Source organism: Streptomyces sp. NPDC002076 (genome assembly GCF_053593835.1).
On sequence record NZ_JBSFDI010000011.1, the window covers coordinates 55056 to 170398 of the forward strand.

General features: G+C 72.1%; 86 protein-coding genes and 6 pseudogenes (2 of these 92 cut by a window edge). 38 read left to right on the forward strand and 54 right to left on the reverse strand.

What is annotated here, in order from left to right; genetic code table 11:
* From ACWCQS_RS23480 to ACWCQS_RS23510, 7 genes are all read right to left on the reverse strand, one after another.
* Positions 1-627 carry the 5' portion of a cytochrome P450 gene (locus ACWCQS_RS23480; protein WP_451006253.1) on the reverse strand. The gene continues 588 nt to the left of window position 1, outside the view, so 627 of the gene's 1215 nt are visible here — the first part of the coding sequence; it begins with the start codon at positions 625-627; the stop codon falls past the left edge of the window.
* Between the two features lie 26 nt (positions 628-653).
* Positions 654-1700: a type III polyketide synthase gene (locus ACWCQS_RS23485; RefSeq protein ID WP_451006254.1), complete on the reverse strand. Its 1047-nt coding sequence runs from the start codon at positions 1698-1700 to the stop codon at positions 654-656.
* A gap of 692 nt (positions 1701-2392) precedes the next feature.
* Positions 2393-2626 (reverse strand): DUF6213 family protein, encoded by a 234-nt coding sequence (locus tag ACWCQS_RS23490; RefSeq protein ID WP_388632819.1) that lies wholly within the window; start codon positions 2624-2626, stop codon positions 2393-2395.
* A 26-nt stretch (positions 2627-2652) separates the two neighbouring features.
* Positions 2653-4038 carry an NADP-dependent succinic semialdehyde dehydrogenase gene (locus tag ACWCQS_RS23495; RefSeq protein WP_451006255.1) on the reverse strand — a complete coding sequence of 462 codons (1386 nt, stop codon included), beginning with the start codon at positions 4036-4038 and terminating at the stop codon, positions 2653-2655.
* Between the two features lie 74 nt (positions 4039-4112).
* Entirely contained in the window at positions 4113-4586 is a 474-nt protein-coding gene (locus tag ACWCQS_RS23500) for an NUDIX domain-containing protein (protein ID WP_451006256.1), read from the reverse strand.
* Entirely contained in the window at positions 4583-6121 is a 1539-nt protein-coding gene (locus ACWCQS_RS23505) for an ATP-dependent DNA ligase (protein WP_451006257.1), read from the reverse strand. Before ACWCQS_RS23505 ends, ACWCQS_RS23500 begins: the two co-directional genes overlap by 4 nt.
* 29 nt (positions 6122-6150) lie before the next feature.
* Entirely contained in the window at positions 6151-7092 is a 942-nt protein-coding gene (locus ACWCQS_RS23510) for an NAD(P)/FAD-dependent oxidoreductase (RefSeq protein ID WP_451006258.1), read from the reverse strand.
* Between the two features lie 65 nt (positions 7093-7157).
* Between ACWCQS_RS23510 and ACWCQS_RS23515 the strand changes: the two genes are divergently transcribed.
* The 6 genes from ACWCQS_RS23515 (at position 7158) to ACWCQS_RS23540 (ending at position 12361) form a co-directional block, all read left to right on the forward strand.
* Complete coding sequence (locus tag ACWCQS_RS23515) at positions 7158-7730, forward strand: helix-turn-helix domain-containing protein (RefSeq protein WP_451006259.1); 573 nt, start codon at positions 7158-7160, stop codon at positions 7728-7730.
* Positions 7731-7816: 86 nt separating this feature from the next.
* Positions 7817-8782 (forward strand): NADPH:quinone oxidoreductase family protein, encoded by a 966-nt coding sequence (locus ACWCQS_RS23520; protein ID WP_451006260.1) that lies wholly within the window; start codon positions 7817-7819, stop codon positions 8780-8782.
* Positions 8779-9960, forward strand: a complete 1182-nt coding sequence (locus ACWCQS_RS23525) for an acyl-CoA dehydrogenase family protein (protein ID WP_451006261.1) — start codon at positions 8779-8781, stop codon at positions 9958-9960. Before ACWCQS_RS23520 ends, ACWCQS_RS23525 begins: the two co-directional genes overlap by 4 nt.
* Positions 9957-11039, forward strand: coding sequence for an acyl-CoA dehydrogenase family protein (locus ACWCQS_RS23530; protein ID WP_451006262.1), 1083 nt, complete (start codon positions 9957-9959; stop codon positions 11037-11039). The genes ACWCQS_RS23525 and ACWCQS_RS23530 overlap by 4 nt, the downstream gene beginning before the upstream one ends.
* 161 nt (positions 11040-11200) lie before the next feature.
* A complete protein-coding gene (locus ACWCQS_RS23535) occupies positions 11201-12064 on the forward strand; it encodes a phosphatidylinositol-specific phospholipase C/glycerophosphodiester phosphodiesterase family protein (protein ID WP_451006263.1) in 864 nt (287 codons plus the stop codon).
* 108 nt (positions 12065-12172) lie between these two features.
* Complete coding sequence (locus ACWCQS_RS23540; protein WP_388632984.1) at positions 12173-12361, forward strand: hypothetical protein; 189 nt, start codon at positions 12173-12175, stop codon at positions 12359-12361.
* A 2-nt stretch (positions 12362-12363) separates the two neighbouring features.
* On the opposite strand, the gene ACWCQS_RS23545 is transcribed toward ACWCQS_RS23540, so the two are convergent.
* The 3 genes from ACWCQS_RS23545 to ACWCQS_RS23555 form a co-directional block, all read right to left on the reverse strand.
* Complete coding sequence (locus ACWCQS_RS23545) at positions 12364-13605, reverse strand: phosphodiester glycosidase family protein (protein WP_451006264.1); 1242 nt, start codon at positions 13603-13605, stop codon at positions 12364-12366.
* A 93-nt stretch (positions 13606-13698) separates the two neighbouring features.
* Complete coding sequence (locus tag ACWCQS_RS23550; protein ID WP_451006265.1) at positions 13699-14058, reverse strand: DUF779 domain-containing protein; 360 nt, start codon at positions 14056-14058, stop codon at positions 13699-13701.
* A gap of 51 nt (positions 14059-14109) precedes the next feature.
* Positions 14110-14412: a hypothetical protein gene (locus tag ACWCQS_RS23555; protein ID WP_451006266.1), complete on the reverse strand. Its 303-nt coding sequence runs from the start codon at positions 14410-14412 to the stop codon at positions 14110-14112.
* Positions 14413-14536: 124 nt separating this feature from the next.
* Here ACWCQS_RS23555 and ACWCQS_RS23560 point away from each other — a divergent pair, with 124 nt between their 5' ends.
* Positions 14537-15259: a DUF2625 domain-containing protein gene (locus ACWCQS_RS23560; RefSeq protein WP_451006267.1), complete on the forward strand. Its 723-nt coding sequence runs from the start codon at positions 14537-14539 to the stop codon at positions 15257-15259.
* 17 nt (positions 15260-15276) lie between these two features.
* On the opposite strand, the pseudogene ACWCQS_RS23565 reads toward ACWCQS_RS23560, so the two are convergent.
* A pseudogene (locus tag ACWCQS_RS23565) lies at positions 15277-16656 on the reverse strand (purine-cytosine permease family protein); the annotation flags it as partial.
* A gap of 117 nt (positions 16657-16773) precedes the next feature.
* On the reverse strand, positions 16774-17409 hold the full coding sequence (locus tag ACWCQS_RS23570; protein WP_451006453.1) for a DedA family protein: 636 nt from the start codon (positions 17407-17409) through the stop codon (positions 16774-16776).
* A 181-nt stretch (positions 17410-17590) separates the two neighbouring features.
* On the opposite strand from ACWCQS_RS23570, the gene ACWCQS_RS23575 reads away from it, so the two are divergent.
* Positions 17591-18160 (forward strand): TetR/AcrR family transcriptional regulator, encoded by a 570-nt coding sequence (locus tag ACWCQS_RS23575; RefSeq protein ID WP_451006268.1) that lies wholly within the window; start codon positions 17591-17593, stop codon positions 18158-18160.
* Between the two features lie 232 nt (positions 18161-18392).
* Here the strand turns inward: ACWCQS_RS23575 and ACWCQS_RS23580 are convergent, their stop codons facing one another.
* A complete protein-coding gene (locus tag ACWCQS_RS23580; RefSeq protein WP_451006269.1) occupies positions 18393-19064 on the reverse strand; it encodes a DUF2218 domain-containing protein in 672 nt (223 codons plus the stop codon).
* A 31-nt stretch (positions 19065-19095) separates the two neighbouring features.
* Positions 19096-19713 carry a class I SAM-dependent methyltransferase gene (locus ACWCQS_RS23585; RefSeq protein ID WP_451006270.1) on the reverse strand — a complete coding sequence of 206 codons (618 nt, stop codon included), beginning with the start codon at positions 19711-19713 and terminating at the stop codon, positions 19096-19098.
* 222 nt (positions 19714-19935) lie between these two features.
* On the opposite strand from ACWCQS_RS23585, the gene ACWCQS_RS23590 reads away from it, so the two are divergent.
* The 4 genes from ACWCQS_RS23590 (at position 19936) to ACWCQS_RS23605 (ending at position 23803) form a co-directional block, all read left to right on the forward strand.
* Positions 19936-20685 carry a polysaccharide deacetylase family protein gene (locus tag ACWCQS_RS23590; RefSeq protein WP_451006271.1) on the forward strand — a complete coding sequence of 250 codons (750 nt, stop codon included), beginning with the start codon at positions 19936-19938 and terminating at the stop codon, positions 20683-20685.
* A gap of 124 nt (positions 20686-20809) precedes the next feature.
* Positions 20810-21271 (forward strand): hypothetical protein, encoded by a 462-nt coding sequence (locus ACWCQS_RS23595; protein ID WP_451006272.1) that lies wholly within the window; start codon positions 20810-20812, stop codon positions 21269-21271.
* Positions 21272-21395: 124 nt separating this feature from the next.
* Positions 21396-22526 (forward strand): PLP-dependent cysteine synthase family protein, encoded by a 1131-nt coding sequence (locus ACWCQS_RS23600; protein WP_451006273.1) that lies wholly within the window; start codon positions 21396-21398, stop codon positions 22524-22526.
* A complete protein-coding gene (locus ACWCQS_RS23605; RefSeq protein ID WP_451006274.1) occupies positions 22523-23803 on the forward strand; it encodes an MDR family MFS transporter in 1281 nt (426 codons plus the stop codon). The genes ACWCQS_RS23600 and ACWCQS_RS23605 overlap by 4 nt, the downstream gene beginning before the upstream one ends.
* A gap of 369 nt (positions 23804-24172) precedes the next feature.
* On the opposite strand, the gene ACWCQS_RS23610 is transcribed toward ACWCQS_RS23605, so the two are convergent.
* The 3 genes from ACWCQS_RS23610 to ACWCQS_RS23620 all read right to left on the reverse strand — a co-directional run bounded on the left by ACWCQS_RS23610 (position 24173) and on the right by ACWCQS_RS23620 (position 27114).
* Positions 24173-25372 carry a cysteine desulfurase-like protein gene (locus ACWCQS_RS23610; protein ID WP_451006275.1) on the reverse strand — a complete coding sequence of 400 codons (1200 nt, stop codon included), beginning with the start codon at positions 25370-25372 and terminating at the stop codon, positions 24173-24175.
* A 97-nt stretch (positions 25373-25469) separates the two neighbouring features.
* Positions 25470-25727: a hypothetical protein gene (locus ACWCQS_RS23615; RefSeq protein WP_451006276.1), complete on the reverse strand. Its 258-nt coding sequence runs from the start codon at positions 25725-25727 to the stop codon at positions 25470-25472.
* Positions 25728-25737: 10 nt separating this feature from the next.
* Positions 25738-27114, reverse strand: a complete 1377-nt coding sequence (locus ACWCQS_RS23620) for a carboxypeptidase regulatory-like domain-containing protein (protein WP_451006277.1) — start codon at positions 27112-27114, stop codon at positions 25738-25740.
* Positions 27115-27399: 285 nt separating this feature from the next.
* Here ACWCQS_RS23620 and ACWCQS_RS23625 point away from each other — a divergent pair, with 285 nt between their 5' ends.
* Positions 27400-27969, forward strand: coding sequence for a TetR/AcrR family transcriptional regulator (locus tag ACWCQS_RS23625; RefSeq protein ID WP_451006278.1), 570 nt, complete (start codon positions 27400-27402; stop codon positions 27967-27969).
* Positions 27970-28065: 96 nt separating this feature from the next.
* Here ACWCQS_RS23625 and ACWCQS_RS23630 read toward each other — a convergent pair whose 3' ends face one another.
* The 10 genes and pseudogenes from ACWCQS_RS23630 to xylB form a co-directional block, all read right to left on the reverse strand.
* The gene (locus tag ACWCQS_RS23630; RefSeq protein WP_451006279.1) at positions 28066-29058 is read right to left on the reverse strand and encodes a helix-turn-helix domain-containing protein; all 993 of its coding nucleotides are present in this window, start codon (positions 29056-29058) and stop codon (positions 28066-28068) included.
* A 208-nt stretch (positions 29059-29266) separates the two neighbouring features.
* On the reverse strand, positions 29267-33442 hold the full coding sequence (locus ACWCQS_RS23635; protein WP_451006280.1) for a S8 family serine peptidase: 4176 nt from the start codon (positions 33440-33442) through the stop codon (positions 29267-29269).
* A 480-nt stretch (positions 33443-33922) separates the two neighbouring features.
* Positions 33923-34414 (reverse strand): thiamine pyrophosphate-dependent enzyme, encoded by a 492-nt coding sequence (locus tag ACWCQS_RS23640; protein ID WP_451006281.1) that lies wholly within the window; start codon positions 34412-34414, stop codon positions 33923-33925.
* A 106-nt stretch (positions 34415-34520) separates the two neighbouring features.
* The gene (gene adh, locus ACWCQS_RS23645; RefSeq protein WP_451006282.1) at positions 34521-36044 is read right to left on the reverse strand and encodes an aldehyde dehydrogenase; all 1524 of its coding nucleotides are present in this window, start codon (positions 36042-36044) and stop codon (positions 34521-34523) included.
* Between the two features lie 57 nt (positions 36045-36101).
* A complete protein-coding gene (locus ACWCQS_RS23650; protein ID WP_451006283.1) occupies positions 36102-37409 on the reverse strand; it encodes a GAF domain-containing protein in 1308 nt (435 codons plus the stop codon).
* A gap of 57 nt (positions 37410-37466) precedes the next feature.
* Complete coding sequence (locus ACWCQS_RS23655) at positions 37467-38117, reverse strand: N-acetylmuramoyl-L-alanine amidase (RefSeq protein WP_451006454.1); 651 nt, start codon at positions 38115-38117, stop codon at positions 37467-37469.
* A 101-nt stretch (positions 38118-38218) separates the two neighbouring features.
* Positions 38219-39231, reverse strand: a pseudogene (locus ACWCQS_RS23660) (acetamidase/formamidase family protein).
* Positions 39232-39320: 89 nt separating this feature from the next.
* Complete coding sequence (locus ACWCQS_RS23665) at positions 39321-40805, reverse strand: APC family permease (RefSeq protein ID WP_451006284.1); 1485 nt, start codon at positions 40803-40805, stop codon at positions 39321-39323.
* A 269-nt stretch (positions 40806-41074) separates the two neighbouring features.
* Positions 41075-42283, reverse strand: coding sequence for an ROK family protein (locus tag ACWCQS_RS23670; RefSeq protein WP_451006285.1), 1209 nt, complete (start codon positions 42281-42283; stop codon positions 41075-41077).
* A gap of 34 nt (positions 42284-42317) precedes the next feature.
* Positions 42318-43772, reverse strand: coding sequence for a xylulokinase (gene xylB, locus ACWCQS_RS23675; protein ID WP_451006286.1), 1455 nt, complete (start codon positions 43770-43772; stop codon positions 42318-42320).
* A 153-nt stretch (positions 43773-43925) separates the two neighbouring features.
* On the opposite strand from xylB, the gene xylA reads away from it, so the two are divergent.
* Entirely contained in the window at positions 43926-45092 is a 1167-nt protein-coding gene (gene xylA / locus ACWCQS_RS23680; protein WP_451006287.1) for a xylose isomerase, read from the forward strand.
* Positions 45093-45174: 82 nt separating this feature from the next.
* On the opposite strand, the gene ACWCQS_RS23685 is transcribed toward xylA, so the two are convergent.
* Positions 45175-46515, reverse strand: coding sequence for an esterase-like activity of phytase family protein (locus ACWCQS_RS23685; protein WP_451006288.1), 1341 nt, complete (start codon positions 46513-46515; stop codon positions 45175-45177).
* Between the two features lie 129 nt (positions 46516-46644).
* Positions 46645-47124, reverse strand: a complete 480-nt coding sequence (locus ACWCQS_RS23690) for a hypothetical protein (RefSeq protein ID WP_451006289.1) — start codon at positions 47122-47124, stop codon at positions 46645-46647.
* A gap of 498 nt (positions 47125-47622) precedes the next feature.
* Here ACWCQS_RS23690 and ACWCQS_RS23695 point away from each other — a divergent pair, with 498 nt between their 5' ends.
* A complete protein-coding gene (locus tag ACWCQS_RS23695; RefSeq protein ID WP_031226809.1) occupies positions 47623-47805 on the forward strand; it encodes a hypothetical protein in 183 nt (60 codons plus the stop codon).
* A gap of 608 nt (positions 47806-48413) precedes the next feature.
* On the opposite strand, the gene ACWCQS_RS23700 is transcribed toward ACWCQS_RS23695, so the two are convergent.
* Positions 48414-49289 (reverse strand): hypothetical protein, encoded by an 876-nt coding sequence (locus ACWCQS_RS23700; protein ID WP_451006290.1) that lies wholly within the window; start codon positions 49287-49289, stop codon positions 48414-48416.
* A 141-nt stretch (positions 49290-49430) separates the two neighbouring features.
* Positions 49431-49727: a hypothetical protein gene (locus ACWCQS_RS23705; protein ID WP_451006291.1), complete on the reverse strand. Its 297-nt coding sequence runs from the start codon at positions 49725-49727 to the stop codon at positions 49431-49433.
* A gap of 98 nt (positions 49728-49825) precedes the next feature.
* Here ACWCQS_RS23705 and ACWCQS_RS23710 point away from each other — a divergent pair, with 98 nt between their 5' ends.
* Positions 49826-50731, forward strand: coding sequence for an oxygenase MpaB family protein (locus ACWCQS_RS23710; RefSeq protein ID WP_451006292.1), 906 nt, complete (start codon positions 49826-49828; stop codon positions 50729-50731).
* Here the strand turns inward: ACWCQS_RS23710 and ACWCQS_RS23715 are convergent.
* Positions 50723-50863, reverse strand: a pseudogene (locus ACWCQS_RS23715) (PadR family transcriptional regulator); the annotation flags it as partial. The gene ACWCQS_RS23710 and the pseudogene ACWCQS_RS23715 sit on opposite strands and share 9 nt — an antisense overlap.
* 138 nt (positions 50864-51001) lie before the next feature.
* Positions 51002-51607: a class I SAM-dependent methyltransferase gene (locus ACWCQS_RS23720; protein ID WP_451006293.1), complete on the reverse strand. Its 606-nt coding sequence runs from the start codon at positions 51605-51607 to the stop codon at positions 51002-51004.
* A 151-nt stretch (positions 51608-51758) separates the two neighbouring features.
* Here ACWCQS_RS23720 and ACWCQS_RS23725 point away from each other — a divergent pair, with 151 nt between their 5' ends.
* From ACWCQS_RS23725 to ACWCQS_RS23745, 5 genes are all read left to right on the forward strand, one after another.
* Positions 51759-52532 carry an MHYT domain-containing protein gene (locus tag ACWCQS_RS23725; protein ID WP_388632921.1) on the forward strand — a complete coding sequence of 258 codons (774 nt, stop codon included), beginning with the start codon at positions 51759-51761 and terminating at the stop codon, positions 52530-52532.
* Between the two features lie 47 nt (positions 52533-52579).
* The gene (locus tag ACWCQS_RS23730) at positions 52580-55120 is read left to right on the forward strand and encodes a sensor histidine kinase (RefSeq protein WP_451006294.1); all 2541 of its coding nucleotides are present in this window, start codon (positions 52580-52582) and stop codon (positions 55118-55120) included.
* Positions 55117-55554, forward strand: coding sequence for a roadblock/LC7 domain-containing protein (locus tag ACWCQS_RS23735; protein WP_451006295.1), 438 nt, complete (start codon positions 55117-55119; stop codon positions 55552-55554). Before ACWCQS_RS23730 ends, ACWCQS_RS23735 begins: the two co-directional genes overlap by 4 nt.
* 19 nt (positions 55555-55573) lie before the next feature.
* Entirely contained in the window at positions 55574-55984 is a 411-nt protein-coding gene (locus ACWCQS_RS23740) for a DUF742 domain-containing protein (protein WP_351804524.1), read from the forward strand.
* Between the two features lie 197 nt (positions 55985-56181).
* On the forward strand, positions 56182-56784 hold the full coding sequence (locus ACWCQS_RS23745) for a GTP-binding protein (RefSeq protein WP_451006455.1): 603 nt from the start codon (positions 56182-56184) through the stop codon (positions 56782-56784).
* A gap of 9 nt (positions 56785-56793) precedes the next feature.
* On the opposite strand, the gene ACWCQS_RS23750 is transcribed toward ACWCQS_RS23745, so the two are convergent.
* Positions 56794-57222: a PPOX class F420-dependent oxidoreductase gene (locus ACWCQS_RS23750; RefSeq protein ID WP_388632929.1), complete on the reverse strand. Its 429-nt coding sequence runs from the start codon at positions 57220-57222 to the stop codon at positions 56794-56796.
* A 92-nt stretch (positions 57223-57314) separates the two neighbouring features.
* Here ACWCQS_RS23750 and ACWCQS_RS23755 point away from each other — a divergent pair, with 92 nt between their 5' ends.
* Positions 57315-57728, forward strand: a complete 414-nt coding sequence (locus tag ACWCQS_RS23755; RefSeq protein ID WP_388632932.1) for a roadblock/LC7 domain-containing protein — start codon at positions 57315-57317, stop codon at positions 57726-57728.
* 136 nt (positions 57729-57864) lie between these two features.
* Positions 57865-58746, forward strand: a pseudogene (locus ACWCQS_RS23760) (DUF6397 family protein); the annotation flags it as partial.
* A gap of 338 nt (positions 58747-59084) precedes the next feature.
* On the opposite strand, the gene ACWCQS_RS23765 reads toward ACWCQS_RS23760, so the two are convergent.
* Positions 59085-59951 carry an acyl-CoA thioesterase gene (locus ACWCQS_RS23765; protein WP_451006296.1) on the reverse strand — a complete coding sequence of 289 codons (867 nt, stop codon included), beginning with the start codon at positions 59949-59951 and terminating at the stop codon, positions 59085-59087.
* A 40-nt stretch (positions 59952-59991) separates the two neighbouring features.
* Positions 59992-62505, reverse strand: a complete 2514-nt coding sequence (locus tag ACWCQS_RS23770) for a DEAD/DEAH box helicase (RefSeq protein WP_451006297.1) — start codon at positions 62503-62505, stop codon at positions 59992-59994.
* Between the two features lie 145 nt (positions 62506-62650).
* Here ACWCQS_RS23770 and ACWCQS_RS23775 point away from each other — a divergent pair, with 145 nt between their 5' ends.
* Positions 62651-63445, forward strand: a complete 795-nt coding sequence (locus ACWCQS_RS23775; protein ID WP_451006298.1) for a metal-dependent hydrolase — start codon at positions 62651-62653, stop codon at positions 63443-63445.
* Between the two features lie 35 nt (positions 63446-63480).
* On the opposite strand, the gene ACWCQS_RS23780 is transcribed toward ACWCQS_RS23775, so the two are convergent.
* The 4 genes from ACWCQS_RS23780 to ACWCQS_RS23795 all read right to left on the reverse strand — a co-directional run bounded on the left by ACWCQS_RS23780 (position 63481) and on the right by ACWCQS_RS23795 (position 68324).
* A complete protein-coding gene (locus ACWCQS_RS23780) occupies positions 63481-63759 on the reverse strand; it encodes a type B 50S ribosomal protein L31 (protein ID WP_451006299.1) in 279 nt (92 codons plus the stop codon).
* A 60-nt stretch (positions 63760-63819) separates the two neighbouring features.
* Positions 63820-64287: a DUF5709 domain-containing protein gene (locus ACWCQS_RS23785; protein ID WP_451006300.1), complete on the reverse strand. Its 468-nt coding sequence runs from the start codon at positions 64285-64287 to the stop codon at positions 63820-63822.
* A gap of 453 nt (positions 64288-64740) precedes the next feature.
* Positions 64741-66522, reverse strand: a complete 1782-nt coding sequence (locus tag ACWCQS_RS23790) for an ABC transporter ATP-binding protein (protein WP_451006301.1) — start codon at positions 66520-66522, stop codon at positions 64741-64743.
* Positions 66519-68324, reverse strand: a complete 1806-nt coding sequence (locus ACWCQS_RS23795; protein ID WP_451006302.1) for an ABC transporter transmembrane domain-containing protein — start codon at positions 68322-68324, stop codon at positions 66519-66521. Before ACWCQS_RS23795 ends, ACWCQS_RS23790 begins: the two co-directional genes overlap by 4 nt.
* Positions 68325-68660: 336 nt before the next feature.
* Here ACWCQS_RS23795 and ACWCQS_RS23800 point away from each other — a divergent pair, with 336 nt between their 5' ends.
* From ACWCQS_RS23800 to ACWCQS_RS23810, 3 genes and pseudogenes are all read left to right on the forward strand, one after another.
* Complete coding sequence (locus ACWCQS_RS23800) at positions 68661-69389, forward strand: L,D-transpeptidase family protein (RefSeq protein WP_451006303.1); 729 nt, start codon at positions 68661-68663, stop codon at positions 69387-69389.
* A 164-nt stretch (positions 69390-69553) separates the two neighbouring features.
* Entirely contained in the window at positions 69554-71164 is a 1611-nt protein-coding gene (locus ACWCQS_RS23805) for a peptide-N4-asparagine amidase (protein ID WP_451006304.1), read from the forward strand.
* Positions 71165-71331: 167 nt separating this feature from the next.
* Positions 71332-72137, forward strand: a pseudogene (locus tag ACWCQS_RS23810) (cation:dicarboxylate symporter family transporter); the annotation flags it as partial.
* Between the two features lie 164 nt (positions 72138-72301).
* On the opposite strand, the gene ACWCQS_RS23815 reads toward ACWCQS_RS23810, so the two are convergent.
* The gene (locus ACWCQS_RS23815; RefSeq protein WP_388632959.1) at positions 72302-72751 is read right to left on the reverse strand and encodes a MarR family winged helix-turn-helix transcriptional regulator; all 450 of its coding nucleotides are present in this window, start codon (positions 72749-72751) and stop codon (positions 72302-72304) included.
* Positions 72752-72866: 115 nt separating this feature from the next.
* Here ACWCQS_RS23815 and ACWCQS_RS23820 point away from each other — a divergent pair, with 115 nt between their 5' ends.
* Complete coding sequence (locus tag ACWCQS_RS23820; RefSeq protein ID WP_451006305.1) at positions 72867-74675, forward strand: ABC transporter ATP-binding protein; 1809 nt, start codon at positions 72867-72869, stop codon at positions 74673-74675.
* A gap of 87 nt (positions 74676-74762) precedes the next feature.
* On the forward strand, positions 74763-75647 hold the full coding sequence (gene mltG, locus ACWCQS_RS23825) for an endolytic transglycosylase MltG (RefSeq protein ID WP_451006306.1): 885 nt from the start codon (positions 74763-74765) through the stop codon (positions 75645-75647).
* 12 nt (positions 75648-75659) lie between these two features.
* On the opposite strand, the gene ACWCQS_RS23830 is transcribed toward mltG, so the two are convergent.
* Positions 75660-76739 carry an NAD(P)-binding domain-containing protein gene (locus tag ACWCQS_RS23830; protein WP_451006307.1) on the reverse strand — a complete coding sequence of 360 codons (1080 nt, stop codon included), beginning with the start codon at positions 76737-76739 and terminating at the stop codon, positions 75660-75662.
* Between the two features lie 606 nt (positions 76740-77345).
* Between ACWCQS_RS23830 and ACWCQS_RS23835 the strand changes: the two genes are divergently transcribed.
* The 5 genes from ACWCQS_RS23835 (at position 77346) to ACWCQS_RS23855 (ending at position 85410) form a co-directional block, all read left to right on the forward strand.
* The gene (locus ACWCQS_RS23835; protein ID WP_451006308.1) at positions 77346-77768 is read left to right on the forward strand and encodes a secondary thiamine-phosphate synthase enzyme YjbQ; all 423 of its coding nucleotides are present in this window, start codon (positions 77346-77348) and stop codon (positions 77766-77768) included.
* 1281 nt (positions 77769-79049) lie between these two features.
* Entirely contained in the window at positions 79050-80204 is a 1155-nt protein-coding gene (locus ACWCQS_RS23840) for a hypothetical protein (protein WP_451006456.1), read from the forward strand.
* Positions 80205-80210: 6 nt separating this feature from the next.
* Complete coding sequence (locus ACWCQS_RS23845; RefSeq protein WP_451006309.1) at positions 80211-82097, forward strand: hypothetical protein; 1887 nt, start codon at positions 80211-80213, stop codon at positions 82095-82097.
* Entirely contained in the window at positions 82097-83398 is a 1302-nt protein-coding gene (locus ACWCQS_RS23850; protein WP_451006310.1) for a KH domain-containing protein, read from the forward strand. Before ACWCQS_RS23845 ends, ACWCQS_RS23850 begins: the two co-directional genes overlap by 1 nt.
* Positions 83395-85410 carry a vWA domain-containing protein gene (locus tag ACWCQS_RS23855; RefSeq protein WP_451006311.1) on the forward strand — a complete coding sequence of 672 codons (2016 nt, stop codon included), beginning with the start codon at positions 83395-83397 and terminating at the stop codon, positions 85408-85410. Before ACWCQS_RS23850 ends, ACWCQS_RS23855 begins: the two co-directional genes overlap by 4 nt.
* A gap of 28 nt (positions 85411-85438) precedes the next feature.
* Here ACWCQS_RS23855 and ACWCQS_RS23860 read toward each other — a convergent pair whose 3' ends face one another.
* A complete protein-coding gene (locus ACWCQS_RS23860) occupies positions 85439-86323 on the reverse strand; it encodes a hypothetical protein (RefSeq protein ID WP_451006312.1) in 885 nt (294 codons plus the stop codon).
* A gap of 1379 nt (positions 86324-87702) precedes the next feature.
* On the opposite strand from ACWCQS_RS23860, the gene ACWCQS_RS23865 reads away from it, so the two are divergent.
* Positions 87703-88725, forward strand: coding sequence for a glycoside hydrolase family 3 N-terminal domain-containing protein (locus ACWCQS_RS23865; RefSeq protein WP_451006313.1), 1023 nt, complete (start codon positions 87703-87705; stop codon positions 88723-88725).
* 519 nt (positions 88726-89244) lie between these two features.
* Positions 89245-91407, forward strand: a complete 2163-nt coding sequence (locus ACWCQS_RS23870) for a SpoIIE family protein phosphatase (protein WP_451006314.1) — start codon at positions 89245-89247, stop codon at positions 91405-91407.
* A gap of 201 nt (positions 91408-91608) precedes the next feature.
* On the opposite strand, the gene ACWCQS_RS23875 is transcribed toward ACWCQS_RS23870, so the two are convergent.
* On the reverse strand, positions 91609-92793 hold the full coding sequence (locus ACWCQS_RS23875; RefSeq protein ID WP_451006315.1) for a type III polyketide synthase: 1185 nt from the start codon (positions 92791-92793) through the stop codon (positions 91609-91611).
* Between the two features lie 396 nt (positions 92794-93189).
* Between ACWCQS_RS23875 and ACWCQS_RS23880 the strand changes: the two genes are divergently transcribed.
* Positions 93190-95616: an NB-ARC domain-containing protein gene (locus ACWCQS_RS23880; RefSeq protein WP_451006316.1), complete on the forward strand. Its 2427-nt coding sequence runs from the start codon at positions 93190-93192 to the stop codon at positions 95614-95616.
* Here the strand turns inward: ACWCQS_RS23880 and ACWCQS_RS23885 are convergent.
* The 8 genes from ACWCQS_RS23885 to ACWCQS_RS23920 form a co-directional block, all read right to left on the reverse strand.
* A complete protein-coding gene (locus ACWCQS_RS23885) occupies positions 95609-97264 on the reverse strand; it encodes a hypothetical protein (RefSeq protein WP_451006317.1) in 1656 nt (551 codons plus the stop codon). The genes ACWCQS_RS23880 and ACWCQS_RS23885 overlap by 8 nt on opposite strands.
* Positions 97265-97535: 271 nt before the next feature.
* On the reverse strand, positions 97536-98327 hold the full coding sequence (locus ACWCQS_RS23890; protein WP_451006318.1) for a LuxR C-terminal-related transcriptional regulator: 792 nt from the start codon (positions 98325-98327) through the stop codon (positions 97536-97538).
* 225 nt (positions 98328-98552) lie between these two features.
* Entirely contained in the window at positions 98553-100514 is a 1962-nt protein-coding gene (locus ACWCQS_RS23895; protein WP_451006319.1) for a hypothetical protein, read from the reverse strand.
* Between the two features lie 20 nt (positions 100515-100534).
* Positions 100535-104140 carry a vWA domain-containing protein gene (locus ACWCQS_RS23900; RefSeq protein ID WP_451006457.1) on the reverse strand — a complete coding sequence of 1202 codons (3606 nt, stop codon included), beginning with the start codon at positions 104138-104140 and terminating at the stop codon, positions 100535-100537.
* 179 nt (positions 104141-104319) lie between these two features.
* Positions 104320-105489: an AAA family ATPase gene (locus ACWCQS_RS23905; protein WP_451006320.1), complete on the reverse strand. Its 1170-nt coding sequence runs from the start codon at positions 105487-105489 to the stop codon at positions 104320-104322.
* A gap of 267 nt (positions 105490-105756) precedes the next feature.
* Positions 105757-110763 carry a hypothetical protein gene (locus ACWCQS_RS23910; protein ID WP_451006321.1) on the reverse strand — a complete coding sequence of 1669 codons (5007 nt, stop codon included), beginning with the start codon at positions 110761-110763 and terminating at the stop codon, positions 105757-105759.
* Entirely contained in the window at positions 110760-111614 is an 855-nt protein-coding gene (locus tag ACWCQS_RS23915) for a DUF4132 domain-containing protein (protein WP_451006322.1), read from the reverse strand. Before ACWCQS_RS23915 ends, ACWCQS_RS23910 begins: the two co-directional genes overlap by 4 nt.
* Before the next feature lie 120 nt (positions 111615-111734).
* Positions 111735-112136: a DUF5997 family protein gene (locus ACWCQS_RS23920; RefSeq protein ID WP_451006323.1), complete on the reverse strand. Its 402-nt coding sequence runs from the start codon at positions 112134-112136 to the stop codon at positions 111735-111737.
* Between the two features lie 58 nt (positions 112137-112194).
* Here ACWCQS_RS23920 and ACWCQS_RS23925 point away from each other — a divergent pair, with 58 nt between their 5' ends.
* Positions 112195-112956 (forward strand): LysR family substrate-binding domain-containing protein, encoded by a 762-nt coding sequence (locus tag ACWCQS_RS23925; RefSeq protein ID WP_451006324.1) that lies wholly within the window; start codon positions 112195-112197, stop codon positions 112954-112956.
* A 279-nt stretch (positions 112957-113235) separates the two neighbouring features.
* On the opposite strand, the gene ACWCQS_RS23930 is transcribed toward ACWCQS_RS23925, so the two are convergent.
* Together ACWCQS_RS23930 and ACWCQS_RS23935 are read right to left on the reverse strand one after the other, a co-directional pair.
* Complete coding sequence (locus tag ACWCQS_RS23930) at positions 113236-114699, reverse strand: MFS transporter (RefSeq protein WP_451006325.1); 1464 nt, start codon at positions 114697-114699, stop codon at positions 113236-113238.
* 80 nt (positions 114700-114779) lie between these two features.
* Positions 114780-115343, reverse strand: a pseudogene (locus tag ACWCQS_RS23935) (HAD family hydrolase); it runs 131 nt beyond the window's last position.

Sequence of the window (115343 nt, forward strand, 5' to 3'; positions counted from 1 at the left end):
GCTGTTCTCGCGCAGCCCGATCAGGTCCGAGAAGTAGGCGGCCATCTCCCGTTTGGCCTTCTCGCTGACCTCCTTGCCGTTGGAGGAGGACAGGATGAGCTGGGTCCAGGTGTGCATGGTGTGCCGGTCGGCGGCCGGGACGCCCATCATTTCGCAGATCACCGCGATCGGGAACGGGCTGAGGATCGTCGCCGTGAGGTCGGCGGGCGGGCCGTCCTGGAGGAGTTCGTCGACCAGTTCGTCCAGCATGGCGCGGGCCTTCTCCCGTACCCGCTCCACGCCCTTCGCGGTGAAGGCGGCCGCCACCGAGCGGCGCAGCCGGGTGTGGTCGGGCGGGTCCAGGAAGCCGACCGCGCCCGGGTCGGGGATGAAGTGCGGGGCCAGCCGGGTGACCGGCTTCTTCATGACCTCCTCGCGGCTGAAGCGGGGGTCGTTGGTCACCATGCGCACGTCGTCCATCCGGGTCACCAGCCAGGCCCAGCCCTCGCCGTTGGGCAGCTGGATGCGGGTGACCGGTCCTTCGCGCATGAGCTCTCTCAGCACCGGGTCGAAGTCCGTCCCGGTCAGGTCGAGCGCCGGCCAGTGCCGGATCGGGGGCAGGGTCTCGGTGAGCGTCTCTTCGGTCATGCCGTACTCAAGCCGTCTCTCGGTCTTCAGCTGCGCCAGCGGCCCAGCGTCATTTCCGCGGTGATGCCGGGTCCGAACCCGGCGAGGAGCCCGCGCGCCCGGTGCTCGGCGCCGCCCTCGTCGAACATCCGGCGCAGCGCGTCCAGCACGACGCCGGAGGCGATGTTGCCGTACTCGGTGAGGGTGGCCCGGCTGAACCGGAAGGCGTGCGGGTCGACCTGGAGGAACTTGCTGAGGTCGTCGAGGATGCGCGGCCCGCCGGCGTGGACGATGTAGAAGTCCAGGTCGGACGCGTCCCAGCCGTGCATGGCCGCGAGGTCCTGCAGCGCCGGGGCCAGCGGCTCCATGGTGGCCGGCACCCGTTTGTCGAGCAGGAAGTGGAATCCGGTCGCCCGGACGTCGTACATGATCCACTCTTCGGTCTTCGGGATCAGGTACGAGCCGTTGCGTTCCAGCTCGACACCGGTGCCGCCCTTGCCGCGGACCACGGCGGCGGCTATGCCGTCACCGAACAGACCGTTGGAGAGCAGCGAGCCCACGCCCAGGTCGGTGGGCTGGTAGCACAGCGAGCAGAACTCGCAGGCCACTATCAGCGCGTTGGCGTCGGGGTAGGCCGTGCAGAAGTCGTGCGCGCGGTTGATCGCCGCGCCGCCGGCCGCACAGCCCAGCTGGGCTATGGGGAGCTGTCGGGTGGTCGAGTCGAAGTCCATCTCGTTGATCAGCCACGCCGTGAGCGAGGGCATCATGAAGCCCGTGCACGAGACGTAGACGATCACGTCGATGTCGGAGGTCAGGAGTTCCGCGTCGTCGAGTGCGCGCTGGATCACCGCGGGGACCCGGGCCTTGGCCTCGGCCTCGTAGAGCTTGTTGCGCTCCTCGAACCCGGGGTGCTTGAGGGTCTCCTCGATGGGCTGCACTATGTGCCGCGTCTTCACACCCGTGTTCTCGATCAACCGCAGTGCGAGCGGCAGTTGGGGGTGGTCCGAGTGACGCGACCGCGCCAGTTCCAGCGTCTCCTCCATCGTGATCACGTGCTCCGGCACCGACACCGTTGGTCTGCACAAAGTCGCCATGAACCGTGCCTGCTTTCAGCCTTCCGGAAGGCCTGCGCCCGCCGGTCAGAGGGTCGTTCACCTCAGGAGGTGGTCCACCCACGATCACTCGACCCGGCGACGATCTCGCGCCGAACTACTCCAGACCGGGGACACCCGAGTCAGGGTCGGGTAGGAAACCGCACGTCCGCGGGACGGAGCCCACCATGACGGCATAGGCCGGGGATCTGCTGGAGACGACCACCAGGACATTCGCCCGCCTGGCCCTGGAACAGCGGTGGGTGATCCCCGCCGACCGCCGCTCCTTCGCGCATCCGGCCCAGCGCGCCGACCCGCCTCGGGGGCCTTCTTCACCACGCTCGCGACGGGCAAGGAACGGGCCGCACAGCACCTGACCGCCTTCGCCCCGGACCCGCGGCGTCACCGAGGACCGCTCCGGACGTACGTCCCCCTGGCGGGCTGCCAGGCCTACCCCGCCCACGTCTCCTGGCCGGCCCTCAACGCCTCCCGGCGGACGCCGTTCTGGCCCTCATGGCGACCTTCTCCGCCCTCGGCGGCTACCGCGCCCGCATCGCGGCGGGCCCGCGCACGCACTACGGTTTCTTCGGACGAGTGCCTTTAGCAGACGTCCGTAGGTGTGTGAGCTGTTCGTGTCCAGGGTGCCCGTGCCCAGGGCCGCCTGCTTACGAGGGAATGCTCGGGACTTCGCCGGCCTAAGGCGCTCCACTGCTGTGCGCGATGCACGCCACGTCAATGCGATCGGCCAGCTTGGCCAGCTCAATGGTCAGCGCAGCAACCGTGTCCTCGTCCAGCCCCGGCTCCCCCGCCTCGACGAGCCGCAGCCACCGCCCGCCCACGGTCCGCAGCAACTTACTCACGTCGGCCGCAGACACCTGCAAGGTACCGCGGTCGTCGACGATCAGAGGCAGGGTCACTTCGCGGGTCACAAAAGGGGATGGTAGCCGCGCAGCGCTCACGCACCCTGCCAAACCGTGGTGATGTTGCAGAACTCGCGGATTCCGTGCCCGGACAGCTCACGCCCGTACCCGGACCGCTTGACCCCGCCGAACGGGAACGCCGGATGGGAGGCCGTCATCCCGTTGACGTACACCGAACCGGCCTCCAGGTCGCGTGTGAACCGCTCCACCTCGCCCTCGTCCCGTGTCCATACATTGGAACTCAGCCCGAACAGCGAGTCGTTGGCGATGAGCAGCGCCTCGTCCAGGTCGCCGGCCCGGTACAGCGTGGCGACCGGTCCGAACGCCTCCTCCCGGTGGATGCGCATCTCGCGGGTGATCCCGGCCAGCACGGTCGGCGGGTAGTACCAGCCCGGCCCGTCCGGCCGCTCGCCGCCGCACAGCACCTCGGCCCCGGTGCGCCTGGCGTCGTCGACCAGCTCCTCCAGATCCTTCCGCCCCTGCTCGCTGGCGAGCGGCCCGACCTCGGTGTCCTCCTCCAGCGGGTCGCCGACCTTGAGCGCCTTCATGCCCGCGACGAACTTCTCGGCGAAGGCGTCGTAGACGTCCGTGTGGACGATGAACCGCTTGGCGGCGATGCAGGACTGCCCGTTGTTCTGCACGCGAGCGGTGACCGCCACCTCGGCCGCCCGGTCCAGGTCGGCGGAGGGCATGACGACGTACGGGTCGCTGCCGCCCAGCTCCAGCACCGTCTTCTTGATCATCTCCCCGCAGGTGGCGGCCACCGCCCGGCCCGCCGGCTCGCTGCCGGTGAGCGTCGCGGCCTTCACCCGCTCGTCCCGGAGGATGTCGTCGACCGCCCCCGAGCCGATCAGCAGCGTCTGGAAACAGCCCTCCGTGAAGCCGGCCCGGTGGAACAGGTCCTCCAGGTACAGCGCCGTCTGGGGGACGTTGGAGGCGTGCTTGAGCAGACCCACGTTGCCCGCCATGAGCGCGGGCGCGGCGAACCGGATCACCTGCCAGAGCGGGAAGTTCCAGGGCATCACCGCGAGGACGGGCCCCATCGGCCGGTACCGCACCCGGACCCGGGAGGCGCCGGAGTCCTTCACGTCCGACTCGGCGGGCTCCTCGTCGGCCAGCAGTCCCTCGGCGCGTTCGGCGTACCAGCGCATCGCCTTGGCGCACTTCGCGGCCTCCGCGCGGGCCTGCCTGATCGGCTTGCCCATCTCGGTGGTCATCACCCTGGCGACCTCCTGCTGATCCTCGTCCAGCAGATCGGCGGCCTTCAGCAGCAGCCGGCCACGGTCGACGAACGACATCGTCCGGTAGGTGCGGAACGTGGCCTCGGCGAGCTGGAGCCGGCGTTCCAGCTCTTCCTCACCCATGGGCTCGTACGTCTTGAGCGTCTCGCCGTTCGCCGGGTTCACCGTCGCGATGGGCATGGCTGACCTCCCTGGGAGCGGGCTTGCTTAGACCTTCGCGCGCAGTACGGCCGTACGCAACGCGTGGCGTCCCTTCAGGCCGAGTGCTCCGCCAGCCGGTCGAGAAACGCGGTCTGCGCCGTGATGATCAGCTCCCGGGCCCGGTCCACACCGAGCCACGCCACGCGGTCCAGTTCCGGGAATTCCTGCTCCCGGCCGGAGCGCGGCGGCCACTCCATGGTGAAGGTGCCGGGGCTGAAGCCGCTCAGGTCCGGGTCCGCCTCGACGGCCCAGGCCGTGACGACCTTGCCGTTGCGCTGCGCCACCTCGCCCAGCGGTACGGCCTTCCCGTCGGGCGGCGCCACTCCCAGCTCCTCCTGGAACTCGCGCCGAGCGGCCTCCCAGGCGGGCTCGTCGGGGTCGTACTCGCCCTTGGGGACGGTCCACGCACCGGCGTCCTTCTTCGCCCAGAGCGGACCACCCATATGGCCCAGCAATACCTCCAGTCCCTCATCGGTATGCCGGAACAACAGCAGTCCCGCACTGCGCTTCGTCGCACGCACCGTCACGGCTTGACCTCCGGGTGGGCCGCCAGCAGGGCCTCCACGGTATCGGCCTCCTCGGGGCGTTTGTCCTCGCGGTAGCGGACCACGCGGGCGAAGCGCAGGGTGACGCCGGCCGGGTAGCGGGAGGAGCGCTGGAGGCCGTCGTAGGCGATCTCCACGACGAGTTCGGGGCGGACCTCGACCACCCAGCCGTTGTCCTCGACGGCGAGCTGCTGCAGCCGCTCGGTCTGCCAGGCGAGCATCGCGTCGGTCATGCCCTTGAAGGTCTTGCCGAGCATGGCGAAGCCGCCGTCGGGCGTGCGCGCGCCCAGGTGGAGGTTGGACAGCTTGCCTGTGCGCCGGCCGTGGCCCCACTCGGCGGCCAGCACCACCAGGTCGAGGGTGTGCACCGGCTTGACCTTCAGCCAGGCGGCGCCGCGCCGGCCCGCGCTGTACGGCGCGTCCAGCGCCTTCACCACCACGCCCTCGTGGCCGCGGGCCAGGGTATCGGCGAGGAAGCGTTCCGCCTCCGCGATGTCCCCCGGCCCGGAGGCGACCGTCCGGCGCACCCGCATCGGCTCGGGCACCAGCCGGGCAAGTTCCGCGTGCCGCTCGGCGAAGGGCAGGTCCAGCAGATCGGTGCCGTCGACCGACAGGACGTCGAAGAAGACGGGGGAGACCGGGGTCTCCCCGGCCGCCCTCGTCACGTCCGTCCGGGAGCCGACCCGGCCCGCCGTCTCCTGGAAGGACCGGGGCCGTCCGGCCGCGTCGAAGGAGATCACCTCGCCGTCCAGGATGAACCGCTCGCCTGGCAACTCCCGTGCGGCGGCGGTCACTTCGGGCAGCCGGTCGGTGATGTCGTCCAGGGTGCGGGTGTGAACCCGGACCAGGTCGCCGTCCCGGTGGACCTGCACCCGGATGCCGTCCAGCTTCTCCTCCACCGCGCAGGCGCCGAGCTTCTCCACGGCCTCGGCCACCGAGGACGCGCTGTGCGCCAGCATCGGCAGCACCGGGCGGCCCACGGTGAGCCGGAACCTCTCCAGTGCCCCGGGCCCCTCGGCGAGCAGGGCCTGGGCGACCGTCTGGAGCGACCCGGCGAGCATCACCGCGCGGCGTACGGCGGCCGGGTCGGCGCCCGTCGCCTGCGCGAGGCCTTCCACGGCGACCGCGTCCAGCGCGCCCTGCCGCACCTCGCCGGTGAGCAGACCGAGCAGGAAACGCTGCTCCTCCTCGGTTGCCGCGCCCATCAGCTCGCCGACGAGCCGGACCCGCTGTGCCTGCGAGCCCGGTCCCGACACCTTGCCCAGCTCGCTGAGCAGGGCGTCGACCTCGCGCACCGTGAGACCGGGCTGGTCGGCCGGCGGCACGGGCCGGCTCAGCACCTTCCAGCCGACGCCGAGCCGGCCCTGCGGCAGCCGTCCGGCCAGGTACGGGATGACGATCGGCACGTCGTCCGCCTCCGCCTCCCGGAACAACTCGGCGAGCAGCGCCGTCTTGCGGGACCGGGCCGCCGTCGCGGCGACCTCCCGGGACACCTGGGCGAGCCGGGTCAGCAGCATGCAGTCATCGTGCACCGGGGAAGCGGCGGCTACACCCGGACGGAGTCGAGGTCGGCCATCAGCAGCTCCCCGTTGATCGCGGCCCCCGCCCGGTACCCCCGGCTCGCCGCGTTGATCACCTGCTCGGCGAAGCCGCTCGCGTTGCCCGCCGCCCACAGGCCGGGCACGGTCGTCAGGCCCCGCTCGTCGATCACCGGGTAGGCGCCGAACGGCGTCTCGCGCAGCTCGGCGCCCAGCCGCACCAGCAGGTGGTTGTTCGGTACGGCGCGCGGGGCGGCGTACAGGACCTCTCGGTCGTGGACCGTGCCGTTCTCCAGCCGGACCCCGGCGAGCCGGTCCTCGGCGACGACGAGTCCCGCGACCCTCCCGGGTACGACTGTGACCCCGGCGGCGGCCAGCCGGCGCAGGTCGTCGTCCGTCAGCTCCGACTCGCTCATCTCGTGCAGGAAGAACCGCACGTCCTTCGACCACTGGGTGACCATCAGCGCCTGGTGCACGCTCAGCGGCGAGGCCGCGAGCACCCCGGTCGGCAGGTCGCGGGCCTCCCAGCCGTGGCAGTAGGGGCAGTGCACCACGTCCCGGCCGAACCGCTCGGCCAGCCCGGGGACGTCCGGCAGCTCGTCCTTCAGGCCCGTGGCGATCACCAGCTGCCGGGCCCGGACCGTCCCTCCGCTCGCGAGGACGACGGTGAAGTCCTCGTCCCTGGCCGCGTCCACGACCCGGTCCCGCACCAGCTCCACCCCGTACCGGGCGATCTCCTCGCGGCCGGTCGCCAGGAACTCGGCCGGGGACATGCCGTCCCGGGAGAGATAGCCCTGCATGTGCGCGGACGGCGTGTTGCGCGGCTCGCCCGCGTCCACGACCAGCGTGCGGCGCCGGGCGCGGCCGAGGACCAGCGCGGCGGACAGCCCGGCGGCCCCACCACCGACGACGACTGCTTCGTACCTGTTGTTCTCGGTGTTCTGGGTCATGCCGCGACGGTCGCTCGGCCGCTGCGGCATTGACAAACATATTTGCCGTTCCTGCAATGGTCGTCATGACCACAGACGACGTACTGGCCGAAGTGGGCGCCCGGCTGCGCCGCATCCGCAAGGAGCGGGAGGTGACCCTGGCCGCGCTCTCCGAGGCCACCGGCATCTCGGTCAGCACCCTCTCCCGGCTGGAGTCCGGCCTGCGCAAGCCCAGTCTCGAACTGCTGCTGCCGATCGCGCAGGCCCACCAGGTGCCGCTGGACGAGTTGGTCGGCGCGCCGCCGGTGGGGGACCCGCGGGTGCGGTCCGAGCCGATCGTGCGGGGCGGGCGCACCCACTGGCCGCTGACCCGCCAGCCCGGCGGCGTGCAGGCCTTCAAGGTGCTCGAACCGCAGCGGAAGCAGGAGCCCGACCCGCGCACCCACGAGGGGTACGAGTGGCTCTACGTGCTCTCGGGGCGACTGCGGCTGGTCCTCGGCGAGCACGACGTGGTGCTCTCGGCGGGGGAGGCCGCCGAGTTCGACACGCGCGTGCCGCACTGGTTCGGGTCGACGGGGGAGGGGCCGGTGGAGTTCCTCAGTCTGTTCGGGCCGCAGGGCGAGCGGATGCACGTACGGGCACGGCCCAGGCGGAAGTGATACGGCCGACTGTTCCCTGATTGGCAAGCGACCGCTTAGTATGCGATCGGACCCGGTCAGACGAAGCAGTCCCGTGGAGGCCCCGCATGCAGGCATGGCAAGTGCACGAGAACGGCGAGCCGAGCGAGGTGATGCGCCTGGCGGAGGTGGAGCGGCCCGTGCCCGCGGACGGCCAGGTGCTGCTGCGCGTGCGCGCCGCCAACATCAACTTTCCGGACGCGCTGCTGTGCCGGGGCCAGTACCAGGTGCGCCCGCCGCTGCCGTTCACGCCCGGCGTGGAGATCTGCGGCGACACCGAGGACGGCCGCCGGGTGATCGCCAACCCCGCGCTGCCGTACGGCGGTTTCGCCGAGTACGCCCTCGCCGACGCCCGTGCCCTGCTGCCGGCCCCCGCCGCGCTGGACGACGCCGAGGCCGCCGCACTGCACATCGGCTACCAGACCGGCTGGTTCGGCCTGCACCGCCGGGCTCACCTGGAGGCGGGCGAGACCCTGCTGGTGCACGCCGCCGCCGGCGGTGTCGGCAGCGCGGCCGTCCAGCTCGGCAAGGCGGCCGGGGCCACCGTGATCGGTGTCGTCGGCGGCGCGGACAAGGCCGCCGTGGCCCGCGAGCTGGGCTGTGACGTGGTGGTCGACCGCCGCTCCGAGGACGTGATCGCGGCGGTGAAGGAGGCCACCGGCGGCCGGGGCGCGGACGTGATCTACGACCCGGTGGGCGGCGAGGCCTACGCCCAGTCCGCCAAGCTCGTCGCCTTCGAGGGCCGGATCGTCGTGGTCGGCTTCGCGAGCGGCACCATCCCCAGCCCGGCCCTCAACCACGCGCTGGTGAAGAACTACTCGATCCTCGGCCTGCACTGGGGCCTGTACGCCACCAAGAACCCGAAGCTCATCCTGCGCTGCCACGAGGAGCTGACCGAGCTGGCCGCCCGGGGCGCGATCAAGCCGCTGGTGAGCGAGCGGGTGCCGCTGAGCGGGGCGGCCGCGGCCGTGCAGAAGGTGGCGGACGGCCGGTCCACCGGCCGGATCGCCGTGGTGATGGAGGGAGCAGCATGACCGACGCCGAAGAACTGCGCCGCCGCACACGGGAGTTGCTGACCCAGCATCCCCCGGCGAGCACCGACCGCCTCGACTTCCTCAGGGCCCGCTTCGACGCCGGCCTCGCCTGGGTGCACTACCCGGAGGGCCTCGGCGGACTGGGCGCGCCCCGCCACCTGCAGGCCGTCGTGGACGCCGAGCTGGAGGCCGCGGGCGCCCCCGACAACGACTCACGCCGCAACGGCATCGGGCTCGGCATGGCCGCGCCGACCATCCTGAAGTACGGCAGGGAGGCGCAGAAGCAGCGCTATCTGCGCCCGCTGTGGACGGGGGAGGAGGTCTGGTGCCAGCTGTTCAGCGAGCCCGGCGCCGGCTCCGACCTGGCCGCCCTCGGCACCCGGGCCGTGCGGGAAGGCGACACCTGGGTCGTCAACGGGCAGAAGGTGTGGACGTCCGGCGCGCACAACGCCCGCTGGGCCATCCTCATCGCCCGCACCGACCCGAGCGTGCCCAAGCACGCCGGCATCACCTACTTCCTCTGCGACATGACCGACCCCGGCGTCGAGGTCCGGCCGCTGCGCCAGATCACCGGCGAGGCCGAGTTCAACGAGGTCTTCCTCACCGACGTCCGCATCCCCGACTCCCGTCGCCTCGGCGAGGTCGGCAACGGCTGGCGGGTCGCCCAGACCACGCTCAACAACGAACGCGTGGCCATCGGTGGCATGCGGCTGCCCCGCGAGGGCGGCATGATCGGCCCGGTCGCCAGGACCTGGCGCGAACGCCCCGAGCTGCGCACCCACGACCTGCACCAGCGCCTGCTGAAGCTGTGGGTCGAGGCCGAGGTCTCCCGCCTCACCGCCGAACGCCTGCGCCAGCAGCTCGTCGCCGGCCAGCCCGGCTACGAGGGCTCCGGCATGAAGCTCGCCTTCGCCCGCCTCAACCAGGAGATCAGCGGTCTGGAGGTCGAACTCCGCGGCGACGAAGGCCTGTTGTACGACGACTGGACCATGCGCCGCCCCGAGCTGGTCGACTTCACCGGCCGCGACGCCGGCTACCGCTATCTGCGTTCCAAGGGCAACAGCATCGAGGGCGGGACCAGCGAGGTCCTGCTGAACATCGTCGCCGAGCGGGTCCTCGGCCTGCCCGCCGAGCCGCGCACCGACAAGGACGTCGCCTGGAAGGACCTGGCCCGATGACAAAAGCGCCGGACCTGCTGTACTCCGAGGAGGAAGAGGCGCTGCGCGCCGCCGTCCGCGACCTCCTCACGGACCACTGCCCGCCCGCGGACGTCATCGCCCGCGTCGAGTCGGACACGCCGCACGACCTCGCCCTGTGGAAGTCCCTCGCCGAGGGCATGGGCCTGGCCGGGCTCCTGGTGCCCGAGGAGCAGGGCGGGCAGGGCGCCTCCGCCCGCGAAGTCGCCGTCGTCCTGGAGGAGTTGGGGCGGGCGGTCGCTCCCGTCCCGTACCTCACCAGCGCCGTCGTCGCCACCGAGGCCCTGCTGGCCTGCGGTGACGAGGAACTGCTGGGGCGGCTGGCCTCCGGGCGCACCATCGGCGCCCTCGCGGTCGGCCTGCACTCGGCTCCGGGCGCCGACTTCAAGGCCGTACGACTGGAGAACGGCACTCTGCACGGGGAGTTGACCGGCATCGCCGACGCGGTCGTGGCCGACGTCCTGCTCGTCCCGGCCGAGGACGGCGGCCTGTACGCCGTGACCGCGGACGCCGCGACCGTCACCTCGCAGATCTCCCTCGACCTGACCCGGCCGCTGGCGACGGTACGGCTGGACGGCGCGCCCGGCCGGCGTATCGGCGCCGCCGAACCCGCCGTACGCCGCGCCCTGCGCGCCGCCGCCGGACTGCTCGCCTCCGAGCAACTCGGTGTCGCCGACTGGGCGTTGACCGAGACCGTGCGCTATCTCAAGGAGCGCAAGCAGTTCAACCGGCCGGTCGGTGGCTTCCAGGCGCTCAAGCACCGGCTCGCGCAGCTGTGGCTGGAGGTCGTCAACCTGCGGGCGGCCGCGCGTGCGGCGGCCGACGCGCTGGCCTCCGGCGCGGACACGGATGTCTCGGTCGCCGTTGCCCAGGCCTACGCCGCCCCGGTCGCCGTCCACGCCGCCGAGGAGGCGCTGCAGCTGCACGGCGGCATCGGGATGACCTGGGAACACCCGATCCACCTGTATCTGAAGCGGGCCAAGGCGGACTCGATCGCCTACGGCACGGCCGGTGCCCACCGCGAGGCGCTGGCCGGACTGGTGGACCTCCAGGCACCCTGACCCACCCCGAGTGAAGCCCGCCCCACCTGGGGCGGGCCATTCCGTGCGCATGCTCCGCGGAAGTGAACAATGCGCCAACTCCCCGCGAGAGAAGGTCTCTTCGGTGGTGAGGCCACGCATACTCCCTTCGGTCCCATCCGGCACCTCAAGGGAGGCAGAGCATGGCCCTCACCACCCGTCGCAGAGCCCTCACCACCCTCGGCGCCGCCCTCGCGGGCGCGGTCGCCCTGCCCGCGTCGCGGGCCCGGGCGGGCACCGCACAGCGCGGTCCGCACCCGCTGTGGAACGCCCACGCCCACAACGACTACGAGCATCCCCGCCCGCTGTTCGACGCGCTCGACCACCGCTTCAACAGCGTCGAGGCCGACATCTTCCTCGTCGGTGACCAGCTCCTCATCGGGCACGACAGCTCCGAGCTGGACCCGTCCCGCACCCTCGAATCCCTCTACCTCGACCCGCTCGCCGCCCGGGTCCGGGCCGAGCACGGTTCGGTGTACCGGGGATGGCGCAGGCCGCTGCAGCTCCTGATCGACATCAAGACCGAGGGCTCGTCGACCTACCTCGAACTCGACCGCCATCTCCGCCGCTACCCGCACCTGTTCACCCGGTACGCGCACGGCCGGGTGCACCCCGGGCCGGTCACCGCCGTCATCTCCGGTGACCGCGCCGCCCGTATCCCCATGGAGGCGCAGGACGAGCGGCGCGCCTTCTACGACGGCCGGCTCACCGACCTGGGCAGCACTGCCCCGGCCACCTTCATCTCGCTGATCAGCGACAACTGGACGCAGAACTTCACCTGGTCGGGCGAGGGCGCGTTCCCCGACGCCGAGCGGCTCAAGCTGCGGAGCACCACCGCCGCCGCGCACGCGCGCGGGCAGCAGGTGCGGTTCTGGGCCACCCCGGACGCCGCGGGACCGGCCCGCGACGCCCTGTGGACGGAACTGCTCGCCGCCGGCGTCGACTACCTCAACACCGACGACCTGGCCGGCCTGGAGAACTTCCTCGACGCCCACCCCGCCGCGTAACACCACACGTTCGGGGGACACGTCAGCCGCCCGGACGAACCCTCCGCTACGCCACACTTGCGGCCGAAACGCCACCCAAGGGGCGTGGCGGAGGAGGTTCTGGTGATCATTCCCGTCTCTGCGGTCGTGCTGCTCCTGATCCTGGCCGTGATCTTCATCCGCAACTGCTCGCTGAAGATCTCCCACGCCCTGGTCTGCATGCTGCTCGGCTTCTTCCTGGCCGGCACGAGCATGGCGCCCACCATCCACAGCGGGCTCATGACGACCGCCGACCTGGTGAGCGGTCTGCGGCCCTGAGATCAGCCGGCCGAGAAGACCCCGACGCCGTTCGCGACCGCACGCTCGGCGCCACCGCTCGGATGGTTGCGGACCGTCACGGCGCCGGCCCCGTCGTCGCGGGTGACCAGCTCCGTCGAGCCGCCGCCGTCGAGGTTGAAGGCGGCGGACGCGCCCAGCGAGCGCATGGTGTCGGCCTCCTCCGCGACCGTCATGCCGGTCCGGTACTCGGCGGCTCCGTCGAGCGCCAGGATCAGCAGTTGCCGTCCGCCGCGCTTGAAGCCCACGACCGTGCGCACCGCCGAGGTGTGGTCGTCCAGGCCGGACAGCGCCTTGCCGTGCTCAAGGACCGGGAAGCCGCCGATCGCGAACGCGTACGGCACCCCGGACGAGGCCGCCACCAGCCGGTGCGTCACGCTCACCGCATCCCCGACGGAGAGCTTGCGCAGCCGCTGCGCACCCTCCTCGCGGCCCACCAGGACCGTGGTGCCCGCCGAGATCGGGCCGCTGCCCGGGGTGTCGGAGGCGGAGACCACCCGGCCGCCCCGCACCCTCACCTCGTAGGTGTCGGTGCTGCACGGCGCCGACCGCTGGGCATCGGTGCCGCACACGGCGCGCATCCGGGAGACGCTGCCCCAGCGTGCGGTGAAGGCGCCGACGGAGTTCTCCGGGAGCGCGTACTGGTTCAGGCCCTTCAGCGGGATTGTGCCGTCCGGCGTGTGCACGCTGCCGGAGAGGGAGAGGCGGTCCAGCCGGGCCCGCCGGTCGGTGCCCACACCGAAGACGTCCCGCGTGCTCGTGTCCGGCGGCAGCGCGGGCCCGAAGCGCTGGCCGTTCGGCACCGCCGCCTTGAGCACGTGCCCGTCCGCGATCGCCGGTCCCACGCTCGCGCCGGTGACCGCCACGCCCGGATGCTGGGTCTCGGTGATGTCGAAGAAGTCACCGTTGACCCCCGCGACCGCCCCGGCCGAGTCGGCCATCCGGGAGACGGTGGCCCGGGCCGCCACCGCGCCCGGGTACAGCAGGTCCACGCGGACATGCGGATCGGCCAGGTCGACCGTGAGCAGATGGGCGTGTGCCGGGCCCGCGGCCGCGTCGACGTCGAACTGCCGGTAGGTGATGCCGGGCGCGATCCGCTTGCCGTCCGGGGCGGCGCCGGCCGGTGCCGCTCCCGCCAGGGCCGCACCGGCCAGCACACCGAACGCCGTGACAGCCGTGAGAACCGCTCTGCCCGCTGCCGAACGCCTGTGACGTCTGATCACCATGCCCCCTGATGTCTCGTCAACTGTCCCTGCCGTACGGGTCGTCGTACGGGTCGTACGGGGCAGTGCACCAGAGGGCGGCGAGCGGCGGGCCGACTAGGCGTCGACTACGCGAGAACGAGTGAGAAAACGCACCCCCTCGGGTGCCTCCAGCGAGAAGCCGCTGCCCCGTCCGGGTACCACGTCCACGATCAGCCGGGTGTGGCTCCAGGCCTGGTACTGGCTCCGGGACATCCAGAAGGTCACGGGCTCGGCCACACCGTCCACCGTCAACTCCGCCAGCAGCACGTCCGAGCCTCCGGTGCGGAACTCGCCGTCCGGGTAGCACATGGGCGCGCTGCCGTCGCAGCAGCCGCCGGACTGGTGGAACATCAGCGGACCGTGCTCGGCGTGCAGCCGCCGCACCAGGTCCGCGGCCTCGGGGGTGAGTTCGACGCGCGGGGCTTCCTCAGCCATGGGTCACCCTCCTGAAGGGCCGGTGCGCGGGACGTTCGACCCGGCCCAGTCTCACGGATCGTCACCGGGCCGTCCAGAACGCCTCGTCGACCCGGCCGACCGGGGGCAGCGATGGCTGAGCACGCTCACCACCCGGCCGCCCGGATCCCGCACGAAGACGGGCGCGGTGCGGACCTCGGTCATCAGGCTGAGCTGCACGGCCGGGTTCTCTGCGGAGGCGGGCGTCATGATCCAGCCGTGGTTCATGACCTCCTCCAACCCCAGCGCCCCATAGAACTCGGCGCTCTGCGGCAGCGCGGTCGACTGGAGGACGGGGGATGCGTCGGGGGTTCCCGGCCGGGCGATCCGGCCCATGTCCGCGCCGCGGCAGCGGGGTTGGACACGGTGCACCGCCCGCGCCGCCCGAACCGCAAGCGCCGCAGGCGGCGTTGACGTGCCCGGTGCCGGGCCGCCGGACCCCGCCTGCGATCATCCTCGGATGCGAGAGATCGACGAGCTGGTCCGGGTGGACGATCCCGCGTGGCCGGAACTCCGGCAGGCCCTCGCCACGAGCACCGTACCGGTACGGGTCCTGCCCGCCGACCCCGACGAGGGCCGGCGCTGTCTGCTGCAGCTCCAGGTCACCGCGCGCTCGGTACTTGGAGCGCTGACCCTGCACTGCGGCGGGCTCGTCCTGGACGACGGATGGGTACGGGTGTACGGCGCGGGCTCGGCCGCGAGCGGGCTGCCGAGCCTCGGCCGGGTCAACGCCTTCCCCGAACGGCCCGACCCCGCCTGGTACCCGGCGGACGGGCTCGTGGTCGGCCATGATGTGCTCGGCGGGGTGTTCTGCCTCAACGGCCACGACCCGGCCCGCGCCGGGCGCCCGGGCGCGCCCGGACAGATGACGTACTTCGCGCCCGACACCCTGGAGTGGGAGGCGCTGGACATGGGGCACTCCGCCTGGGTGTGGTGGCTGCTGTCCGGCCGGCTGGAGACCTTCTACGACGGCCTGCGCCGGCCGGGCTGGCGCGAGGAGGCGGCGGCCCTCGACCTCGGGCAGGGCATCACCGTCTTTCCGCCCCTGTGGACCGAGGAGGCGCACCGGGATCTCGCCGCGACCAGCCGGCGGGCCGTGGCGATGCGGGAGGTCCTCGGCGTCGCCGCCGACTCCGCCCGGCAGCTGGGCCCGGCCGACCCCGGCTTCCTCGGCGAGGTGTGAGCCCGCGGGGCGGTGTCTCACCCGGTGACGCGGAGCCTGCGCATCAGCAGCGCGTACATGGCCGAGGACACGATCAGGCCCGTCGGCAGGGCCAGGTCGATGCCGCCCAGGGCGGACGCCACGGGCCCGGTGTAGGCGGTGTCGACGCACACCGCGGAGGCGGCCACGCCCGCTCCGAGTGCCAGCACTCCCGCCCAGTTGAACCCGCCCGTGTACCAGAAGGGCCCGGTGCGGGACTCGTCGCCGAGGGCGAGGCCGTCGTAGCGGTTGCGGCGCAGCAGGGTGTCGGTGGCGTAGACGGCCGTCCTCGGGCCGAGCAGGACCACGGTCAGCTGCAGCACATTGCCGACGGTGTCGAGGAAGTCCGAGACGAGCAGCGCGTACAGGGTCAGGGCGACGGAGACGGTGCCGTCGACGAGCACGCTGCGGGAGCGCCGGATGCGCAGACCGACGGCCTGGAGGGCGAGACCGGCGCTGTAGGCGGTCAGCGCGTTGAGGGCGATGGTGCCGAGGACCGGCGCGAGCAGGAACAGCGGGCGGAACCAGCCGGGGAGCAGCCGCTGGAGCGAGGACTCCGGGTCGTTCATGTCCACGGCGGTCGCGGCGAACGCGCCGATGCCGCAGACCAGGACGCTGGACAGAAAGCCGCCGAAGGCCGTCCAGCCCGCCACCGCCTTGGCGGACACGGTGCGGGGCAGGTACCGGGAGAAGTCCGCGCTGGTGGTGTACGACAGGGGCCCCGAGGCGATGAGGGCGACGCCGGCCAGCAGGGTCGCCCACAGGGCGGTGCCGGTCAGCGGCCGGTCCGGGACGTAACCGAAGTCGGTGTGCCGCACCACCACGAAGCCGACCACGGCGAAGACGGCGGTCAGGGCGAGGGTGATCGGCACATAGAGCCGGATGATCGCGGCATGGCCCCAGACGCTGATGGCGAGGGTGATCGCCGCGATCAGCACCACGACGACGGCCTGCACCGCGGTGTTCACCGGCAGACCGGTCCGGGCGACCAGCGAGAAGGCCGCCGTCGCCGCCGTGGCCAGGTTCAGCGCGAAGTAGCAGACGGAGATCATCCAGCCGGTGACCGCGTTGTTGACCCGGTTGCCGAGTACGCCGTACATGGTCCTGGTGATGACCTCGCTCGGGGCGCCCGCCGCCGGTCCCGGGATCGCCAGCAGCCCGGTGAGCAGCCAGAACAGGTTGCCGACGAGGTTCACCGCGATCGCCTGCCACAGGCTCAGGCCCATCAGCACCAGCGCGCCGCCGACGACCAGGCTGAGGTAGTTCACATTGGCGGCGGCCCACACCGAGAACAGCTCGCGGGGACGTCCGCGCCGCTCGGAGTCGGGGATGTGGTCGATGCCGTGCGCCTCGATGCCACCGGCCCGCTCGCGAGGGGGGCGGTGGGCTGAGTGCCCCGAAAGGGCGGGGGCTGTGTCTCATGTGCGGCTACCGCCGTCCGCGGCGACGTCGTGGCTGGTCGCGCCCGGCGCAGCGCGGCACGCTCAGCCGAGCGCTCAGCGGCGGGTACGCCCTTCGCGGCGGGCGCGGCGGGCCTCGAACAGGAGGGGCAGCATCGACAGGGCGACGACCACGGCGACCAGCGGCAGCAGGTAGTCCTCGAGATGCGGGACCGACGTGCCGAGGCTGTACCCGGCGAGGACGAGCAGTTGCGACCACAGCACCCCGCCCACGGCCTGCCAGAGCGTGAAGGTCCGAACGGGCACCCCGAGGACACCGGCCACCGGGTGCAGCACCGTCCGCAGCAACGGCACGAACCGGCCGATGACCAGCGCCTTCCCGTGGCCGTAGCGGGCCAGCAGCTCCTCGGCCCGGGCGGCCGCCGCCTTCACCCGGCGGCTGGAGGTGCGGGCCAGCAGCGCCCGTCCGCCGTGCCGCCCGATCAGATACCCGACCTGCCCGCCCACCACCGCGCCGACCGCCGCGCACAGCAGCACCTGCCACAACGCCAGCCGGGGCGGCTGCTGCGCACTTCCGGCGCACAGCACACCGGCCGGCAACAGCAGGGTGTCACCGGGCAGGAAGAAGCCGACGACCAGCAGACCGGACTCCGCGAAGATCACCACCAGGACGCCGAGCGCGCCGAAGGCGGCCAGCACCGAGGCGCTGTTCAGCGGATTGACGGCTATCACCTGGCCGCGCCTCCCGGCCTGCTCGCAGGGCTGCTCGCTGCTAAGCATCGCCCGGCCACTGCGAAAACGCCCGCCCCGGCACCGCACCCGGGCGTCCTGCACGTGGGCGCAGCAGTTATCGAGACACGATGTCTGCATGGAAGCGGAATGTATCGATATCGTCGCCGCGTACACTGACGTCGTGCCGAAGCTGTGGAACGAGACGATCGAAGAGCATCGCCGCGCCGTCCGGGAAGCGGTGCTGGAGACCACGGCCGCACTCGTGGCCGAGCAGGGTCTGCGCGGGGTGACGATGTCCCGGATCGCCGAGCAGAGCGGCATCGGCCGGGCCACGCTGTACAAGTACTTCCCGGACGTCGAGTCGATCATGATGGCCTGGCACGAGCGCCAGATCGCCGGGCACCTCGATCAACTCGCTGAACTGCGTGACCGCGCCGGCACGCCTGGCGAACGGCTCGCCGCGGTCCTGGAGGCCTACGCGCTCATTCAGCAACAGCGGCACGGCCATGGAGCGGAGTTCTCTGCGCTCCTGCACCGAGGCGACCATGTGGCGCATGCCGAGCAGCATCTCCATCGCTTCGTACGGGGCCTGTTGGCGGAGGCGGCGGAAGCGGGCGAGGTGCGGGGCGACGTCAGTCCGGACGAGCTGGCCGGATTCTGTCTGCACGCCCTCGCAGGGGCCGGTGACCTGCCGTCCAGGGCTGCGGTGCGGCGGCTCGTGGCCGTCACCCTGGCGGGCCTGCGGCCGTAGGCCGACCGGCGCGGGGGACTGCCAGGGCCTGTCCGGCTTCCAGACCGGCCATGCGGACAGGCTCACTGACCGGGGCGGACGTGTGCACGGCTCCTTCGTCCGCCCGGCCGGAGAACACCGAGTGTCTCGGCCGGCGAAGCGACTCGGTCCAGGGCCGCCACTTCGTGCACCCGGCCATTGCCCCGCCGTTCAGCACGTCCATGGGTGGCGGTCAGGTGAACCGCCGTGGACGTCACGTGTGTCGATCCCGGGACGAACCGAGCCGAGGCATGCGGTGGGTCAGGAAGGACCTGCCCCGCCGGATGCCCGCGCGGCCCAGGACGACGTGGCCGCCTATGAAAAGGACCTTCAGCGCGATGAGGGCCAGGACGCCGCCCGCGGCCCAGCCCGTCCACGACGGGACGGTCAGCGCGGCCCCGGCCACGCCGAGGTGCAGGGCGACGACGAGTGCGCCGACTGCCAGGAGGCCGGCCACCCGCGCGGGCCCACGAAGCTGCCGCTTCCCGCCCTCGGCCGGCCGGATCGCACCGGACGCCTCATCGGTGGCGGGCGCCGGGGGAGCCGGCGCGCGCCGCCAGGTGACCGTCAGACCGTCGCGCCGGCCGATCGTTTCGAGGCGCATGGTGATCCCCGTCCGGAGTCGTCGCAGGGCCTGCTCGTCGGCGGCCTCGACGCGCAGTGTCAGCGCGTCGGGTCCCGCTTCCAGATGCCACGCGCCCTCGCCGAAGCGCACGGTTCCGTGGGTGTCGGACCACTGGACGTGGCGAACGTCCGGCATCCGGCCGCCGCCATGCCCGGCCGGTGACTGATGCCGCATCCGGCGCATCATGGCGGTGTGGCGGCAGAGTTGGACGAGGTACCGGCTCGCGCGGTCCGTCGCGATCCGGGCTTCGGCGGTCGGCATGGCATTCCTTGTCTCGGACACCCCGCGGATGTCAGATCCTGGTGAGGGCGGCCAGCCAGGCCCGAACGCCCGTGGGATCGGTGGTGATGTCGATCGTGGCCGGTTCGATCGAGTCGACCCGCCAACCGCCGGCGAACGTGGAGGTGATCTCGTCCCTCGTCACCCGCCGCGGCCCTTGGTCGCCGGGCTGCCGGTCGCTGAAGCAGAGCATGAAGTAGCGGCCACCCGGCCGTACCGCGGTGCCCAGGCTGTCGGCGAAGGCGGTCCGGTCCTCGTCGTCGAAGATGTGGAAGAGCCCGCAGTCGAGCACGGTGTCGAACAACTCCCCGAGATCGCTCAGCCTGCGGGCGTCGTGGTGCAGGAAGCGGGCGGCGAGGCCCCGCCGGCGCGCCTTGTCCTCCGCGGCCCGAAGGGCCCGGGACGCGAGATCGACGCCGGTGGCGTCCAGACCCCGGGCGGCGCACATGAGCACGTGCTCCCCGGTTCCGCAGCCGACGTCCAGCACCCGGCCCCGGATGGCCCCGGCGTCGGCGAGTGCGAGGAACGCGGGCTGAGGCCGGCCGATGTCCCACGGTGGTGCGCTGGCGTACATGTCGTCGGGGCGCGCCCATGGCGTGCCGGAACCGGCATGGGAGTACGGGCTGGACACGTGGCTGTCCTCCGTCGCGGTTGATGGTCCGGGGCGTGCTGCGGTCTCTGCGGAGCAAGCTTTATCGAGACAGAGTGTCTACGTCAAGTCGATGTGTCGCGAAAACAGAACCCGCGGAGCGGATGAACCCAAGGAACGGAAAAGCCGTCAATAGACACGTCGGCAATCCCCTGATCCAGCGAAAGGCTTCCCGTGCCCTGGTACCGAAGACGACGGTCGCGCATGCTCATCGCTCTCGTGACGGCCGTGACCGTCGTCGTGATCGTCGCGGTGACGATCGCCCTGACGGTCACGACGTACGATCACACGTCGCCGCGCGCCGCCCGGGACAAGGCATCGGGAACGGTGGCTGCCGGAGCGGTCGACTGCCGCAAGGCGAAGTGCGTGGCCCTCACCTTCGACGGCGGCCCCAGTCCGACGACGCCCGGGCTGCTGGACATCCTGAAACGGGAGCACCTGCACGCGACGTTCTTCGTGCAGGGCGAGGGGCACATCGGGAAGTACCCCGAGATCCTCCGTCGCATCGCGGCCGAGGGGCACGAAATCGGCAACCACACCTGGAACCACAAGATCCTCACGCAGATCGACACGGCCGATGCCCGTCAGGAACTGACCCGCACGCAGGACGCCATCGAGAAGATCACCGGCACCAGGCCCGTCCTGATGCGTCCGCCGCAGGGCCGCACCAACCGTGACGTGGCCAAGATCTGCAAGGAGTTGGGCCTGGCACAGGTCCTGTGGAGCGTCACGGCCAAGGACTACGAGACGACCGACTCGGCCCTGATCACCAGGCGGGTGCTCGACCAGACTCACCGCGACGGCATCATCCTGCTGCACGACCTGCACAAGGGCACCGTGCCCGCCGTCCCGGGGATCATCAAGGCGCTCGAACAGCGCGGCTACACGATTGTCACGGTGTCGCAGCTCCTCGCCCCGGCCAAGGCCCAACCGGGGATGGTCTACCGGCCCTAGTCAGGCTCGGAAGCCGGCACAGTGCGGTCGCCGGTTCGCGTTCCGCCTCACAAGGAGCTCTGATAATTCACCCGAACGTCGCTGAAAGCTGCCATACCGTGTCGAGCTGCATACGATCTTTCGCATGCCGCAGGAATCGGCCGGCCGCCTGGAGAGGCGTACGCCGGCCCTTGCCCTCCTCGTGGGCCTGGCGCTGATGCTCATGGCCCACGTCGTCTCCTGCGCCCTGCACCATGCCGACGCCCACTCGCATACCGTGGCGGAGAGCATGGCGATGACGAGTGCGGCCCCGAGCGCCGGCGCCCCGCCGCTCGGATCCGACGCCGCGGCCCGTTCCGCGGACCACGACGCCGGTGACCACCCCGGCCACGGCACCGCGTGCTGCGACCCGGCCGACCGGCCGGCCGACCTGCGGGGATCCTCGGCGGCCCTGATCCTGGCGATGCTGCTGCTCGTCCTCATCCGGACCGGCCGCACGGGCGACCTGCTGCTGCCCGGCGCACCGCCGGGAGGGTCGGGCCCGGAACCCCCGCCGGACTCCGGCGGACTGCATCTGCTGCGCCTCGTCTGCGTCAGCCGTACCTGACAGAGCTGCCCCGGCCGTGCCCCGAGGGTGATCCCCGGAAGGGTCACGCCGCCGGGCCCTGCGCATGCTCCGTACGGCACACACGACGGCCCATGGCAACCACGGGCCGCAGAAGGACGACTCCATGAGCACAGCTCTGCGCGGCATCTCCTCGCGCGACATCAGCTCCTTCCTCGCAGCGCACGAACTCCCCGAACCGGCCGGAGCCCCGCGCCGGTCGCCGGCCGGCATGGTCGGCAACACCCCGGTCCTGTGGGTGGGCGAGCCCTTCAATCCGCCCGGGCGTGGCTTCTGGGCCAAGCTGGAGAGCGCCAACCCCGGCGGCCTCAAGGACCGCGCGGCCCTCAACATGGTCGCTGCCGCACGCAAGCGCGGCGATCTCGCACCGGGCGCACCCGTGATCGAGTCCACCAGCGGCACGCTCGGCCTCGGCCTCGCCCTGGCCGGCATCACCTACGGCCACCCGGTCACCCTCGTCACCGACCCCGGCATGGAGCCGCTGATGGTGCACCAGCTGGGCGCACTCGGGGCGCATGTCGAGGCGGTCACCGAGCCGCACCCGGTGGGCGGCTGGCAGGAGGCGCGCCGGCAGCTGGTACGCGCGCTGCTCGCGCGCACCCCTGCGGCCTGGTGCCCCGACCAGTACAACAACCCGGACAACGTTGCCGCGTACGCCGCCCTCGCCCTGGAACTGATCGTCCAGCTCGGCCGGGTCGACGTCCTGGTGGCCGCCGTCGGCACCGGCGGTCACTCGGCGGGCGTCGCCCGTACGCTGCGCACGTTCAACCCGCAGCTGCGCCTCGTCGGCGTCGACTCGGTGCGCTCCACCGTCTTCGGCCAGCCCGCCGGCCCGCGCCTGATGCGCGGCCTGGGCAGCAGCATCCATCCCGGGAACGTCGACCACGCGGCCTTCGACGAGGCGCACTGGGTGAGCCCTGGCGAGGCGGTGTGGACCTGCCGCCGGTTGGCCCGCGGCCACTACGCCAGCGGCGGCTGGAGTGTGGGAGCGGTCGCCCTCGTCGCGAACTGGATCGCCCGTACGCAGCCGGAGCACACCCGCATCGTGGCGATCTTCCCCGACGGTGTGCACCGCTACTGGAACACCGTCTACAGCGACGAGTACTGCCGCGCCCATGACCTGCTGGGGAGCCGGCCGGCGGCCGACCCGGACGAGATCGCGCACAGCGGTGAACGGGTGGTCGAGCGGTGGACCCGGTGCACGAACGTCGCGGTGCCGGAGGGGGTTGTCCGATGAGGCTCCTCGTCACGCAGTTCCGCTCCTTCAACGGGTGCGTCCGGCTGCTGATGGTCCAGCAGTTCACCATCAACACCGGCTTCTACATGCTGATGCCCTACCTGGCCGTGCATCTGGCGGACGGACTGGGCATGGCGGCCTGGGCGGTCGGCCTGGTGCTCGGGGTGCGCAACCTCACCCAGCAGGGCATGTTCCTCGTCGGCGGCACACTCGCCGACCGGCTCGGCTACAAGCCCACGATCATCGCCGGATGCCTGCTGCGCACCGCCGGCTTCGGCCTCCTCGGCTTCGTCGACGCCCTGCCCGCCCTCGTGGTGGCCTCGGCCGCGACCGGATTCGCGGGGGCGCTGTTCAACCCCGCCGTACGGGCCTGTCTCGCCCAGGAAGCAGGGGAGCGGCGGGTGGAAGCGTTCGCTGCCTTCAATGTCTTCTACCAGGCGGGCATGTTCGTCGGCCCCCTCGTCGGGCTGGCGCTGCTGGCCACCGACTTCCGGCTGGTCTGCTCGGTGGCGGCGGCGCTGTTCCTCGCCCTGACGGTCGTCCAGCTGCGCTTCCTGCCCGGCCATGAGGCCACCGGTTCGGACGAACAGGGCGGAGTGCTCGCCGACTGGGGCACCGTCATCCGCAACCGTCCCTTCCTGCTGTTCTCGCTCGCCATGATCGGCTCCTACGTACTGTCCTTCCAGGTCTATCTGGCGCTGCCGCTCCAGGCCCATCGGGTGGCGCCGGGTAGCGGCGACGCGGTGACCACGGCTCTGTTCGCGGTATCTGCCGCCGTGGCCGTGGTCGGACAGCTGAGGATCACCGCATGGGCCCGGGGCCGTCGGCGCCCGCAGCGTGCGATCGTCTACGGCATCGCTCTCATGGGCGCGGCCTTCTTGCCGCTGGCGCTGACGGACCTGGTGGTCGGCAGCAGGTCCGGCCTCCTGGACTGGATCCTGGCACTGCTGCCGCTGTTCACCGCGGTGGCCCTGCTCGGGCTGGGCACGGCCGCGGCGTACCCGTTCGAGATGGACACCGTCGTCTCGCTCGCCGGCGGCCGGCTCGTCGCCACGCACTACGGGCTCTACAACACCGTTTCCGGGCTCGGCATCACCGTGGGGAACCTGACCACGGGTGCGGTGTGGGACGCCGCCCATCGCCTCGGTCACCCGGAGTTGACGTGGTGGGTGCTGGCGTCGACGGGTGCGCTCTGTGCCGGCTGTGTCGCGCTGCTCGCACGATCCGGCCGCCTGAATCCCCGGCCGGAGCCGGAACCGTTGGCGGTGGCCTCGTGACAGGGGAGCACCGGCACCAGGGCTCCTGAGCGGCCGCGATGACCAGCTGAGCGGCGGGGAACGGCAGGCCCGCTCGGCGGGCCATGTCACCGAGGGCGACGACGCCGGGGACGTCGGTCTGCTGGAAGTCGTTGACCTCGACGGAGCCGTCGCCGAAGTGCCGGCGTTGATGGACGCCGACGTGGTGACGGCGGTGAGGTCGCGCGAGCGGCTCGCCGGGGCACCGCGGCACCTGCTGGAGGCCGGCGCGGCCGACGGCACGCTCCGGGCGGACCTACGGGCCGAGGATCTGGTAGCGGCCGTCGTAGCCGGCTTGCGTGCGAGGTCCGGTGCAGGCGCGGCCAGGTACTCGGCATATGTCCGGCGAGGTCAGAGGAAGTCGGCGAGCCCGTCGAGGAGGCGGGCCACGTCGTCGGTGGTGTTGTAGGGGGCGAGGCCCGCGCGCAGGGCGGGGGCTTCGAGCTTGAGCGCGGTGAAAGGTTCGTGGGCGTAGAACGACCCGGCCGGTGCCACCACGCCGCGTGCGGCCAGATGCGCCTGGGCCTCGCGGGCGTCGCGGCCTTCGATGGACATCAGGAGCGTCGGGGTGCGGTCGGCGGCCTTCGAGTGCACGGTGATGGCGTCGCCCAGGGAGTCCAGACCCTCCTGCAGCCGGGCGCGCAGCGTCAGTTCGTGCTCGTGCAGGGACTCGAAAGAGCGGGTGAGGCGCTCCCTGCGCGAGATCCCCGTGCCCGGGTCCAGCTCGGCGAGGAAGTCGACGGCGGCGGTGGCGCCCGCCAGGATCTCGTAGGGCAGTGTGCCGAACTCGAAACGTTCGGGCACCGTGTCGGGGGAGGGCAGGAGCTTGTCCGGGCGCAGGGTTTCGAGGAACTCGGGTGCCGCCGCGAGCACCCCGCAGTGCGGTCCGAGGAACTTGTACGGCGAGCAGACGAACACGTCGACCCCGAGCGCGGGCACGTCCACAAGGTGGTGCGCGGCGTAGTGCACGCCGTCCACGTAGACCAGGGCGCCCACGTCGTGGGCGCGGTCGGCGATCCGGCGGACGGGCGGCTTGGTGCCCAGCACGTTCGAGGCCGCCGTGACCGCGACCAGCCGGGTCCGGGACGTCAGGACCCGCTCGTACGAGTCGAGGTCGAGCTCCGTGGTCTCCGGGGCGATCTCGATCCAGCGGACCGTCACTCCGGCCCGCTCGGCGGCCTGGATCCAGGGGCGGACGTTGGCGTCGTGGTCGAGGCGGCTGAGGACGATCTCGTCGCCCGCGTTCCAGGTCTTGGCCAGGTGCCGGGAGAAGTCGTACGTCAGTTGCGTGGCGCTGCGGCCGTGGACGATGCCGCTCGCGGGCACGTTCAGCAGATCGGCGTAGGCTGCGCGGAAGTCCGCGACGGCGCGCTCGGCGTTGAGCTCGGACGGGCTGGCGGTTCCCCGGTTGGACAGGGGGCCGGTCAGCGTCGCGGCGATGGCGTCGGCAACGGGGCGCGGGGTCTGCGTTCCGCCCGGACCGTCGAAGAAGGCGAGCCCGGTGGCGAGGGAGGGGAAGCGGGCCCGCAGGGCGGTGAGGTCGATGGCCATGGTCTCTGTTCTGTCGGGCGGCGTGCCTGGCGTCGAGGTGCCTCTACTCTGACGGCGCTCCCGGGACACGTAAAGCGATGGATCCCGAAGCGAGAGTTCATGCACCATCTTGTTCAGCCTCGGGCAGGAACTGTTCGGTCATCCACTGGTCGCGGGCGTCGAGGTAGGTGGCGGTGGGTGCCGCGCTGACGAGGGACACATACCGGACCCGGTAGACATGTCGGACGTCGGCGTAGGCGGCCGGACCGCGTCGCTGGGCGCCGGGCAGTTCGGTGCGGTTTCGCGGGCGATCGAGACCGTCGCGGTGCGCAGTCGAGCAGGGCACATCGACCTCGTCGGCCCCGGCCGGCGCCATCCGTGTGGTCTCAGGATCCGTGTCTCGCGTGTCCGAGGTCGAGGCGTTGAGCATCCGCGCGGACTGACGTGCCGTTGCGCCGGTCGTGCAGGGTGAAGTCGGCCCGGACGGCCACTCCGGACTGCAGCAGCTTCTGGTGGACCAGGGGGTCTCGGCCGGGGTGCGAGACGACGACGCTGATGTATCCCTCGGGCAGTCCGGTCACGGCGTACTCGCCGCGCGCGTTGGTCGTGGTGCGCACCAACTGCCGGCCGCCGGTGTCCATGACGGTCACCGCGGCATGGCGGACGGGCTGCTGTTCGCCGTCGTGGACGGTGCCCTCCAGCATCGGCAACGGCTCGCCGAAGTGGTGGGGGTGGACCGGTAGCGCGGTGGGTGTGGGCGTCTCCAGGGAGGGGTCCTCCACCGGCGGTTCGGGAATGTCCTCGGGCTCGTCCTGCGCTCCCCGTCGTACGGCCATGCGGTGGTGGTGCCAGGCGTCGAGGCCCAGCAGCGCCCAACCGGCGGTGATCCACGCGCACAGCACGAGGACCGGCTTCAGCACCCCGGCGCCGTCGAAGTACAGCACTCCTCTCAGGGCGTCGACCGCGTTGCCCAGCGGCATGACGGCGTGCAGGGCCTGGAAGAACCCCGGCAGCAGCTGGACGGGGACCAGGCCGCTGGAGGGAACGCTCAGCACGACGTACAGGCCCAGACCCGCCAGGGGGAAGAAGTGCTTGACGAAGGGCGCCATGCCGAGGGAGAACGTGGCCACGGCCGTGGTGAGCAGGAAGGCGATCGCCAGGGCCGCGGGGTCGTTGGGGAAGAGGCCCAGTCCCGTGCCGACCAGGAAACCCACGGCGCTGAAGAGGCCGGCGACGCCCGCGATCGTGATCAGCTTCGTGCGCCGGTTGAAGGTCACCGCCCGCAGCAGGGTCGTGGCGAGTATGTAGCCGGGGACGTTCCAGGCGATCCCGAAGTAGACCAGGGTCGCGCCGGACCCGTCCTTGCTGACCGTGGGGGCCAAGTCCGCGACGGTGAGCTTCTGGTGGTTGTGCGCCGCGAGCTGGGTGAAGCCCTTGGTCAGCGCCTGCTCGAGAGAGGCGCCGTTGGCCTTGGCCACGTAGAGCACGGCGGCATGTCTGCCCGTGGCGGCGAAGCCTGCCACGGCGTCCCGGTCCAGCACCGCCCGGCGGGCTGCCCGGGCGTCTGGGACGGCGGTGACGTCGAACCCGCCGGGATGCTGCCGCTGCAGGGCGGTGTCGACCTTGCGTTCCACCGCGGGACCGGCGATCACGAGCTTGGCGTGGTGAGGCTGAGGCTGGTGGAAGGCCATGGGGAAGCAGAAGAGCAGGCCGAGGAAGAGTGCTGCCGGGATCGTGAGGGTCTCGACGAGGACTCTGGCCACGGATATGCCCCGGGGACGCTGGTGTTTCACAGGACCACCCCCTGGCCGCCACGGCGGGCCATGCCGCACAGCCCGCGGGGCACACGGCCGACCGGATCCCCGGTCACCCCGTGGCCGCCTCTCCGGTACCGGCGGTCGTTCACTGTTCGCGGTCCAACCAGTTTCACGGCGCCCCTCTCGGCTGCCCCGCGCCTGACCGTCGCCATGGCGCCACTTCATTAACGTACCGATCGGCACATCTACGTCTGCCTGGACCATACGCGTACCGGTCGGTACAGTCAAAGCGTGCCTCGCCCCGTCAACGCCGAGAAGCGCGCCGAGCTGCTGAAGCAGGTGGTGCACCACCTCCAGCGCCACGGCGTCGCCCAGATGTCGCTGAGTCCGCTCGCCGAGTCGATCGGCACCACCAAGCGCATGCTTCTGTACTACTTCGGCAGCCGTGAGAACTTGCTGGCCCAGGCGCTGGCCGCCAGCCGTCCCGACGCGCACGCGATGTTCGACGACGTCCGCGACAGCGCGGGACTGCGCAAGGCGGCTCATACCCTGTGGGAAGCGATGACCGTCGGGGAGCAGTCCGGGCCGGTCCGTATGCTGCTCCAGCTGCTCAGCCTGGCCGCCACCGATCCCGAGCAGTACGGCGACCTCGCGGCCGAGACCGTCGAGGTCATGATCGGCCCCATCGCCGCGGCCTACGTCCGGCTGGGTCACCCGCCACAGCAGGCGCGGACAGCGGCCACGCTCCTCGTCTCCGGCCTGCGCGGTCTGTGCCAGGACCGCTTGGTCACCCATGACGTCGCCCGCACCGACGCGGCCGCCCGCCGCCTCATCAGGGACGCAGTCGCGGCGGCCGACTGAGCTTGAACCCTGCTGCCGGCTACACGCAGAACGCCTCGCCGGCCGACGTCGACTGGCCCTCCGAGACTCCCGAGTCAGTGACCATCCGGCGCAAGGTCACAGCCAGCCGCGCTGGGCGGCGGTCAGCCCGGCCTGGAACCGGGTGTTCACCCCGAGTTGACTCATCAGGCGGTGGATACGGCGCTGGGCGGTGCGTTCGCTCCAGCCCTGGGCGCGGGCGATCGCGGCGTCGGTGAGCCCTGCCGCGAGCAGCGACACCAGTGAGCGGGTCTCCTGGTCGGGTTCGCCGGTGCCGCTCTCCAGGCTCCCCTCGGCAGCTGTGCGGCTCGTCAGGGGCAGTGGCACCGCCCGCTCCCACTCCACCTCGAAGAGCGCCTCCAGGGCCACCAGCATCGGTGAGCTCTTCACCAGATACGCCGCCAACTGACCGCCCGGCGCCGAACTGATGGGGATGATCGCGACCCGGCTGTCGCAGATCACGAGTTTGAGCGGCAGCTCGGTACGGACACGCGCCTGTTCGCCGGCCCGGACGCTGGGCAGGATGTCGTCCGCGAGGCGGCCCGGCCAGGCGACGGCGGCGCGGTCGTAGATCACGCGGTGGGCGACGCCCCGGCGCTGCCGCTTGATCTGCTCGTCGAGGTTGCTGCCAGGCCGGTCGACGTAGGGGGGCCGGTCGAAGGCCCGTATCTCGCGCTGTGCCTGGGTGGTCATGCACTGCACCGCGGTACTGACGTCGGCGCGTTCGGTGAGGAGTTCCACCGCGAGGTCCGGGCTGCTGATCCGGGACGCCTCCCGGTGTGCCTCCATCAGCCGGTGCACCTGCGACCGGGCCTCATCGAGTTGCTTCTCACGGCGGCGGATCAGCGCGGTGACAGCGATGTCGGGGGCCACCGCGGTGAACCGGGGCGGTCGACCGGTGGCCCGCGTCGCCAGGCCCTCCTTGACCAGATCGGCCAGCTGCCGCGTGGTGGAGGGAACGGAGAGTTCACAGGCGCCGGCGAGCTCCGAAGCCGTGGCCTGGGGCGTATGGACCAGCACGGCGTAGACGCGCTCAGTCTCCTGTGTCAGTCCCAGCACGTTGAATGTCATGGCCTTTTCCGCCTTCATGTCGCCTGCCCGCCGGCCGGCGGATGTCGGCCACCTTTGTTCCTGCGCCACAGCTGTCCCGTCGACATTTTCCATGTCGTCAAGGAGGGCCTGGTCCGGGGGGCCAGGGGTCATGGCCGGTTACCGCAAGGCCGCGGGTCCGCGGGCGCTGTGGCGCCCGCGGACCCGGGTGTCGAGCAAGCGGATCGGATCAGTAGGAGAACTGCTGGATCTGGCTTCCGTCGCCTGCGTACGTCCAGCCCGTCCGGGTCGCCGGGTCGAGCTGCATGACGCGCTCGCGGTGTGTTTCGAGCCGGCCGTTCCAGGAGCCGTACAGGGGGTACTCGACGCCGGTCACCGTACCCACCGTGTTGCCTGTCTTCAGGTCGACGACGGCGATACGTCCGGTGGCGTTGTTGTCGGTGAAGCCGTACTGCTGGAAGCCGCCCATGGGCTTCAGGTCCGGGAACCGGAAGGCGAGCAACGCCAGCTGGTGCTCCCCGTCGACGGCGAGCGCGAGGGGCGTCTGAGCCGTTCCGACGTTCACCGGGTCACCGCCGCCGAGCTGCCCGAGGTATCCGGTGCCGGCGAAGTTGACGCTGTAGGAGTGGTACCACGTTTCGTAGAGGTTGCCCTTCTGGTCGGCGGCGAGGTCCCCGGCGCAGGGGATACCGCCTTGGCTCTGGGTGACCGTCCCGGTGTCCAGGTTGACCGCTGCCATCGTGCCGGAGCCGATCGATGCCACGCAGTTGATGGTGGTGCCGGTCTTCTGCGCGGAAAAGAGGCCGGTCGACTCGTCCACGTCCAGCAGGCCGTACGACGTTCTCCCGTCCGGAGTGGGGTCGAGCTGGAGCGGGGTGCCCATTGCGCCGGTTGCCGTGTCCACGGGCAGGACGAAGCCCGCCCGGTCGCTCGAACGGTGGGCGAGCACCGCTGCGCGGTGGCGCTTGGCGTCCACCCGCCCGCCCGTCACGACGTACTGGTCATCGACCCGGACGGGGCTGCCGACCGCGTCGCCGGTGCCCGTGTCGTACGTCTCGAGCCACTGCTCGCCGGTGGTCGTCTGCTTGTGCAGGACCAACGCGTGCTGGGCGGAGTCGACGCCGAACACCTCGTAGATGGAGCCGTACGTGGGGTCGCTCGTCAGCTCGCGGCCATAGGTTCCGGTGGCGGCGTCGTAGTCGTACACCGAGCCTTCGCCGGTGGGGCTTTCGACCGCCGCGACGGACGTGCCGCCGGGGACGATCGCGAAGTCGGTCAGGTTCGTGCCGTCGGGGGCCATTCCGTCGTCGTAGGCCAGCAGGGACGTCGGCGAGGCCTGCCCGACTGTTCTGCCGTGCTGGTCGACTGCGAACACCCGCAGGTCGTAGGCGATCGAGGAAGGGAGCTTGAGCGCGAGGGCGTCGAGGTCCGCCGTGCCTCGCGTGCCCGCGAGCGAGCGGTCGAGCGTGGCCGGGCTGTCCACCCCGTTGTGGTCACGGATGGTGCCGTTCTGGTTGCTGACCATGTTGTAGGAGTTGTACATGTTCGGTCCGGGTGCGGAGAACTCCAGCAGCGTGCCGGTGGCACCCTTGACCCGCGACACGTCGTAGTGCACCGAGAATCGCGGCGCAGCCCGGTTCACCTCCAGCAGGTGACCGAACTCCTCGGATCCCTTCGCAGCCAGGGTCGGCGCCGTCGGGCGTTGCGACGGGTCACCGCCGTCGACCCGGACCGAGGCGAACTCGCCGTACACCGGGCCGCGCTTGGCGCCGCCCGCGGGGTTCTGGAGGACACCGATGCCGTAGATGCCGCCGCCGGCGGAGAAGGCGTCGGCCGGGACGGTGACGGTGCCGCGCAGTCCCGTCAGCGGGGCGGTGTGGACGGCGGAGAAGATGGGCGCCGACGCGGGGTTCCAGTGGCCGACCCGCGACACGACCAGTTGGGGCGAGCTGACGTTCCGCACGCCGGTCAGGTCGTAGCGCACCTGTACGGAGTGCCCCGCCTCGACCACGGGCTGGACCACCGGGGCGAGTGCTTCGGCGTAGCCGCCGTCGGTGGGGCCGAAGGTCAGCTGGTGAGTGGTGGAGGTCAGCACCTCGTTGCCGTGGCGCACCTCGAAAGTGAGCGGGACCTGACGGTCCGTCGCGGAGACGACCGGAAGTCCGGCGGCGGCCAGCAGCTGCGTGGGGGTGAGCCGGATCGCCGGCACAGCGGAGGTGAACTCATGGTTCTTGATGCGCAGCGCGTAGCTCACGCCGTCCCGGTCGCTCAGGCCGGTGACATCGGCGCCGATGGTCACCGGTCCCACCAGGCCCTCACCGGTGGCGCCGGCGCCCGTGCCCGGTCCGGCCAGGTCGATGTACCCGGGGTCGGTGGCCTCCAGGTAGGAGCCACCGAGCCCGCCGATGGTCTGGCGATGCGCCACGGAGAGCCGGACGATCCGGGGCGTGCCCGTCACATGGCTGCCGTGCGCCTTGGCCAGGACCGCCTGCACCGCGGCGGTGACGTCGAGCTGCGGACCGACGTGCAGCGGCTGGTCGATCTGCGGCGCGGTCGGTACGGCCCGGCCGGTGCGCTCCAGCAGCGAACGGACGTCCTGGGGCGACGGGTGCTGCCCGGTCAGCCGGGAGGCCTGCAGCACGACCGCCACGGCGGCCGCGATCTCGGGTGCGGAGGCCGAAGTGCCTCCGCTGAGGACCTCCGCCACCGACTGCGCGGTCTGGCCTCGGTGCTCGAAGGCGGGGATGCCGTCACTGGGCGCCGAGACGTCGATCCGGGTGCCGAATCCCGAGGAAAAGATCCCGGAGCCGTTGAGCCTGGTGGTCGCCCAGGTCCCGTTGCCCGACGCGGCTGCGCCGTTCTGCGGGGGCACGGCCAGTGTGTCGTCGGTCGTGGTGCCGCCCGCGGCGATCGCGCCGGAGTCCAGGACCTTGCTGGGTGTGGTTGACAGCTGGTCGTCGTCGATCCTGGTGGTGTCGGCAGCCTTGCGCGTCACGTCGGTCGGGGTGCTGCCGCCGTCGGGGCCGACGGCCGCGTTGGTGAACAGCCGGGTCCCGTCGTTCGACGAGACCACCATGGTGATGCCGTACTGCTGCACGATCGACGCGATCACGGACTGCTGGACCGGGTCGTCCTCCAGGTAGCGTCCGGCGACCCCGAAAGCGTCGGTGCCGTAGCCCAGGCTGGCGGTGATCACATCGGGCCGCGGCTGTTGCCGGGCGGCAGCCAGCAGAGCCACCGCGATCTGACTGAACGTCGGCTGCTGCGGGACGACGAGCCGGTAGTCGGCCCCCGGGGCGATGCCCAGCAGGTCCGAGTTCCCGCTGCCCTGCATGCCCGGACGCTGCAGGTCGTGCGGAAGCGGCGCCATCACGGAGAAGTCCAGCAGCACCTCACCCAGCGCTGAGTCCTGCCCCCGGGTCGAGCCGGTCGGGTCGAGCGCGCCGGTCGCGTCCGCGGTGTAGGTGGGGATCAGGGGCATCGTGGGGATGTCCAGGTATCGCCGGCCGTTCTGGACGACGGTCGTCGGCCCCGCGGGGCCGAGGTCCGGCGTCGACGCGTCTGTGAGGTCGCCCACCGAGACGTTGGTGATGGTCTCACCGGCGCCGGGCAGTTGCTGGAACTGCTGCTTCAGCAGGCTGTAGGCGCCTGTCGCGTCGACGCCGCCGGCGTTGAGGAAGCTCTGCAGCGAGGTGCCGAGAGCCGCGTTGCCGGGCACACCGTCGGTGCCGGTCGCACCGCTGTCCTGCTCCCTCGCCGACGAGTCGGCCTTCCCCGCGGTGGCGCCGACTGAGGAGGGCAGCGGCACGGCGCCGGTGTTCATGGGGGAGACGGTCCGGTCGGGCTCGGCGTAGACGACCCCGGGTGCGGCGGCCAGCGCGTGGGCGGCAGCCGAGGCGTCGCCGCCGGCCAGCTGGACGACCTGGACCTTGGACAGGTCGATCGCAGCGGATCCCAGCTTCGCCCGGGCGGCTGAGTGCAGTTGCCGGGCCTGGGCGGCGGTGAGACCCGGCACCAGCGGCCGCATGGAGACGGCGTGAGACCGGTGGAGTGCGGAGTTGACCGCGGTGTCCGAGGTCAGCGGGGTGCGGACCTGCAAACTGCGGTTCTTGCCCAGCGACTTGCCGGTCACGTGAGTGGCCGAGCCGAGCACCACAAGAACCTGGTGCGGGCCGTTCTTCGCCGCCTGCGCGGGCATGGGCTGCTGGAACGAGCGCCACGGACCGAGCGCCGAGGACCCGGGTATGCCGGGCAACGCGCTCCCCGAAGCCGTACCTTTCGCACCGGAATCGACCGCAGAGGTCTGCGCTCCGGTGGCCGACGCGTACTGCTCGGGTGCGGCGAGCAGTACGGCCGCACTGGCTATGGCGAGGCCGCGAGCCAACGCTCGTCTCCGCCGTTTCATGGGCACTCCACTTCTTGCAAGCGAACTCGGGGAAAGCAAAGACAAGGCGCTGCCCCCGAACAGCGCCCACGCTGCGGGGAATCTTTCAACCTGGAAAAGCCGCCACAAGATGAGCAGGGTGGCGGACTTCTGCCAACCGGCAGGAAGTCGCCACCACCATGGCGCCGACAAGGGCGGAGACCGCGGGGCCGACCACATGTCCCACCGGAGCCGCTGCGGCAGCCGTCAGAGTGATCACCGCAGTCGATGCGACGTGGAGGCGGCCCTCGCCGTTACGACGTCCACCGGTGAGCAGCACCCGCCATCAGGACGGCCGCAATGGCTCCAGCGGTGACCCCCAGCGACCAGGCGGCGGCGACAGCCACGGCCAACGCAGTGCCCACGCCCAGGAACTGTTGCTGCCCCGGTAACCACAAGGCGATGAGCCGCCATGTGAGCACCGCCGCGGTCAGGGTCTTCACGCCACGGCGCAGGACGTACTCACCCCTGAGCGCGCACCGCGCCGACGGCCCGGGTGTCATCGGCGTTCAGCGTGCCGGGTCGGGATCGGCGGCGGCGAGCGACTGCTCCGTGGCTCGCTCGAGCACGTCCGGGACGTCCGACGGGGGCAGCAGGGCGCAGGCCCAGCTCCACCGGGAAATGTCGGCTGTACCGCCGTTCCCCACCGTGAAGCCGTCTTTCGACGGCGTAGCGGCCGTTGTCGATCTGCAGCCGGATCGTGCGCCGCCCGGGCGCCGCGAGCTGCGCGCCGAGGGCCGCCGGCAGGGCGTACCCGACGGAGGCCCACAGCGGCCGGCCGATGAACGTCGCCCCGGCCGCTAGCCGCATCACCTGCGCTCCGAAGAGCGAGGTGCCCAGCTCGACGACCGCTGTCTCGCCCGGCCTCGGGAAGCTCTGGATCGCCGGCCAGAGCGTCGCGTGGCGCAGAGCTTCCGCACCGCCGAGGGACTCCAGGCCGCGGCCCGAATGCACAACCTCGCCCTCTTGATCACGGCCTTGTGCGTAACACCCCTTCAGGGCGAGCCAGGAAGGGGTGCCTGCCAGGCATCTGCCCTGGTCAGGCGCCCATTTCCTGCGTCTAGAAGAAGCCCAGCTTCTTCGGTGAGTACGACACCAGCAGGTTCTTCGTCTGCTGATAGTGCTCCAGCATCATCTTGTGCGTCTCCCGGCCGATACCGGACTGCTTGTAGCCGCCGAACGCAGCGTGCGCGGGGTAGGCGTGGTAGCAGTTGGTCCACACCCGGCCCGCCTGGATCGCGCGCCCTGCGCGGTAGGCGGTGTTGGCGTCCCGGGTCCACACACCCGCGCCGAGGCCGTACAGCGTGTCGTTGGCGGTCTTGATGGCGTCGTCGAAGTCGTCGAAGGAGGCCACCGAGACCACCGGGCCGAAGATCTCCTCCTGGAAGATCCGCATGCGGTTGTCGCCCTCGAAGATCGTCGGCTGGACGTAGTAGCCGCCCTTCAGCTCGCCGTCGTACTCGATGCGCTCACCGCCGGTGAGGACCTTCGCGCCCTCCTGCCGGCCGATGTCCAGATAGGAGAGGATCTTCTCCAGCTGGTCGTTGGAGGCCTGGGCGCCGATCATCGTGTCGGTGTCGAGCGGGTGGCCCGGCTTGATCTGCCGGGTGCGTTCGACCGCCGCCTGGAGGAACTCCGTGTAGTGACCGCGCTGGATCAGCGCCCGGGACGGGCACGTGCAGACCTCGCCCTGGTTGAGCGCGAACATGGTGAAACCCTCGAGCGCCTTGTCGCGGAAGTCGTCGTCGTGGGCCCACACGTCGTCGAAGAAGATGTTGGGTGACTTGCCGCCGAGCTCCAGGGTGACGGGCTTGATGTTCTCCGAGGCGTACTGCATGATCAGCCGCCCGGTCGTGGTCTCCCCGGTGAACGCCACCTTCGCCACGCGCGGGCTGGACGCCAGCGGCTTGCCCGCCTCCACCCCGAAGCCGTTGACGATGTTCAGCACACCCGGCGGCAGCAGGTCCGCGATCAGGCTGACCCAGTAGTGGATCGAGGCCGGGGTCTGCTCGGCCGGCTTGAGGACGACCGCGTTGCCCGCGGCGAGCGCCGGCGCGAGCTTCCACGCCGCCATGAGAATCGGGAAGTTCCACGGGATGATCTGCGCGACGACCCCGAGCGGCTCATGGAAGTGGTACGCCACCGTGTCGTCGTCGATCTCGCCCAGCGACCCCTCCTGCGCCCGGATCGCGCCCGCGAAGTATCGGAAGTGGTCGATCGCCAGCGGGATGTCGGCCGCCAGCGTCTCGCGGACCGGCTTGCCGTTCTCCCAGCTCTCCGCCACCGCGAGGGCTTCGAGGTTCGCCGCCATGCGGTCGGCGATCTTCAGCAGGATGTCGCTGCGCTCCGCCACCGGCGTACGGCCCCACGCCGGCGCGGCCTCGTGCGCCGCGTCCAGCGCCCGCTCGACGTCCTCCGCGGTGCCGCGCGCTATCTCGGTGAACGGCTGTCCGTTGACCGGCGACGGGTTCTCGAAGTACTGCCCGCGCAGCGGCGGCACGTATTCCCCGCCGATGAAGTGGTCGTAGCGCGCCTGGTAGGAGACGATCGCGCCTTCGGTGCCCGGCGCCGCGTAACGAGTCATGCTGGTCTGCCTCCCGGTGCAGCGCTGCCCGCCGTTGGGCAGCTCTCGGGCGCGAGGCTAGGCGGGCGGACGTTGCAACCACGTTGCGCCGCGGGCCTGCCCCCGCGTCCGGCCGGCCGGTGCCGTCAGCTCGGCCTCCAGCGCGGCGAGCCGCGATCGCACCGGCGCGCTGGGCCGCACCGCGGCCAGCGCCCGCCACACCTCCAGGTCGTCCTCGCCCCAGGGCGCGTGCACCCAGTCCGCCAGCAGGTCCGGGTCGCGGTGCGCGACGAGTGCCGTCCGCAGCTCAGCGGCGAGGCGGTCCCGCAGCCGTACGATCGCCGGCGCCTGCGAACCGGGCAGCAACGGACCGCTGTACGCCTCCGCCGCCGCCGTGACCGTGCCCGCCCTGAGCCGCCGCTCCACCACGGTGACGTCCGACTCGACCGTGGCCGTCAGCCGGTACGGCCGCGAGGCGAGCAGACCCGAACCCAACAGCCTGCGCAGCCGGGCCAGTTCGGCACGCAGGGTCACCGGCGTCACCGACTCGTCCGCGTACAGCGCGCACAGCAGCTCGTCACCGCTCAGCCCCTCGGGATGCCGGGCCAGCAGCACGAGGATCTCGCTGTGCCGACGGCTGAGCCGGATCCGGCTGCCGTCCAGCACGAACTCCGCCTCGTCCCGGCCCAGCGCGCCGAGCAACGGCGTGTCCACCGCGCTCCCCGGTGGTTCCAGTAGCGCGAGCTGCGCCTCCGCTGCCCGCGCCACCGCCTGCACGAACCCGAGACTGTGCGGATGCGCCAGCCCGTCCCCGCCGGTGATGTCCACGGCGCCCAGGACCCGCCCGGTACGCGGATCGTGCACCGGTGCCGCCGCGCACGTCCACGGCTGGACGCGCCGTATGAAGTGCTCCGCGGCGAACACCTGCACCGGCCGGTCCACGGCGACCGCGGTCCCCGGGGCGTTGGTGCCGACCGCGCTCTCCGACCAGCGTGCCCCCGGCACGAAGTTCATGCCGTCCGCCCGGCGCCGGGTCGCCGGGTGCCCCTCCACCCACAGCAGCCTGCCGTGCGCGTCGCACACCGCCAGCAGATGCTCGCCGTCGGCGGCGAACGTGCCGAGCAGCTCCCGGAACAGCGGCATCACCCTCGCCAGCGGGTGCTCCGCCCGGTATGCGCCGAGGTCGCCGTCGGTCAGCTCCACGCTGGCGGTGCCGTCCGGCCCGACACCGGCCCGAGCGCTGCGCCGCCACGACTCCGCCACCACCGAGCGCACCGGACGCGGCACCGTGCCCGCCGTGGTGAACGTCTCGTGCGCCCGGCGCAGCACACGGACCCGCTCGGCGGGGTCGGCCCCCGGCTCCAGGGCCACCCACGGATCGGTCAACCCGGCCTCCCCGGACGGTGAAACAGTGACATCGGTCCCGCGACCATCGTCTTCCGGCTAGGCGAAGTTGACCAGCCTCAGGTAGCGCACCCAGTCCCAGTACGGACCCGGATCGGTGTGGTCGGTGCCGGGCACCTGGTAGTGGCCGATGATGTGCTCCCTGTCCTTCGGGATGCCGTACTTGTCGCAGATCGCCGCCGTGAGCCGCGCCGACTGCTCATAGAGGGCGTTGGTGAAGTAGGCCGGCTGGTCCACCCAGCCTTCGTGCTCGATGCCGATGCTGCGCATGTTGTAGTCCCAGTTGCCCGCGTGCCAGGCGATGTCGGCCTCGTGCACGCACTGGGCGACGTGCCCGTCCGCCGAGCGGACCAGATAGTGCGCGGACACTTTCTTCTGCGGGTTGGCGAAGATCGCCAGGGTGTTGGAGTACGTCTCCTGCGTGACATGGATGATCACGCGATCGATCGGGTAGCTGCCGGGGCGGTCGGACGCGGTGTAGTTGGAGGGGCTCGCCGACTGCCACTCGGCGGGCGGGTAGTCGACGGTCTCGGACTGCGCACCGGCGCGTGGGTCGGGGAGCAGCGCATAGGGGACGGCGGCGAGCGCCGCACCCTTCAGCAGGAGTCGTCTGCTCAGGCGGGGCCTGGCCTGGCTCGCCGGGTGCAGCGGTTCTCTTCGCCGGGTAGGTCCGGCCAGGTCCATGTCCATGTCCATCGGCGGGTGCCTTTCGGGGTGTGGGGGGTTTCCGGAGTTGTGGGGGAGTGGGGGCGCCGCAAGCCGGGGGCGCGCCTTCGGGGACGTGGTCGCTGTCAGCCGCGCAGGGTCCGCGCGGTTTCTCGCAGGCGCGCGTGCACGCCCCGGTATGTCTCGCGGGCCGGCAGCCATTCCTTGCGGAGCTTGGCCACGCACGTGTAGTTCGTGTCGCACACGTTGGCCAACGGGGATTCGACCGCCTGGGTTGCGAATTGGTACGCGTCCGGCTCACTGAACCCGTAGTCACGGGCCAGCCACTGCACCAGGTCCAGCTGCGATATCCGGAACGCGTCCTCCAGCGGGCGGGCCGAGCCGGTCGAGATGATGTGGGTGTCCGACTCCAGCCGGGGCCACGGCGTGGCGACATCCTTGAGAAGTTCGACGACCACCACGGTGTTCATCGCGCACTCCACGGCCACGCCGCAGGTCTCGCCCTCGCCCTGCCGGGCGTGCCCGTCGCCGAGGCTGAGCAGGGCACCCTCGACGTTGACGCCCAGGTAGCAGGTGACGCCTGCCCGCATCTCAGGTGTGTCCATGTTCCCGCCGTGCGCGTCCGGCACCAGGGCCGAGCGCACCTCGAGATTGGCGGGGGCCACGCCCACCGTGCCGTGCATGGGGTCCATGGGCAGCGCCACCTCGATGTCGCTGTCCTGCGCCTGGAAGAGGGCGGTGCGCCGCGCCCGGTCCAGCTGCCAGATCCAGACGCGTTCCGGCAGTGGGGGCTGCAGGGTTGCAGTGGTGTGCGTGGAGGTGAGCGCGCCGAAGAGCGGGACCGTCGTCGACGCCGCCCAGTCGCGGGCCGGTTCGATCGACACGAAGTGCACGGCCACCGTGTCGCCGGGCTCGGCGCCCTCGATATGGAAGGGGCCGGTCTGCGGATTCAGGAACGGGAACTCGCAGACCTCGGAGACGAGATCCTTCTCGGAGCGCACCCGGCCGGCGAAGCAGTCCTCCGTGTACAGGTCGAGAACCGTGCCGGGCGCGATCCGCGCCACGGGCGGTGCGCCGCCGAACGTCCAGGGTAGTCGTCCGGTTCCGGGCGCACGGTGAGGATCCGGGGGTCGGCCATCGTGGAGGTGGTCCCTTCTGACGGGAGCGTTCGTGGGGAAGGGGGCTTGCGCAGGCCGACGGGGTGGCTCTGCGTACGGCACCGGCGGGTCAGCGGGGTACGGTCCCGTTCTGCCGGGGACCGGCCGTGTCGTACGTGTCGAGGTGCACCCGAGCGGTCTCGGCTATGCGCTCTGGGTGCCGCCGTATCAGCAGGAGCAGCACCACCACTCCGGCCACCATCCAGACGCCGACGATCGGGCCGGCGTAGGACACCGGGGCCGTCAGTTCGGTGACGAAGTCGAAGACCGGGAGGCCTGCGGCCGTCAGCAGCGCGGGGACGAAGGCCGTGATGCCGAGCACCGGGAACAGCAGATGCCGTACCGGCTTGAGAGCGGCCCGGCCGGCCCGCAGGAAGTAGCCGGTGCAGGAGAGGTTCACGACGATGTACACACCGACGACGACCGTGACGATCACTGTGGCGAGCAACAGGAACGCGGTCACGGGGTCGTAGCCGAAACCGAGTCCCAGGACCGCCCCGACCGCCACGAGGGCCTGCAGTGCGATCCCGGCCACGGGGGAGCGGCGCCGGGGGTGGAGCGTGGCGAGCAGACGGGGCAGGACCCGGATACGGGCCAGGGCGAACGCCGTACGGGTCGACACGTTGGCGCACGCGTTGGCGTTGGCGATCGTGGAGTTGATCACCGCCAGGAAGACCAGCACCCAGAAGAGGCCGAAGGAGGCCCGGGCGACACCGTCCCAGGAGGCCGCGCCGGAGGCGCCGAACTTCGCGAAGCGGTCCGGGCCGAAGTAGACGGTCATCGCATAGGTCGTGATCACATAGAACAGGCCGATGCCCAGGGCCGCTCCGAGGACCGCGCGGTGCATCGTCCGCCGGGGATCGCGTGTCTCCTCGGCGAGCGGCGCCGCCGCCTCGAACCCCGCGAACGCCAGCACCGTGTACACGGACCCGGCGAACACCCCACTGATCCCCGCGTAACCGTCGGCGGTGTGCGAAGTGCCGAACACCGACAGGGTGTTGGCGTCGCCCGCCTTGCCGATGAGCAGGACCGCGAACACCAGGAAGACGAGGATCTCGAAGACGCCGAGGGCGGTGCCGAAGCGGGCCGAGGCCCGGACGCCCAGGTAACCGGCGACGGCGATGATGCCGGCGCCCGCCAGGGACCACGGCCACCACAGGTCCGCCGGATACGAGGACCATTCCTCGTGCAGCGTGCCCGCCGCCGTGAAGCCCAGTTGGAGCAGCAGCAGCGTGGGCACCAGCATCTCCACGAAGACGTAACCCCAGCCGACGAGAAACCCGACCGCGGGGTGCAGCCCCCGCGCCGCATAGGTGGACACCGAGCCCGCGGCCGGCAGCTCCCGGGCGAGCTCGGCCACGCACGACGCGGTGAACAGACAGGCCACCAGGGCGATCAGCACCGCCAGCGGCAGGCTGCCGCCCGCGAAGGCGGCACCGGCCGGGATCGACGCGGCGACGGCGGCCGCCGGCGCCATCGCCGTGACGCTCTGGAACAGCACCTCGCGCAGCCCGACGGCGTCGCGCCGCAGCGCCCCGGTCCTCTCCTCGTGCATGTGTGTCCCCCGATGCCTGTCAGCCCACTGTCACCCGAACGTGTGTGAAATACCGTGAACCGTTCGGCACGCCGACGACCTGACGAGCCGTCGGCTGTGCCTCGCGTGAATCACGGTACGGCGCGGGCGGGTTGGGCAGAAGAGCGCACACCACATCCGTGGAGAGGCCTCCACTTGTGGAAAACCCCGCCACCCGAGCGAGTGAACACCGGCAGCCGCGACGCCCCGATTCCGGGCGGCGTGGGAGCCCCCGGCGTCGGTCCGGGCCGTCAGAGACGTTCCGCGACCACCGCCGGATCGTCCAGCACAGCCCGGACGACCGAGTGCGCCGCCCCCAGCAGGGGGCCCTCGGGGCCCAGCCGGGAGACCGCCACCGGGCAGGGCGGGCCTGCCGTGCGGCTCGTCAGCTCCGTCTCCAGGGACGGCAGCAGCCAGGGGGAGAGGCCGGCCAGAGCACCGCCCAGGACCACCGTCTCGGGGTCGAGGAGGTTGACCGCCCCGGTGAGGGCGATACCGAGCGCCGTACCGGCCTCCCGCAGGGCCGCCCGTACGCCGGCGTCGCCCTGCTCGGCGCGCCCCGCGAGCAGGCCCACCAGGTCCTCGCGCGGCTCCAGCCCCGCAGCGCGCCGCACCGCCTCCTCGCCCGCGTACTGCTCCAGGCAGCCCCGGCCGCCGCACGGACAGGGCGGCCCGTCCGGCCGTACCGGTACATGACCCAGCTCGCCCGCGAAGCCGCGGGTGCCGCGCAGCAGTCCGCCGTCCACGACGACCGCGGCGCCGATGCCGATCTCGGCCGACACGTGCAGGAAGTCACGCGGGGTGCCGTCGCCGAGCCACAACTCGGCGAGCGCACCGAAGTTGGCCTCGTTGTCCACGGCCAGCGGCCATATCTCGGGCAGCAGGGCGCCGAGGTCGGCGTCGTGCCAGTCGAGGTTCGGGGCACGTACGACGGTACGGCCGTCCCGTGCCACGAGTCCGGGTACGGCGACCGCGAGCCCGGCGGGCCAGAGGGCCTCCCGTTCCGCCTCGGCGATGACCCGGTGCACCAACTCGGTCAGTTCCTCGACCACCGGTCCGGGCGCCCGGCCCCGGTTCGCGCCGTGCCGCAGGGCCCGCGCCCGGACCGCCCCGCGCAGATCGACCGCGCACACCGCGAGGTGATCGACGCCGATCTCGGCCCCGATCCCGGCCGGACCGCGGCCGCTCACCGCGAGCGCCGACCCGGGCCGGCCCACCCGGCCCGGCCGCTCCGGACCCAGTTCCTCCAGCAGACCCCACCGGATCAGCTCGTCCACCAGCGTCGACACGGCCGCCCGCGTCAGCCCGATGCGCGAGGCGACCGCGGCCCGCGACAGCGAACCCTCCGCACTGACGGCGTGCATCACACGGGCCAGGTTGCGCCGGCGCATGCCCTGCTGGGTGTCCGGCAGGACGCGGCCGGCGCCCGGCGGACGGGCCTCGTGCAGGGGTGCGGTCATGCCTGAACTCAGTCCTCGGTGTCTGCCGCCCGGCTCATGCCTGCGGCGTGGTCTTGGTCCCCCGCTCCAGCAGCGGGGCCGCGTCGGAGAGTACCCCGGTGATCCGCTCCAGCGTCTCCTGGTCCCGCTCCACGGCGTCCAGCACCGGTCCTGCGGCCGTGTTCCAACGGCGGGCCACGGCGCCAGGGTCCTCGCCGGTCAGCAGGCCGGCGGCCTGTGCCGCGGCCCCGAGGGCGACCAGTTCCCGGGCCTCGGGGACCTGGACCGGCCGCCCGGACAGTCGCCGTACCGTCTGCTGCCAGGCCCGCCCGCGTGCACCGCCACCGATCAGCAGCAGCGGGGTGCTGCGGTCCGCGTCCTCGTCCAGGACCAGGTCGAGCGCCCCGAGCAGCGCGTGCACGGCGCCGTCGTACGCGGCCTGCAGCAGCTGCCCGGCGGTCGTGTCGTGGCGCAGGCCGTGCAGCAGGCCGGAGGCGTTCGGCAGGTTGGGGGTGCGCTCGCCGTCCAGGTACGGCAGCAGGGTCACGGCGCCGCCGGGCGCCACGGCCTCGCGGTCCAGGCCTAGCAGCGTCGCGACGCGGTCCACGGCGAGCGTGCAGTTCAGGGTGCAGGCCAGGGGCAGCCAGTCCCCGTGCGCGTCGGCGAACCCCGCCACCGTGCCGGTCGGATCGGCCGGACGGTGCCGGGAGACGGCGTACACCGTGCCGGACGTGCCGAGGCTGAGCACCGGGGTACCGGGCCGCAGGCCGAGACCGAGCGCCGCAGCCGCGTTGTCGCCGGTTCCCGGGGCGACCAGCGTGCCCTTGGAGAACGGCAGGTCATGGCTGTCCCGTACGGTGCCGGCGACCTCGCCCGGCCGCACCACCCGGGGCAGCAGCGCCGGGTCGAGACCGACGTGCGCCAGGGTCTCCGCGTCGTACGCCTCCGTGCCGGACGCCCACCAGCCGGTGCCGGACGCGTCGCCGCGGTCAGTGGTGCCCTGCCCGGTCAGGCGCTCGGTGAGGTAGTCGTGGGGGAGCCGCACTGCCCTGGTCGCGCGGACCGACTCCGGCTCGTGCTCGGCCAGCCATGCCCACTTGGTGACCGTGAAGGACGCCCCGGGCACGCTGCCCGTGCGTTCCGCCCAGGCCTTCGGACCGCCCAGTTCCTCCACCAGCCGGCGGGCCTGCGGCGCCGAGCGGACGTCGTTCCACAGCAGCGCCGGACGCACCGGCTCGCCCCGCTCGTCCAGGGTGACCAGGCCGTGCTGCTGGCCGCCGATGGACACTGCGGCCGCCTCGTGCGCCGCGTCACCGCACTGGCGCAATGCCTCGCACAGCGCATCCCACCACTGACGCGGGTCGCTCTCGCGGCCCGCGCCGGCGGACACGGTGTGCGGTGCCTGGCCGCTCGCCACCACCTGGCCGGTGGCCGCGTCGACGACCAGTGCCTTCGTGGACTGGGTGGATGTGTCCACGCCGACGACGAGCGGACCCTCGGCTGCTGACATCGGGCTCTCCCTTTTCCGCGACGTTCCGCGATTTCCGTGACTTTCCGCGACTCTGCGGGACAAAGACATCTTGTCTCTTCCCAGAGGCGCGAGCGCATACTAATTTGTAAACGGCCATGACGAAATAGTCGCAACGCAGCAAGGAGCCGCGGCATGAGCTACCAGCCCACCCCCGAGGACAGGTTCACCTTCGGCCTGTGGACCGTCGGCTGGCAGGGAAGGGATCCGTTCGGCGACGCCACCCGCCGCGCCCTGGACCCGGTCGAGACGGTGCAGCGCCTGGCCGAGCTGGGTGCTTACGGGGTGACCTTCCACGACGACGACCTGATCCCGTTCGGGTCGTCGGAGACCGAGCGCGAGTCGCACATCAAACGGTTCCGCCAGGCCCTGGACGCCTCAGGCATGACCGTGCCGATGGCCACCACCAACCTGTTCACGCACCCCGTGTTCAAGGACGGCGCGTTCACCGCCAACGACCGCGACGTGCGCCGCTACGCACTGCGCAAGACCATCCGCAACATCGACCTCGCCGTCGAGCTCGGTGCGAAGACGTACGTCGCCTGGGGCGGCCGCGAGGGAGCCGAATCGGGCGCCGCCAAGGACGTGCGCGCAGCGCTGGACCGGATGAAGGAGGCCTTCGATCTGCTCGGCGAGTACGTCACCGCGCAGGGTTACGACCTGAAGTTCGCGATCGAGCCGAAGCCGAACGAGCCGCGCGGCGACATCCTGCTTCCCACCGTCGGCCACGCGCTCGCCTTCATCGAGCGCCTGGAGCGCCCCGAACTGTACGGCGTCAACCCCGAGGTGGGCCATGAGCAGATGGCGGGCCTGAACTTCCCGCACGGCATCGCGCAGGCGTTGTGGGCGGGCAAGCTGTTCCACATCGACCTCAACGGCCAGTCCGGCATCAAGTACGACCAGGACCTGCGGTTCGGTGCCGGTGACCTGCGGGCGGCGTTCTGGCTGGTCGACCTGCTGGAGAGCGCCGGCTACGACGGCCCGCGGCACTTCGACTTCAAGCCCCCGCGGACCGAGGACCTCGACGGGGTGTGGGCCTCGGCGGCCGGCTGCATGCGCAACTACCTCATCCTCAAGGAGCGCGCCGCGGCCTTCCGCGCCGACCCGGAGGTCCAGGAGGCGCTGCGTGCCTCGCGGCTGGACCAGCTGGCCCAGCCGACCGCGGCCGACGGCCTGGAGGCGCTGCTCGCGGACAGTTCGGCCTTCGAGGACTTCGACGTCGAGGCCGCTGCCGCGCGCGGCATGGCGTTCGAGCGGCTCGACCAGCTCGCGATGGACCACCTGCTGGGCGCGCGAGGCTGAACGCGCGAAAGGCCGGGGTGCGGTACGTGCCGCACCCCGGCCCGCCGTCAGTCCACTTTCCGGACTGTCCGGTCGGGGAACCTCACAGTGTCTCGGGCAGCCGGACGTACACGACGCTCGTCTTGATCCCGCTGTCGACCAGTCGGCCTTGCGCGTCGAAAGCGCCTGGGCCGTCGGTCATCCCGAAGTCGTTGTCGTTGATCAGGGCGAGCGTGTCGTGGTCCACGCGCGCGATGCCCTCGATCTTCCGCTGCACGCCGTCGACCTTGTTCAGGTCGACCACGAGCCGCTTGTCCAGCACCGGCACACCCTCAGCCGCCGGATCGCCCAGCTGCTCCAGTGACGGCGAGGTCGTGTCGGCGTCCCAGGGTCCGCCGAGAATGCTCGACTTGCGCCCCAGCCGGACGAGTTGCAGCCGGGCCGCCTTGTCCGTGCGCTCCTCGATGATCAGCCGGTCACCGCCCACGGCGACTATGGAGGAGATCTTCAGTTCGGAGGTGTCGTCCTCGCTCGGGTCGAGCACGTTCACCGGGTCGAACCGGTAGGCGTACTCGGCGGTGACGGCCTTCTCGCGCGGCGAGAAGCGCAACAGCCGCGTGGTGCGCGAGGCGTCCCCGGCGTCCGCGTCCGGCAGCGACAGCGGGCTCTGCAGGGCCATTACCAGATCACCGTCGGGAAGCTGCGCCAGCCCCTCGAACCCCCGGTTGATCTTGCGGTGCAGGAAGATCGACGGCAGCGCCTCCACCACCGGGTAGTCGGCGCCCGTCAGGCCGAGCCCCTTGGGTACGTACCGGGTGAGCACCTCCCCGCGCGCGGAGACGTGGATCAGCGAGGGGCCGTACTCGTCGACGAGCCAGAACGTCCCGTCGGGGGCGCGCACGATGCCCTCGGTGTCGAGCCCGTTCGGGTTGTACGAGAGCGGCGTCTTCGCGTCGTAGGTGTACGGCGCCTCGTCGCGGCCCTGCTGATCGGGCAGCCCGGTGACGGCCTTCCCGGATGAGGTGGTCAGCGGGATCGCGTCCACGACCTGGACCGTGTCTCCGCAGACCCGGATCTTCACGATCGCGGGGTCGAATCCCGGCACCGGGAAGGTGCGGCGCTTCTTGCCGTCCACCTTGATCTGCCCGTTGGGCCCGCGGTCGGTCACCGTCCAGTACTCGCCCTTGCGCCCCGCCGGATAGATGTCACTGCCGATGCCGCCGAGCTTCACCCCGTGATCGTCGTCGACGCTGCCGGGAAGCAGTGCGTTGCTGAACGCGCCGAGCGGGATCTCGCCGAGCGTCGCGGTGCGGATGACGCGGGCGTCGCGGGACGGCGCAGCCGTGGCCGTTCCCGCGGCCACGAGAGCGGCCGTCAGGGCCAGGGGCAGGCCCATGGCGACAGAACGGTGGACGCGGCGTCGGCCGGCATCATGCGAGGACATCGGGCCTCCTGGGAACAACTTCATTGACAGCGGCCAGAGTTGGGCCCCATGAGGAACGCCGTACGACCGCGGAGTGAACGGCCGGCGTCGGCCGCTCATCGGAACACGGTGGTTTGTGATGACGGTGTGTCAGGAAGCGTATGAATCCTCCGATTCGGCGCCGAGCCGTGCCGCCGCCAGTGCCGTCGCCGGATCACCGTCCGGCCCGCCCGCAGGAACCCACTGACCGGCTTCGTCGCGACACGGCCACCAGCGGCCGTCCCGGCCGAGGCGTAGCCGGACCCCTTCGCCCGGAACCGTCCGCCGATTGCCGTGTGCGTCGAACGCCGGCCGCTCGTCCTCCTCCCCGGCAGCTTCGAGCGACGCACACGCGCGTGCGAGCAACACGACCTCCACCTGCCACTCCTCGTCGAGCACGGTCAGCGCCGCCACACCCCCGGCACGCCAGGCGCGGACAGCCGTCGCCAGCCCCTCGCGACCGCGGCCCGACCTCTCCGCGAGCCGCTCGGTGACGGCCCCGGAGGGCGCTTCGCACGCGAGCCGCACGGCGTCCTCGCCGGACGTCAGAGCAGTGCCGTCCCAAGGATCCGAGCGGAGGACCTCCGCCATGAGCCGGTAGGCCTCCACCGCGGTGCGGCCCTCGAGGTTCTCCAGCGCCAGCGAGTCGACGCCGGGCGCCGGTGCCGTCCCGGCGGCGAGGGACGGCGGCGTCCCGGCGTCTGCGGGAGACCCGGCAGCTCGGGCAACGGAGGCAGGATGTCGCCGGCCGCCCACGCCTCCGCCGTACAGCACGCCGAAGGACGCCCCGGCATACTGGCGTGATGATCCGGGCCACTTCACAATCTGTTCGAGCGGTGGCCGGCGATCGTGGCACTCACGGGCACGACATGCTGGGAACTCCTCCGCTCAGGAGCACGATGGGGCAGGGAGTGCTGTCACGGTCCTGTCCGGTGCGCGCGAGGCCGCGCATCGGTTCACGACGGCGGCGAACCTCATCCACTAGGGGTGGGGCTCAGGGATGTCTCAGGGGCGAGTTCTGGAACCGCGGCGAGCGGGGGGCCGTTTTCAGAGCAGAGAGCGGCAGTGGCCGCGAAGGAGGCGACGCTCATGTCCAACAACGCGAAGATCGCCGTCGGGGGTGTGGCGGTCGGTCTGATCCTGCTGATCTGGCTGCCCTGGTGGGTGGCGTTCCTGATCGTGGTCGGGGTGCCGGTGGCCGCGTATCTGGCGCTGGACCCGTCACAGCGGCGCAGGCTCCGCAGGGTCACACGCAAGGAACTCGGCCGCTGACGGGACCGCCCGCTCCGCGGACAGAGCCGGTTGCTGGAATGCCTGAGCCGCCGGCTTCCCGCCCACGGAGGCCGTCAGGAGGCGAGCAGAGCTGACTGCGGGAGCCGGACGGCCTCGGGGCGCGCCCGGCCCCCGGGGCAGCGCTGGGTACGTGCCCGGGGGCTCGCAGCGCGCGGCCACCAGGGTTCAGCACTGGCCGCACGGCCGTCGCGGAACACGGCGGGGTGGGCGGCGTTCTCGGCCGCCTCAGGTCCGCGCGTCGGCTTGGCCATGCGCCCGGCGGGGCCGCGGTGATCGTCCGGGCTCGGGTCCTGGCGTGGGTGGTGCGGTCGTGGTCCCGCCGGGTCGCGTGGGCGGTGCGGTCGTCGGGGTCGTGCGGTGGTGGTCCGGCCTCCGGTCGCCGCCCGGGCCGCGCGGTCGTCGAGCCTCGGGCGGCGGCGGGCCTGCGGTCGTCCGGCCCCGGATGGTGCGCTTGCCGCCGCTTGTGGCACTTCGAGCGGCGACCGTATGCGCGGCAGGCGGCAGGCCGTGAGGAGGCCTCGGCCGTCAGGTGGTGGGTCGTAGGGGCGCTCCGGCTCCCGCCGTGCCGGTCCCGCCGCCGTCCGGCCTCAGATGGGCCGTACGGCCATCTTGTCGAGTGCCTCCAGCAGGCCGGGCAGCTCGGGGCCCCGGCCCACGGGTAGGACCTCGCCGGGCTCGTCGTCGAGCAGGACGAAGGCGATGTCGTCGGTGCGGGCCACGATCGACCAGCCCGGGCCGTCCGCGCGCAGCGTACGGGCGTCACCGGGCGCGAACGACGAGCGCACCCGGCCGAGCGGCGGCGGCGACTCGACGTAGGCGCGAGCCTCCGCGAGCACGCGCCTGATTCCCCGGTGGCCGCCCTGCGGCACGCCCTGGCCGCCCTCCGGCGACAACTCCTCGGCCTTCGGCTCGCCGGGCTTCTCCCGCCCGGCCGGCTCCGCCTGCCCGTCCGGCATGGAGAATTCCTCGTCATTGATCTGATCCCGCCACGACGCCCACTGCAGGGCTATCTCGTCGGCGCCCAGGCGGCGCTGGGCCGGTCCCCAGGTGCTGGTGTCCGGCGGGCTCAGCGCGGGCCGGTTCGCCACCTCGGGATCGGGGTCGTGCGGGGCGGGGACACCGGGAGCCGCGACGGCGACCGCCAGCGGCCAGCCCGGCAGAGCGGCCACGACCGCGCGCTCGTCCGGGGACAGCTCGTACTCCATACCGCAGTCCCAGGACGCGATCGCCACGGCGACCAGCGAGACGTCGTCGATCACGACCGTCCAGCGCGCACCGTCGCCGTCCTGGCCCAGCACCAGGCCGTACCCGTCGGCGAGGGGGGCGAGTCCCAGCGCCGCACACGCCTCCGGATAGTCGTCGCCCAGCACGCTCGGAAACTGCGCCGGCGTCAGCAGCACTGCCGTCAGCACGTACAGCGCATCGTCTCCGGCGGCGACGGCCTCCTCGTCGGTTCCGGCCATCCCTGCCTCCCAGTGGTTCGTCCAACGGCGCGCACCCTAGTGCGAGCGGAAGCCGCTTGTCACGACTGCTCACACCACGCGGACCTGCAGGTTTCCGCCTGGACGGGGGCGAAACGACCACGGCGCACGGGGAGCTTCCGCTCAGCCCGTGCGCAGCCCGAGGAGATCACGTGCCACCGCCGCGGGCGACTCGTCGCGGTCCCGGGCCAACGCGAGGACGGCGCGGCAGGCGAGTTCGCTCACCCCGAACGACAGCGCCTCCGGCGACACCCAGGCCGCCGCCTCCTCGATCCGGTCCTGATCGTCCTCCGCACGCGCCACGACGTACGTGGCCGCCGCTTCGAACAAGTTGTGCGCGCGTCCCTCCCGAGCGCCTGTCGGCTGCGGGTACGTGGAGGTGCGGAGTCTGGCGGCGTACTTGCGTATCGGACCGAACACGCGGACCACCCTCCCCCCGAACGGGGTCATCGTCGATCGTTCATCTGCTCCCTTTCAACGTAGAGTTGGACTTTCTGCGGCAGAAGGGGGACGACGCGATGAAGCGTTTCGAGCGGCTCGGCCAGATCCGTCGGCTGGACCCGGTGACGGACGCACTTGAGATCTACCGGCTCAGTGTGGCGTTCGAGTTCCCCTGGGACTACACCCGCGCCCTGGAGCTCGCCCTGTACCGCACGTACGCCGTGCCGAGCATCGGACGGCTGCTCGCGCGGACGGCGGAGCTGACCGAGCGCCCGCAGAAGCGGTACGACGACACCGTGCTGCTCCTCGACACCGTCGTCGAGCACGGTTTCGCCACTGAGGAGGGCCGTACCGCGATCCGCCGCATCAATCAGATGCACCGCAGCTACGACATCAGCGACGACGACATGCGGTACGTACTGAGCACCTTCGTCGTGATGCCGAGGCGCTGGATCGACGCCTACGGCTGGCGGCGGCTGTCGCGGCACGAGATCGTCGCCGCCACCGAGTACTACCGCACCCTGGGCCGGCACATGGGAATTCCCGGCATCCCCGAGACGTACGAGGAGTTCGAGGCACTCCTCGACGCGTACGAGGAGGAACACTTCGGCTGGGACGAGCAGTCCCGGCGGGTCTCCGACGCCACACTCGACCTGATGGCGTCCTGGTATCCCCGGGCTCTGGCGCCATTGCTGCGCACCGCGACGCTCGCGCTGCTCGACGAGCCGCTGCTGCGCGCCTTCGATTACACCCCGCCCGGCGCGGCCACCTCGGCGTTCGTGCGTCGGGCCGTCCGCGCGCGTGGCCGGTTCGTCCGGCTGCTGCCGCCGCGCCGTGACCCGCACTTCGCCCGCCAGAACCGGGAGATCAAGGGCTACCCGGACGGCTACCGGCCGGCGGACCTGGGCACCCACCCGGTTCCCGGGCTGCGCGGCTGCCCGGTGCGGCACCGCGACCCCTCTGCGGCCGACGTCGTCGAGTGAGGCAAGGGTGTCGCGCAGCCAGGCCGGTTCGGCCCGGCTCGTGGCACGCGCGATGGTGAGGCGACCCCGCCGGAACGGGTCGTCCAGTTCCTCGGCGCGCAGCGGCCGGTCGCCGTCGTGGAAGAAGCCCGCCCTCCTCGGTCAGCCTCAGCGCGTGGCGCGGCGCGGCCACGGAGCCCGGACGAGTTCGGCACAGGCGGCGATGTGCGCGTGCTGGACGGCGGACATCGAGCCGATCCCGTGCAGATACACCCTTCAGCGACAGAACGTTCAGTCCACGCGCCGCCGCACCGCGAGCGCGAGGAAACGGGCGTCCTCGTCGACGTACGACGTCATGTTCCACCCCGATCGGGCCAGCAGCGGACCGAGGTTGGTCTCGGCGCGCAGGTCGTCGGGTGTGATCCGCCGGCCCTGGCGTGCCGCCAGAGCCGCGCGACCGATGGGATGGAACAGCGCGAGCACGCCGCCGGGCCGCACCACGCGGACGAGCTCCCGCAGGTTCTCCTCCGGGCGCGGCAGATGGGCGATCAGGCCGGCCGCGAACACGGCGTCCAGCGCCCCGGACCGCAGCGGCAGCGCGGCGACGTCCGCGAGCAGCAGGTGCCCGTTCCGGTCGCGGCCCGCCCGCATCGCGGCCTCGAGCATCGCCGGCGTCAGATCGGCACCCAGCACCACACCGGAGGGTCCCACGGCGGCCCGCAGCGGCGGCAGGGCGCGCCCCGTGCCGCAGCCGGCGTCCAACACCCGGTCGCCCGGCCGCAGTCCGAGATCGGACACAGCGGCCGCGTAGGCGGGACCGTCATCGGGGAACCTGCTGTCCCAGTCAGCCGCACGGGCGGTGAAGAAATCCTGAACGTGTGTGTGGTCGTCGCTCATGTTCCGCATGATTCCTCACTGCCAGGGGGGATACCTAGGCGCACATGTTCGGGCCGGACCCGATCGTTCCGTCGCATCTGTGTGTCATATTCCAACAGCTTTCGAAATGCGCCCCCTTTGTGCGCCCGTGCCCCCCTAGCGTCCCTTGGCCATGGGACACCTGGACCACGCCGCCTTCGGCTGGCTGACCCCCGTGCTGTCGTACGTCATGGCCTGCGTGGGCGCCGCGCTCGGACTGCGCTGCACCGTGCGCGCGCTCGCCACCACCGGCCGCTCGCGCCGCAACTGGCTCGTGACCGCGGCCTCCGCCATCGGGACCGGCATCTGGACGATGCACTTCGTGGCCATGCTCGGCTTCCGCGTCAGCGGCACCGACATCCGCTACAACGTGCCGCTGACCATCCTCAGTCTCCTCGTCGCCATGGTCGTCGTCTGCGCCGGCGTCTTCGCCGTCGGCTACAGCCGCGACCGCACGCGGGCGCTCCTGCTCGGCGGCCTCACCACCGGGGTGGGCGTCGCCAGCATGCACTACCTGGGCATGGCGGCGGTCCGGCTGCACGGCGACATCAGGTACGACCCCCTCCTCGTCGGAGTGTCGGTGCTGATCGCCGTCGTGGCGGCGACCGCGGCCCTGTGGGCCGGGCTCAACATCAAGTCGCCCCTCGCGGTCACCGTCGCCTCCCTCGTCATGGGAGCGGCCGTCAGCAGCATGCATTTCACCGGGATGTTCGCGGTGAGCGTGCATGTGACTCCCTCCGGCGAGACCCTGCCCGGGGCCACGGCGATGCAGTTCATCTTCCCCCTCGCCGTCGGCCTCGGGTCCTACCTGTTCATCACCGCGGCCTTCGTCGCCCTCTCGCCCACGGCCGACGAGCGAGAGGCGTCCGCCTCCGCTCAGCGGCCCGTCGAGAGCATCGCCCGCTAGCGGGACCCGGCCCGAGCGCCCCGACCCACGTTCCGAGCGAGGAGGCCATGCGCCCACCCCGTACCACCCCGAAAGCCGGCACTCCAGCGCATCCGCCGCGCGGCCGCCGCGCACACGCCGGACCGCCCGCCGCCGATGAGGCCGACCGCCCGCTCGGCGCCCCACCGGCCAAGGCACGCACGCGTGGCAACCGCCGGCATCTGCGCCCCCGCACCGTGCGCGCCAAGGTGGTCAGCCTGCTGATGGTGCCGGTCGTCTCCCTCCTCGCCCTGTGGGCGTACGCCACCGTCACCACCGCCCAGGACGTGGCCCGGCTACGGCAGTCCCAGCGGGTCGACGCCGAACTGCGCAGCCCCTTGGCCGCGGCCGTCTCCGCCCTCCAGGCCGAGCGCACCGCAGCCGTGCGCTACGCCACCGCGCCGGGCCCGGGTGACGGCACCGACCTGCGAAGCCTGGCCGCCCGCACCGACCGGGCGGTGGCCGAACTGCGGCTCGGCGACAACAACACCGTCGCCGACAGCGAGGAACTGCCGGCCGGTGTCTCCGCGCGCCTCGGCGCCTTCGTCACCGGTGCCGAGCACCTGAGCGCCCTGCGCACGGCCGTACTCGACCGCAAGACCGGCTGGGACAGGGTGTACGCGCAGTACACGAAGACCATTGGCGCGGCCTTCGCCGTGGACGGTGCCCTCACCGGCATCCAGCGGGATGACGTCGGCTCGGACGCGCGCGTGCTGCTCGAATTCAGCCGGGCCGCCGAGGCACTGGCCCAGGAGGACACCCTGCTCGGCAGCGCACGCACCGCCGGGCCACTGCAGGGCGAGTGGCTGCGGCTGTTCGGTGCCGCCGTCGCCGGGCGTCGTACCCTCACCGAGGCCGCGGTCGCCGATCTGCCCGCCGCCCAGCGCGCCGCCTGGCAGGAGCTGGCCGACAGCGACGTCTACACCGCTCTCGGTGCCACCGAGGACAAGATCATCACAGCCGGGCCCGGTGGCAAGCCGGCCGACGGGGCCACGCAGGCCGCCTGGAACGCCGCCCACGCGCGCGTGCAGGACGGCATGCAGGGCATAGCGGCGGACACCGGCCGGGCCGTCGCGGGCCGGGCCGACCCGTTCACACGCGGCCTGCTCAGCCCCGCCGGCGCGGCCGTGCTCCTCGGCCTGGCCGCGGTCGTCGCCTCGCTCGTCATCTCCGTCCGCATCGGACGCGGTCTCGTGGTCGAACTCGTGAGCCTGCGCAACGACGCCCTGGAGATCGCCCGCCGCAAACTCCCTGAGGCGATGCGCAGACTGCGCGCGGGCGAGGAGATCGACATCCAGGCGGAGGCGCCCGCCGGACCACCCGCCGAGGACGAGACGGCGCAGGTCTCGGAAGCGCTGACCACCGTCCACCGCGCCGCCCTGCGCGCCGCCGTGGAACGGGCCGAACTCGCCAGCGGCATCTCCGGCGTCTTCGTCAACCTGGCCCGCCGCAGCCAGGTACTGGTCCACCGCCAGCTCAGCCTCCTGGACAGCATGGAGCGCCGCTCGGACGATCCCAACGAACTGAGCGACCTGTTCCGCCTGGACCACCTCACCACACGCATGCGGCGGCACGCCGAGAGCCTGATCATCCTCTCCGGCGCCGCACCCGGCCGGGCCTGGCGCATGCCGGTGTCCCTGACCAACGTCGTACGGGCCGCCGTGTCGGAAGTCGAGGACTACGCGCGCGTGGAGGTGCGTCAGCTCCCCGAAGCCCGTGTCATCGGCACCGCCGTCGCCGACCTCACCCACCTGCTCGCCGAACTCGTCGAGAACGCCGCCCAGTTCTCCCCGCCCCACACGCGCGTGCGCGTGACCGGCGAACCCGTCGGCAACGGCTACGCCCTGGAGATCGAGGACCGGGGACTCGGCATGGGCGCCGAGACCCTCGCGGAGGCCAACCGGCGCATCGAACAGTCCGAGGCCCTCGACCTGTTCGACAGCGACCGGCTCGGACTGTTCGTGGTCAGCCGGCTCGCCTCCCGGCACGACGTGAAGGTGCATCTGCGGACCTCCCCCTACGGAGGCACCACCGCGGTTGTCCTGCTGCCCACCGCCCTGCTGCACGGCGGCGCGGCGGAACGTCTCTCCCACCAAGGTGAGCAGTCCCGTCAGGCACCGGAACCCGAGTACGCGCGCGTGCCCGGCACAAGTCCGCACCAGGCGGCCGTCGCCGCACGGTCGGACCGGCCCGCCCTCGCGGCCACCGCTCCCGGCCCGCACGGCGCCGCCGACGAGCCGACCCCGCACGGATCCGGAGACGAAACCCCACCCCCCGGAGTCACCGCCTTGAGGCTGCACCGACCGCCGAACGACTCCGAGAGCTCCGACAACCTCCCACGCCGTGTGCGCCAGGCGAGCCTCGCACCCCAGCTCCGGCAGCAGCGCCCCGAAGCGCCGACGCGGGACACCCCACGGCACGGCGACGAACGGCGCACCCCCGAACTGGTGCGGGACCGCATGGCCGCCTACCGCGACGGATGGACGCGCGGCGGCGGCAGACAGCCCGGGCGCGGCGCCGCCCCGGAACCCGAAACGGGCAGTGACAGCAGCGAAGGAGACCCGGCATGATCCAGGACCCGAACACGAGTGCCGGCCAGCGCTCCGGCGAACTGGACTGGTTGCTCGACGACTTGGTGATGCGCGTGAGCGAGGTACGGCACGCTGTCGTGCTCTCCAACGACGGGCTGGCCGTCGGCGCCTCCACTGGCCTCGCGCGGGAGGACGCCGAGCACCTCGCCGCCGTGGCCTCCGGGTTCAACAGCCTCGCCAAGGGCGCGGGACGGCACTTCGGAGCGGGCGGCGTGCGGCAGACCATGGTCGAGATGGACGACGCTTTCCTCTTCGTGGCCGCCGCCGGTGACGGCTCTTGCCTCGCGGTGCTCACCGCCGTCACCGCCGACATCGGATTGGTCGCCTACGAGATGGCGCGCCTGGTCAAACGGGTCGGCGAGCACCTGTACACGCCCCCGCGTGTCGCCGCACAGCCGCCCGCAGCCGGATGACCGGGAACAGGCGGCACAGATGACCGAGAACCAGAGCGCCGGTCCGTGGGAGCCGGGCAGCCAGTGGTACGACGGCGAGGCCGGACCACTCGTGCGCCCGTACGCGATGACGGGCGGGCGCACCCAGCCGGGTCCCACCGGGGTGCGCTTCGACCTGATCGCCCTTGTCACCCTCGACCCCGCGGCACCGGCGCTCGAGGACGCCGCGCTCGGCCCCGAGCACCGGACCCTGATCGAGCTGTGCCGCACGGAGACACAGTCCGTCGCCGAACTCGCGGCGGACGCCGACCTTCCCGTCGGCGTCGTCAGGGTGCTCCTCGGCGACCTCCTGGAACTCGGCTGCGTGGTCATCAGCCGTCCCGTGCCGCCGGCCCACCTGCCCGATGAGCGGATTCTGCGCGAGGTCATCGCGGGACTGCGAGCGCTGTAGATGAACGTTCCGAAGCCGCCGTGCGCCACGCAGCGCCCCGATCCGTACGCGTTCCGCCTCAGACCGGACGCAGGTCAGTCACATCAGGTGCATTCCGGTCCAAGAGCCCGGAGGTGCCGCTCCGTTGTCATCATGCTGCCTTCGCGCCCGCAGCAGACGGACGCCGACCGCAGCCGGCCCTCCCGAGAGAAGTGATGATGGTCACCGAGCACTCCGAAGCCGTCGGCGACACCGCCGCCCTGGCGCTGAAGATACTGGTCGCCGGTGGGTTCGGCGTCGGCAAGACGACCCTGGTCGGGGCCGTCAGCGAGATCCGGCCGCTGCGCACCGAGGAACTCCTCAGCGAGGCAGGGCAGCTGGTGGACGACACCGACGGCGTGGACCAGAAGGTCACCACCACCGTCGCCATGGACTTCGGCCGCATCACCATCCGCTCCGGCCTGTCCCTCTACCTCTTCGGCACACCGGGACAGGACCGCTTCTGGTTCCTCTGGGACGAGTTGTCCCAGGGTGCGCTCGGTGCCGTCGTCCTCGCGGACACCCGGCGCCTGGAGGACTGCTTCCCCGCGGTCGACTACTTCGAGCACCGGCGCATCCCGTTCGTGGTGGCCGTCAACTGCTTCACGGGCGCCCGCACCTACGGCGCCCACGACGTCTCACGGGCCCTCGACCTCGACCGCGGTACCCCGGTGGTGCTGTGCGACGCCCGCGACCGGGACTCCGGCAAGGAAGTCCTGATCCGGCTCGTCGAGTACGCCGGGCGGATGCACACCGCCCGGCTCCTGGACTCGGTCGGCTGACCCCGCTGCTCAGGCCGCCACATCCTTCACGGCCACCACTTGGTCGACCGGAACCCGGACCAGCAGCTCGCCCGGAACACCGTTGCGGGCGCCGTACTCCTCGGCGCGGTCCTCACCCATGTACCGGGCGGCGATCCGGGTGGCCCAGTGACGCAGCTCGTCCAGGTTCTCCGACAGCCGTGCCCGGCCGTTGAGCACCACGAAGTGGAACGGCGGCCGATCATCGTCCACACACAGGGCGACCCGCCCGTCCTGGGCGAGATTGCGCCCCTTCACCGTGTCCTTGCCCGTGTTGAAGACCAGTTCGTCCCCGTCCAGCAGAAACCAGATGGGGGCCACATGAGGGCTCCCATCGGCGCGAACGGTGGACAGCTTGCCGGTCCGGGTGCCCTGCGAGACGAACGCCCGCCATTCCTCGTCGGTCATCTTCTGTGCCATGCGCCCATCCTGCTTGCCCGGACGCCGGACGTGGGGAAGGCTGGCGGGGAGTTCCTCCAGCCAGGGGGGAGACATCACGCGGGGAGACGGAGATGGCGCAGAACCAGGGACTCGGCTGGCTCCTGGACGATCTGACCGAGCGCGTGGACGACGTGCGGCACGCGCTGGTCCTGTCGAACGACGGGCTGGTCACGGGCGCGAGCACGGGTCTACGCCGTGAGGACGCCGAGCATCTGGCCGCCGTGGCATCCGGGTTGCACAGCCTCGCCAAGGGATCGGGACGCCACTTCGGCGCCGGCAGGGTACGCCAGACCATGATCGAGTACGACGACGCGGTGCTGTTCGTGACCGCGGCAGGCACCGGCAGCTGCCTGTGCGTGCTCAGCGGCGCGGAGGCCGACATCGGCCAGATCGCCTACGAGATGACCCTGCTCGTCAATCGCGTCGGCGAGCACCTCGGCGTCGACGCCCGGCAACCGGAGCGCACCCCCCTCGCTGACGCCTGACCAGCGGTTTCTCCTCGCGTCGCGTAGTTGTCGCGTAGTTATCCACAGGGTCACCACGTCCTGGACCGAATTGGCTACGGTGTGTGCACGGCGAACGCACAGGGCGTGAGCCCCGACTCCACGGGGGAGTTCGACCATGTCGGCAAGCACCTTCAGCCCGCCCCGGCCCACCATCTGCACCCCGAGCCACGCCGCGCGGGAACTGGGCCTCAAACGAGGCGAGTTCGACCTCGCCGTGCACCTCGGCCTCATCCGGAGCGTGCCCGACGAAGGCGGGGGAGGAGGTCGCAGGGTGGAGCGCGCGGAGATCGACCGCCTCCGCGCACAGCAGGGCTACCCGGACACTCTCCACGAGCGCGTGCGGGTGGTGGGCACCACCGGGGGCGCCGCGCTCATGAAGATCCCGGCCGGGCGCTTCACCCGCCTCGCCCGACTGGGCCTGCTCGTGCCGGTGAAGTGGTATTTGAACCGGTACCGAGCCGTGGTCTGGCTGTATCTGGCCGAAGACCTGCGGCACTTCATCTCGGGCACCGAGAACGCCCACCTGCTCAAGGGGCGGACGCCCGAGAGCCTGCGGGGCCAGCTGGAGGCCGGGGTGGACCTGCGCGCCCGCAACTGGCGGGGACGCCACCTCGGGTTCCTGCTGCGGCAGGCAGAGGATCCGTGGATTCGGGCCGGTGCCGTGGCGGCCTTCCTCCCGCCCATCGAGATCGCCGATCTCGTCAAGGATCCGTACGACCGCGCCCATCTGCATCGGTTCCGGCCCGCGCCGCCCGGTCAGGGCATTCCGGGATCGCCTGCCACGCACCTCGCCGAGCGGATCGCCACCGCGCAGGACGCGGACGAGATCGAGTGGCTCCGCAGCGAACTGGTCCAGGTGCTCCAGGAGGCGCGCGCCCTCTCACCGGCCCCGCGCCCGGCCGCCCGGTGCGCCGCACCGAGCATGCGAGCAGTCGCACGGCCCGTCCCGCCCACGGCCCGCACGGTCACACGGCCCACGGAGCCGGCAGTGCCGTCGGAGACCGGGGCGGTGCCGGCCGTGGCCCGGGTGTCCCGGCAGTCGCTGCTGGGATCGCCCGAGCCGGAGGGCGGGCCGGTGACAGTGGCGTCCGGGGCGAGCGGTGGACCGCTGCCGGGGGCGCCTGAGTCGAAGGACCAGCCCGTGGCCCGAGCCTTCGAATGGCACGGGCCGCCGACGGTGCCGGCGGTCGCGCCGTCGTCGGCCCACCGGGGACACCGCCCGGCCGAGCAGTCCGGGACGCGGACCGACCGTGGCCTGCGTGCCTGGCTGCGGCGCAGAAGCCATCGGCCCGCGCGGGTCTGAACCACCCGGCCGCCGGCCCCGCCGTCGGCTCGCTAGAGGGACCTGAACAGGCCCTCCTGGACGACCGAGACGAGCAGACGCCCCTGCAGGTCGTAGATGCGCCCGCGGGCCAGGCCCCGGCCGCCGGTGGCGATCGGCGACTCCTGGTCGTACAGGAACCACTCGTCCGCGCGGAACGGCCGGTGGAACCACATGGCGTGATCCAGCGAGGCCATGTCGAAGCTCCGCGCTCCCCACAGCGGTTCGACGGGGATGCGCACCGCGTCCAGGAGGGTCATGTCACTGGCGTAGGTCAGCGCGCACGTGTGCACCAGCGGGTCGTCACCGAGCGGTCCGACCGCGCGCATCCACACGGCACTGCGCGGCTCGGCCCCCTTGGTTTCCTCGGCGTTCCAGCGCAGCCGGTCGACATAGCGGATGTCGAAGGGCTGGCGGCGCGCCATCCGCTCCAACTGCTCCGGCAGCGCGCCCAGGTGCTTGCGAATCTCCTCGGAGACCGTCGGCAGCGATTCCGGGTCCGGCACCTCACGGGCCGGCGGCAGCTGGTGCTCGAACGGTCCTTCCTCGGGCTTGTGAAAGGAGGCGGTCAGATTGAAGATCGTGCGGCCCTGCTGCACGGCCGTGACCCGGCGCGTGGTGAACGACAGGCCGTCGCGCACCCGTTCCACCTGGTACACGATGGGCACGCCGGGGCGGCCCGGGCGCAGGAAGTACGCGTGCAGCGAGTGCACCGGGCGGTCGCCGTCCGTGGTGCGGCCGGCGGCGACCAGTGCCTGGCCCGCCACCTGGCCGCCGAATACCCGCTGGAGCGACTCCTGGGGGCTTCGGCCACGGAAGATGTTGACCTCGATCTGCTCCAGGTCGAGCAGGTCGACCAGTCGCTCGGCCGGGTTCGTCATCGGTGGAATTCTCCTTGGCTCACAACTGGTCGAAAACCGCTCACAGCTGGCCCACGTCGGTGACGCGGACGATCGCACGGCCCTCGGCGTCCGAGGCCGCGAGATCGACCTCGGCGCTGATGCCCCAGTCGTGGTCGCCGTTCGGGTCGTCGAAGATCTGGCGGACGCGCCAGATGCCGTTCGCCGGCTCCTCGTTGATGACCAGCAGCTTGGGGCCACGGGCGTCGGGACCGGTGCCGAGGTCGTCGTACTCGTCCCAGTACTTGTCCATCGCCTCGCCCCAGGCGTCGGCGTCCCATCCGGCGTCGGCGTCCATCTCGCCGAGCTCCTCGACCTGGTCGAGGGCGGCCAGCTCCACGCGACGGAACATGGCGTTGCGGACGAGGACGCGGAAGGCGCGCGCGTTGGTGGTGACCGGCTTGACCTCGTCGGCCTTTTCCTGGGCCTCCTCGGCGGTCATCTCCTCCGGGTTCGCCAGCTGCTCCCATTCGTCCAGCAGGCTGGAGTCCACCTGGCGCACCATTTCGCCGAGCCACTCGATCAGATCCTGCAGGTCCTCGGACTTGAGGTCGTCCGGGATGGTGTGGTCGAGGGTCTTGTAGGCGCTGGCCAGGTAGCGCAGCACGATGCCCTCCGTGCGGGCCAGCTCGTAGAAGGACACCAACTCCGTGAAGGACAGCGCTCGTTCGTACATGTCCCGGATGACCGACTTCGGCGACAGCGGGTGGTCGCCGACCCAGGGGTGGCTCTTGCGGTAGGTGTTGTACGCGTGGAAGAGCAGCTCCTCCAGCGGCTTCGGGTACGTGATGTCCTGGAGGCGCTCCATGCGCTCCTCGTACTCGACGCCGTCCGCCTTCATCGCGGCGACGGCCTCGCCGCGCGCCTTGTTCTGCTGGGCGACAAGGATCTGTCGCGGGTCGTCGAGGGTGGACTCGACGACGGAGACCATGTCGAGGGCGTAGGACGGCGACTCGGGGTCGAGGAGTTCGAACGCGGCGAGCGCGAACGTGGACAGCGGCTGGTTGAGCGCGAAGTCCTGCTGCAGGTCGACCGTGAGCCGGACGATCCGGCCCTCGGCGTCGGGCTTGTCCAGCTTCTCCACGATTCCGCCGTCGAGCAGCGACCGGTAGATCGCGATCGCCCGTCGGATGTGCCTCAACTGCTGCCTGCGCGGCTCGTGGTTGTCCTCCAGGAGATGGCGCATCGCCTCGAACGCGTTGCCCGGGCGGGCGATCACCGACAGCAGCATCGTGTGCGTCACCCGGAAACGCGAGGTCAGCGGCTCCGGTTCCGACTCGATCAGCTTCTGGAACGTGTTGTCCGTCCAGCCGACAAAACCCTCCGGTGCCTTCTTGCGCACCACCTTGCGCCGCTTCTTCGGGTCGTCGCCCGCCTTCGCCAGCGCCTTCTCGTTCTCGATGACGTGCTCCGGCGCCTGCGCCACGACCAGCCCCGCCGTGTCGAAGCCGGCCCGGCCGGCCCGGCCCGCGATCTGGTGGAACTCCCGGGCCCGCAGCGTGCGCACCCGGCTGCCGTCGTACTTGGTGAGAGCCGTGAACAGCACTGTGCGGATGGGCACGTTGACGCCCACGCCGAGCGTGTCCGTGCCGCAGATGACCTTGAGCAGGCCCGCCTGGGCGAGCTTCTCCACCAGGCGCCGGTACTTGGGCAGCATGCCGGCGTGGTGGACGCCGATCCCGTGCCGTACGTAACGGGAGAGGTTGCGGCCGAACTTGGTGGTGAACCGGAAGTTGCCGATCAGCTCGGCGATCTGGTCCTTCTCCTCGCGCGAGCACATGTTGATGCTCATCAGCGCCTGCGCCCGCTCCACGGCCTGCGCCTGCGTGAAGTGCACGATGTACACCGGGGCCTGCTTGGACTCCAGCAGATCGGTGAGCGTCTCGGTGAGCGGGGTGAGCTTGTACTCGTAGGAGAGGGGCACCGGCCGGGTTGCCGAGCGGACCACCGATGTGGGACGGCCGGTGCGGCGCGTGAGGTCCTTCTCAAAGAAGGACACATCACCCAAAGTGGCCGACATCAGGATGAACTGCGCTTGAGGAAGCTCCAGCAGCGGGATCTGCCAGGCCCAGCCGCGGTCGCCCTCGGCGTAGAAGTGGAACTCGTCCATGACCACCTGACCGACGTCCGCGTCCTTGCCGTCGCGCAGCGCGATCGACGCCAGGACCTCGGCGGTGCAGCAGATCACGGGCGCGTCGGCGTTCACGGAGGCGTCGCCGGTGAGCATGCCGACGTTCTCGGTGCCGAACAGCTTGCACAGCTCGAAGAACTTCTCCGACACCAGCGCCTTGATCGGGGCGGTGTAGAAGGTGACCTCGTCCCGGGCCAGCGCGGCGAAGTGCGCGCCCGCGGCGATCATGCTCTTGCCGGAGCCGGTGGGCGTCGAGACGATCACGTTCGCCCCGGAGACCACCTCGATCAGCGCCTCCTCCTGGTGCGGGTAGAGGGTGAGGCCGCGCTCCTGCGCCCACGACTCGAAGGCTTCGTACAGGGCGTCGGGGTCGGCGGTCGGCGGCAGCTGATCGATGAGGGTCACGCACCCATCTTGCCTGGCCTCCACCCCGAGAGGGGAATCGGCTGCGAGCACGAAGATCACGGCCGCTACGCTGTGGCGCCGACGAGATGTCAGCGCACCAGGTCAACTGGACAGCGGCACACGAGGAATGGGGCGGGAAGCGGCCATGATGGGACCAGCACACTCACTGTCGGGGGCCGCGGCCTGGCTAGGCGTCGGAGCGGCAGCCGCCGCGGCAGGTCAACCGATGCCCTGGCCGGTCCTCCTCGTCGGCGCCCTGATCTGCGCCGGCGCCGCGCTCGCCCCGGACCTCGACCACAAGGCGGCCACGATCTCGCGAGCCTTCGGGCCGATCTCGCACTGGATCTGCGAGATCGTGGACAAGCTGTCGTACGCCGTCTACAAGGCGACCCGGATGAAGGGCGACCCGCGTCGCTCCGGCGGTCACCGTACGCTGACGCACACCTGGCTGTGGGCGGTTCTGCTCGGTGCCGGCTGCTCAGCGGCGGCGATCGCGGGGGGCCGCTGGGCCGTGCTGGCGATCCTTTTCGTGCACATGGTGCTGGCGATCGAGGGGCTGCTGTGGCGGGCGGCGCGTGGCTCCAGCAGCGATGTCCTGGTCTGGCTGTTGGCGGCGACCACCGCGTGGATTCTCGCCGGCGTCCTGGACAAGCCGGGCAACGGCTCCGACTGGCTGTTCACGGCACCGGGCCAGCAGTACCTGTGGCTGGGGCTGCCGATCGTGCTCGGCGCGCTGGTTCACGACATCGGGGACGCGCTGACGGTGTCCGGCTGCCCGATCCTGTGGCCGATCCCCTTGGGCCGCAAGCGCTGGTATCCCGTGGGGCCGCCGAAGGCGATGCGGTTCCGGGCCGGGAGCTGGGTGGAGCTGAAGGTGCTGATGCCGGTGTTCATGCTGCTGGGCGGGGTGGGCTGCGCGGCGGCCCTCAACGTGATCTGAGGCGCCTGCTCCGGATCGGCCGGCTGAGCGGTGGCTCAGGTCGCCTCGCCGGCCTCCGCCTCGCCGGCCTCCGCCCCGCCGTAGCGGCGCTCGAAGCGGGCGATACGGCCCTCGGCGTCGACCGTGCGGGCCTTGCCCGTGTAGAAGGGGTGGCTCTCCGAGGAGATCTCCACGTCGACAACCGGGTAGGTCTGGCCGTCGTCCCACTCGATGGTCTGCTCGCTCCGCGCGGTCGAGCGGGTGAGGAAGGCGTAGCCGGCGGCGCGGTCACGGAAGACCACGGGCTGGTAGTCGGGGTGCTTGTCCCGCTGCATGGCGGCTCCTCGTGCGGGGCGGTCGGGCAGGGCATGGGCGGGTCGGCCGGGGCCTGCGGATCAGCCGGGCAGGGAGTCCTCGTCGACGATGTGCATCGCGGCCTCCTCGGCGGAGGCGGCGGCTCCGTCGATGCCGACGTCGGTGGCGACGAGGGCGGCCTCCTCGTCCTCGTGCGCCCCCTCGTCCGGGGCCACCAGCCGGCCGGAGCGGAGGTTGCCGACCTCGTCGTCGAGGGGTTCCCCGTCGGTGTCGTGGTCACCGATGTCATCACCGTCGCGGGCGACGATGTCGGGCTGCTCCTCGGCGAGCCGCTGGTCCAGTGTCTCGCCCGCCTGGCGTTCGGCCGCCGTCACCCCTGTGTGCTCCACCGCCCAGGGTCGTTCGGGCGGGGACCAGCCACGGTCGAGCGGGTCGTTGACGCCGTCGAAATCCAGTGTGTCCTCGACGTCGAGCACCCCCGAGTCCTCCCGGATCTCCGAGGGATCGGGCTGGTAGACGTCGTCCCCCCAGCCGTCGACGCTGTCCACGAGTACCTCCAGATGGTGAGGACGGCCGGGCGCCACCGCAACGGGCGGCAGACCGCCGACACGCCTGGCACGAGGGTCACGCGCTGCGAACCGGGTGGTTCCGTCGCGTTCCCCGCACCGGTGCCGTTCTCCAGACTTCCACCCCTGCTCGGGACCGCGCAACGGCACGAGCACCGCTCAGTGCCCGCGCCCTGGCACAGGCGCCGATCCCACCCCACAGAGGGCTCGCTCGCCGCGCCCCGGCCCCGCACAGAGCGCTCGCTCACCGCGGCCCGGTTCCCCGCCGCGCGCCGGCTCACAGGGGGCAGGCCGTTGCAGAAACCGACAGCCGAGACCATGGCACCCAGGGGTGCTCCCCGGGGCACCGTGGGCAGCGCCGCGGCGATCGCGGGGACCGGCCCTGCCCGCAGGCACTGCGCCGCAGGACCGGTCGCCCGCACCCTCGCCGGATGCTCACCCGTGCCACGACCGCCACAGCGCCGCGTACGCGCCGTCCGCCGCGACCAGCTCGTCATGACTGCCCAGCTCGCTGATGCGGCCGTCCTCCACGACGGCGATCACGTCCGCGTCATGGGCGGTGTGCAGGCGGTGGGCGATGGCGACCACCGTGCGGCCGTCCAGCACCCGGGCCAGGGACCGTTCCAGATGCCGGGCCGCGCGCGGGTCCAGCAGCGAGGTCGCCTCGTCCAGGACCAGCGTGTGCGGATCGGCGAGCACCAGCCGGGCCAGCGCGATCTGCTGGGCCTGCGCCGGGGTCAGCGCAAGACCGCCGGAGCCGACCTCGGTGTCCAGCCCGTCGTCCAGTGCCCGTGCCCAGCCCTCCGCGTCGACCGCGCCCAGCGCCGCCCACAGCTCGACGTCTGTCGCGACGGTGCGGGCCAGCAGAAGGTTGTCGCGCAGGGAGCCGACGAAGACGTGGTGCTCCTGGTTGACCAGGGCGACGTGCGAGCGGACGCGTTCCGCGGGCATCCGGGACAGCTCGGCGCCACCCAGGGTGATCCGGCCGTCGCGCGGTGCGTAGATCCCGGCGAGCAGCCTGCCCAGGGTGGACTTGCCCGCGCCCGAGGGACCGACCAGGGCCAGCCGGGTGCCCGGGGAGACCTCAAGGGACACCTTGCGCAGCACGTCGACGCCCTCGCGGTAGCCGAAGTGGATCCGCTCGGCCCGCACGTCCCGTCCGTCCGGCGCCAGCGAGGCGTCCGCGGCGTCGGGCTCGATGTCCCGCACGCCGACCAGGCGGGCCAGCGACACCTGGGCGACCTGCACCTCGTCGTACCAGCGCAGGATCAGGTTCACCGGGTCGACGAGCATCTGCGCGATGAGCGAACCCGTGGTCAGCTGCCCCACCCCGATCCAGCCGTTCAGAACGAACACCCCGCCGACCATCAGCACCGAGCCGAGCACGATGACGTGCACCGCGTTGATGACCGGGAAGAGCACGGACCGCAGCCACAGCGTGTACCGCTCCCAGGCGGTCCACTCCTTGATCCGCCGCTCCGACAGGGTGACGCGGCGGGCGCCGAGCCGGTGCGCCTCGATGGTGTGACCCGCGTCCACCGTCTCGGCGAGCGCGGCGGCGACCGCGGCGTACCCGGCGGCCTCGGAGCGGTAGCCGGAGGGCGCCCGCTTGAAGTACCAGCGGCACCCGGCCACCAGTACGGGCACGGCGAGCAGCACCGCGGCGGCCAGCGGCGGAGCCGTCACGACGAGCCCGCCGAGCAGCAGCAGGGCCCACACGACACCGATGGCCAGCTGCGGCACGGCCTCGCGCATCGCGTTGGCCAGGCGGTCGATGTCCGTGGTGATGCGGGAGAGCAGATCGCCGGTGCCCGCCCGTTCCAGCACGCCCGGGGGCAGCCCGACCGACCGCACGAGGAAGTCCTCGCGCAGGTCGGCCAGCATCCGCTCACCGAGCATTGCGCCCCGCAGCCTCACCTGCCAGGTGAACACCGCCTGCACGGCCAGCGCGAGCACGAACAACCCGGCGGTCAGGCCCAGATGCAGCTCCTGCGACCGGTCGGACACCCGCTCGACCAGGCCGCCGAGCAGGTACGGACCCACCATGGAGGCGATCACGGCCGCCGTGTTGACGCCGATGAGCAGCAGGAACGCCCGGCGGTGCCGGCGGAGCAACTCGGCGACATAGGCACGCACGGTCGCGGCCGCGCCGATGGGAAGGGTTGTGGCGGTCGTCGGGGCCGCCGGGTCGTACGCCGGTGGCGCAACGCCGATCATGCGCTCTCCTCGATCTCTTCCAGCTCCGGGCGCACGCCCACCAGGGCGGCCTCGTCCGCACCGGCCAGTTCGTCGTCCGTCTCCCGGGTGACCACGGCCCGGTACCGCGGCTCGCTCTCGACCAGTTCGCGGTGCACACCGACCGCCACGACCTCGCCCTCGTGGACCAGGGCGACCTGGTCCGCGCGGTCGAGCATCAGCGGCGAGGAGGTGAACACCACGGTCGTGCGGCCCGAGCGCAGCCGCCGCAGTCCGTCCGCGATCCGTGCCTCGGTGTGCGAGTCGACGGCGGAGGTCGGCTCGTCGAGCACCAGCAGCTCGGGGTCGGTGATCAGCGACCGGGCCAGCGCGAGCCGCTGGCGCTGGCCGCCGGACAGGGACCGTCCGCGTTCGGTGATGCGGGCGTCCATCGGGTCGGCGGCGTCCAGTGATCCCTGGACCAGGGCGTCCAGGACGTCGTCGCACTGCGCCGCGGCCAGTGCGTCCGCGGCTCGCACGGCTCCCGAGGCGGGCACGTCGAGCAGCTCGCGCAGAGTGCCGGACAGCAGCACCGGGTCTTTGTCCTGGACGAGGACGGCGGTGCGGGCGCTGTCCAGCGGGAGGTCGTCCAGGGCGACCCCGCCGAGCAGGACCGAGCGACTCGGCTCGGTCGGATGGCCGCCCAGCCGCTCCGCGAGCCTGCCAGCCGCGTCCGGGTCGCCGCAGACCACGGCGGTGAGACGGCCGGCCGGAGCGAGCAGACCGGTGGCCGGGTCGTACAGGTCGCCGCCCGGCGCCTCCACCTCCCGGGTGCCGCCGGTGGCCGTGGACCGCTCCAGCGACAGCACGCGGGCCGCCCGTTTGGCCGAGGGGCGGGAGAAGGAGTAGGCCATCGCGATCTCTTCGAAATGGCGCAACGGATAATTCAGGACCATCACGGCGCTGTAGACCGTGACGAGTTCGCCGACGGTGATCCGGCCCTGGCGGGCCAGGTGGATGCCGTGCCAGACGACGGCGATGAGCAGCAGCCCGGGCAGCAACACCTGCACGGCGGAGATCAGCGACCACATCCGGGCGCTGCGCACCGCGGCGTGCCGTACCTCCTGCGACGCGCGGCGGTAGCGGTCGAGGAACAGCTCCTCGCCGCCGATGCCGCGCAGCACCCGCAGGCCGGCGACCGTGTCCGAGGCAAGCTCGGTGGCCCGGCCCGCCTTCTCACGCTGCACATCGGCGCGGCGCGTCGCCCGGGGCAGCAGCGGCAGCACCGCGAGCGCCACGACGGGCAGTCCGACGGCGACGACCACGCCCAGGGCGGGCTGGTAGACGAGGAGGCCGACACAGACCACAACGACCGTGAGCGCGGCCGCGGTGAACCGGGACACCGCCTCGACGAACCAGCCGATCTTCTCGACGTCGCCGGTGGAGACCGCCACGACCTCGCCGGCGGCGACCCGCCGGGTCAGGGCGGAGCCCAAATGGGCGGCCTTGCGGGCGAGCAGTTGCTGGACGCGGGCGGCTGCCGTGATCCAGTTGGTGACGGCGGCCCGGTGCAGGAAGGTGTCGCCGACCGCGATACCGGCGCCGCACAGCAGCATCAGACAGCCCGTCAGGGCGAGCTGGGTGCCGGAGCGCTCGACGACGGCGTCTACGGCGAGGCCGACGCAGAAGGGCAGGGCGGACACGGAGACGAAGTGCAGCAGGCCCCAGGCGAGCGACTTCAGCTGTCCGCCCAGCTGGTTCCGCCCGAGCCACCACAGGAATCGGGGGCCCGAACGTGCGTCCGGGACGCCCGGATCGGAGTATGGAAGGTCTTGAATCTGCATGGCGTCCCAGTGGCTCGTGTCAGGAGGGAAGGGATGGCGAGGGGATCGGGGGGAAGTGGGGAGGCGGCGAAAAGCGGTGACAAGCCGTGAAAGGTTCGCGTCGCCGAGTGATGAATTTCAAACGGTTTTTCTGACGGAGCAGCGAAATCCACCGGCTTCCGGCCAATGGCCGCCGGGTCCGGGCTCGGCCTGGGTGGCCGCGGACAGCGCTCCTCGGGCAGATCGCCGGCCGGTCGAACACGTGCATCCGGCCGTCACCCGAATGTCCGGAAGATCACACAATAGACCGGTGCGTGATGCCACGATGGTCGGGTGCGGATCCAGGGTGTGCGGCGAATGACGGTAGCGGTGGCGGCTCTTGTCACGCTTCTGCCGGCGTGCGGCACCGACACCTCCGGCCCGGCCCGCGCCGGCGGGGCGACCGGCTCCCGCGGCCAGGCCGGGCCGAGCCCGGCGGTGTCGATCGCCCCCTTGGCCGGCCCGACCCGCATCCCGGGCGTGGGCGACCGGCTGTTCCGGCAGATCCCCCGTGACTGCGGCCAGGTCGTCGTGGTGTATGGCGAGGGTGAGGACTCGGCCTACTCCACGGTCGTGCTGTACACGCGGGAGGGCCCGGAGTGGCGGCCGGTGACCAGGTGGCCGGCGCACAACGGCCGCAACGGCTGGACCACGGACCATCACATGGGCGACGAGCGCAGTCCCGTCGGCGTGTTCGGTCTCTCCGACGCGGGAGGTGTGCTCGACGACCCCGGTACCCGGCTGCCGTACGACCAGGACGAGGCCGCCTACGCGCCGCCGAACGACTGGGACGAGGCGTACCAGCACGTCTTCGACTATGTCATCGCCATCGACTACAACCGTCTTCCGGGCACCCCGCCGCACGACGGCACGCGCCCCGAGGGTGACGACAAGGGCGGCGGCATCTGGCTGCATCTCGACCACGGCGACGGCACGTCCGCATGCGTCAGCGTGTCCAAGGACGCCATGGAGTTCCTGCTGCGCACGCTGGACCCGGCCCAGGATCCGGTGACGGTGATGGGCGACCGGGCGGAACTGCGCGCCTGACGCACCGACGCGGACGCCGTCCGGCGGCCATGGCAAGCCGAACCGGTCGCGGTGCCGACGCCCCCGAAGGGGCGACTCGGCACCGGCCCGCCCGATGTCCGATCGCGCCGTTCTCCCCGAGGCGTCATTGCGGGCCGGCCCCGACTGGCCGTAGAACACCGGCCATGAGAAGACGGATAGTCATGTCCATGCTTGCCGGAGCGACCCTCCTGGCAAGCGCGCTCTTCGGCACCGGAGCCGCTGCGGCCCAAGCGGCCGACGTCCCGGCCGAGTTCGGTACCGACTGGCACGACCCGGTCACCGCGGCACCGCTCGTAGAGCGGCCGCACTCCAAGTCGTGCCAGGTCACCCTCGCCGACGCTCAGTTCCGCGACTTCACGCCGTACCGGGGCGCGTACGCCCCGCCCCAGGGCTGCGGCGACCACTGGAGCAAGGTCGTCCTGCGGCTCGACGGCAAGGTGAAGGGCCGTCAGTACGACCGCCTCGGCTATCTGCACGTCGGCGGGGTCGAGATTCTGCGCACCTCCACCCCGGAGCCCTCGCCCGACGGCATCGAATGGCACGTGGAGAAGGACGTCACCCGCTACAGCGACACCTTCCGCAGCCCGCAGGACGTCGAGATGCTGATAGGCAACGTCGTGAACGACACCTACACCGGCGTCATCGACGTACACGTCACACTGACCTTCTACGCGGGCCGCCCCGCACAGCGGACTCCCGACCGCGTGCTGACCCTCGCCGACACGCCCGGCGGGACGACCCTCACCAGTCCGCGCAACAGCGAGCGGATCGTCGCCGAGGTCTATGCGACCGGTTCGGGCGGCGGCTGCGAGGAGTTCTGGTACCTGACCGTGGCCGACCCGGCGTCGTACTCCTGCAAGGCCGATCACGGTCCCTACCGCGAGGTGCAGATCAAGGTCGACGGCCAACTCGCCGGAACCGCCGCGCCGTTCCCGAACGTCTGGACCGGCGGCTGGTCCGACCCCTACCTCTGGTACGTCATTGCGGCGCCGGGCGCCTTCGACGTCCGGCCGATCGAATACGACCTCACCCCCTTCGCGGGCCTGCTCGATGACGGGCGTCCGCACCGCGTCGAGGTCTCCGTCGTCGGCGTGCCCGCAGGCCAGTCGGGCCGGAGCGCGCCGGTGAACGTCCTGGTCTGGCAGGACGCGCACCGCGCCCACGTGACGGGGGCGCTCACCGAGGACAAGGCGACGGACATCGCCAACTCCTCCACCTACACGCCCGGTTCGGAGAACCGCGTGAACACCGAGGCCGGGCACCGGCTCACCGTGTCCGGTTACCTCGACACCTCGCACGGCCGCGTGACCACCACCGTCACCCGGACACTCGCCAACACCTCTGTTCACCGCTGGACCGACGGCGAGAACACGGACGGACTGGATGCGACCTGGTCCGACGACCAGACGGTCACCGTCGGCGGCGACGGTCCCGCGCGGACGACTCACACAGACCGGACGTACACCATGAACGGCGAGACGACCATCGGTGCGGACGACCGGCTGCGTACCGTGCTGACGCTCGGCGACCGTGCGACGGTCGTGGAACTGCGGGACGGACGGCGCACTGCGTGGTCGCGGCTCGACGACACCTACAGCGGGGACGCGACGTACACGATCAACGTCCCGCGCGACCAGCGGCACGCGGTCGGCACGTCGAGCGAGCGCTATCGGCTGTACGGCTCCGACGGCTGCTACGACCGTTCGCTGACCACGGTTCAGGGAGTGCTGACGGAGGATCGCGAGCGCTGTTGAGCACGACGAGGTGGAGTGCGCCACTCGCGCGGTGATTTGCCTGGCTGTGACACGGGTGGCTCCGCAGGGGGCCGACAGCACCGCCAGAGTGATCGACACGGATGCCGCTTTCCGTATCGCAGAAGTCCCGTCCGGCTTCCGCGAGTCGACGTCCCCCAGGAGTGCCCGTGCCGCGGTTCGTACCGTCCCTGCCGCGACACGTCGCACGCATACTGCGTACCTCCCTCTTCGCAGGTCGCCTGCGCGTTCGTGCTCGGCATCGTCGTCGAGGGGCTGTGGCCGGAGTCGGCCACGGCTTTGCAGCCGCGCATCGCCAAAACTCCACGGCCGCGCTGCTTCTCGGCCTGGTCGCAGCCAACCTGGCCGGACCGGGCGTCGGGATGCATGTCGACGCCTCGAATCTCGACACAGCGGCGGTCGACAAGCAGACCCAGGGCGGCGCGCTGCCCTCCACGACCGAGTTCATCCTCGACGCCCTGCCGATGCGCTGCTCCAGGTCCTCGTCCTGGCCTGCCTGGTGGGCGCCGCGCTGCTCCACCTCGGCCACACCAAGGTCCCGCGGATCCTGCCGCCCATCGAGCAGGCGCAGTACGTCGTCTTCGCGATCGTCGGCTTCATCATGCGGCTCGCGCCACTCGCCGTGTTCGGCGCGATGGTCCACCTCGTCGGCCAGTACGGCCTCGGGGTCATCGAGACCTACGGCAAGCTCATCGTCCTGTGCTGCGCCGTCGCCGCCGGCTTTCTCGTGCTGCTCGCGGTAGCGCTGCGGCTGGTCAACGGGCTGAGCCTGTGGAAGTTCGTGCGTTACACCCGCGAGGAGATGCTGCCCGCACTCGGCACCGCCTCCAGCCAGAGCGTCATGCCGCGCATGATGCAAAAGCTGCGGCAGGCCGGGTGCCGGGACGAGGTCGTGGGTCTGGTGCTGTCGACGGGCTACTCCTTCAATCTCGACGGCACCGCCATCTACCTCTCCACCCGACCAGGCGCCGGAGCCGGAGCCCGTCGCCTGGGTACGGCCGGCCGTCAAGGAGCCCGCACCGGAAGCGGGCTGACCGCATGCGGAGGGCCACACGGCGCGATCGCGGTGTGGCCCTCCGTGCTTGTACGCGTTGTGTCGTCCACCGCGGCCGGTGGGACTCAGCAGCTCTTGCCGCCGTCCCCCTCGACGAGTGTGTCCAGCAGCACGCCGAGCACCTGGCGTTCCTTCTCCGTCAGCGGCGCGAGGATCTCCTCGGCCGCCGAGCGGCGTGCGCCGCGCAGTTCGCGCAGGGTCGTACGCCCCTCGTCCGTGAGGGCGATCCGGGTCACCCGCCGGTTCGTCGGATCCGGCACCCGCCGTACCTTCCCGCTCGCCTCCAGCCCGTCGACCAGGGTCGTCACCGCGCGCGGCACCACCTCCAGGCGGTCGGCGAGGTCGGCCATGCGCGGGGGTGAGGCGTAGTGCGCGAGGGTGCGCAGCAGCCGGGACTGGGCCGGCGTGACGCCCAGGTCGTGCCGTTCCAGATGGCGTTTCTGGATGCGGTGTACCCGCCGGGTCAGCCGCAGCAACTGCTCGGCGAGCAGGCCGTCGGGATCTGGGGTGGTCATGCGGGAACAATATCAGGATGCCGTTCATTGTGAGTATAGGTAACAATGAGCTACGATCCGTTCGTCAATCGTCGGCCGCCTCCCGACCGGCGCCCGTTCACCTCCGTAGGAGCCCATGCACCCCGACCGAGAACCGTCCTGGACCCCGCCTGCCGACGCCAAGGAACAGCCCCGGCAGGTGCGCCGCATCCTGAAACTCTTCCGTCCCTACCGCGGGCGGCTCGCGATCGTCGGCCTGCTGGTCGGCGCCGCCTCGCTGGTCTCGGTGGCCACACCGTTCCTGCTCAAGGAGACCCTGGACGTCGCGATCCCCCGGGGCCGCACCGGTCTGCTCAGCCTGCTCGCGCTCGGCATGATCCTCAGTGCCGTCCTCTCCAGCGTCTTCGGTGTGCTCCAGACGCTGATCTCGACCACCGTCGGCCAGCGGGTCATGCACGACCTGCGCACCGCCGTCTACGGCCGGCTGCAGCGCATGTCGCTCGCCTTCTTCACGCGTACGCGTACCGGCGAGGTGCAGTCCCGGATCGCCAACGACATCGGGGGCATGCAGGCCACCGTCACCTCGACGGCCACCTCTCTGGTCTCCAACGTCACCAGCGTGGTCGCCACGATCGTCGCGATGGTCGCCCTCGACTGGCGGCTCACGATCGTCTCGCTGCTCCTGCTTCCGGTGTTCGTGTGGATCAGCCGCCGCGTCGGCAACGAACGCAAGAAGATCACCACACAGCGGCAGAAGCAGATGGCCGCGATGGCGGCCACCGTCACCGAGTCGCTCTCGGTCAGCGGCATCCTGCTCGGCCGCACCATGGGCCGCTCCGACTCGCTCACCGCGTCCTTCGCGGAGGAGTCCGAGCGGCTGGTCGACCTGGAAGTGAAGTCGAACATGGCCGGGCGCTGGCGCATGGCCGTGATCACGATCGTCATGGCCGCGATGCCGGCCGTCATCTACTGGACGGCAGGCCTGGCCCTGCAGTTCGGCGGCCCCAAGGTCTCGCTCGGCACCATCGTCGCGTTCGTCTCGCTGCAGCAGGGACTGTTCCGGCCGGCCGTGAGCCTGCTCGCCACCGGTGTCCAGATCCAGACCTCCCTCGCCCTCTTCCAGCGCATCTTCGAGTATCTGGACCTGCCCATCGACATCACCGAGCGCGACCTGCCCGTCCATCTCGACCAGGTCAAGGGCGAAGTCCGCTTCGAAGGCGTCGAGTTCCGCTATGACCACGACGACCGGACCCGCCCCGTCCTCGACGGCGTCGACGTCACCGTGCCGGCGGGCGGCAGCCTCGCGGTCGTCGGCCCCACTGGCGCGGGCAAGTCCACGCTCGGCTATCTGGTGCCCCGCCTCTACGACGTCACCGGCGGCCGCGTCACCATCGACGGAGTCGACGTCCGGGACCTCGACTTCGACACCCTCGCCCGCGCGGTCGGCGTCGTCTCGCAGGAGACGTACCTCTTCCACGCCTCGGTCGCCGACAACCTCCGCTTCGCCAAGCCGGACGCCACGGACGAGGAGCTGCGGGCGGCGGCCAGGGCGGCGCAGATACACGAGCACATAGCCGCGCTGCCCGACGGTTACGACACGGTCGTCGGTGAACGCGGCCACCGCTTCTCCGGCGGTGAGAAGCAGCGCCTCGCGATCGCCCGCACCATCCTGCGCGATCCGCCGGTCCTCATCCTCGACGAGGCGACCAGCGCGCTCGACACCCGTACGGAGGCCGCTGTCCAGGAGGCGATCGACGCCCTGTCGGCCGACCGGACGACGATCACCATCGCCCACCGGCTGTCCACGATCCGGGGCGCCGACCAGATCGTGGTCCTCGACTCCGGCCGGGTCGCCGAACGCGGCAGCCACGAGGAACTGCTTGACCTCGACGGGCGGTACGCCGCGCTGGTGCGCAGGGACGCGCAACTGGAACCGACGAGCTGAACGCGGCCGTGAACGACGCGCTGACGCTGCGGCCGACAGACTGAATATATGCCGGGTTTGCGGTGATATGCGTATTACCGTTCCCGCATGCAGACGAACAATCCGCCACGGAGCACGATTCGACTGACACGCCGGGGCAGACTCGCCCTGGTCGTGGCCGGCACCGTCGTGGCCGGTACCGCCGTGGCGGTGCCGTTGCTGATGCTGGAGAGCCGAGCCAAGCAGACACCGTACGCCATGCTGGTCGTCCCGGAGGGCTGGCGTGCGAGCCAGGTGTACGACGCGATCGACAGAGTCCTCCAGTTGCCGAAGGGAAGCACGCGCAAGTCCGTCGGGAAGGCCGGTCTGAAGCTGCCGGGCGATGCCGCGGGCAACCCGGAGGGCTATCTCTTCCCTGCGACGTATCCCGTCGTGAAGGGAGCGACGCCCGAGTCCCTGCTGCGCTTCATGGTCGACACCGCCGACAGCAAGTTCAATGTGGTGCCGATCGCGGCCGGGGCGCAGCGCAATGCGATGAACGTCTACCGGACCGTCACCGTCGCCAGCATCGTGCAGGCCGAGGCCGCGACCAAGGCGGACATGGGCAAGGTCGCCCGGGTCGTCTTCAACCGGCTGGAGCGCGGGATGCCGCTGCAGATGGACTCGACGATCAACTACGCGCTGAACCGCAACACCCTCCGCACCGGCCAGGACGACACCCGTATCGAGAGCCCCTACAACTCCTACCAGCGCATGGGCCTGCCGCCCACACCGATCGACAACCCCGGTGAGGACGCGATGCGTGCCGCGCTCAATCCGACGCCGGGCAACTGGCTGTACTTCGTCACGGTCAGGCCGGGAGACACCCGCTTCACCTCCGACTACAGGACGCACATGCGCAACGTCGCGGAGTTCAACTCCCTCCACCAGGGCAAGGGTCAGGCACCGGGCCCGAGCCAGACTCCGGCCTCCCCGCGGCCCCCGGCCGGCTGAGCCGACGGGACGTCACGCGGCGACCGGCTGTTCCTCGGCCAGCAGTCGCCTGATGTCCCGGACGGCCGCGCGGCCCGCCCGGTTGGCGCCGATGGTGCTGGCCGAGGGGCCGTAGCCGACGAGATGGACGCGCGGATCGGCCACCGCCCGGGTGCCCTCGACCCGGATCCCGCCGCCCGGCTCGCGCAGCCGTAGCGGACGCAGATGATCCAGCGCGGCGCGGAACCCCGTCGCCCAGAGGATCACATCGGCGCTCACGTGCCGTCCGTCGGCCCACTCCACCCCGTCCGGGGTGATCCGGTCGAACATCGGCTGCCGGTCCAGGACGCCGTCCGCGAGCCCCTGCCGCACGGCGTCGTTGAGGGGCAACCCGGTGACCGAGACCACGCTGCGCGGGGGCAGCCCCTGGCGCACCCGCTCCTCCACCAGCGCGACGGCCGCCCGGCCCACTTCCTCGTCGAACGGTCCCTCGCGGAACACCGGAGGCCGCCGGGTGACCCAGGTGGTCGCGGCCGCGTACGGGGCCAGTTCCAGCAGGTGCTGGGTGCCCGAGGCGCCGCCGCCCACGACCACCACCCGCCGGCCGGCGAACTCCTCGGGTCCGGCGTACTGCGCGGTGTGCAACTGCCGCCCGCGGAAGGTCTCCTGACCGGGATAGCGCGGCCAGAACGGCCGGTCCCAGGTGCCGGTCGCATTGATCAGGGCACGGGTCGACCAGGTGCCGTCCGTGGTCTCCACGAGCAGCCGCCCGCCGTCGCCCTCCCGTACCGCCCGTACGTCGACGGGCCGTCGCACGCGCAGGTCGAAGGTGCGCTCGTACCGGTCGAAGTACTCACCGATCACCTCCGCCGAGGGGCGCGCGGGATCCGCGTCCGTCAGCTCCATGCCGGGCAGCGCGTGCATCCCGTGCACCTTGCCGTACGTCAGCGAGGGCCACCGGAACTGCCAGGCGCCGCCCGGGGCGGGGGAGTGATCGAGGACGACGAAGTCGCGGTCCGGCTCGAAACCGGTGCGCCGCAGATGATAGGCGCTGGACAGCCCGGCCTGACCTGCGCCGATGACGACAACCTCGACCTCACGCGATTCGTTCACGCTTCTACCAACCGGGCTCGGGGTCCGGATCTTCCCGAGAGCCGGCTGAAGGTCGTGCTTCCGCAGCATCGGAACTCAGGCCGCGCAGTGGGGCCCGAGGCAGCGTCACGGCCAGCGCGGGTTTCACGGTCGGAGGCACGGCCGGGCTGCCGGCGCATCCGGAACAGGCCAGAGACCAGTGCGGGTCCGGGGCCGATCACGGTCCCGAACAACAGTCCGAACGCGGCTGATGCTCATCAGCGCTCCACGGAGGGGAGAAGCAGGGGCTGGAGGGCGCCCGGGGGACTCGGCTCGTACGCCTGACACGTCAGGCTCGCCTGAACGGCGTGTCACCGGCAGGGCAGCGGAGCCCGAGGGAAGAGCAGCGGAGCCCGAGGGAAGCAAGAAGCGGGGTAGCGCATCAGTGGCCGCGGCGAGACGCGGCGGAGGCCACCCGCAGCAGGTCGAAATGACCACGCGTGGTGAGCAGGGCTGAACGCAACATGCGGCACAACGCAGCGAGATGGCCGCGCCACGGTCAACGGCGTCTGGTTCTGTGGACCGGCCGTCTCAGGACACCCTTGTGCCCCTCGGTGGAAACCCGGCGTATGGGCCAGGATGGGGGGCATGCCAGATGCCTTCACCACCCGAATGCTGCACGTTTCCACCGGCTCCCGGGAACGCGTCGTCGACCTCACCGCCGACTGCGAGGACTTCCTGCGCGAGGCGGCGGCCGGCCGCGACGGTCTGCTCAGTATTTTCGTTCCGCACGCCACCGCCGGAATCGCCATCATCGAGACGGGCGCCGGCAGCGACGAGGACCTACTCGCCGCCCTGCACACCCTGCTCCCCGCCGACGACCGCTGGCAGCACCGCCACGGCAGCCCCGGCCACGGCCGCGACCACGTCCTCCCGGCCATCGTCCCGCCCCACGCGACCCTCCCGGTGATCGCCGGCCACCTGGAGCTGGGCACCTGGCAGTCGGTCTGCCTGGTCGACACGAACAGGGACAATCCCAGCCGTCAGGTGCGGCTGAGCTTCTTCGGCTAGGGATTCGCTTCGGCGGGACTGTATCGGCGAGGTCCAGCCGCGCCAAACGACCCTTGGAACGTTGAGAAGTGCCCACCTTGAGATGGACGTCATCGTGTACTCATACGCGAGTGGCGGGCTAGGCCCCTGAGCGGTCGGGTGGATGCTTGAACCCACGACCTCATCGTCCCGAATGAGGTTCGGTCACCGATCTTGCAGCACGTATCACGTTTGCGCTGGTCGCTCCCGTGGACGTGGCCATCAAGCGGCAGCCACTTGGGAGCCATCTGGGAGCCGAACCGCTTGCAAAGGCCTCGGGGCGGCAGTGTGCGAACGGCAGGGCTCGCCCCGGGTGCCCGCCGGCGTCTCGGGCGTGCTCAACCCTGGCCGGCCGAGGCTATAAATCGCGGATCGGCGCGGTCAGGGCTGTCGGTTGTTCGAGGGTGCCGCTGTGTCCCGAGCCCGCCACCGCGCGCACGCCGCGCGCTCCCGCCCGGGGCGGTCAGCCCGCCGCGATCTCCACGCCCAGCCGACCAGGGATCTGGAGGCGATGCTGCCCGGCCTCATCGCCGATCTGCGCGAGACGGCCGGTGACCACCGCCACTGCGACGAGGCGGCCGGCCTCCTGACCACGGCCTACCAGACCTCAACGAGCCTGCTGCTCAATCAGGGTGACCACGGCAACGCCTGGTTCGCGGTCGGCCACGGTTGCCGAGCGGCGCGAAGGCCAGGCGGTTGGCGAGGTGCAACGCATTCACGGCCACGGACAGGAAGGTGCGCAGACCCAGGTCTCCAGCAGAGTGGGATGGATGACCCGGGTCCAGTCTCTGTGAAGGTTCGACCATGTGGCCAGGGTGAGGCCCGTCGAGGCCGGGCCCAGGCGGGCGATGACGCTCATCCCGCGTCGGCCCTCGGCAGACGGCTGTGCCCGGGCCTGGCTCGCCTCGGCCGTCCACCTGGCAGCTGCGGAACGCTCCTGGGTAGCCGCCTACTGGTCCCGAGCCGACCGGTCCCGCCCGCGCTCCGCCCAGGCCCAGGTCCTGTGCAGCGGCTCGTCGCCGGACAGCCGAGGAGCTCAACCCGTATGGAGGGCCAGGCCGTTGGCGTGACGAATCGGACTGACCGGCTCCGATCCGATCCGGAGAACAGATGTGAGAAACGGCAGTAGCATGCGTCACAGGAACCGGAAACAACGGTGGGGGGTACATGTCGGTACAACGGGGGACGGCGTGTGTCGTTTTCGATGTCGAGACGCTTGCGGACGGACCACCGGCGGCTGACTGGGCGGAGGGTCCCTTGCCGGTGCGCTTAGCCGCCGGAGTGGCCGACCGGGAACGGCGGATGACGTACTTCGAGCCGCGCGTCGGAGAGTCCCTCTACGGGGCGATCGGTCACCCTTCCCGCTGGCACCGTTCCGTTCCCCCTCTCCCGCATGCTCCCGGCGGGACGCCCGCCGCGCCCGTGGTGGAGGCGATGGAGGTGCTGCGCCTGCCCCCGGTCCTGGCCTCAGACGCGCCCCGGCGGGCCGTCGTCGTCCTGCACGTGCGGCTGTCCGGCGATCCGCTGAACGACCTTCCGCGGCTCCGCGACCTGACGGCGATGCGCGCGGAGTACGCGCGACTGCTGCCTGCCGGGGTCCGGCCCCTCGAATCCGAGCGCAAGGCATGGGTCCTGTCGCACGTCACGTTCGACGACGGAGCCCTGCCCGAAGTCATGCCGCCGGCGTACGCGGGGTGGGGTGCCCGCGACCAGTGGCTGTGGTTGTCGGCGTCCGCCACGCCGGTCGACCGCTTCCCGCCCGATCCGGAGGACGATGGGCTGTTCGCCGGGAGAGTTCGGCTCTCCGCGGACTGGCAGGCGCTGGTGCTACGGGACGGCGCGGCCTTCGTCGGCACCTCACCGGACTCAGGCGACGACGCCGGCTTCCACCCCAGGGCCGTTTCGCTCGTCCACACCATCTACCTCGATGCGTTCCTCCTCGGACGTTTGCAGGTGCTGGGCGTCAACTTCCTGGCCAATGCCCTGGCCCGGCTGCCCGCGCGACGGGCGGAGGCCCGACGCCTGCTCGACCTGGAGCGCAAGCAAATCGAACTGCGGCGGGCGCTGTGGTCCTCCCACATCACCGTGCACGGCAACGCCAACACGCTCCTCGAGCGCTTCCAGGAACAGCACCGACTGCCAGGACTCCTCATGCAAGCCGGGACAGCGCTCGCCGATGCCGCCCGCTATGTGGAGACCGCCCGGGCCCGGCGCAACGGGCTCGCCGTCGGGCTGCTGTCCACCCTCGGGCTACCGTTCGCCGTCGCCTATGCGGCCGGGGCGCTGTGGGGGGAGCCCGGACCGAAGACGCTGCTGTTCAGCACGCTCACGGCGCTCGTGATGACGGTCGTGCTGTTCATCGCGATCCCCGCCCTGCGGGAGCTCGCGTCCGCCGAACTTCGAAGGCCGGAGGACTGATTTCCCTTGCTCGTCACGCTTTACCGTTCGGGACCGCTCAGACAGCGGCTGGCCAAGGGGTACACGGTGATCGGCCGACCGCGCGACCGGGACCAGTACAGCCTGGAGACCCGGGCGGCGATCACGGCACGGCTGCTGGCCAAGCCGCTTCGGTTACCCGTCCTGCCCACCGGCGTGCCCTTGACCCTGCGTAGCGTCCCCCGGGCCCCTGCCGCGGTGTGGATCGACACGGGACATGTCGTGCTGCACGACCAGGCCATGCGGAGGGCCGTGGCCGGGGCGTTGGCCGAGGCCGTGGCCGTCGTGGCCGACGAGACGCGGAAGGCCGGCGGTCTCTTGATGCCGAGCGGCTGGGTTCCCGGCGGAGGTGACGACCCGGCGGGTGGGTTGTGCGCGGACCTGCACTCCCTCGAAGTGGTCAGTGACGTACAGCGCGAACTGCTCTGCAATCTGGTCCGCGAGTACTCGCCGTCCTTGATCTCCCTGACCGCACGCCAACTCCACGGTCCCGCAGGTGCTTCGCCCCGGGGTTCAGCTCGCCTCTCCCGGGCCACCGACCAGGTCGCGACGCGCTATATCGCCTCCTTCTCACCTCAGCACCTCGACCGTGTACGGGCCGGGCTGCGGCGCAACGAGCGGCTGGCCCGGCTCGAGGCGATGGACGTCAACCCGCTGGGTGAGGCGAGCCTGGCGGCGGAGGGCGACGTGGCCCTCCGCCTCTTCGACGCCCAGATGTCGATCTCTTCGGCCATGGCGCACGCACTCGTCGCGCAGGCGATCGCCATGCGGGTGCGGGACCTGGAACGAACGGGCCAGCGGGTGCGCTCCGTCCCGCAGCCCGTGCTGGAGCGCAATCGCTCACGGGCGATCGCCCACGGGCTGGCCGCACAGTTCGACGTCGAGCAACGGTCGTCGGCCGGCGGACCAGCCAAGCCGAACGGTGCTCGTACGACCACGACCGCGATGGTCACGGCGCGGCAGGCGGCGTCGGCGATGCTCGCTGAACTCCTGCCGTACTTCCGGCAGCTCGACGCCCACCCCGACGAGCTCTCCCAGATCTTACTGGGCCTGGAGCTCACCGCCGACGCGTCCTCCGACGGCTTCGTGTGCAACGAGAACGACCTTCTCGCCAGGTGGCACGAGCAGGACACCGGCCTGCTCGCGGCCGACTGGCTGGCGAAGGGGCTCAGGTCACCCGAGTGGCTGATCAAGGATCATGTCAGCGCCGCCAACCTGGACCGTGCGGCAGGCAGCACCTCGGCCGCCCGCGTCTGGCTGGCCGAGCAGCTGGACCCCGCACGTGCCGTGCCGGACCGTCAGAAGACCACCGGAACGTCGGGACAGCGCGGGACGAACGCAGCGGCCAGCCGCCCGGCGCCTCGTTCGGACAAACGCAGCGGGCCACACGCCGGACTGTCCGCCGAGCGGCTCCTCGACGTGGTGGCGGGTGCCGACCGGACGCCCGGCGAGATCGTCGAGGCACTACGCGCGTACTGCCGGTCGGCCACCGTTCCCGATCTCACCCGGCCGTTGCGGCAGCGGGACCGCGAGGAGGCGAAAGCCCTGCGTCGTGTGCTGCGCCCGCCGCGCGCCCAGCAGGTCAGCTGCGACAGCCCGTTGTCGTCGTGGGACGAACCCGCGGCCGGTCGCGCGCTGAGCAGCGCCGGCGAGTCGGGACTCGCGCTCCTGCACTGGGACGTACCTGAAGCCGACCGCCCGCGGGTACGGGCGGGACTTCGCGCGCTCGGTCGGCCACCTGGCGGCGTCAGATCCGTCCTGCTCACCGACACCACGTACACGGGAAAGGCGAAGGAACGCCGCGGCACGGTAGAGCTCCTGCTGGTCGCGCCGGCGGGGGACAGGACGACCGACGCCGCCGAGGAGGCCACCTGATGACCACGCCACATGCCGCGGCTGCCGTGCCCGTCATGCTGGATCTGCGGGCCCACCGGAAGGTGCCCGGATCGCCCGACGGCTACGTGGAGCTGTGGGAGCGCCTGGAGCCCGTCCTGGTGACGGTCGACCCCCGGTCGGGGCCGCGGGTGCGGCTCGACTTCGGCGAGGAAGGAGAGGTCGGGGTCTGGTTCCTCAGCCCGGCCACGGCGCCTGTGCCCTTCAGCGCGGCAACGCCCTTCGCCGTACGTGGGGTTCTGGAGCCGCCGGCGGTCCGGTACTCCTGCGACACGTGCCGGGCCTCCGGAACGACCACCTATGCCCCGTTCACCTGCACCGGCTGCGGCACCAAGGAGAGACCCGGCCGGGTATGCGACGCTCACGCGGTCTTCCTGGAAGGCAGCCTCCGGGCGTCCTGCGCCCGGCACGTACCCACCTGCCGGTGCGGCCGGCCGGCCCGCAGCTGGTGCGGAGGTCCGCGCTGCCGGTCGGGGCGGGCGTGGTGCGGCGACCATCTCGTCGCGCACCCCGGCGATGCCTCCCTGGCCTACTGCGTGGACTGCCACGCCGAACGCTTTCCCGCCTGCGAACGGCCTGGTTGCCCGGCCACGGGGCACATCCGCTGCGAGCACCGAACCCTGGACGACGCACGCGCCTGCGGCCGCCGGGTCTGCGGCGAGCACGTCATGCGGTGGCAAATCTACGGATCGCGGAGCAAGGGGCTCGCGCTGTGCAGCCGGCACCACAGGGATCTGCGTGGGTCCGCTCCCGAGGCCCTGGTCGCCCTTGTCGTGGCGGGTACCGTGGCACGTTCCCAGGCCCGCCGTGGTAGCCGGTACGAGGGACGCCGGGCGGCGTTCCTGCCGCGTATCGGCATCGTCCGGCACATCTTCATCAACACCCGCCAGCTCGTCCTTGACATGGGGGCCGTCGACGCCCTGTTCGTACGGCTCCAGGACGACCTGCGACGCCGCGGCGCCAGGGACGGCGGCAACCTCGTACAGACCGCTCTCCGCCTTCTCGACGAGCAGGCGGCGTCACGGCGCGAGGACGTGCAGCGGTTCCGCGACAGCCATGAAGAAGGACGCGGGCACTTCGCACGGTTGCGGACGCTGCTGCAGCAGTCCGGAAAGCACGAGCTCGCGGATGCCGTCACGTTCTCCGACTACAGGCGCAAGAGCAACATCCTCTTCGTGCGGGTCCCCCAGGAAATGCGCAGCCGGTTCATCGGTACCGGCGGCGCGGTGATCAAGGATCTGCGGACGCGGCTCGGTATCAACATCCAATTGGAGCGGGAATGAGTCTCCCCGGTTTTGCGCCGGACAACACGCGGCTGATCACGGCGACGGGGCAGGGGCTCGTGGCCGGCAACCGGCTGGCCTTGTCCGCGCGCCGGGTCTCGGCGGAGACCGCGGGTGTGCTCCTGCCGCGCGGCACCGGCTCCGACCGGTCCGTGGCCGTGCGGCTGGTCCCCGTCCCCGAGCTGCCCGAGGACGTGCTGGTCGTTCCGGAACAGCTGGCTCTGGAGTACGGGCTGGCGGAGGCGCCGTGGAGTCTGAACCCCGTGAAAGCGGCGGTGCCGGCGGCAGTGGAGCTGGAATCACCGGCCGAACTCTCCCTGGACGAGGCCACCCGACGCGTACAGAACTCGACGCTGCTGTCCGGCCACGTCTTCGTGTACGGAGACGGTCAGGGACACGCGGACGAGTGGATCGACGTCGGGGGCCACCCCTTCCGGGTGCGTTCCGCCACCGATGGGTCCGGGCAGCCGCTGGACGGACTGCTGAGCATCGGCGCGGCGACGAGGATCAGCGTGTTCGCCCCGGGTGTGCGGAGCGCTGTCGACATCGTGGTGCTGGCCGACTGCAGCGGCTCCATGGGGGCCAATGACATCCCCGACGTACGCGAAGGCCTCCGTGTCCGAAGGGACCTCCGGGTGACCCGGATGGAAGCTCTCAAGAGGGCCCTGCGCACGATGATCGACGCTCGGGCTCAGGTGGACGGCCTGGTCACGCGGTTCGCCCTCGTCCGGTTCGACCTCACCACCCAGGTGCTCTTCCCCGGGCGGGACGGCATGGCCGAGGTGACGACCGCTCCCGGGGACCGGAGTCTGGAGCAGCTAAGAGGTGCCGTCACCCTGCTCAAACACGGTGACCAGCCCACCGACATCGGAAAGGCCCTGCACCGGGCCGGGGAACTGCTCTACCGGCACGGCGTGCCCGACAACGACAAGCTCATCGTCCTCGTGAGCGACGGGGCGCACTGGGCGCCGCTGAGCGAGGACCGCAGCGGCGAGTCGGTCGTGGGCACGGAAGACCCGGTGTCGACGATGGAGGAACTCCACACGGAGCTCGGCATCCGGCTCCACGCGGTGGGGATCAGCGACCAGACGCTCTTCGGCCGCTGGTGGGAGGACTACTGCAAGCAGCAGAAGGTCCGTCTCCAGCCGCCCCAGCACTTGGTCCCCAACCACGAACTGCTGCAGCAGTTGGTCGACGTCGCCGGCGGCGACCGGCACCGCATCGGAGGGGTGGAAGTGCTCGAGGAGTACTTCGCGGAGCTGGGCAGCGGCGTCGCCAGGTCCGTCGGCTCCCCGGCGCAGAGGCGGCTGCCCGCGCTGCAACTCGACCCCGCAGCTGTCACCGTCGCGCCCCGTCGCGCGGTGATCGACCCGTCCCGGCGGGAGCGGTGGGAGACGCAGGTGGAGACCGTCCTCGGGCTCTACTCGGAGATCTGCGCAGCGTCCGTGCCGCGGCTCGGTTACGCGCTGTTCGACGCTGCGCCGCCGGTCGACCTGCAACGGCTGCGACGGATCGCCGTGAGCCACATGGATTTCACCGCCTGGCTGGCAGCCGCCTACAAGGTGTTCCACGAGCGCATCCACAAATCCGTCCGTTTCCCCAAGTCGGATCCGAAGTACGCGGCGAAACTCCCCTTGCCCGCACTGGTGGAACCTTTGTGGGACGGGCGGTTGGGAGAAGTGCACGGACTGCGCAATTTCTTCCTCCACAACCCGGAGTACGAGAAGCGGACGGAGGAGCAGAACCGCCAGGTCGGCGAGGTACTTCTGAAGCACACCGGAATGTACGCGGTGGGCGAGGAGGACGCCGAGGGCTGGCAGCGGCTACAGGGAGGTTTGCTCCGCAACCTGTCGGCGGTGCTGAGCGAAGTCCTCGAACTGCTGGTCTCCCCACCGCCCGGCCAGGGGAAGCACGTTCCTTCCCCCGCCGAGCCGGCCGCGCCCCCCGCCCCTGCGTCGTCCGCGCCCGCGGCCGCCCCCAAGGGCGTACGTGTCATGCAGCAAGGGTGGTGACCGACGGCCACCGGCCGACCTGACTCCCTCAGGCTCGCTGCCGGAACAGTGCCGCGACCCATCGCAGCAGCCGCCGCCACGTCGACCGTCCGTCTCTCGTGCCGGTCACGGGAGACGGAGCCTTTGCGGCCTTATCGCGCGCTGCCTGTTCTCTCCTCTGCCGCTTGCTGCGGGACAACTCCCTTTCTGCTGCGACCCTGTACGAGGTGTACTGCAGGACCTGGGCCACCTCTTCGTCCATCGTGGCAGCCGTGTGCCCTGCCGCGAGGACGGCGGTCGCGGAGCGCAGCCGCCGGGCGTCCTCGTGCCGCTGCTTCTGCCGCAGATGCTCGAGGATGTCTTGGAGGCGTGCGGGGCGCCCTTCCACGGCGGCGAAGAGAACCGCGACGGCACAGTTGTGCACGCTGCGCACCCGGAGATGGTCGTAGACCTTGAGCGCCCGATCGAGGTCTTCGGCGGCCTGGTGGACGGTCTGTACCAGCAGTCGGCGGTCCTTCCGGGCCGTGAGGTTCTTCATGACTTTCGCGGTCCGCGCGGGACCGCTTCTGAAGAGTCGCGAAATGTCGCGCCGAAGCATGTGCGGGTTGCCCTCGCCCATGACGCGCCGCAGGTGCTGTGCCTGGTCGAGGGCCGAGCCGGGGAGGGGCGTGCGCTGGACGGGCACGCTCGGAGGCGCCTTGGGGACGGGTGTGGGCGGCGACTTCTTCTTGGGGCGGACGCTTTTCTTCTGCTTCTGGAGCGGCCCGCCCGCCGGGAGTGGTTTTTCCTGCGGGAGCAGGATCTTCTGAGGCGCCGGCACGCCGGTACGCGGCCGGGTGCCCGGCGACGCGGGAGCGGCGGCCGGGCGTGCGGCCGAGGAGCCGCCGCTCGATGGCGTGGCGCCACGCTCGACGGGCAGGACGATTCTCTGCACCGGGTGCTGCGTTCCCGACTTCCGCGGTTTCCGCGCCATGAAGTCCCGTCCTTCCCGTTCCGGTCCGAAGGTCGCCACCGTGCACCCCTCATGATGCCCAAGAGAGCCCACGGGTGAGACTGGATTGCTCCCGCGGTGCGGCGCCGGTTGCCATGTCACTGCCCACCGTCCGGGACGGTCTCGGAAGCGGGACGAATGGTGAACACCTGGTCCCGCTACGAGGGTGAGGACGCCCATCAGGTTCGGGGGAACGGCCGAGAGAGCCAGGTCTGCGCCGGCGGTCTGGGCTTGTTGGCGGGCCGCGAGGAGGTCCTTGGTACCGGTGAAGTCGCAGAAATCCAGTGCGATGAGGTCGATGACCAGGCACTGATCGGGGGACAGGGCCGGCAGCGACACCGGTGGAAGCGGCGCTCGCAGGCACCACGATCGTGCCAACCAAGCGCTGAGGCTCGTCATCAGATGTACGGAGAGCATGCCGGTCGGGTCCCAGCCCGATGGGCGACGTCGGCGCGACTTGCCGCGCGCCTCACCGGTTCTGGTGCTGAGGTGCGCCCGTGAGGGGCCGACCGCGGTAGTCAATGAGTCTGTGCCCGCAACCCGGTTGGCCTGGGGTTGTCTTTGCGGAGGTTGGCGGGCACCAATAAGGACAATGTCAACCGTCAGGTGCGTCTGTCGTTCCTCGGGTAGTTCCGAGGAAGTCACGACTGCAGCTTCTTCACGCGTGACAAATGCGGGGGCCGGAAAAGCCGGCCCTGACCCCGAATCGCCAAGGCGGAACGCACGACTCGCGAAAGCCGGTCGTCCGAACAAGGCTCGCGCGGGTATCTGGGCGCCGAGGACAATGGCGGTTCGCTGGTGCGGGCTTCGGCGAACTCGCTGGTGGAATTCTTCTTTCGCCAGGCTGTTACTCGCTGCCGCATCGCCACACCGGTCCGCCTCAGAGCTCCCGAACCCGCCAAGAGGCGAACAAATGCCCAATAACGTACGGTGTGATGGACGCAGCAAGCCGGGCTCGCCGTGACGGAAGTCTGCGCAGCGCGCGGTAGCCCCGGCTCGTCCAAGCCGGGAGAAGAAGCATGACAATACGCGTCCGGCAGCAGGCCAGGAGCCGCCGCTGCACAGCCCTGCGCACCGGGATCCCGCTGGTGACTCTGGCGCTTGCCGTCACGGGGTGCGGTGCATCGGTCACACCAGGAGGGACAGCCGACTCCACCGGATCCCTCACTGCAAGCAGATCCCTCCCCGCTAGCCATGGCACACGAGCCTCGGGTACCGCCAGTGCCGTGCCGAGCCGCACCGGCACTGAAGCCGTCCCCGCCACCGAGAGTGCCGCCCGGTCGGCATCTGCCGCCACCTGCACCGACCGATACCTGTCCGGCATGACCACTGCTCAACGGGTGGGGCAGCTTTTCATGGGGGGAATCGCCGCGGCCAACCCCGACCAGGCCCAGCTGCGCACTCTGCGCGACAACCATGTGGGGTCCGTCATGCTGACCGGCCGCAGCTCCGCCGGTACCACGGCGACCAGAAAGCTCGTCGACGGTTTCCAGGGCCAAGCGGACCAGGTCGCAGGCCGACGGGTCGGCCTCCTGATCGCGACCGACCAGGAGGGCGGCCGGGTGCAGGTGCTCCACGGCCCCGGCTTCTCGACCATACCCAGCGCCCTGACCCAGGGCAGCTGGTCGACCGCGACGTTGCGTACCCAGGCCGCCGGATGGGCCAAGCAGCTGAAGGCTGCCGGGGTCAGCCTGAACCTGGCGCCGGTCGCCGACGTGGTCCCCGCCGCTCTGGGCACCCGCAACATCCCCATCGGTTCATTCCAGCGGGAGTACGGCCATACCGCGGCCACCGTCACCTCCCACACCAGCGCCTTCGCCGCCGGCTTCGCGCAGTCGGGCGTGATGACCACGCTCAAGCACTTCCCCGGGCTGGGCCAGGTGATCGGCAACACCGACACCACCGCCAACGTCGTGGACTCGGTGACGACCACCGGCAGTTCGAGCCTCACGCCGTTCCGGGCCGGGATCCGGGCCGGGTCACCGTTCGTGATGGTCTCGTCGGCCACCTACACCAAGATCGACCCCAAGCACCTGGCGGCCTTCTCACCGACGGTCATCGATCACCTGCTGCGCAGCCAACTCGGCTTCAAGGGCGTGGTCATCTCGGACGACCTCGGGAACGCGGTCGCGGTCCGCTCCTTCAGCTCTGGCCAGCGGGCCGTGAACTTCATCGCGGCGGGCGGAGACATGATCCTCACGGTGCGGCCGAGCACCGTACCCGCGATGACACAGGCCGTCCAGACCCGGATGCGACAGGACGCCTCCTTCCGGACCAAGGTCAACGACAGCGTGCGTCGGATCCTCGACGCCAAGCACAACGCGGGCCTGCTCGACTGCCGCTGAGGCCTTGAAGCGCGTGTGTCGACGGTCTTCGGCCTCGATCGAGCCCCGTCACCGTCGATCTCGGCAACCGCCGTGGCGGCGATGCCACCGGCGGTTCAATCCCACAGTCACCACAGAGGGGCGCCCACGCGTCGGTCGGCCAGAGGTCGGCGCCGAGGTCCCGTACCGTGCCGGGCTGCTCGGGGGCGTAGCCGGTGGTGACGCCGCGGGCGCCGCGGGTGCCCTCGGCGCTCGGCATCATCGGTGCGGGACAGGACTGACGATCAAGATGACAAGGAGCGAGCACCAGTGGTCCTGCGGCGGTCGTCGGATGCCGGCGGACGACGGCCGCGGCAAGGTGAGCACGGCCCACCGGCCGCGGGGTTCCGTCACTGTCCGTGTTCACCGCGGGATCCGATGGTGTGGGCGAAGCACCCCCCGGTGTTATTCAATGAGGTGTGCGGTCAGGGATCTCGGGGCCCCGTCGCACGGGTCCGAGTACGGCCTCGGCGCTGCGCCGGGGATTGCTGAGAGAGCCGCATGGACTCCACACCCTCCCCCTCGTCATCGTCGCCGTTCGACCTGGTCAGCAGTGCCCTGGGGCGCTACATCCCGCGCGGTGGAGCGACAGCGGGCGCCGGTCCTGACGACGCGCAGGGCGACCGCACCGTCCGCCGTCGCGTACCCGACAACCCGGCAGGCAATGGTCAGGAGCAGATTCTCGGCGTGGTCAACCTGGACACGGATCTGAGAATCACTCGCTGCAATCTGGACGCCCCCGTATTCGCGGGTCTGGACGCCGTGGCCGGGAGTCCCTTCGTCGAGCTCCTGCCCCCCGGCGACGTACCGACCGTCACCCGGCGGTTGCGGCAGGTCCTGGAGACCGGTGAGGCGCACGTCGCCCGGATCCAGCGCTTGCGGCGCGCCGACGGGTCGGAGCTGGTGGTCTCGATGAGCATCCTGCCCGCCGCCGTGCCTCAGGAGGGGCTGACCGTCTCCCTGATCGCCATGGCCAGGAGGCTGCACCTGTACGCCGCCGAGACCGCGATCGGCACCTCGCTGGACATCGGCGAGACCGCGCAGTCACTGGCGCAGTCCCTGCTGGCCTGGGGAGACGTGGCTGCCGTCGACCTCGACTTCGCCGTGTGGACGGGCGAGGGAGTCACCGGGCAGGCGCCCGGGCGCATCCGGCTGCGGCGGGCGGCCCTGGTGCCGGACCGGGCGTGGCCCGAGGGCTATGTGACTCCGGGCGACGATCTTCCCAGCGATGCGAGTCGCCTCCTGGCGCAGGCGGTACGGCGGGACGACGCCCCGCAGGCCATCGTCATACCCGACCGGGAGGCGGTCGAGCGCGTGCTCGGCAGTGCCCGGTTGATGCGTGCCCTGGTGCCCAGCGACCGGTCGGCGGGTGTGGCGTGCATACCGCTGGTCCTGGACGGCGCGCCGCCCGTCGTGCTGGGCGTGGCGGAGGTATGGCGGCGGGCGGACTGCCCCTTCCGCGACAGCGAGCTGTTCGACCTGCAGGAACTGGTGGCGAGGACCGCCCACCACGTCGACCTGGCCCGTCAGCACCAGCGCGAGCACACGCAGGTGCTGGCGTTGCAGCGTCGGCTGCTGCCCCGGACCGGCGGCGACACCATCGAGATCGCCAGCATCTACCAGCCCGCCACGCCCGACAGCGCGGGCGTCGGCGGCGACTGGGTGAACAGCTTTCCGCTGCCGGACGGCCGTACGGCGCTGGTGGTCGGTGACGTCGTCGGGCACGGCCTGGGAGCCGCGGCGACCATGGGCCAGCTGAGCATGGAGGCCCGCGCGCTGCTGTCCGCGGGGCTCGGGCCCGACGAGGTGCTGGAGCATCTGGACAAGACCGTGACACTGCTGGACGACGCGGAGTCCGGGCTGGCGGCCGGCTACAGCGCCCTCGGGTCGACCTGCTGCGTCGCCCTCTACGACCCGGTCAGCCACCATGTGGCGCTCGCCAGCGCCGGCCATCTCCCCCCGGTCCTGGTCTCCCCGGACGGGCACGCGAGCCCGCTCGCGGTCCGCCCTCACCCCGGCCTGGGCGCCGAGTTCGCGCTGCGCGAGCCGTTCGACGTGCACACGTTCCGTGCGCCCCCGGGTTCTCTGCTGGCCCTCTACACCGACGGCCTGGTGGAGGATCCGGCCCTGTCGATCGACGAGGGCATCGGCAGGCTGGCGGACGCCGTGTCCACGGTGCACCCCTGGGACGCCCTGCAGCAGGCCGCACGGCATGTCGTCTCCACGCTGGCACCGGCGCGCCAGCGCGACGATGTGACCCTGCTGCTCGCGCGCATGATCGGCTACCGCAAGGAGGACACCGCGACCTGGCGGCTGCCCGCCCGCGACGACGCGCCCGCCCGTGCCCGCGCGCAGGTCTGCGCGCTGCTGCGGCAATGGCGCACCAGGGACGACACCCGGGACCAGGTGTCGCTGCTGGTCAGCGAGCTGGTCACGAACGCGGTGCGCTTCGCCACCGGTCCCATCACGGTACGGCTGATCAGGGCCGGTCACGGCTTGCTCTGCGAGGTGGGCGACACCGGCAACGGCAGGCCCCGTCTGAGGCGGGGCGGCCTCCTCGACGACGGCGGTCGTGGCCTGCGCATCGTGCACGGGCTCACCACCCGGTGGGGGGTGCGGTGGACGGACGCCGGCAAGGTGGTCTGGGCGGAAGTCGCGAGGTGACGCGGCCGCGGGGCGGGGGAGCGGGCCGATGTACGGGGGCGCGGCCCGGGCGCGGCCGCCGTAGGGGAGCGCGGCGAGGGTACGGGCGCCGTACGCGTCACCCGGCGCCACCGACGGTCCGGACGGTGCCCTCGGTGGTACCGGTGGCGTGACCGGTGATGCCGAGGGCCCGTTCGCTGGTCCGGGTGGCGCGGGCTCGCACTACAGCCACTGCCCTTCCAGGGCGGTGGCGGTGAGGCCAGGTGCCGCCGCGTACATGACGGCGCGGTTGCCCGACTTCTGTCCGGCGTCGTGCGCCCGCCGCATGATGTCGAACACGGCGGCGCCTCCGCGGTTGCCGGTGGTGTAGCTGTCCCGGCTGTAGTCCAGCAGCCCCGACGGCCACGCGTCGGGCATCGTCTGCTCCATGTACTCCAGCACCCGGGTCCCGCCGGGGTGCGCCAGCAGCACGTCGGGGTGCCAGGCGTCGGGGTCGTCCTCGTAGCGGACGCGCAGCCACTCCCACATCGCGGTGACCGTCTCCTGCACGGCGCGCGGCCCGCGCCGGTCCATCACGAAGTGGGTGCCGTCCGCCCTCGTCTCCAGGCGGTGCAGGTCTTGGGTGCCGGGGAGGGTGTGGTGCCAGGCGGAGTCCAGTCGCAGCACCGACTCGGGCCTCGGGCGGCCCGTGACCACCGCGGCGACCGCGGTGTCCGCGAACAGCAATCGGACGATCAGGGACTCGAGCGTGTCGTCCGCGGGCTGGTAGGTCGTGCTCAGCGCCTCCGCGATCACGACCAGGACCACCCGGTCGGGGTCCGCGGCCACGAGGTCCGCCGCCAGCGCCAGGGAGCGGGTCCCCGCGATACAGGCCCACTGCGTGGCCGGCAGCAGCATCACGTCGTTGCGGAGCGGAAGCTTGTTGGCCAGGGCGATGTCCAGACCAGGCAGCGCCGGGGTGGTGGAGTGGCTGGTGATCAGGCAGTCGACGTCCGCGACGTCCAGCCCGGCGATCTGCAGGGCCCCGCGCGCCGCACGCTCCCCGTAGGACTGCACGGCCTGCCAGGCCGGCGCGGTGCGCTCCTGGACCGTCTGCGGCCCAGGTATCGCATCGAGTGCGGCGATCGCGCGGTCCACGTCCTGCTGGCTGAACCCGTCGCGCGCCAGCGCCTCTTCGGCCGAACCGATGCCGACAGCCCGCAGGCCACCGCCGTTGCCGGGTGCGACGGCGGTCTCCAGCGGCAGCATCCACCCGCGGGTCTCGATGCCCGTGCTGGCCGCGATGCCGTCGATCCGCGGCGCCCACGGCGCATGCGGATGCCGGTCGCGCACCTCCGCCACGATCTCGCTGGTCTTCACGGCGTGCTCGCCATGGATCACGGCAGGAGGACAGACGTAAGCGGACATAGTGGGGCACCTTTCCGAGGGAACAGGGGGGAATGTCACGAGTGCTGTGGCGTGGGTCACTTTGTAACTTCGCGCCCAAGAAGTTGCCGATACGCCCGACTTCGCAGTCGGTGTCTGTTTCGAGCATGGACGCTAAATGGACATTTCCGCTGTGATGCAGACAACTTAGGCGGCACTTGGAATGCGTGACACGGCACACACTGCGGAAGTGGGGCCCTCAGGGGGATGTGTCGACTCTGCCTGACTTGTCGTCAGCCGCGCGACAGCCGGGAATCGCTCGCGCTCTCGCCCCCGGAACGGTGTCGGCTCCGGTGGTGCCGACTGGGAATCCGGCGAAGATCCTTCTACCGTGGGGTCAGCCTGTCCCGGTGCCGCTGGACGACGTAAGGGGGCTTGGTGGAAGCCGAGTTGGGGACGCTCGCCGCCCAGGGGGCCACGGCTCTGGTCGGGCTCATGGTCACGGACGCCTGGCTGAAGATGAAGCACGGCGGCCGGCGGTTCACCCGCTGGCTCTCCCGGCGCGGGGAGGACGGCGAACTGGACGCGGCCCGCGAGGAATTGGCGGCGGCCAGGCAGGGCGGCGGCGAGGAGGACGCGGCGAACCGGCTCGCCGCCGACTGGGAGCGGCGCCTGCTGCGCATCCTCCAGGACGACCCCGAGGCGGCGGAGGAACTGCGCCGGCTGCTGGCCGAGGTACTGCCGGGAACGTCGTACGACATCGCCTTCGACATCCGGCCGGCCGCACCGGCGCCCGGCGTCCAGCCCGACCATCTCCCCGCCCTGACCGGCACGTTCAGCAACCGGATCGTCGAACTCGACCGGATGAACAGCCTGTGCGGCGAGCCCGACAGGGTGAGGCTCGCGGTCCTCGCCGGGCTGCCCGGGGTGGGCAAGACGGCGCTCGCCTGCCGCTGGGCGGACACCCGGCGCGAGGACTTCCCGGACGGCCTCTTCTACGTCGACTACGCCGCCCTGCGCGACGAGTCCGCCGTGGGCGCGGCCATGGGGTCCGCCGCGACCTCACAGGCCCTCGCCTCGATCCTGCGGGCGCTGCTGGGCAGCGACGCCCATGTCTCGGGGCGGTTCGAGGAGCTGAGGCGGCAGTACGAAACCCACTCCCGCGACCGGCGCATGCTCGTCCTCATCGACAACGTCACCGTGGCCGCCCAGGTACGAGCGCTGATCCCCACCGGTCCCGGCAGCACCGTCATGGTCACCAGCCGCAGCAAACTCGGCGAACTCGTCGCGCAGGACGGCGCCGAACTCATCAAACTGAAACCCCTCGACGCACCCGGCGGCCTGAAGCTGCTGAGCGACCAGTGCGGAGAGGACGTGGTCGCGGCCGAACCCGGTGCGGCCGGACGTCTCGTGGAGCTGTGCGGCGGACTGCCGGTGGCGCTGCGCATCGTGGCGACCCGGCTGACCACCGGCGACGCCCCCAGCCTGACGTACCTGGCCCAGGAGCTGGCGGACGAGGCCGAACGGCTGGAGGGCATCTCCCTGCCCGGCGGCGACTACTCGCTGTCGGCCGTCCTCGGCCCCTCCTACCGGCTGCTGCCGCCCGGACCGGCCCGCATGTTCCGGCTGCTGGGCTGGCTGCCCACGGGACTCTTCGACGAGTCGGTCGCGGCCGCCGCCGCGGGCGTCGACCGCCGCACGGCCAGACGGCTGCTCCGGGAACTGGCCGCCGCGAGCCTGCTGGAGATCGACCGCGACGGCCGCTACCGCGTCCACGACCTCGTCCGCCTCTACGCCCGCGAGCGTGCCGTGGCGGAGGAGCGGCCCGCCGAGGAGAGGGCCCTCATCGAGCGGGTGACCAGGCACTACCTCGTCCTCGCGGCCCTCGCCGACCGGGCACTGCGCGCGGACCGGCTGCGCGTCGCCGAGCTGACCGAGCTGCTGGAACGGGCCACGGACCCCTTCTCCGCACCCGGCGGCCCCGCCCCGCTGACCTGGCTCGACGCCGAGTGCCCCGCGATCCTCGCCGCCCTGCGCGCGGCCGCACGCCACCGCCTGTACGCCCTGGCCTGGCCGCTGGCCGAGGCGTTCACCGTGCTGTTCCTGCACCACCGCCACCTCGGCGCGTGGAAGGAGTCCCTGATTCTGGGCAGCGAGGCCGCTGCCGCGCTCGCCACCGACCCGGCCACCCCCGCCGACGTCGCGGCCGAGGCGCACGCCGGCGAGTCCCGGCTGCGCAGCCTGCTCTCGCGCCCGCTCACGGACCTCGGCGAGCACGACCGCGCCCGCACCGAACTGGAGCGCGCCGTCGCCCTCGCCGAGTCCACCGACCGACTGCTGCTGCGCGCCTCCGTCCAGGAGTTCCACGGCCGCCACCTCGAAGTCTCCGACCCCGCCCGGGCCGTGGCGACGTACCGCTACTGCCTCGACCTCAACCGCCGCGCCCAGGACCGGCGCGGCGAGGCCCTGGCCCTGCTCTTCCTGGGCTCGGCCCTGGACGCCCAGGGAGAGCACGAGCAGGCCCTGACCCTGCTCGGCCAGGCACGCGCGGACCTGCTGAACCTCCCCGAACCCGACGAGCGGATGGCGGCCCGGGCCCTCCTCGCCCTCGGCCGGGCCCAGGCCCACCGCGCCGAGTTCGACGCAGCCTTCCACGCGCTGGAAACGGCGGCCGACACCCTGAAGGCGCGGCACGCGTACAGCTACGAGGCCGACGCACGGGAGGAACTCGCCGACCTCGCGCAGCGGACGGGCCGCCACCGGGACCGGGTGCGCGCGTGGCTGAACCGCGCCCTCGAGATCCACGAGACGAACGGCAACCGGCGCGCGGACGACGTCCGCCGCCGGCTGAGGGACCTCAGCTGAGACGCGGAGACGCGGGGCGCGGGCGGAGTACGACGTCCTCGTCCCGCACCCCGGCGATCCGCAGGGTCAGCAGCGCCTCGCCCGGCGGTAGCCCTTGCCGCAGCCGGGCGTAGACGATCGCCGCCACGAGTCCGGGCGCCGCCGTCGGCCCGGTCACCGCCGCCTCGACCACCCGGCCGTCGCGCAGCCCCACCAGATGGCCACCGCCCCGCACCGCGCAGGCGGCCAGCAGACTGCCGGGCAGCCACGCCAGGGTGTCATGGATCCAGCGCAGCGCCTCGGCGATCGATCCGGCGCGGTCGGCCCGCTCGATCACCGAGGCGCTCTCCAGCAGCCGGCGGTCGCGTTCCGCGTCTGAGCAGGCGAGATGCGCCCAGCGGTACGGCGCTGCGCCGGGGCCGTCCTCCTCGGCCTCGGGTCCGCCGTGTGCGTACGCGCGCGCCTCGGCCGGATACCGGCGCACCGACACGACCGGACCGGCCGGCTCCTCGCCCGCTTCGGTGACGACCAGCCAGGAGGTGACGGGTTCGGCGGCCCGTTCCGGCACGGGCAGCAACAGGTCCGGCGGGGGTGCCGAGGTGGGCTCCGGAAGATCCAGCAGTTCGTAGACGGCCGCGCGGAGCCGCGCCGCCGCCCGGCCCGAGCCGGCGAAGGCCCGCCGTGCCACAGAGGTGTACCGCTCGCTCGTGTGGTCGCGTACGACGTCCTCGATCCGAGCCGCCAGATCGCCGCCGGGATCCAGGCGCGGGGCCGCGGCGGCCAGATCGTGCGCCGCCGTCTCCGGCACCGCGTCGGCGCCGAACGCGGCGAGCAGCAGCGGGTGGCCGAGGGCGGCACCGTACAGGGTCACCGAACCGTGGTCGCCGATCACGACGTCCGCCGCGACGAGCGCCGCCCGCCAGGCGTGCACGGGTGGCATCAGCAGGAGGCCCGCGTCGAGCGCCGACGCCTGGAGCGCGCGGATCTGCCAGGTCCCGTGTGCCGACCAGACATTGGGGTGGACGACGGCCGCGACCCGGTAGGCGTCGTACGGCAGCGCGCCCAGCAGGCGGAGCGGCAGATCGGGATGCCGGCCGAGCAGGGAGGTCGGCCCCCAGGTGGAGCTGATCACGACGAGCCGCCGGCCCTCATCGACACCGAGGGCCTGCCGGTACGCGTCCCTGCGGGCCCGGGCGGCGAGCAGCTCGTCGTAGCAGGGGTCGCCGAGCAGCAGGGTGCGGCCGGCGGTCTTCGGGTGGGCGGCGAGCAGCTGTCGTTCCTGATCCGGGTGCGATACGGCGAGCCAGGCCCGGCCGGACTCCAGGAGCGCGTCGGGGACGAGGCCGGACAGCCGGTCGTGCGCCCCACGTGCGTCCGGGACCCGCTTCTGGAAGCCCACGCCGTGCGGCAGCACCAGGACCGGGCAGTCGCCCTCCGGTATCTCCACGTTCTCGCTGGCCGTGAGGATGAGATCGGGGCTGATGTGCGCCAGCTGGTCCCAGGGCATGACCCGGCATCCGGAGTCCCGGAGGAGTTCCCGCACCCCGTCGGCGAAGGCGGAGGTGGGGTCGTGGGCGAAGACGACGCTCACCCGTGGGTCGTCACGCAGAAGCCCGGGCAGCACCTCCAGCACGCGCACGGTGGAGGTGACGGTACGCGCGGCGACCACGAGCGTCCGCTCGTCGGGGAAGGTGCGCCAGCGGTGGGCATCGGGGCCTACCGGTACGCGCAGAAAGCCCTCAGCCGGCTCCCGGCTCCCGGCTCCCGGCTCCCGGCTCCCGGCTCCCGGCTCCCGGCTCCCGGCTCCCGGCTCCCGGCTCCCGGCTCCCGGCTCCCGGTACGGTCGCCTATCACGTGACAAATTGGCTGACAACCCTTCAGGAAAGCTCGGCTCCGGTGGACCGCTCCACGGTAACGAATCACGCAGGCCGAGCCCAGGCTCAGGGTGGGCCGGGTGCCGGTACCAGACCGAGTCGCTGGGCGCGCAGCACGGTGCCCAGACGGTCGCGGGTGCCCAGCTTGCGGTAGATGTTCTCGATGTGCTTGTGCACCGTGCGGACGGAGATGCCGAGGCGTCGGCCGATGGCGTCGGCGGTGAGCGCGTCGGTGAGCAGCAGCAGGACGGTCGTCTCGCGCGGGGTCAGCGCGCAGTCCGCCGCCCGTTCGTCCGGCGCTCCGCCCGGTCCGAGTCCGCGCCGCCAGTCCTCCAGCAGCTTCCGCTGCCGCTCCACGGCCGCCAGCAGCGGCTGTGCGCGCTCGGCCATGACGAGATGGTCGTCGGTGAAGTCCGTACCGGCGCGGTAGACCAGGCAGCCGGTGACCGGGGTGGTGCTCCCGGGCAGTGGCACGCCGAGCACATGGTCGACGTCGAGCGCCTCGCCGAGCAGATGCGCCATGGGACTGTCCGGCCAGCGCCGCCCCGCCGTCCGGCGGGCGGTGACGGGCATCCGGTCGGTCCTGTTCGCGTAGTGGCGGGCGAAGGGATAGCCCGCGCGGAGCAGCGCCAGGTCCGCTTCCCCGAGCCGCTCCAGCTCGGCGGCGGCAGCGCCGGGTGCCGCCCCGATCGTGCCCCCGTGCTCGCTCCAGTCGTCGAGCTTGTGGATGACCGCCTCGCCGCCGCACAGGTCCGCCAGGGCACCGGCGAGCAACGGCCACAGGCGCGCGGGCTCCCGTTCGTGCAGCGCCGCCACGGCCACCGCCGTCATGCGTTCGTAGGCCTTCTCCAGCCCCACCTGTTCCTCTCCGGTCGCCTCGGCGGCGCGTCCTGCCCGTCGCGTACGTACTTGTACGCATACCCCTACGGCCCTCGACTGTCGCACACTGCAACCCGGCGGCACCGGCCTGAGCGGACGGACGTCCGACGGGCCGCCGGCACGGGGGAACGGCGGCCCGTCCGGTGCCGTATCCCTTCGCCCCCTCACTCCGGGACCCCTCACTCCGACCGGGGCCCACTCGTGCTATCCCGACCAGGCCGCGACGCAGAGCGCGCGGTCCACCTCCTCGGTGTAGCGGGCCGCCCCCAGCCAGGCGCGGGCGAAGCGGTCCGGGTCCGCGGGAAGCAGCCGGCCGAACACATCGCGGGAGCGCTCCGCTGCCGCCGCCTGGAGCTCCTCCAGCAGACCACCTGCCGTGGCCAGCCCGGACCGGTTCAGCCGCCGGACGTCGGCGGCTGTGTCGCCGGGGAAGGACAGCACCCGCCGACCGCCCGAGACCGCCTGCTGGACGCGGCGGCGCAGCAGATGGACCGGAGCCTCCTCGGCGCTGGGCGCCGCCTGCACCGGGGACGCGGGCGCGGTGGGCAGGTCCGCGCGCTGCAGCCGGTCCAGACCCATGTCGATCCGAGTACCGGACCGCGCCGGATGCTCGGTGGCGAGGAGCTGGGCCCGGGGGTGCGGGGCCGGGGTGAGCCGGGCGACGACCCGGAGCCGGGCGCCCCGGGCGGCGGCCAGCAGACGCAGGTTGTCCCGATGCGCAAGCGCGGGGTGGTCGTGGGCGGCGGTCAGCCGCAGTACGACGCCCTCGCAACCGGCGAGCAGACAGTCGCCCGCCGCCTCCACCGCCGTACCGAGCAGAGTGACCTCCAGGAACAGCAGGTCATGGCCGCCGTTCAGGGCTTGAGCGAGTTGCTCGGCCACGGGGACCTTCCAGAGCCTGTCCAGCGGCTCCTCGCGCCAGCCGGCGCCGGACGCCCCCACCGCACGCACTCCGGCGCCCGCTCCGAGCCGGCCGGTGGGGGAGACCGTGGCCCCCGACACCGCGAGGCCCGCACGGGACAGCTCCCGGTGGGTCAGGGCCGTGTCACCGAGTCGGACCGCCCGATCGGCCGCGCCCACCGCACGCCCGGCACCGCCCGGAGCGACATCGGACACCTGGTACAGCCGCCCCTGGGCGTCCGCGGTCCAGGTGACGGCGCCGGCATAGCCGCTCGCGGTGAGCACCGGCTCGGAGAACAGGCCGTACAGCCGCAGCGAGCCGTCCGGGCGGTACGGCTGCCGTGCGGTGCCGCGCAGCGCCGTCAGTTCGGCGCCGGTGGCGTGCGGGATGCGGTGAGCCACGGAAAGGACGTCACGCAGGCCGCCGACCAGGTCCGCAAGGCGGTACGCCGGATCGGCCGCGCGGGCCGCGCGCAGCGCGGCGACCACGGAGACGGCCGAGGCGGCGGCCCGGTGCAGGCCCGCGAGCCGCGCCGCGTGCGCGGCCCGCAGCAGCTCCGCCTGGAGCACCGCGCCCGCCCCGTCCGCCCCGGCTTCGAGTACGGCGGCCGCTGCGGCGCGGAGTACGAGCGCGGCGGAGCGCTGCGCGGCGTCGGCCGACTCGGACTCGCCCCCCTGCTGTGCGGTGCCTGCCGCCTGTGTCGCGATCGCTGTCTTCGCGACGCCTGGTCCCTGGGCGGTGAGGGTCGATTCCGGCCGACTGCCTCTTTCCTGGGCGGTGGGGGCCGCTTCCGGTCGAGTGCCCGATGCATGGGCGGCGGCAGCCGCTTCCGGCCGTGTGCCTGCTGCCTGTGCGGTGGGGGCCGATGGCGGCCCCGGCGCCCCCTGCCCGGCACCGGCCGTCTCCGGTTCCACCGTGTCCTTCGCCCAGGTCGCCGGATCCCCCGAACTGGGCCCGTGCACTTCGGCGTCGGTGTCGTCCGCGATCGGGGCTGCCGACGCGGCTGCCGCGCGGTGGAGGCAGTCCGGGGCCAGCAGACAGCCGCAGCGGATGCCGTCCGCGCCGGTCACCGTGCCGTCCGGGGCGTGCAGTTCGAGGTGGGTGTCGTCGTTGAGGGCGATGCGCACCGTGTCGCCGTCGCGAACGGTGGGCCGGTCCGCCAGCTTGGCGATGCCCGCGTCGAGGCGCTTGCGCAGCCGGGGCGACAGCGCCGCGACGAGTTCGGCGGTCACGGACGGGGCGACCGGAGGGAGATCCGCGCTCATGCCCTGCCTCATGCCTTGGCTCATGCGACCTTCTCCCCTACCCAGCGGGCGAGTTCGAGCGGACTGAGAGCGGCCACGGGCATGCCCGCCGCCACCAGCTGCCCCGCCACCCCGGTGGAGTAGCGGGGCAGGCCCGCGTCGTCGAGGCTCGCGCAGCCCAGCACATGGCAGCCGGCGCCGACCAGGGCGCGGACCTCGGCGAGCAGCCCGCCGACGGGGTGGCCCTCCTCGAAGTCGCTGACGACCACGACGAGCGTGCGTGAGGGCACGGTGACCAGTTCGCGTGCGTGCCGCAGCCCGGCGGCGATATGGGTGCCGCCGCCGACCCTGACCTCCAGGAGAAGGGAGAGCGGGTCCTCGACGTGGTCGGTCAGATCGATCACCTCGGTGGAGAAGGCCAGGAAGTGCGTGGACACGGTGGGCACCCCGGCCAGCACCGAGGCGGTGAGCGCCGCCCAGATCGTGGATGCCTCCATGGACCCCGACACGTCGGTGACCAGGATCAGCCGCCAGTCGGCCGAACGCCGGGCTCGACTGCGGAAGACGGGCCGCTCGGGAACGACCCGCACCGTGCCGTCGCGCATCCGGCGGGCCGTGGCCAGGTTCGCCCGCAGGGTGCGGGGCAGATCGAGGCCTGCGCCGGGGCGCCGGCCGGGTCGGGGCAGCGCGGTGCCGTGCAGCGCGGGGCGCAACCGGGTCGCCAACTGCCGGGTCAGGGCGTCCACCAGGCGCCGGACCAGCGGACGCAGCGCGGCCAGCCGGGCCTCCGGGAGGCCGCCGGCGTGCCGCAGCACCGAGCGCAGCAGGTCGATGGAGGGCCGTACGCTGTCCGGATCCAGCTCCGCGAACACGTCCTGTCGGCCGGCCGCCGCAGCCGCTGCCAGCACCTCCTCCCGGATGCCCGGGCCGAACAGCGCCGCCAGTTCCTCGGACCACTCCCGCACCCCGGGATACGGCGCCCCGCGCCCGCCACCGGACCCGGCGCCGCCCCGGCCCGGGAGACCTCCGCGGCTGCCCTCGCCATGACCACTGCCGTACAACTCGTCCAGAGCGGTCGCCAGGCGCTGCGCCGGGCCGGACAGTCGGCTGCTCCTGCGGCCCAGCACCAGACGCCATCGGTCGGCCGGAGCGAGCCGGTGGTCGTCGTCGGCGGCGCCGAGGGCGTCGGACCTCGCGGGATCCTCGGTGTCCGTCGCAGCGCTCGCCTCGGTGGGCCGGTGCGGTGGCAGGAGTCCCAGGTCGGCCAGGCTCTGGCGGGCCGCGAGGTCGGCGCGGGTCCACACCGCGAGGGTCGCGGGATCGACACCGCCGGTGTCGTCCGGGCGCTCTCCGTCCAGACGCTGCTCGACGGTGGCCAGCAGTCGGTCGCGGCCGGCCGGGCTGAGCGTGTCGAAGCCGCCGCGCAGCGCCGGCAGCCGGTCGAGGAAGTCCCGGTCGGACAGCTCGACCATCCGGTGCAGCAGCGGTTCCAGCGCGGGCGCCGCCGACTCCAGCAGCGGACCGGCCGCGCTCAGCAGACCGGCTAGGCGGGCGGTGAGCGCCGCCCGGGATCCGGCATCGCAGGCACCGTCCACCCAGGAGGCGACCCGGTCGCCGAACGCCTGTGCCTCCTCCTGCCCCAGCAGCACGCGTACGGCTCCGGCGGCGCCCCGCATCAGCGGGGAACCGTCCGCCGCCAGCCGGGCGAGCGCGTCGGCGAGCCGTATCCCGCCCAGCGCGTCGGCGCGGTGGGCGAGTTCCAGCAGGGCGTGTGCGTCGGCCGGGTCCTCGGAGCCGGTGAGGCCCTCGACCTGGCGCACCGCCGCGGCGGTCAGCACGTCGGCGGCGGCCGCCGCCCGCGCCGTACGTTCCTCGTCGCCGCTGCGGGCGGCGAGGCCGGCGATGTGCCCGGCGCGCAGCCGGTCCAACAGGGCGAGACCCGCCAGGAGTTCGGGCAGGGTGCCAGAGGCCGGCAGCACCTCGGCGGTGTCGGCCAGTCGCTCGTCCGTGAGCTCCGGCAGGCCGCACTCCGCCGCCAGTTCCAGCCCCCGCAGGGTCTGCGCCGCCGTGGGTCCGCCCTCGTCCCGCTCGACGCGTCGGTCTTCGCGCAGCACACCCTCGGCGGCCTGCGCCGCTGTGACCCCGCGCATGCCGGCCGCGGTCAGCATGGCCGCGGTGGCCGGTGTCCAGCGCACCTCCCAGCGCGAGGTGAGCGCGTCGGCGCCGCCCGCGCCGGCTACCGCCCTCGGCTCGCCGTACGGCACCGCGCACACCGCCAGGCGGCGCAGCAGGAGTTCACGGCGGCGGTCCAGCTCCGAGCGGAGCGGGTCCAGGCGCAGGTCCCGCGCGGCCCGCTGACCCGAGTCCGCCGGGCCGGGCAGCCCCAGCTCGGCGAGTTCCGCCTCGACCGCCGGTGCCAGTCCGCAGCGCGGCGCGTCCGGGGCCGGGCGGCCGGTGCGCGTCCCGACGAGCACCCTCTCCATCGCCCGGGCCACGGCCCGCCCCCGCCCGTACGGCTCGCCCTGCGCAAGCACCGTCTGCACCGCCTCGACCAGCTCGCCCCGGCCCGCCGCGGGCAGCCCCCGCAGCCGGGCGAGATCACCGGCCAGCCGTGCGATCTCCCGGGCGTCGGCGGGCCCCGACGGGTGGCCCAGCGTCCGCAACTCGGCGCACACCCGCACGGCGGCCCGCGTCAGCGCGTCCTCCAGCGCGACGGGGTCACCGGCCGCGTCCAGCACCAGGTGCTGCCACTCCGGGTCACGGATGCCGGCCGGATAGCCCGAACGTTCGTCGAGCAGGGCGTAGTTGTAGGGAATGAGAGAGGTCGTCCAAGCGGTGGCAGGGTCCTGTGCCTTCTCGGCAGGGGGAGTCGGCGCCGCCGCGACGGCGTCTCCGCCGGCGGTCGGGGCCAGGAGCGCCGGGGCGTGGAAGGCGCCGACGAGCACGGCGGCGCGCTGGCCGTTCGCCGTGGCCGCGGCGAGACACGAGCGCATCCACCGCTCGCGTCGCAGATCCAGCTCCGGCACCCCGCCCGAGGCCGACGCCTCCTGCCGCAGCGCCCACCCCGTCAACAGCGCGGCCCGTCGTACCGCCTCCGGCGCACAACCGGGAGCGGCGGCCTCGACGAGACGGTCCCACAGGTCGTCACCGGGACGGCCGGTGAGCCGCGAACGCAGGCCCGAGGTGATCCTGGCCGCAGCGGAAGTCTTCGGTGCCGGTGCCGGTGCCGGTGCCGGTGCTGGGGCTGGGACCTGGGCCTGGGGCGCTGCCGTCGCCCCTGCCTCCGCGTCCGACTCCCGCGTTTCCGGCACCCGCTCCGGCTCGGGCGCTCTCGCCCACGCCCGGTCTGCCAGCGGCAGATCGCACGCGATCACCGGCACCCCGTTGCGCGCCGCCCAGCGCACGGCCGCCAGTTCCGGCGAGAAATCGGCGAAGGGATAGAACGCCGGGCCCCCGGCGCCGTTCCCGGGCGCGGCGGCGAGGGCGACCGGAGCCCTGGTCTCCTCGTGGGCGAGCCAGGGCAGCCAGTCCTGCATCTCGGCGGGGAGCTCGACCAGCAGAACCTCCGGGCGGGCCGCGTCCAGCAGCGCCGGCACGGCCGCGGCGAGGGAGGGCGAGTGGTGCCGTACCCCGATGAGGTAGGGCACCGCCGGGTCGGTCAGCGCGGTTACGGCGGCCTCGGGATCGGCGAAAGGCGCACAGCGGGCGTCGGGATCGCCGTGGGCCGCGAAGCCCGTGGCGAGGTCGGTGGCAGCCGCGGAGCCCGTGGCGGGAGCAGGGTCGGTCACGGTCGACGCGTCGCGGGAAGAGACGGGGGACACGGCCGTCAGCCCTCCAGGACCGTACGCAGGTCCCAGAGCGTGCGCCAGGTGGCCGAACCCTGTTCGGCCCGGCGCCGGACCGGGCCGTCCCAGTAGCCGCGCAGCCGCGCCGCGTCCGCCGGATCGTCCTTGCGTACGACACCGAGGAGATGGCCGGGCAGCAGCCCGAGCACGTCCCGGTCGCCCGGGAAGTACGCCGCGGCCAGCCCCAGCGCGCCCGCCACGGACACGGCCTCAGCGGTACTCATCACCGTGGACGGCCGTTCCACCTCCCAGCCCTCAGCCGACCGCCCCTCCCGCAGATCACGGAAGACGGTGACCAGGGCCTCCAGGACGGCGTCGTCCACCTGGAAGGGCGCACCCGCCCGTTCCACCGACGCCCGGGCCTGGCCGCGCACCAGTGCCGTCTCGACGTCGAGGTCCGAAATGGGGCCGACGGTCTCGAAGTTGAAACGGCGCTTGAGCGCGGCCGACATCTCCGAGACGCCCTTGTCCCGCAGGTTGGCCGTGGCGATGAGGTTGAAACCCGGCGCCGCGTGCGCCAACGCGTCTTCGCCGCCCGCCAGTTCGGGTATGGCGATGCGCCGCTCCGAGAGCAATGACACCAGGGAGTCCTGCACTTCCGGCAGACAGCGGGTGACCTCCTCGACGCGGGCGATCGCACCCCGGTTCATCGCGGTGAGCACCGGCGACGGAACGAGCGCCTGCCGACTGGGCCCCTGGGCGAGCAACAGGGCGTAGTTCCAGCCGTACTTGAGCTGGTCCTCGGTCGTACCGGCCGTTCCCTGCACGACCAGCCCGCTGGTGCCGCACACCGCGGCCGACAGCAGCTCCGACAGCATGGACTTGGCGGTGCCGGGCTCACCGACGAGCAGCAGGCCCCGCTCACCGGCCAGCGTGACGACACACCGTTCGACCAGTGCGCGGTCGCCGACGAACTTGCCGGCGATCTCCAGCCGGCGCGGCACGCCCTCCGGCGCCTCAGCGTCGTCGGGGAGCCGCAGCGCCCGGCCGCCGCTGCCCATGACGAAGGTGACGACGGCCCGGGGCGTGAGCCGCCAGGCGGGCGGCCGGGGACCGGAGTCATGGGCGGCGAGGAAGGCCAGTTCGACGGCGTACCGGTCCTCGGGCGGGACGATCTGGCGGGTCGCGTCGGGCGCGAGTGCGGTGGTCATCGGCGGGATTCCTTCGAGGTGCTGTGGGAGGAGAGCGGAAAGAGCACGCGGCCGGACGGCGCGGCGAGAGCCTGGCAGGCGGCGACCGGGAAAAGGGGACCGGCGGCTGGGGAAAGCGGGCCGGCGGCTGGGGAAAGCGGGCCGGCGGCTGGGGAAAGCGGGCCGGCGGCCCGGGAACGGGGGCGGGCGGACACCGACGTGGCGCAGTCCGGCCCGGCGGACCCCGGCCCGATGGACCCCCGCCCCGCGGCCCCGGCACGATGGACCTCATCGGCGTCGACCCCGTCCGTTCGCGCGCGTCGTCAGCTCCTCGTACGCCGGCGCGTCGCCCGCGCGGACACGGGCCCAGGCGCGTGTGAACAGTTCCGGCACCGGGACCGGCGGGATTGCGCGCTGGTGCCCCGGAATCGCGTACAGGCCCTCCTTCCAGGTCTCCACCGGCAGCGCGGGCGACTTCAGGTCGCGCCAGCCGCACGGAAGGAACAAGGTCCGCCCGGCGCGCGGCCGCTTGGCCTCCACCACCAGATCCGTCGCGGCCAGCTCGGCGCGGGCCTTCTTCAGGCGGGCGGGCTTCCAGCCGGTCCAGCGGGCGCAGTTGCGGTCCGTCGGATCGGGCAGGGCCAGCAACTGGAGGTAGAGCGCGGCCGCGTCCTCGCCCAGCCCGTGCTCGGCGGCCACCTCGGTGACGAGCGCGGGTACGCTGACCGTCGGGTCCTGGGCGTACCCCGTGGCGCCCTCGGTGCCGGCCGCGACCGCGCGGCCCAGCTCCTCGCCGAGAAGTGTGCGAAGCGCGCGCAGGCCGTGGCCGCGCTGCGCGCCCACCAGACCCTCCAGCAGCCCGAACACCGCGTCGTCCGGCCCGGTCAGCCCGGCCGGCCGGACCAGGACGGTCTCGGTGTCGCGGTATGAGGGGCGCAGGGCGAGCGCCTCGCCGATCCGGGTCGTGCCGTGCGCATCCCCGCCGCCGGTCGCGGGGAGTCCGTACACCTTGCGCAGCTCCACGGCAGTGGAGCCGCCCTTCTCCGTGAACTCCACGTCCAGACCGAGCATCAGCTCCGGGTCGGACATCCGGCGGCGCACCGCGGCGAGGCCCTCCGGCAGGGCGGCACGCAGCGGATGGCCGTACGGCAGTACGTACGCCAGTGCGGACAGCGCGCCGACGGCACCCGTCACGGCGTAGCTGTTCGGCATCGCCTGGGGGTCCTCCGGGACGAGGTTGCCGTCCTTGTCCGGACGCAGGACCGTGGTGCGGCTCAGCCACGGTGTGAGGGACGGGTTGAGCACGTCTCCCGCGCCTCCGGCGCCCATGCCGGCCAGCTCGGCGCCGAGGTCCTCCGGCAAGCGGACCAGCGAGCCGAACTGCTCGGTCCACGCGCGTCCCGCGGCTTCGATGTCCGGTCCCGTCGTCCACAGGGCGGCGGGATCTTCCGGCAGCAGCGCGCCCATCAGCGCCGACCGCCGGTCCATGCCCAGTCCCTGCAGCAGCGCGGCGCCGAACTCCCGCTGCTTCGGCTTCAGCCCGATGGTTGCGAGGTGCTCGGGTTCCGGCTGCTGCGGCAGCCCGGCGAGCAGCACCGTGGACTGCAGCGGGCCCAGCGCGCCGCCGGTCGCCGCCCGAAGCGCCTCGGGCGCCGCGGGCTGCCACGGCGCGGCGCCCTTGTCGCGGACGAGGCGGATGACGGCGGCCAGGTCCTCGGCGGAGATCGTCGGGGCGTACCAGGTCTCCTCCTCCAGCGTGAAGTGCGCGACCGCGCCGAACACCCCGGCCGGATCGTGGTCCAGTGCCAGCCACTTGACCCGCTCCCGCCGGACGTCGACACCCTGGGAGCCGAGGATCACCACCGTGCGCCCGGCCCGGCGCAGCACCTGCCCGGTGCGCTGCTGCTGCTCCTCCTGCGGTTCGCTCAGCACGACCTCCCGCAGCGTGCCGCCGGCCGCGACGAGCGGTCCCTCGGCGATGGCCTCGGCCAGCGACAGCAGCGCCTCCCGCTGGGCGTCGGCCAGGGCGGGCGAGGCGGCCCGGTACAGCAGCGCCCGCAGGGCGCTGAGCACGGGCGGCCACACCATGCCGATCGCCGGGACCGTGTGCTCCTCGCTGGTCCAGCCGTCGGTGAGGGCGCCGATGCGCGCCAGCCCGGGCAGCGGCTTGCCGTCGGCGGGCTTGCCGGACAGCACGTGGTTCACCGCGCGCACCTGGCGAAGCACGGTCCACCGCTCGCCGTACCACCAGCCGCGCAGCCCGACGACTCCGGTCAGGGCGTGGTACAGGGTGCGGTCGTCGCCGTGCACGGGGCTGTAGTCGGCGAACATGTCCTCGGCCCGGTTGCGCGGCTGCACCGGCCTCTCCTTCGGGGAAGTCGCGAAGGTGGTGGCCGAGTCGGCGATCCGCAGCGCCGACCTGACCAGCGAGGCGACTCCGACGCGCAGTCCTGCGTCCGTCAGGTCCGGAAGAACATGCCCGACGGCCTTCAGAGTGACCGCGTCCGCGGTCGGCACGGCCGCCTCGGCCGTCTCGTCGGAGCCCGCCTGCTTCAGCGCATCCTGACGGAGCTTCAGCGCCTCGGCCGTGAGCCGCAGCAGCTCCGCCGCCCGCTCGTCGGTCAGGGCGCGCAGCACCGCCGAGCCGATTTCGTCGCGCGGCCGCAGCGCGTGCCAGAAGGGCAGCGGGGGGACGAGCCGGGTGCCGGCGGCGTACTCACCGCCGCGGTCGTTCGGCGTCATCCGGCCGAGCAGGCCGGTGTGCGAGGTGTCGTCGCCAGCGTACAGGCCGATCGTGCCCCCCAACTGCGCGCGGTGACCGCCCAGTTGCGCGATGACCGGCTCCGCTCGGCCGGGCAGTCGCAGCGCACCGAAGGGAACGCGCCCCCGGTCCTCGTGGCCCACCGTGACCGTCACGGTCCGACCGTCCGGCGTCCCGGCCGTACGGCGCTCCTCGGCGCCCTCGCCCTCCTTGCGCACCCACCGCCCCAGCACCGTGCCGTCGGTGCCGAACGGGCTGTGCTCCAGGCCCGGTTGCAGCGGCAGCACCTCGCACACACCGGGCAGCAGCTCGGCGTCCTCGCGGACGGCCGAGCGCAGCAGCGCGGGCAGTGACGCGCGGCCGTGCGTGCCGGTGACCGGGTCGTACTCCAGCCACACGGTCTGCCTGCCCTGCCGGCCCTGGCGCCACAGGGTGGTGCCGTCGCCGATGATCGCGCGGCTCGGCGGCAGGCCCGTGTCCCCCGCGTGCAGGGTGCGGCCTCCGGTGGCGCGTCCGCCGCCGGCCAGCGGGATCGACGGCACGACGGCCTCTTGGCCGGACCACCAGGAGGGCAGCTGTTCGCCGCCGAGCTCGAACACGTCGGCGGGCCGCGCCGACCAGTAGCCGTACTGCTTGCTGCCGTGCCGCCACATCACGAGCAGTTCCCCGTCCACGTACCGGAAGCGGGGGCGCTGCCAGCGGTCCAGGTCATGGGGCAGGCGCAGGTCGTGGTCGAGCAGGATCCGCTCCGGGCCGACGACGACCGCCTTGCGCCCGCGACAGAGGATCAGCGAGGGCCAGGCCTCGTGCACGGCCAGCGTGTTCTCCTCACCCTTCCTGCTCTGGCCGTCGAGCAGCGTCAGTGCCTCGTCCAGGGCGGGCCAGCCCAGCTCGTCGAGGATGCCCGCCCGCAGGGTGCGGCCGAGCAGCGGCGCCACCTCGCGGCCGGCCACGCGGGCCACCGCGTCCGGCGCGACCTCGGCCGCGATCACCCGGAACGGACGCAACCGGTCCAGCGCCGCACGGGCGCCCGGGAGGCCCGCCGCGCGCGTGAAATCGCCGACGGCCTCGTCCAGCCACTCCCGCAGCACCTCGGAGAGGACCGGATGGGCGGCGATCGACTTCAGCATCTGCTCGCTGCGCTGATGACCGCCGACCCTGTCCACGGCCTGGTGCAGCAGGCGCCGCAGCCGGGCGTCGGCCGCGACGGCCGCCAGATCACGCCGGCCGGCACGTGTGTCCAGCAGCCACTCGGGCAGCGGCAGATACACGGGGACGTCGGCGCCCGGCAGCGTCAGCGGGACGCGCTCGGCCGCGCACAGGTCCAGCAGATCGAGATCGGCGCCCGCGTGCCAGCGTCCGGTGCACAGGTCCACCGGTCGGCCGGAGGCCCGCAGCAGCGGAGCCATGCGCTCGACCAGCCCGAGCGTGGCCGGGCAGCGACGGGAGTACGAGCCGCCGTGCTTGCGGAAGGACGCCCAGCGGGTCAGCCAGTCCGCCGGATCGGCGCCGTGCCGCGCCGCCGCCGACTCGTCCGTCAGCAGCCGGTCGGCCCCGGTCTCCGCGAGCAGGGTCAGCCAGAACTCCTCGTCCTCGGCGTCCCGGCCCAGCCCTTCGGGCATGATCTCCAGCAACCGGAGCCGGATCTCCGGCCGTTCCTCGGCGAGAGCCGGCAGCACGGAGCGGTAGGCGGTCCAGAAGGAGCACGGCGCGCGGACCGCGGCCGGCGAGGCGATCAGGTCGGCAACCAGAGCACACTCCTCGGTGACCCGGGGCAGGCCCGCCGCCTTGATCAGCCCCCGCGCGTCCTGGGGCAGCGAGGCGTACGGCGGCATGCCGGCCGCACAGCGCTCCACGAGCAGCTGCCGGAACTGCGCCCAGGCGGCGGCCGGTTCGAGCCGCCCGGCCAGGTCCCGCACATGCTCCTTGAGGGCCTTGACGGTCAGCGCGCCGGCGAAGGCGAACTCCAGGAAGACCGCGCGCTGGCGCTCCTCGTCCACCGCGAGCGCGTGCACCCGCTCGGCCTCGCGGGCCTTGCCGAAGAACGCTGCGGCGTACGTGGTGTTCTCGTGCTCCAGGAAGAACCGCGCGGCCTGTTCGTAGAACGTGGGCAGGAAGTGCGGCACGGCCCGGCCCAGCCGCTCGCCGAGCGCCTCGAAACCCTCCTTGGCGGCGCCCGGACGGGACTTGGCCTGCCTCGCCAGCCGCTCGACCTCCTTCACCAGGGCGAGCGCGTGATGCCCGTTGGCCGGGTCGTTGACCAGTGCCCAGGCCGGGAAGCCCAGCGTCTCCCGGCGCACCTGCCCCACCTCGGGCGCCTCGGGCGCACGGGCGAGGCCCAGGAACTCCAGCGCCAGATCCTCCGCCTCGCCCAGCGTGCCCGGCACCAGCCGGGCCACCTGCCGGCCGTCGAGGGCGGGGTGCGTGTACGTGCGCACGGTGAGGCTGTCGGCGTCCTCGCGCGCCGTGCTGCCCAGGGGCAGCACGGCGCCGGCGTCCAGCAGCGCGGCCACCGTGGTCTCGTCGTACGTCATGCCGCCCGCTCCTCGTCCTCGATGTCGCGTCCCGCGTACAGCGCGGCCGCCATGCGCATGCCCTCCGACCAGGCCACGGGCCCGATCTGACGGAGCTTCAGCACCCGCCCCGTGGGGTCGGACCAGACCAGCGGGCCGGTCTCGGTCTCCAGGTAGCCGTCGTAGTCGCCGACCCACACCCGGGCCTCGACGCCCCGGCCGCCCTCCAGGACGGGGCAGACGGCGTACCCGCCGCGCACCCGGTAACCGAGCTGGGCGGCCCGGCCGTGCAGGAAGCGCAGCTCCTTGAAGGAGCCGCCGGCGTACTCCTCCACCTGGGTCCCCTCGGCGTCGAGCACGGACGGGCGGTGCCAGACCTCCCGGAAGAGCTGCTGTGCGCCCTGCTCGACGCCCAGCTCGACGGCGAACTCCCGCAGCTCCTCCAGGTCTTCGAGGAGGACCGGGTGCGGGATGCGGACGAGGTCGGGGGCGATGCGGACGGTGTCGCCGTCGAGGTCGACCAGGCCCAGGCCGCGCTCGGGATCCGCGTCCCGCAGGAAGCCGGCGACCTGCCCGTCCGCACCGGTGACCACGAGGTCGCGCAGCGCTGCCTGCCAGGCCGGGTCGGGCCACACGCGCGTGACGACGGCGAGCGGCACCGGCAGCGAGCGGACCATCCACCGCTCGGCGGTGGCCAGGCACTGGCGTTCGTGCCGCTCCAGCCACTCGACGAGCTGCCTGAGGCCCACGACCGCGGGATCGTCGGCGATCTTCGGCGGCACCGACTTCAGCCGCCGCCCGGACGCGTTGCGGCACACCACCTTGCCGCCGTCGAGGGCGACTTCGTAGTCACCTGCCGACACCCACCCCATACGTGCCTCCCGCACCCGTGTTGATCAAGTGTCGGGAACTGTAGGGCAGGCCACTGACAACGCCCTCCGGGGGCGGAGGGCGTTGTGGAAAAACGGTTCTGGGGAGAGAACGCGGGAAGCTCAGTCGCGCCCGGCGGCGCGCTCCTGCTTCTCCTTCTTCTGCTGCTTGATCCGCGCGGCCTCCTTGCGGACCTCGGCCTGGGTGGCGCGCTCCTTCTCCAGCCACTCGGGCCGCTCCTGCTTGAGCGCCTCGATCTGCTCGGTGGTCAGTGGCTCGGTGACCCCGGCGCGCGCGAGGCCGGCGATGGACACACCGAGCTTCGCGGCGACCACCGGACGCGGGTGGGGACCGTTGCGCCGCAGCTCGCTCAGCCACTCCGGCGGGTTCGCCTGCAACTCGTTCAGCTCGGCGCGCGTGACGACGCCCTCCTGGAACGAGGCGGGGGTGGCGGGGAGGTACACACCCAGCTTCTTCGCCGCGGTCGCGGGCTTCATCGTCTGGGTGCTCTGCTGCGAACTCATGAGGCCAAGGGTATCGGCCGTGTGCCGGGCCGCCGACCACGGCCGGTAACCTGGCCTGGTGACAGGCTCGGAGGAATCACCGTCGTTCCGGCTCGCGTACGTACCCGGAGTGACGCCCGCCAAATGGGTGAGGATCTGGAACGAGCGCCGGCCGGACATCCCGCTCACCCTGGTCCAGGTCCCCGCAGCCGAGGCGCCCGAGCTCCTGCGCGCGGGCGAGGCCGACGCGGGCCTCGTACGGCTCCCGGTGGACCGTACGTTCTTCAGCGCGATCCCCCTCTACACCGAGACCACGGTGGTCGTCGTCCCGAAGGACCACCTGATCACGGCCGCGGACGAGGTGACCCTGGCCGACCTCGCCGACGAGGTGCTCTTCCACCCTCTGGACGACGTCTTCGACTGGGAAAGACCGCCCGGCGAACCCGGCTTCGAGCGCCCCGCGACGACGGAGGACGCGATCGAGCTGGTGGCCGCGAACGTCGGCCTGCTGGTCGTCCCGCAGTCCCTGGCCCGTCTCCACCACCGCAAGGACCTCACCTACCGCCCGGTCACCGACGCCCCCCAGTCGAGCGTCGCCCTGTCCTGGCCGGAGGAGGCAACCACCGATTTGGTGGAGGACTTCATCGGCATCGTCCGCGGCCGCACCGTCAACAGCACGCGTGGCCGCACCAAGCCGCCTGCCGAGCAGCAACGGCAGCGCTCCGAGGCGGGCGGCACCCGGCAGAAGCCGGCGCCGAAGCCGACGGGCCGCAACCCGCGCGCCCGCACGGCGGGGGGCAAACAGACCCCCAAGCGGGGCAAGCCGCGCCGGAGGTCGTGAAGGCCGGCGCGGCGCTTCGGCCGCGCCGGTTCCGGGCGCCGACGGCTCCGTGCAGCGCGGGGTGGGCGTGTGGCAGAACGGACGCGGCCCGGGGGAGCGGTTCCGGGCCCAGTCCGAGCCCGCCGGCACCAACCGCGGCGACACCGGATGCGGCTGCCCGGCAGTCACGCACGGCGCGGATCCATTCCCCTCCCCTCGTGCCGGTAGCCGCGCCGGTACGCCACCCACAGGGCGCCGGGGCCCACCACCGTGCTCCGCGCCCCGCCCGGCCACCGCTCCCTACACCCTCTCCGGCACAGCCTCTCTCTGCTGCTCCGGCGGCTTATGGACCCGGCGTTCCCGCAGGTCGGCGAAGGCCAGGCAGAGAGCCAGAAGGATGATGCCGACCGAGGTGAGCAGGCCGTACTGGAGTGCGGTGGCGGGGTCGGCGTGGTTGGCCAGGTGGGCGAAATAGACCGCGCCCACCACGGCGACACCGGCCGCCGCGCCGATGCGCTGCGCGGTCTGGAGCACCCCGCCCGCGGCCCCGCCCCGCCGGACCGGCACGAGGGACAGGGTGAGCGTGGTGTTGGGGGAGATGGTCAGGCCCGAGCCGATGCCAGCCACGAGCAGCGGGAACGCGGCCGCCCAGGCCACGCCCCGCCCCGGTACCCAGTGCACGGCCGCGATGACGCCGCACATGCCCGCCGCCACCGTGCACAGCCCGGCGATGACCAGCTTGCGCCCGAACCGCACCACCAGGCGGCCGCCCGTGGCGGCACCGGCCGCCGAGCCCGCCGCGAACGGCATGGACGACAGGCCCGCCGCCAGCGCCCCGTAACCCATGCCGTTCTGCAGGAACAGCGTGTAGACGAAGAACAGGGTCGTGAAGCCGCCGAAGTACACCAGACTCAGCAGCGCGCCCAGCGAGAACGAGCGCAGGGAGAAGAGCCGCAGGTCGACCAGGGGTGCCAGGCCGCGCTGCCCCTGGCGCCGTTCCCACGACCAGAACGCGGCCAGCAGCCCGGCGCCCAACGGGAGCAGGGCCCACTTCAGCCGTCCGTGCCACTGCTGTTCCTGCACCAGGGGCAGCAGCAGGGCGAGCACACCGGCGCCGAGGAGCAGGACGCCCGGCACGTCGAAGCACTCGCGCTTGCCCGGTGAGCCGGGGGAGCGGGGCAGCAGCCGCAGCGCCGCGCAGAAGGCGGCCATCCCGATCGGCAGGTTGACGTAGAACACCCAGCGCCAGCCGTCGGGGCCGCCGGCCGCCTGGATCAGCAGGCCGCCCGCGAGCGGGCCGACCGCCGTGGAGATGCCGATGGTGCTGCCCATCATGCCGAACGCGCGCGCCCGCTCCGCGCCCTGGAACATCTGCTGGATCAGCGCCGAGGTCTGCGGCGCGATCAGGCCCGCCGAAGCCCCCTGTACCAGCCGGAACAGCACCAGCCAGGCGGCGCCGGTGGACAACCCGCAGGCCGCCGAGGCGAGGGTGAACAGCGCGAGCCCGGTCAGGAAGGTCTGGCGCCGTCCGCGCATGTCACCGAGCCGCCCCGCCGGGACCAGGGCCAGACCGAGGGTGAGGGCATAGCCGGACATCACCCACGACAGCTGGGCCGTGCTGGCGTCCAGTCCGCGCTCCACCGAAGGCAGCGCCACGTTCACGATCGAGGTGTCCAGCAAGGTCATGAAGGCCGCGGTCAGGCAGACGGCGAGCGCCTTCCACCGTCGGTCGTGCGGGGCCGGCCCGCCCCGGTCTGTGGTCATGAGATCACGCTAGGCAGCCACGGCGCCCCGCGCACGGCAGGAACGCCCAAAGCAGGACGGGGCCGATCCAGCGGTGCTGTTCAGTGGGACCGCGCCGTGGCCCGGAGCCACGCGTACGCCGACTGCGCCGTGAACTCCGTCTGACCCCGCGCACCAGAAGGGCCGCCGTGGCGAACTCGGGCAGGCCGGCCTGTGCGGCCATGTACGGGACGGCGATGCAGCGCATGCCGGCCGCATGGGCGGCGGCCGCGCCCGGTGCCGCGTCCTCCAGGACCACGCAGTCACCGGGGTCCGCGCCGAGCCGCCGGGCGGCCTCCAGCAGCACATCGGGGGCGGGCTTGCCGTGCGGCACCTCCTCGGCGGACACCACCGTGCGCAGGTAGGTGCCCAGTCCCGTGCCCGAGAGGATCGCCTCGATCGCCTCCGGGGAGGAGCCGGACGCGACCGCCATCGGTACTCCGTCGGCGGCCAGGAACTCCACGAACTTGCGCATCTCCGGGTACACCGGGGTACGGGTGCGGGCGATCTCCAGGTAGCGCCGGTTCAGCTCGGCGAGCAGGTCCTCGGCCGGCGCGCTCAGCCCGTAGCGCTCCTTCCAGAGCCATGTGGCGTCCCGGTTGCCGATGCCGACGTAGGACTTGTTG

Coding starts and splice junctions, on each gene's coding strand:
- ACWCQS_RS23550 (WP_451006265.1), bottom strand. CDS start 14,058: ATGGCTGAGGAAGCCCCGCGCGTCGAACTCACCCCCGAGGCCGCGGAC.
- ACWCQS_RS23850 (WP_451006310.1), top strand. CDS start 82,097: ATGACCACGCCACATGCCGCGGCTGCCGTGCCCGTCATGCTGGATCTG.
- ACWCQS_RS23865 (WP_451006313.1), top strand. CDS start 87,703: ATGACCACTGCTCAACGGGTGGGGCAGCTTTTCATGGGGGGAATCGCC.
- ACWCQS_RS23765 (WP_451006296.1), bottom strand. CDS start 59,951: ATGACGAACCCGGCCGAGCGACTGGTCGACCTGCTCGACCTGGAGCAG.
- ACWCQS_RS23930 (WP_451006325.1), bottom strand. CDS start 114,699: ATGACCACAGACCGGGGCGGGCCGGCCCCGCACGACCGACGGTGGAAG.
- ACWCQS_RS23750 (WP_388632929.1), bottom strand. CDS start 57,222: ATGGCACAGAAGATGACCGACGAGGAATGGCGGGCGTTCGTCTCGCAG.
- ACWCQS_RS23530 (WP_451006262.1), top strand. CDS start 9,957: ATGACAAAAGCGCCGGACCTGCTGTACTCCGAGGAGGAAGAGGCGCTG.
- xylA (WP_451006287.1), top strand. CDS start 43,926: ATGAGCTACCAGCCCACCCCCGAGGACAGGTTCACCTTCGGCCTGTGG.
- ACWCQS_RS23735 (WP_451006295.1), top strand. CDS start 55,117: ATGATCCAGGACCCGAACACGAGTGCCGGCCAGCGCTCCGGCGAACTG.
- ACWCQS_RS23495 (WP_451006255.1), bottom strand. CDS start 4,038: ATGCCCATCGCGACGGTGAACCCGGCGAACGGCGAGACGCTCAAGACG.
- ACWCQS_RS23835 (WP_451006308.1), top strand. CDS start 77,346: ATGCCAGATGCCTTCACCACCCGAATGCTGCACGTTTCCACCGGCTCC.
- ACWCQS_RS23790 (WP_451006301.1), bottom strand. CDS start 66,522: ATGATCGGCGTTGCGCCACCGGCGTACGACCCGGCGGCCCCGACGACC.
- ACWCQS_RS23710 (WP_451006292.1), top strand. CDS start 49,826: ATGAAGCGTTTCGAGCGGCTCGGCCAGATCCGTCGGCTGGACCCGGTG.
- ACWCQS_RS23545 (WP_451006264.1), bottom strand. CDS start 13,605: ATGGTGATCAGACGTCACAGGCGTTCGGCAGCGGGCAGAGCGGTTCTC.
- ACWCQS_RS23600 (WP_451006273.1), top strand. CDS start 21,396: ATGAGCACAGCTCTGCGCGGCATCTCCTCGCGCGACATCAGCTCCTTC.
- ACWCQS_RS23780 (WP_451006299.1), bottom strand. CDS start 63,759: ATGCAGCGGGACAAGCACCCCGACTACCAGCCCGTGGTCTTCCGTGAC.
- ACWCQS_RS23855 (WP_451006311.1), top strand. CDS start 83,395: ATGAGTCTCCCCGGTTTTGCGCCGGACAACACGCGGCTGATCACGGCG.
- ACWCQS_RS23515 (WP_451006259.1), top strand. CDS start 7,158: ATGACCACAGACGACGTACTGGCCGAAGTGGGCGCCCGGCTGCGCCGC.
- ACWCQS_RS23670 (WP_451006285.1), bottom strand. CDS start 42,283: ATGACCGCACCCCTGCACGAGGCCCGTCCGCCGGGCGCCGGCCGCGTC.
- ACWCQS_RS23690 (WP_451006289.1), bottom strand. CDS start 47,124: ATGGCGGAGGTCCTCCGCTCGGATCCTTGGGACGGCACTGCTCTGACG.
- ACWCQS_RS23775 (WP_451006298.1), top strand. CDS start 62,651: ATGATGGGACCAGCACACTCACTGTCGGGGGCCGCGGCCTGGCTAGGC.
- ACWCQS_RS23595 (WP_451006272.1), top strand. CDS start 20,810: ATGCCGCAGGAATCGGCCGGCCGCCTGGAGAGGCGTACGCCGGCCCTT.
- ACWCQS_RS23520 (WP_451006260.1), top strand. CDS start 7,817: ATGCAGGCATGGCAAGTGCACGAGAACGGCGAGCCGAGCGAGGTGATG.
- ACWCQS_RS23905 (WP_451006320.1), bottom strand. CDS start 105,489: ATGACCACCGCACTCGCGCCCGACGCGACCCGCCAGATCGTCCCGCCC.
- ACWCQS_RS23665 (WP_451006284.1), bottom strand. CDS start 40,805: ATGCACGAGGAGAGGACCGGGGCGCTGCGGCGCGACGCCGTCGGGCTG.
- ACWCQS_RS23730 (WP_451006294.1), top strand. CDS start 52,580: ATGCGCCCACCCCGTACCACCCCGAAAGCCGGCACTCCAGCGCATCCG.
- xylB (WP_451006286.1), bottom strand. CDS start 43,772: ATGTCAGCAGCCGAGGGTCCGCTCGTCGTCGGCGTGGACACATCCACC.
- ACWCQS_RS23910 (WP_451006321.1), bottom strand. CDS start 110,763: ATGACGTACGACGAGACCACGGTGGCCGCGCTGCTGGACGCCGGCGCC.
- ACWCQS_RS23720 (WP_451006293.1), bottom strand. CDS start 51,607: ATGAGCGACGACCACACACACGTTCAGGATTTCTTCACCGCCCGTGCG.
- mltG (WP_451006306.1), top strand. CDS start 74,763: ATGCAGACGAACAATCCGCCACGGAGCACGATTCGACTGACACGCCGG.
- ACWCQS_RS23485 (WP_451006254.1), bottom strand. CDS start 1,700: ATGGCGACTTTGTGCAGACCAACGGTGTCGGTGCCGGAGCACGTGATC.
- ACWCQS_RS23535 (WP_451006263.1), top strand. CDS start 11,201: ATGGCCCTCACCACCCGTCGCAGAGCCCTCACCACCCTCGGCGCCGCC.
- ACWCQS_RS23510 (WP_451006258.1), bottom strand. CDS start 7,092: ATGACCCAGAACACCGAGAACAACAGGTACGAAGCAGTCGTCGTCGGT.
- ACWCQS_RS23635 (WP_451006280.1), bottom strand. CDS start 33,442: ATGAAACGGCGGAGACGAGCGTTGGCTCGCGGCCTCGCCATAGCCAGT.
- ACWCQS_RS23655 (WP_451006454.1), bottom strand. CDS start 38,117: ATGGACATGGACCTGGCCGGACCTACCCGGCGAAGAGAACCGCTGCAC.
- ACWCQS_RS23555 (WP_451006266.1), bottom strand. CDS start 14,412: ATGGGCCGGATCGCCCGGCCGGGAACCCCCGACGCATCCCCCGTCCTC.
- ACWCQS_RS23685 (WP_451006288.1), bottom strand. CDS start 46,515: ATGTCCTCGCATGATGCCGGCCGACGCCGCGTCCACCGTTCTGTCGCC.
- ACWCQS_RS23805 (WP_451006304.1), top strand. CDS start 69,554: ATGAGAAGACGGATAGTCATGTCCATGCTTGCCGGAGCGACCCTCCTG.
- ACWCQS_RS23580 (WP_451006269.1), bottom strand. CDS start 19,064: ATGCCGACCGCCGAAGCCCGGATCGCGACGGACCGCGCGAGCCGGTAC.
- ACWCQS_RS23590 (WP_451006271.1), top strand. CDS start 19,936: ATGCTCATCGCTCTCGTGACGGCCGTGACCGTCGTCGTGATCGTCGCG.
- ACWCQS_RS23505 (WP_451006257.1), bottom strand. CDS start 6,121: ATGCTGCTGACCCGGCTCGCCCAGGTGTCCCGGGAGGTCGCCGCGACG.
- ACWCQS_RS23820 (WP_451006305.1), top strand. CDS start 72,867: ATGCACCCCGACCGAGAACCGTCCTGGACCCCGCCTGCCGACGCCAAG.
- ACWCQS_RS23875 (WP_451006315.1), bottom strand. CDS start 92,793: ATGTCCGCTTACGTCTGTCCTCCTGCCGTGATCCATGGCGAGCACGCC.
- ACWCQS_RS23700 (WP_451006290.1), bottom strand. CDS start 49,289: ATGGCCGGAACCGACGAGGAGGCCGTCGCCGCCGGAGACGATGCGCTG.
- ACWCQS_RS23525 (WP_451006261.1), top strand. CDS start 8,779: ATGACCGACGCCGAAGAACTGCGCCGCCGCACACGGGAGTTGCTGACC.
- ACWCQS_RS23795 (WP_451006302.1), bottom strand. CDS start 68,324: ATGCAGATTCAAGACCTTCCATACTCCGATCCGGGCGTCCCGGACGCA.
- ACWCQS_RS23630 (WP_451006279.1), bottom strand. CDS start 29,058: ATGACATTCAACGTGCTGGGACTGACACAGGAGACTGAGCGCGTCTAC.
- ACWCQS_RS23895 (WP_451006319.1), bottom strand. CDS start 100,514: ATGAGCGCGGATCTCCCTCCGGTCGCCCCGTCCGTGACCGCCGAACTC.
- ACWCQS_RS23560 (WP_451006267.1), top strand. CDS start 14,537: ATGCGAGAGATCGACGAGCTGGTCCGGGTGGACGATCCCGCGTGGCCG.
- ACWCQS_RS23605 (WP_451006274.1), top strand. CDS start 22,523: ATGAGGCTCCTCGTCACGCAGTTCCGCTCCTTCAACGGGTGCGTCCGG.
- ACWCQS_RS23870 (WP_451006314.1), top strand. CDS start 89,245: ATGGACTCCACACCCTCCCCCTCGTCATCGTCGCCGTTCGACCTGGTC.
- ACWCQS_RS23915 (WP_451006322.1), bottom strand. CDS start 111,614: ATGGGGTGGGTGTCGGCAGGTGACTACGAAGTCGCCCTCGACGGCGGC.
- ACWCQS_RS23800 (WP_451006303.1), top strand. CDS start 68,661: ATGACGGTAGCGGTGGCGGCTCTTGTCACGCTTCTGCCGGCGTGCGGC.
- ACWCQS_RS23725 (WP_388632921.1), top strand. CDS start 51,759: ATGGGACACCTGGACCACGCCGCCTTCGGCTGGCTGACCCCCGTGCTG.
- ACWCQS_RS23745 (WP_451006455.1), top strand. CDS start 56,182: ATGGTCACCGAGCACTCCGAAGCCGTCGGCGACACCGCCGCCCTGGCG.
- ACWCQS_RS23610 (WP_451006275.1), bottom strand. CDS start 25,372: ATGGCCATCGACCTCACCGCCCTGCGGGCCCGCTTCCCCTCCCTCGCC.
- ACWCQS_RS23920 (WP_451006323.1), bottom strand. CDS start 112,136: ATGAGTTCGCAGCAGAGCACCCAGACGATGAAGCCCGCGACCGCGGCG.
- adh (WP_451006282.1), bottom strand. CDS start 36,044: ATGACTCGTTACGCGGCGCCGGGCACCGAAGGCGCGATCGTCTCCTAC.
- ACWCQS_RS23615 (WP_451006276.1), bottom strand. CDS start 25,727: ATGGCGCCGGCCGGGGCCGACGAGGTCGATGTGCCCTGCTCGACTGCG.
- ACWCQS_RS23815 (WP_388632959.1), bottom strand. CDS start 72,751: ATGACCACCCCAGATCCCGACGGCCTGCTCGCCGAGCAGTTGCTGCGG.
- ACWCQS_RS23755 (WP_388632932.1), top strand. CDS start 57,315: ATGGCGCAGAACCAGGGACTCGGCTGGCTCCTGGACGATCTGACCGAG.
- ACWCQS_RS23695 (WP_031226809.1), top strand. CDS start 47,623: ATGTCCAACAACGCGAAGATCGCCGTCGGGGGTGTGGCGGTCGGTCTG.
- ACWCQS_RS23740 (WP_351804524.1), top strand. CDS start 55,574: ATGACCGAGAACCAGAGCGCCGGTCCGTGGGAGCCGGGCAGCCAGTGG.